Genomic DNA, 102,783 nt, shown 5'->3' on the forward strand with positions numbered 1-102,783 from the left:
ATCGCCGCTCGGACGGCGTACGTGGTCGTGGCGCTGCCATGGAGTATCTGGCCCATAGGTCCTCCCGGAATGAAGGATCAGCTTGGCTGATTCCCCCACACTCCGGGACCAGACAACTAGCCACTGGGATGCGAAGGCGTTGAGCCGGAGGTCCTGGGAAGGCGGTCTGCACCGGCGTTGACCCGCGAGCCAGGAGACCTGCCCGTCGCGGTCGTCCTTCGCGCGGACGTGGTGTGCCGAGCGGAACGGGATCTACCCGAATGACGACGTCTGTTGGGCCGCGTTCGCGCGTGGTCGCGTTAGGGCGCGCGTCTTGTGTTCCCGAAACGCGATTCGCATGCGGGCCGGCTCGTCGTCGAGCAAGGGATAGACCCGTATGAGGTACGAGCTTCTCCTAACTGTATCAACCGCTGCCGTCGCGATGATCGCGACCAATGCCGCGGCGCAGTCCGCCGATCCGCCAGTCCGGTCGGCGGCCAATGCCACTGCGGATCCGACGCTTCTGGAAGAGATAGTCGTCACCGCAAACCGCTCCGCCCAGGCTGCCGATCGTGTCGGTCAGTCGGTCACAGTGCTGACCGAAGCGGAGATCCAAGCCAATCAAACGGTGAGCGTGGCGGACCTGCTGGTGCGCACACCTGGCGTTACATTCGCGCGCAATGGCGGGATCGGCACCAATACCTCACTGCGCATCCGGGGCGCGGAGACCGACCAGACCGTGGTGGTGATCGACGGCGTCAAGCTGAACGATCCGTCGGGGACAGGCGGCGGCTTCAACTTCGGCAATTTGCTGGTCGGCTCGATTGCCCGCATCGAAGTCCTGCGCGGTGCGCAGTCGACTCTGTGGGGCAGCCAGGCGATCGGCGGCGTCGTGAACATCGCGACGGCCGAGCCGACACGACCGTTTCAGGCGACGCTGGACGCCGAAGGCGGCTCGCGCGGCACCACCTATCTGCGTGGCGGGATCGGCGGCGCGAGCGAGCGTGCCACCTGGCGCCTGGCTGCCTCCCACTACCGGACCGACGGCTTTTCGACCTTCGCTCGCGGCACCGAGGGCGACGGCTATGAGAACCTTGGTCTCAGCGGGCGCGCCAATGTCCGGATTGTACACGGTGTGTCGGTCGATCTGCGTGCGGTTTATTCGGACGGGAAGGTCGACATCGACGGCTTTCCACCGCCGAGATTTGCGTTCAGCGACACGCCCGAGACGTCGCGGACCCGGGAATTGGTCGCCTACGCGGGGCTCAATTTCGATCTGTTGGGTGGTCGGCTGAGCAACCGGCTCGCTTACGCTTATACCAGCACCGACCGGAACAATGTGAACCCGGCCCAGGCGGTTACGACCAGGACCTTCGACGCTCGGGGCGAGAACCGCCGGGTCGAATATCAGGGCGTGCTCGACATAAGTCTGGGCTGGACGGCGACCTTTGGTGCCGAGCATGAGGACAGCGATTTCCGCAGCGCCTCGCCCACGTCTACCGTCCCAAACCCGGTTCCGGCGAGGGCGAGCGTCACGATCAACGGGGCCTATGCCCAGGTCCAGGCCGAAGTCGTGCGAGGCCTGACCCTGACGGGCGGCGTGCGTCGCGACGAGCACGAGACCTTTGGCGGCAAGACACTCGGTCAGGCTGCGGCGGCCTGGTCGCTGAACGGCGGGGCGACCGTCGTACGAGCCAGCTTCGGCCAGGGGTTCAAGGCCCCCAGCCTGTTCCAGCTCTTCAGCAACTTCGGCAACACCGACCTGCGGCCCGAAGAGGCCGATGGCTGGGACGCCGGGGTCGAGCAACGCCTGTTCGGCGATCGCGTCCTTGTCTCGGCGACCTATTTCAGCCGCGAGACGCTCAACCAGATCGACTTCGTCTCCTGTCCCGGCACGGTGGCGGTCACGGCGGCACCGCTGTGCTTCTCAAACGGGCTCCGCCGCTCCGGCTACTACAATAACACCGCCCGGACTGAGGCGGAGGGCGTCGAACTGGCGGCCGGACTGACGCTGGGCAAGTTCAATATCGAGGGTAACTACACCCGGACCGACACCCGGAACCGGGCGCCCGGCACCCATTTCGGTCGGCAGCTGGCGCGGCGACCGGCGGACGCGGCCAACCTGATCGCGACCTATGTCTGGCCGTTCGGGCTGTCGACGTCGATCGCGGTGCAACACGCCGGCGACAGTTTCGACAACGCTTCGAACACAACCCGGCTCAAGGGTTACACGCTGGTCGATCTGCGGATGTCTCTGCCGATCAACGACACGATCGAGCTCTACGGTCGGGTCGAGAATGTCGGCGATGAGGTCTACGAGACGACGCGCAACTTTGGCGTGGCGGGTCGCGGTGCCTTCGTCGGCGTCCGGGCGCGGTTCTAGTGCCGATGACATCCCGGATCGACCACGGCGGAAGGCTGGCGGCGGCGCGAGCGGATCACCCCCTCGCGCCGGAGCCTTGGCTTGACCTGTCGACCGGGATCAATCCCGAAGGCTGGCGACAGCGGGGGGTGCCGGTGTCCGTCCTCGCGCGGCTGCCGGACCCGGCCGACCTTGCCGCGCTGGAGGCGGTCGCGGCCAACGCCTTTGGCACCGACCCCGACCGCGTCGTCGCGGTCGGGGGAGCGGAGGCCGGCCTGCGGCTGCTGCCCGTGATTATATCCGCCCGGCGCGTGGTGATCGCGTCCCCCATCTATGGCAGTCACGCCGATGCCTGGGCGCTGGCGGGTGCCACGGTGATCGAGACGCCGCGCGAGAAGCTGTTCGGCGAGGACGCCGACGTCCGCATCATCGTCAACCCGAACAATCCGGATGGGGCTGCAACGCCCGGAGCGGAGCTGGTAGCGCAGTCCGGGGATCGATGGCTGATCGTCGACGAATCGTTCGTCGAGGTCGAACCGGAACTGAGCGCCGCCGCGCTTCGCGCCGAGCGGACGATCGTCCTGCGGTCGTTCGGCAAATTCCACGGCCTGCCCGGGGTGAGGCTCGGGTTCGTCGTCGCGCCGCTGGACATCGCGCGGCAGTTGCGCGCGCGGATCGGCGACTGGCCGGTCGGCGCGGATGCGATCGCCATGGGTCGCGCTGCCTATCGCGACGCCGCATGGGCGGATCGCATCCGCAAGCGCCTGGCGGCCGACGCTGCACGACTGGATGGGCTGCTGGCAAGCTATGGCTTGGAGATCGTAGGCGGTACGAGCCTGTTTCGGCTGGCGCGGTGCGAAGACGCCAAGGCGCGTGCATGGCGGCTCGGCGAGCAGGGCGTGCTGGTCCGCACCTTTTCTCACGACGCCGACTTGATCCGCTTCGGTGTGCCCGGCCGCAGCAACTGGCGTCGACTTGTACAAGCCCTGGAGCGTTCACGATGACCCAAGCGACCGACGCCGAACACACCGCCGCGATGAAGGCGCTCCAGGCCGAGCGGCGCGAACTGATGCGCTCCAAGACCGAGGAGCGCGGCCTGCTGATCGTCAACACCGGCGACGGCAAGGGCAAGTCGACCGCCGGGTTCGGCATGGTCGCCCGCGCCCTCGGCTGGGGCCAGAAGGTGGGGATCGTCCAGTATATCAAGGGCAAGTGGATCACTGGCGAACGCCAGTTCTTTCGTAAATTCCCCGATCAGGTCCGCTACGAGGTCATGGGCGAAGGCTTCACCTGGGACACGCAGGATAGGGCCAATGATATCGCGGCGGCCGAGGCTGCGTGGGCGACCTCGCTGGAGATGATCGCCGATCCGACGCTCGACCTCGTCCTGCTCGACGAGCTGAACATCGCTCTGCGCTACGACTATCTCGACATTCAGGCGGTCGTCGCCGGCCTGATTGCGCGGCCCGAGGGCAAGCATGTGTGCGTCACCGGCCGCAACGCCAAGCCCGAACTGCTGGCGGCCGCTGATCTCGTCACCGAGATGACGCTCGTCAAACACCCGTTCGAACAGGGCGTGAAGGCGCAGCGGGGGATCGACTTTTGACGATGCTCCTGGACCGGCGCCTTGTCCTGGCCGGCGGGCTGATGATGACCGCCGGCTGCACGGCCGCGCCGGCCCTGGCGCCGCCGGAGGGCTCGCAAACGCCGGTCGGACGCCCGAGGCGCGTGGTCTCGCTGAACCCCTGTCTCGACGTGATCCTCGTGGAGGTCGCGGACCGGGCCCAGATCGGCGGGCTCAGCCATTATGCCCGCGACGCCTATAGCTCCACGATCGCCGATGTCGCCCGGACCCTGCCGTTCACCTATGAGTCGGCCGAGGAGGTTCTCGCCTTGAGGCCCGATCTGGTGCTGACCGAACGGCACTCGTCGCTCGCGACCCGGAATGCGCTCGACCGGCTGAACATTCCCAAGGCGTTGTTCGGTGTGCCTGACACCGTCGCCGAAAGCCTTGAGCAGGTGCGGGAGGTCGCCCGGCTGGTCGGCCATCCCGTTCGCGGCGAGGCCCTGGTTCGGCGGATCGAGTCCGCTTTGGCCGCGGCGGCACCTGCCCCCGGCGCGCGTCCGCTGTCGGCGCTGATCTTCATGCCGGGCGGGTTTGCTTCGGGGCCGGGGACGCTGATGGACGAGATGATGCGGCGGATGGGCCTCGCCAATGCTGCCAAGCGCTACGGCCTTCGCCAATCGATGCATGTGCCGCTGGAGCGGGTCATCGCCGACCCGCCCGACATCCTGCTCGCGGGGGAGCCCTATCCGGGCGCGCCGAGCTGGGCCGAGCGGGTGATGGAGCATCCCGCGCTGGTCCGCGTCGCTGGTCGGATGCAACGCGCGGTCTTTCCCGAACGGCTGCTGTTTTGCGGGGGGCCAGTCCTGATTCGGACGGCGGCCGCCCTTTCGCGCGCCCGCCAAGCGGCTCTGAGAATGAGGGCATGAAACCCGTCAGCCGACCTCTTCTCTTTGCCGGATTGATCGTCCTGCTCATCCTGCTGTCGGGGATCAGCCTGATCGCCGGCAAGGTCTGGGTGCCTTGGAGCGCCTGGATATCACCCGACGTCGATCCACGCTGGGCCATCGTGTTCGAGTTGCGCCTGCCGCGCACGATCCTGGGGCTCGCCGTCGGTGCCGCGCTGGGGCTCTCGGGCGCGGTACTCCAGGGCTATACGCGCAACCCCCTCGCCGATCCCGGCGTACTGGGCGTGTCGTCCATCGCCGCGCTGGGGGCCGTCCTGACCCTCTACTACGGCGTCACCGCCGCCGCGCCCTGGGCGCTGCCGGTTGCGGCGATCAGCGGGGCGCTCATCGGGGTCGCCATCCTGATGCTGTTGTCGGGTTCGGCCTCCAGCCTGGTCACCTTCATCCTGGCGGGTGCCATCCTGAACATCCTGGCCAGTGCGGGCGTCTCGCTCGCCCTGTCGTTAGCACCCAATCCCTGGGCGGTGAACGAGATCGTCGACTGGCTGATGGGGTCGCTGGCGGATCGCAGCTTCGAGGAGGTCACGATGGCGCTGCCACTGATCGCGGTGGGCTGCGCGATGCTGCTGACCACCGGACGTGCCCTCGACGCCCTGACGCTGGGCGAGGTCGGCGCGCGATCGCTGGGCATCTCCATGCCGGTGACGCGCTGGACGCTGGCGCTCGGCGTGGCGCTCGCCGCCGGGGCCAGCGTGGCCGTCACCGGCGTGATCGGCTTCGTAGGCCTGGTGACGCCGCATCTGCTGCGACCGCTGGTGGGAGCGAGGCCCGGTGCCCTGCTCGTACCGAGCATCCTTGGAGGGGCGGTCATCGTCCTGGCCGGTGACATACTGGTGCGGCTGACCCCGGCGGCGGGCGAGGTCAAGCTGGGCGTCGCCATGGCGGGGCTCGGCGCGCCCTTCTTCCTCTGCCTGCTGCTCCGGCTGCGAAGAACGATCGCATGAGCATCCTGTCCTGCACCGATCTGAGGGTGGAGATCGGTCCCAAGGTCATCCTCTCGGGGATCGATTTGTCGATCGAAACCGGCCAGATCACGGCCATCGTCGGCCCGAACGGTGCCGGCAAGTCGACGCTGCTGAGCTGTGTTGCGGGACTGCGTGCACCGACCTCGGGCACGGCCGCGCTGGACGGCGTCGCCTTGTCGTCGATCAAGCCCCGGGAGCGGGCCAGGCGGTTGGCCTTACTGCCGCAGACGCCCGATATCGCCTGGTCGGTCGAGGCGCGGACCCTGATCGAACTGGGGCGCACACCGTTCATCGGTGCGCGGGGGCAGGGGGACGAAGACCGTGTGGCGGTCGATCGGGCCATGGCAGCGGCCAATGTCGCCGCGTTCGAGCATCGGATCGTCGACACCCTGTCGGGCGGCGAGCGGGCTCGGGTCCTGATCGCGCGAGCCTTGGCCGGGGAACCTGAATGGCTGCTGGCCGACGAGCCTCTGACCGGGCTCGACCCCGCCCACCAACTCGACGCTGCGGCGCTGTTCCGGCGAATGGCCGATGAGGGGGTGGGCGTGATCGTCACGCTGCACGACCTTTCGATGGCGCTGCGGCTGTCCGATCGGATCATCGTCCTCGCAGACGGCAGCGTTCTGGCCGACGACCCGCCCGCGACCGCCCTGACCCCCGAAGTGCTGAGGCGCGCCTATGGCGTGGAGGCGACCCTGACCCAGGGGCCGGGCGGTCCCCTGATCGACGTGATCCGCCGTGGATAGGGGCAGCGGTCGACTGGCCTTGGCGGCCTTGGTTGTCGAGGCACTGGCCGGCTATCCGGATCGGCTGCATCGACGCGTTCCGCATCCCGTCGTCGGACTGGGGGCGCTGATCGACGCGGGCGAGCGGCGGCTGAACCGCCCGGATCGGTCGCCGGCCCGCAGGCGGGTCGGCGGGATCGCCACGCTCGCCGGGACGGTCGGGGTGGCGGTGGCGGCAGGTCTGGCGGCCTCGCGCCTGCCCGGACCGGGACCCGTGCTGGCCGCGACCCTCGGTCTGGCGCAAAAGAGCCTTTACGATCACGTCGAAGCGGTCGCCCGGGCGCTTGAGGCGGACGATCTCCCCGCAGCGCGCGCCGCCGTCGGCAGGATCGTCGGGCGCGACACAGCGGTGCTGGACGCCTCCGGCGTCGCGGCGGCGGCGATCGAGAGTCTGGCCGAGAGCTTCAACGACGGCGTGGTCGCCCCGGCCTTCTGGCTGGCGATCGGGGGCTTGCCGGGCCTCTATGCCTACAAGGCCGTCAACACGGCGGACAGTCTGATCGGGCACCGGGAGCCGCGCTGGAAAGATTTCGGCTGGGCGGCGGCGCGCACCGACGACGTCATGAACCTGGCACCGGCACGGCTGGCGGGGGCTCTGGTCGCGGCAGCCGGGGGTGGTGGCTGGCGGGTGATGCTGCGCGATGCCCGTCATCATGCTTCGCCCAATGCCGGCTGGCCCGAGGCGGCGATGGCGGGGGCGCTCGGCGTGCGTCTGGGCGGTCCCGTGGCCTATGATGGCGTGATGACCAAGCGCCCCTCTTTCGGGGAGGGCCCTGCGCCGGTCGTCTCCGACCTGCGACGGGCGCTGACCCTCTATGTCCGCGCGTGCGGCCTGCTTTGGCTCACGGTCTCGATTGGAGGGCGCGCATGGCGGCGTTGATGATCCAGGGCTGCGGCTCGGACGTCGGCAAGTCCGTGCTGGTCGCAGGGCTCTGCCGTCTGTTCACGAACCGGGGCTACCGCGTCCGGCCGTTCAAGCCCCAGAACATGAGCAATAACGCCGCCGTCACCGAGCCCGACGAGACCGGGCGGCGCGGCGAGATCGGTCGCGCGCAGGCCTTGCAGGCGATCGCCTGCCGCACCCCGCTGACCGTCCACATGAACCCGGTGCTCCTGAAACCCCAGAGCGACGTGGGCGCCCAACTGGTGGTGCGCGGCCATGTCGAGGCCAGCTATCAGGCCATGGCCTATCAGGCGCGCAAGGCGGCGCTGCTGGACATCGTTCTGGACAGCTTCCGTCGGCTGGAGACCGAGGCCGACCTCGTCATCGTCGAGGGGGCGGGCAGTCCGGCGGAGATCAATCTGCGCGCAGGGGACATTGCCAACATGGGATTTGCGCTGGCCGCCGATGTGCCGGTCATGCTGGTCGGTGACATCGACCGTGGTCATGTCATAGCCGCCCTGGTCGGCGCCAAGGCCGTGCTCGACGAGGCGGACGGCGCGGCCATCAAGGGTTTCATCATCAACAAGTTCCGGGGCGATCCCGCCCTGTTCGACGACGGGCGGCGCGAGATCGTGACGCGCACGGGGTGGCCCGACCTCGGCCTCGTCCCCTGGCTGGCGGCGGCGCGGCAGCTTCCCGCAGAGGACGCGGTGGTCCTCGGCGAAACCGTCGAATCCTGCATGCGTCGGGTGAAGATCGCCGTACCGATCCTGCGCCACATCGCCAACTTCGACGACTTCGATCCGCTTCAGGCCGAGGCCTCGGTCGAACTCGTCTACATCCCGCCCGGACGGCCGCTGCCGGGCGACGCCGATCTGATCATCCTGCCGGGCTCCAAGGCGACACTGGCGGACCTCGCCTTTGTCCGGGAGCAGGGCTGGGACATCGATCTGAAGGCGCATGTCCGGCGCGGGGGCCGCGTCCTGGGCATCTGCGGCGGGTTCCAGATGCTGGGTAAAAGCGTGGCCGACCCGGACGGGATCGAGGGACCGCCCGGCACAGCCGAGGGGCTGGGCCTGCTCGATGTCTGTACCGTCCTGACAGGCGAGAAAATCCTGGAGCCTTGCCGGGGCCGGACGGTCGTGGGTCAGGGTGCCTATGAGGGCTTCGAGATGCATATGGGCCGGACCACGGGCATCGGATTGAGCCGACCGCTGCTCCGGCGTGCGGACGGGCGTGACGAGGGCGCGGTCTCCGCCGACGGGCGGGTCGCCGGTTGCTACGTCCATCGCCTGTTCGACAGCGGCCCGGCGCGGGCAGCGCTGCTCTCGGAACTGGGCGTCGCCTCGCAGGCTGTCGATCACGGGCGGGCGGTGGATGCCGCCCTCGATGAGGTCGCCAACGCGCTCGAAACCCATCTGGACATCGCGACCCTGGCGCGGCTGGCCGGCCTCAAGGACTTGGAACTATGACCGGCCTGCCGCCCATCACCGAGGCGGCGGTTCGCGCGCGCCTCGACGCCCAGGCCCGCCCGCCCGGGTCGCTCGGTCGGATCGAGGATGTGGCGGTCCAACTGGCCCTGATCCAGCAGCGGATGAACCCACGCGCGGACGCGATCCGGCTGCTGATCTTCGCCGCCGATCACGGCCTGACCGAGGACGGTGTATCCCGCTATCCCGCCGAAGTGACCCAAGCCATGGTCGCGACCTTCCTGGCTGGCAAGGGCACCGCCAACGCCTTCGCCCGCGCCGTCGGCGCCGAGGTGACAATCATCGATGCCGGCGTGAACCCGGACCTCGCTCCCCACCCTGTGCTGATCGACGCCAAGGTCGGCCGGGGAACGCGTAACGCCGCGCGCGACCCTGCGATGACACTCAGCGAGGCGGAGCAGGCACTGCAGCGCGGCCGCGAACTGGCCATCGCGGTGATCGAACGGGGCACCGACGTGCTGGCGCTCGGCGAGATGGGCATCGGCAACAGTTCCTCGGCCGCCCTGTTGATGCATCGCTTGGCCCCGGCGTCGTTGAGCGATAGCGTGGGGCAGGGCGCCGGCCATGATGCCGACGGTCTGGCGCACAAGTTGAGCGTTCTCACCCGCGCCTCTGAACGTTCGGACGCAGTCGAACCGCTGGAGGTGTTGCGCCAGTTCGGCGGATTCGAGATCGCCATGATGGCGGGGGCTATCCATGGCGCGGCGGACCGGAGCACGCCGGTGGTCATCGACGGCTTCATCTGCACCGCCGCCGCCCTCGTCGCGATCCGGCTGCGACCCGAAACCGGCGCCGTCTGTCTGTTCGCCCATCGCTCGGCCGAGGCGGGGCATGACCGGATGTTGAAGATCCTGGGTGCCGAGCCGCTGCTGGACCTCGGCCTGCGCCTTGGCGAAGGCACGGGCGCATTGTTGGCCGCCCCGCTGTTGCGCGCGGCGGCCGCCCTGCTGTCGGACGTGGCGCGCCTGGACGACGTCATGGCAGGCCGGCTCTAAGATGCCACGCCAGCTCGCCCTGTTCCTGACGGCCGTACAGTTCCTGACCCGGATCCCGGTACCGACGCTGCATGATTTCCAGCCCGACTGGATCGCGCGGTCGGCGCGATATTTCCCGCTGGTGGGAGGCCTTGTCGGACTGGCCTCGGCAATCGTCCTGATCGCTGCTGACCGGGTCTGGACGGGCGTTTTGCCTGCCATGCTCGCGACGGCCGCGGGTATCCTGATGACCGGCGCGTTTCATGAAGACGGTCTGGCGGACGCAGCCGACGGCCTGGGCGGGGGCCAGACGCCTGAGCGACGCCTGGAGATCATGAAGGACAGCCGGGTCGGGACGTTCGGCGTTCTGGCTCTGGGTCTCGCGCTCGCTCTCAAGGTGGCGGCGCTGGGTCAGACTCCGGTCTGGCTCGCTGCGGCTGCGCTGGTCGCCGCCCATGCCGGGGGACGAGGCGCGGCGGTGGTGGTCATGCGCGTCCTCCCGTATGCCGGCGACCGGGCCTGGACCAAGGTCAAACCGGTGGCGGATGGCGTGACCACCGGTGAAGTGATCATCGCCGCGATCTTCGCCGCAGCAGCGCTGGCGCTCGCGGCACTTGCCGCCCCGCTGGCGACCCTGATCGCGCTGGTGACGGGGGCGGTCGCTGCCGTGATCATTGCGTTATTGGGCAGGCGGCTGATCGGCGGATGGGTCGGCGACACCCTGGGGGCTTGCGAGCAGGCGTTCGAGATCGGCTTTCTGGTCGCCTTCGCCGCCCTGGCCGCCTTTTGACCCTGGTCGTCTGCCCCCTGCATGAGATGGATCACGCGATCCGGCTCTGGAAGCCGTCCCACATGATCAGCATGGCGTCGCCGGGCGCTGAGGTGGCGGTGGTCGAGCCTGGGATCGAGCGCCTGCATCTGACCTTCAACGACATCGCCGAACCCCGGCCCGGGCTGCAGGCACCCTGTGTTGCGGATGTCGGTCTCCTTCTGGAATTCGCTCGCGCCTGGCCGAGCGAGGCCCCGATGCTCATCCAGTGCTGGGCCGGGGTCAGCCGATCACCGGCTGCAGCCTATGTCATTGGATGTGCACGATCAGAGCCCGGTCAGGAAGGCGTGTTGGCCGATCGTTTGCGAGGAGCCGCGCCGTTTGCGACGCCCAACCGCCGGATCGTCGAACTGGCGGATGGGCTGTTGTCGCGACGCGGCCGAATGGTCGACGGGATCGACCGGATTGGTCGCGGTGAAGAGGTGTCTATGGGGCAGACGTTCTGGCTCGAATAGAAAACGCAGATCAACGCGTCATCAAAAAGAAGACGCGCTGGATTCAAAATCCAGTTCCGAAACGAGTGCCGGTTCCCTGGCTAGCCGCACCAAAGCAAAGATTCTTTAGCGTGAGTGGCACCAACATAAGACATCTTCGACTGCTGATCGCCGCCGCAGATGCTGGAAGCTTTAGCGCGGCGGCCGCGCGCCTCGCCATAGAGGTGTCGGCCGTCAGCCGAGCCGTCCGAGATCTTGAGGACTCGATCGGCGTGTCACTTTTCGAGCGGCTCGCGCGTGGGATCCGGTTGACCGATGCCGGCAAGACCTATCTCGTTTCTGCGCGAGACATCGTGAATCGTTTCGAGAAGGCAGAGGCCGATGCGAAGCTCGCAGGCTCTGGGTTGAAGGGTCGGCTGGCTATCGGTTTTGTCTGGTCTTTTGCAAGCGGACCGATCGTCGATCTGATCCGCGAATATCAAGCGACGAATCGTGACGTCGCCGTGCGCATGTCCGAGCGCGGTGACGACGAATTGGTGGCCGGTCTCCGCGCGTTCGACCTCGATGTCGTGCTCACTGCAAGCGATCCGCCGCCCCTACCAAGATCGAAAGCGATCAATGGGCTCGCCAGCCAGCCGCTTTGGGTAGAGCGTCTCCTCGTAGCTATCCCAAGCACCCACTCGGCTGAATATCTGACATGGGACGATCTTTCGGCTCAAACGCTGCTCTGCCGGCCTGAGGACGATTGGCGCCGCTTCGTGGCGCATGTCGAACGCCTGGGCGGTCCGACCCTGAGGTTTTCCGAGCAGGACGTCGCGCTCGACAGTCTGCTCGGGCTTGTCGCGGCGGGACTCGGCTGGTCCATTCTGCCTATGAGCACTCTTCGACCGACCATGTCTGGCATCGGAGTCGCCGCGGTGTCTTCCGATGGTGCCGAACTCCAGGTCGAGGCTCTGTGGCGTCCGGAGGCGGACAATCCCGCGCTTAGGCGCTTCCTTGCTTTGGCGCGCCGGATGTTCCCCCAGCCTGGCCGGCATTGACCTTACGTCGAGCGCTGGCGAACCCCCGATCGGTCGCCATGAACCGCGCGAGCATCGGCGCGACGAGCCTGGCGGGCTCCACCGCCTGCCGGGTTTCGCGCCCGAGCAGGTCGGCATAGGCCACGAGGTCACGATGCACGGCCGCGGGCAGATCGACCGTCAATCGGACGGGTTTGTCGTCGTCGAGCGCGCCCAGTTTCAGCCGACTCATTCGGGGGCTCCTTCCGGGGCAAGGATCAGGTCGCGGGTGACGATCACCCGGACTGGATAGCCCGGTCGGATGGTCAGGGTCGGCCGGATGTCGAGCTGACGAAGGACGACCTCTTGACCCGCACCGCCGACGCTTTCCTGCACGCTGTCGCGGATCGCGCGGGCGATGTCGTTATCACTATCCGACCCGAGTTCTGCCCCGACGCCGATCAGCGTCGAGATCAAACCGGCGCGGATCAGGCGACCCCAATGACTATCTACACGGTCCTGGAGCCCGGCGAACCCTTGTGCATCCGCGCCCGGCTGACGCTCCAATACGATCAAGCGCCCATCGGGCAGGATCAGACGGTTCCAGACGAGCAAGACTCGCTCCTGACCGGAGCCGACCTCGGCGTCGTACTGGCCGATCAGCCGCGAGCCTTGCGGGATCAGCTGCTGTCGGCCGGTCGGGCTGTCGTAGACGGGGCTCGTCACCTGTGCGGTGACCTGGCCGGGAAGGTCGGAGCGAAGGCCGGTCAGGAGGGCTGCCGGAATGATTGATCCGGCTTCAAGCACATAAGGACTGACTGGCGCACGTAGGCGCTCGTCGCTTCTCGTCCGCCGATCGACGTCGCGCGCCAGAAAGGTTTCGCCGCGTCCCGGCGTTGGCGTGAGTGCATCGTCAAGTACGGGCGAAGTCGGTGTCGGCAGTTGCGCAGCCAGCACGGGTGCTACGGTACCCGCGGCTCCGGTTTCGGTCGCGTTGAATAGGCTGCTGGTCCGCGCGGCCTCACGCTCCTGTTCGGCGCGTTGAACCGCAGGATCGACCTGAGGCGTGGGAGGGGTGCCAGGCGCACCCGGCATCGCCGGGGTCGGAACGGGTTGTCCACGCTGTTGCGCGCTGAGCATCGGCCTCCCCAAATCGCCCGGCAGCGGCGGTCCCAACTGCGGCACACCCGAGTAATCGCGCGGCAGCTTTCCAAGACCATCGGCTTGGGCGACCCGGTCGGTGTTGTAGAGCTCGGCAGGCCCATTCTCGGCGTCGCGGCCCTGCAAAGCGACCACCAACGCCCCGCCGATGCCTAGGCTCGTGACCGCGCCGAGCCCGATCAGGACTTTGCGCGACAGGCGCGTAACGCCGGGAAGCGCGGGGCGGAGCCGCAGCTGGTCCGCGATCTCGCGTTCTGATCGGGCCGGTGTGGCCAACAGCTCTCGGTCGGCACCGGTGTCGATTGGCTCGTCCTCGGCAGGGCGCTCAGTCACGCGACACACTCCCGTCGGTCCGCTCGATGCGGACACGCTGCTGGCGGCGGTCGGCGCCGAGCCTCAGCTCGGCCGCACCGAACAGGCGGTCGACGATCATGTGGCGACCGCGGACACGGTAGTTGACCAGCTCGGCGTTACGGCCGTCGGCCGCGACCACGAACAACGGCGGCATGTCGCCCTGCGCGATGCCCGTCGGGAACTCGATGTAGACTCGGACGCCATCGTCATAGGCGCGGGACGGACGGTCGGGCCGCCGCTGGTCGAACCGCCGCCAGACGGAGCGCCGCCGCTCGGACCGGAACCGCCGGGGGTCGGAGCCCCACCGGGCGATCCACCTCCCGTTCCGGTCGGACCACGGGTCGCGGGCACGGTCGTCGCCGCAGCCGTGCGGCTGCCGACCGCACCGTCCGCGCCGGCGAGACCGCCTGCGGCGAGCCGGGCTGCGCCATAACCGGCGGCGACCACGCCGCCCGCGGCGAGGCCGGTGCCCACCGCCGCACCGGCGGAGAGCTGCGGTCCGCCGGAGACGATGCCGTTGGCGATGCCCGGTCCAAAGATGCCGAGCCCGAGCAGTGAAGTGGCCGCCAGCACGATGGCGAGCGCGTCCTCGATCGTCGGCTGGCCGCCCGCGAACCCGGCAGTGAACTGCGAGAACAGCGTCGAGCCGATGCCGACAATGACGGCGAGCACGAGGACCTTTACGCCCGACGAGATGACGTTGCCGAGGACGCGTTCGGCGAGGAAGGCGGTCTTGCCGAACAGGCCGAACGGAATGAGCACGAACCCCGCGAGCGTCGTCAGCTTGAACTCGATTAGCGTGACGAACAGCTGGATGGCGAGGATGAAGAAGCTGAGGATGACCAGTACCCAGGCGAACAGCAGCACCGCGATCTGGATGAAGTTCTCGAAGAAGCTCACGAATCCCATTAGTTCGGAGATCGAATCGAGAATTGGCCGCCCGGCGTCGATGCCGACCTGCGCGATGCGGCCGGGCCGCACGAAGTCGGCGGCGCTGACCGTGCCGCCCGAGGCTTGCAGCCCAAGGCCGGCGAAGCTCTCGAAGATGATCTGGGCGAGGCCGTTCCAGTTGCCGATGATGTAGGCGAAAATGCCGACGAAAAGGGTCTTCTTGACCAGCCGCGCGAGCACGTCGTCGTCGGAGGCCCACGTCCAGAATAGCGCTGCCAGCGTCACGTCGATGACGATCAGCGTGGTGGCGAGGAAGGCGACCTCGCCGGACAGCAGCCCGAAGCCTGAGTCAATGTACTGGGTGAAGACCGCCAGAAACCGGTCGATGACGCCGACGTTATTCACGGGCGTTGCTCCTGCTTAGCGGCCCCGAAGAACCGGGCGCGGTGTTCAGCCCAGGCCTGGCGACACGTAGGATCGACGGCGGCGGGGTCCGTGATCGCAGCACAGCGCGCGAGCTCGGTGGCGACCGGATCTGTCGGCCCGATCGCCGTGGCGACCGCGGCCGCCTTCGGCGGGGCCCGTCGCGCATCGATCACGGCGACGGCAAAGGCGACCGTCACAAACGCCGCCACGCCGAGCCGCACCCATAGCTGCGTGTCCCGGGTGAAGGTCACTGCGGGAACATCCGCACATCACCGGGCTGATAGCCGCGACCCGGGGCCACGAAGCGCCGCAGTTGCTCGCGTGCTTGCTCGGACGCGGCGGCCTGGCGAGCCTGCTCCAGCGCTTGGGCCCGTCCCTGCGCCGCAACGACTGCGGTTAAGTCGGCGATCTGCTGCGACTGCAACGCAAGGATCTGGTTGCCGGCTTGCGCCGCCTGGAGCGCGCCGGTCGCCGACTGGCTGGCGGTGACCAGCGTGGACATCTCCGCGCGCGCGCCGTCGAGGTTCCCGACCACGCCGGCCTGAACGCGAAGCGCATCCTCAAACGCGGCGACCGAGTTCGACCAGCGCTCGCGCGCGCTGTCGAACAGCTCACGGTTCGTCGCGGTCATGCTGGCGTTGGCGTAGCCGCCGCGCGTGAACGCCTCGTCGATCGAGCGGACGTCATACGCAATCCGCTGGGCTTCGCCGAGTAGTTGCTGCGTGCGCTGTATCTGACCCTGCAACGCCGCGAGCGACGAATGCGGCAGGCTCGCGAGATTGCGCGCCTGATTGACCAGCGAGGTCGCCTCGTTCTGGAGCGAGGCGATCTGATTGTTGATCTGCTGCAGGGCGCGCGCGGCCTGGAGCACGTTCTGGACGTGGTTGGTCGGGTCCCAGACCGCGATCTGGGCGGTGGCGGGCACGCTCGTGGTCAGCGCGAGCGAGACCGCGGCGCAGCCGGCGAGCAGCACGCGGGAAAGCGATCGGGTCTTCATAGTCATGTCTCCGTGTTGGCGGTGGGGATGAGTTCGGCGGCCCAGCCAAGGCCGCGACGGCGGAGCCAGCCGGCGGCGAAGCCGTCGCGCCCGCTGGTCGCCAGCACATCGGCGATGGCCGCCTGATCGGCCTTCGAGCTGGCGGCGGTGAAGGCGAGCGCGATGGGGCCGAGCCCTAGCTCGAACAGCCGGTTGCCGCGGCGGCTCTGGGCGTAATAATCGCGCTTGAGGGTCGCCCGCGCGACGATCTCGATCTGGCGGTCGTTGAGCCCGAACTTCTCGTAGATGCGCGCGATTTGCGGTTCGAGCGCGCGCTCGTTGGCGAGGAAGATGCGTGTCAGGCAGCTCTCGACGATCGCGGGCGCGATCGCCGAGCCGTCGATGTCGGCGAGGCTTTGCGTCGCGAACACGACGCTCGCGTTCTTCTTGCGGAGCGTCTTCAGCCACTCGCGCAGCTGGGTGCCAAAGGTCGGATCATCGAGCGCAAGCCAGCCCTCGTCGACGATCACGAGGGTCGCGCTTCCGTCGAGCCGGGCCTCGATCCGGTGGAACAGATAGGCGAGCACGGCGGGCGCGGCGGCGGTGCCGATCAATCCTTCGGTCTCGAACGCCTGGACGCTGGCAACGCCAAGCCGCTCATGGTCGCCGTCGAGGAGCCGGCCCCAAGGCCCGTCGAGACAGTAGGGCTGGAGCGCGCGCTTTAGCGTATTGGACTGGAGCAGCACCGACAGCCCGGTCAGCGTCCGCTCCGAGGGCGGCGCTGATGCCAGCGACGACAGCGCCGACCAGAGGTGGTCCTTGACCTCGGGGGTGACGGCCACCCCTTCGCGGGCGAGCACGCCGGCCAACCACTCGGCCGCCCAGGCGCGTTGGCCGGGCTCGTCGATCTCCGACAGCGGCTGTAGAGCGACCGGCTCGATGGCGTTGTCCGACAGCGCACCACCGAGATCGTGCCAGTCGCCGCCCATGGCGAGCGCGGCGGCGCGGATCGAGCCGCCGAAGTCGAAGGCGAACACCTGAGCCTGCGCGTAGCGCCGGAACTGCAGCGCCATCAGCGCGAGCAGCACACTCTTGCCCGCGCCCGTCGGCCCGACCACGAGCGTGTGGCCGACGTCACCGACATGGGGGCTGAAGCGGAACGGCGTCGAGCCTTCCGTCGCCGCGAAGAACAGCGGCGGGCCGTCGAGGTGGTCGTTGCGTTCGGGACCCGCCCACACCGCCGACAGTGGAATCATGTGCGCGAGGTTGATCGTCGAGATCGGCGGCTGGCGGACGTTGGCGTAGAGATGGCCGGGCAGGCTCCCGAGCCAGGCCTCGACCGCGTTGACGCCCTCGGTGATGGTCGTGAAGTCGCGGCCTTGGATCACCTTCTCGATGAGCCGCAGCCGATCGGCAGCGATACGCGGATCGTCATGCCAGACCGTGACCGTCGCGGTCACGAAGGCGTGGCCGACCATGTCGGCGCCGAGTTCCTGTAGCGCCTCGTCGGCGTCTGCCGCCTTGTTGGCGGCGTCGGTGTCGATCAGCGACGAGGCTTCGTTGGTCAGCACCTCCTTCAGCAACGCCGCGATCGACTTGCGCTTGGCAAACCATTGGCGGCGGATGCGGCCGAGCAGCTTGGCCGCGTCGGTCTTGTCCATGCAGACCGCGCGGGTGACCCACCGGTAGGGGAAGGCGAGCCGGTTCAGCTCGTCGAGGATCCCGGGGAAGGTCGAGGACGGGAAACCGACGACCGACAACGTGCGCAGGTGCGCGGTGCCGAGCCGCGGCTCGAGCCCGCCGGCGAACGGTCGATCGGCGAGCAGCGCGTCGAGGTGCATCGGCGTCTCGGGGACGCGCACGCGGTGGCGCGCGGTCGAGACGCAGGAATGGAGGTAGGTCAGCGTCTCGGTGTCCGAGAGCCAGGCGGCTTCGGGAACGAAGCTCTCGATCAGGTTCAGCAGCCGGTCGGTGCGATCGACGAACTGGTCGAGATGATCGCGGGCCGGCGCATCGCGGGCGGCGCTCTATCCCAGCCTGTCGCTGGGGGCTTCGGCCGGGCTGGCTGCAACTCCGGCCGATTTGAGCGACGCCGGCGCCTTCCGCTTTGCCATCGGGCCGGCACTCAACTGGGGGATATTCAATCTCGGCCGGGTCAAGGCTGGCATTGCCGCCGCCGATGCCAATAGCGAAGCGGCCGCTGCCACATGGCAGCAGACCCTGCTGGCGGCAGTCGAAGAGACCGACGGTGCTGTGGATGGTTGGCTCAGCGCCCGACGCAGCACCGAGGCCGCCCGCAGCGCGCGCGGGGCTGCAGAGGTGTTGGTAGGGGCCGCGCGCTCGCGTAACCGCGCCGGGCTATCCAGTACCTTTGAACTTGCCGAGGCTGAGGCTGGCTACCTTGCCGCTGAAGCCGCATATACCGCCGCCGAGGCCGGCGAGCGTGACGCCTGGGCTACCGCAAACCTCTCCCTCGGCGCCGGATGGCGCAGCGAGTCGCCCAGGACGCCGTCAAGCTGATGCTACGCCCCGGAATGCCCGCCTCCGTGGGTGACATTGTCCGGTGCAGCAAGACGTCGTCGAGCTTTCGCCACGGTCGAGCGCTGACCTGGTCCCCGTCGCAGCATGTATCAGGGAGAGCATCGGCATGGGCTACGCTCCGCGCGGATCTGGGTTACGCGGCAACGCCAGCCGTTATATGAACGATTGCGCGTGAGGTGGCGCCGCGCGGTGTGCGGTCGGGCCGAATTTTGCAGCTGAACCCAAACCGGGTCTTGAGGACATGTCCGCGGCCCTTGACGCTTTGCTTCAAGCCTGTCGCCCCGAAGGAGTAGAGGTGTGAGTCAGTCCGAGTTGGAATCTGGCGGACGGCCCAATCGAGGCTTTCTTGCGATTGTAGAGCGGCTGGGCAATCTGCTGCCTGATCCGATCATGATTTTTGTCTGGCTTATCGCGGGCCTGATGGCCTTCTCGGCTTTGGGCGCTGCGCTGGGCTGGTCGGCCTCATTTGCCTTCACCGGGACCGAGGCGCCGCCCTTTGGCGTGCTCAAGGACGGCGTGCTGACCTTCCAGGCGCAGTCGCTCTTCTCGGAAGAGAACATCACCCGGCTGTTCACCGAGATGCCGCGCACCCTGACCGGTTTTGCACCGCTGGGTACCGTTCTGGTCGTGATCTTCGGGGCGGCCGTGGCCGAGCGAGTGGGGCTGTTCAGCGCCCTCATCCGGGCCAGCCTGCGCAACGCACCCCGCGTGATCCTGACGCCGATGGTGGCGGTGGTCGGGATGATGTCGCACCACGCATCCGACGCGGCCTATGTGGTGTTTATCCCGCTCGCCGGGTTGCTCTATGCGTCCGTCGGTCGTCATCCGCTTGTGGGGATCGCTGCGGCGTTCGCCGCTGTCTCGGGCGGGTTTGCGGGCAACATCACGCCCGGCCAGACCGACGTGATCCTGTTTGGCTTCACCCAGGAGGCCGCCCGCATCATTGATCCGACCTGGACGATGAACCCGCTGGGCAACTGGTGGTTCATTCTGGGCATCGTGGTGGTGTTCACGCCGATCATCTGGTTCGTCACAGACCGGATTGTCGAACCCCGTCTGGGCGCCTGGGGCGGTGAGGCGGATGATGGCCTGAAAGCCGAACTGGCGCGCTCGGCAGTGACTGATCTGGAGGCGCGGGGCCTGCGGATGGCTGGGGTGGCGGCGCTGGGGGTCGTGCTCGCGTTTGCGGCTTTGGCTCTGTGGCCGGGCTACACGCCGCTGATCGATGAAAGCAAGACCGGTCCGTCCCAGCTCCAGCCCCTCTACGGGGCCCTGGTCGGAGGGTTCATGCTGCTGTTCCTGATCAGCGGTATCGCGTTCGGCGTTGGCGCCGGGACGGTCAGGACGACGCAGGATGTGATCGAAAAGATGATCGACGGGGTGCGGGTGATGGCGCCCTACATCGTCTTCGTATTCTTTGCGGCCCACTTTGTGGCGATGTTCAACTGGTCGCGCCTGGGGCCGATTGCAGCGATCCACGGGGCCGAAGCGCTGAAGGGATTGGCCCTTCCGCCCGCGATTTTGCTGGTCAGCGTGCAAGGGTTCTCATCTCTGCTGGACCTGTTCATTGGCTCGGCATCGGCCAAGTGGAGTGCGATGGCGCCGGTGGTGGTGCCGATGTTCATGTTGCTGGGGATCTCGCCGGAGATGACCACCGCCGCCTACCGCATGGGCGACAGCTACACCAACATCATGACGCCGCTCATGTCCTACTTCCCGCTGGTACTGGCCTTCTGTCGGCGCTGGACGCCGTCGACCGGCGTGGGATCCCTGCTGGCCTTGATGTTGCCCTATGCGTTGGGGTTCATGGTGGTGGGTATGGCCATGACCATGACCTGGGCCCATTTTGACCTGCCGCTAGGGCCGGGCGCAGAGGTTCACTACACGCCACGGGGAAAACTCTCGGTCCCCTGACCCGGCCCAACGACGTCCGACCCTTTTGCGCCGCTGGCCTGCCCGGGCGCCTGGTGCGCGAGGTGTGATCGCGCCCGTACAGGCCTTGGGTGTGATGGCTTCGCCCCGGAATATGGCGAAACAAGGCAAAACATTTCTGTGGCGTTACAATTCTACAGGTGAGATCCTCTTCCTGCGAACGGTTGTTCAAAGCGTCACAAATAGAGGACGCGATCATCCGGGTTGGAGAAATCAAATGCTGAAACTGCAGTCTTTCTGTAGCGTATCGACGCTGGCCTTGTTGATGACGGCCATGACTACGGGCGGCGCGACGGCCCAGACCGTCGCCAAAGACGCGACCGCCGCCAAAGACGCGACCGTTGTCGAGGAAGTCGTCGTCACCGGTTCATTTATCGCCGGAACACCGAAGACGACGTCGATCCCTGTTGCCGTAATCGGGCAGGCAGAACTGGAACGGCGCGGTTCGCCGTCCGTGCTGGAGTTAATCAAGACGCTGCCGATCAGTGGACCGGTGCTGGGCGACTCCAACCAGTTTTCCGCAGCCGCCCAGGGCCGATCCGGCGGCGGCACCATCAACATCCGCGGCCTCGGCGCCCAGCGGACCCTGGTGCTGATGAACGGACGCAGGTTCTCGGGCTACGTCAGCGACACCAACCTGTTGCCTGTGGCCGCCATCGGCCGGGTCGAGATCCTGAAAGACGGCGCCGCGGCGACCTACGGCTCGGACGCCATCGGCGGCGTGGCCAACTTCATCACGCGCAAGAACTTATCGGGCCTCGAGGCTCAGGCCGACTATCGGTACGTCGACGGGTCAAAGGGCGACTATACCGGCAGCCTTCTGTTTGGCTGGGTTGGAGACACGTCGAACCTTCTGGTGAGCGCGGCCTATCAGCACCGTTCGGAGCTGGGCACCGTCGATCGCAAGAAAGACATCCTGGTGCCGTACCTCACGAATCCTTCAGGGTGGTCGGTTCTGGGGCAACCCGGCGCCTGGACAATTCGTGGCGGTCCGACTGGCACAACCACCGTTGGCTTTGCTCGAGACGCAAACTGCGCGGCGGTCGGCGGCTTCGAAGGCTTCACCGGCGCGACGCCGGCCTGTTATTTCAGCTACCTGCCGTTCGACAATCTGGTTGAGGAACAGGATCAGTATCAGCTCTACGGTGAGTTCAACGCTGATGTCGGGGCGTCGTCCAAGTTCCATGTCGAAGCGCTTTACGCACAGACGTCGATCCCGGGCATCCGGTTCTCGCCGGGCTATCCACCGACGTCGGGTCCCAACGGCCCCGGAAGCGTCAACGTCTACAGCGTTCCGTCCACGAACCCCGGCTTCAACACCTTCCTGCAACAGACAGGCAATGGGGCGCTGGTCGGCACAGCGACCAACGCATTGGCGACACTCTGGCGACCGTTCGGCGCGGGCGGCAACAACAGCACCGGCGGCCTTGGCGGACAAAAAGGCAGCCGGAAGTATGAAGAGTTCCGGATCTCGGCTGAGCTGAAGGGTGAAACCGGTTTTGCGGGCATCGGGTACGAGGTCGCCATGACCTATATCCGTGAGCTGCAGGATCAGCAGACAACAGACATCCTGATTGATCGCCTGCAACGCGCCCTGAACGGTTTCGGCGGGACCAGCTGCACCGGGACAACCCCCGGCGCGAACGGTTGCTCTTACTTCAATCCGTTCTCTAACGCCTATTCGGGCAACCCGGCTCTCGGCGGGACCAATCCCGGATTTGTGTCCGCCAACGCAAACTCAAGGGAACTGGTAGCATCGCTGTTCGACCGGCAGAAATTCAACTCCGAACAAGACACCTTCGTTGTCGACGCCGTGTTCAACGGTGTTCTGCCCATCACGCTGTCTGGCGGTGACGTCGGCTGGGCGGTCGGCGCCCAGTATCGCAAGATCAACTACGACCAGAAGATCGGCAGCCCGTTCTACAACTCGGAGATCACGCCGTGCCCGGTCGCGGGTTCAACCACCTGCGCCTTCCGGACGGGGCCCTATATCTTCCTGGGCCAGAACTTCCCGCTATCTCTGGAACAGGATGTCTATGCGGCGTTTGCCGAGTTGAACGTTCCGGTTTCGGAAGCCATCAACGTCCAATTGTCCGCGCGCTACGAGGACTATGGCGGTCAGACCGGTTCAACGTTCAATCCACAGTTCCGGACGAAATGGCAGGTCATCGACTGGCTGGCCCTGCGCGGGTCGGTGGGCACATCATTCCGCGGACCGACCGCCGGAAACGTGGTTCCTACCGGCGGCACAAGTCTTTCCGGGATCGCCGCCGCCGGCAACAACTTCAAATCCGTGGACAATTTCGGCAATCCCAACACCGCGCCCGAAAAAGCCTTCACCTACAGTCTGGGCGCCATTGTCCAGGCGGGCAATCTCACGGCCACGATCGACTACTGGTCCTACAGGCTGAAGGACCAGATCGTGTCGGTTCCGGCCAACATCGTCGCCTCGGCGGTCGCCGGGGTTGGCAACGGAAGTCAGGCTGTCAATTGCGCCAATCCGTTGCGCAGTCTGCTGACCTTCAACAATGGCAATGCCTGCATCCAGGGCGTGACCGTTGGCAACGACATCGCGCGGGTCCGGGCCGACACCACTAACGGTCCGACCATCAAGACCGACGGCATCGACGTGGATGTCACCTATCGGTTCGATGACGTGATGGGTGGCTCGCTCGATATCGGCGGCAACGTCAGCTATGTGCTCAACTTCAAGCAGGCAGCGTTCGTCTTCGGCGGTATCACCGTTTCGCCGGCCTATGAGGCTGCTGGCTTCACCAACTATGACCGTCTTCCGGGCACCATTCCGGATTGGCGCGGCCAGTTTTTTGCCGACTACACACGTGGCGACCATAACCTGCGCTGGACGATCAACTACATCGACAGCGCCATCGACAACCGCGGCCCGACCACGGTCCAGACCGGTGCTTCGACCAACTGCAATGTCGCCAATGCAAGAGCCGGGACGGCCACGAACTGCCAGCTGACGACGTCGGGCCTGAAGGTTGGATCGTTCATGACCCATGATCTGACCTATCGCTGGGTCATGGAGAACGACCTGACACTGACCGCATCAGTGCTGAACGCGCTGGACGAAAGCCCCTCAAAGGCGCGTCTGGAACTCAACTACGATCCCTTTGTCGGCAATCCGCTGGGTCGTACCTTCAAGGTCGGCGTGCGTAAGAAGTTCTAGACGCATCTGTCCAACTTGCCTGAGATTGACGCCGCTCCTGCGAAGGGGCGGCGTTCTTCTTTGTCCAGGGAAAACTTCGATGACGGCTACGCTCCACGGCATCCGAAACTGCGACACCATGAAGAAGGCCTGGACCTGGCTGGACGACCACGGGGTCGCCTACGACTTTCACGACTACAAGAAGCAGGGGATCGAACGCGGGACCCTGGAAGAATGGGTCCGGACCGTCGGTTGGGAGGTGCTCCTGAACCGCGCCGGCACGACGTTCAAGAAACTTCCGGATGCCGACAAACTGGGTATCGACGCCGTCCGGGCCGTCGACCTGATGCTCGCTCAACCATCAATGATCAAGCGCCCGGTACTGGCCATGGGAGATCGGTTGATCGTCGGCTTCAAGCCGGAGGTCTACGCCTCCGAGGTCGGCTGACGGCGGAGGCTCGCGGATGGCTCGGATGAGCTACATCGTCGACGATGTGAACGTGGCGGCTGGACCAGGTGGCCGTCAGGTCCTGTGTAAGGATCCGGCTGGCAATCCCACCGAACTTTTTCAGCCGTCTTGACGACCCCTGCATCCAAACCTCCGACCGGTGGCGACTGGTGGGTGAAGGGTGTCGGAAATCGCTTCGACATGCCGCCTACGGAGCTTCCGCAATGGACGAGATCTTCCGCAGCTATTGGTGGCTGCTGTTCCCGCTGGCCTTCTTTGCCTTTGGCGCATGGGATCGGTGGCTGGCCTATCAGCGCAGCAAGGATCGGCTCGAACTGCTGCGCACCTACACGAACCAGGGCAAGGATCCGCCGCCTGAACTGATCAAAGCTCTTCGGGACGAGGAAGAAGAGGAACCGACCGCCTACGAGCCCTATGATCGCTATGGCCGCCGCTACCGGCGCCACTATCTACGCTATCGACTGCTGGGGCCGTACTGGGCGTGGCGTCGCACGCTGGTAACGGGCTCCGTCGCAGCCGGGTTCTGGTTCGCCGCCTACTATGCAGATCTGCCGGGCGTGGACTGGTCGTTTCAGTTGGTGGCGATCATCATGTCCTGTGTTGCGGTCGGCAATCTGATTGCGGCGATCTTTTCCAGCACCTTCCCCCCGCGGCGATGAACACTGAGGGTGGGGCGGGCGATGACGCGCTGGTCGCATCCGCCCGGGCAGGATCCACGGCTGCGTTCGCAAGCCTGGTAGATCGCCACCAGCAGGCGGTCCGGGCCTTTCTTCGCCGGACCTGCGGAAGCTGGGCGCAGGCTGATGATCTGGCGCAGGAAACGTTTCTGACGGCCTGGTCGCGGCTCGGTCGGTTTCAGGAAGGCGTCAGCTTTCGGGCTTGGCTGTGCGGAATTGGATACAACAAGCACCTTTCGGCAATGCGCTCCGCCATGCGAGCGAGGGCCCGGGAGGCGACCTACGAGGCCGAAAAACCGCCATCAAGCCGCGCCATGAGCGACGAGCGGCTTACAATCGAGGCAGCTATGTCGAGCCTTCCACCGGATCAGCGGGCCTGTGTGGCCCTTTGCCTGGCGGCGGATTTCAGCCACGCCGAGGCAGCGGAGGCATTGCGCTTGCCGTTGGGTACCGTGAAGTCCCATGTTTCACGTGGGCGGGCGCGATTGTTGGAAGTTCTGGGAGGTTCGCATGAGTGAGACCGACGACCACCTGATTGCGCTGTTCTCCCGGGACGCGCCATCGGCTCGCGACCCGGCGTTCACCCTGGCCGTCATGGAGAAAGTGGCGCATCGTCGTTTTGTCGTGGACGTCCTTATGCTGACGGTCTTGACCCTGCTGGGGGGCTGCGTGCTGTGGTCGGCTTGGCCCGCATTGGTCGAAAATCTTGCGCCATTGATCAAGGGCCATTCCCCGGCCATCGCCAGCCTGACCCTGGCCTTCATGGTCGTGATTCTGCTGGAAGGGCCTGTAACAGCCGCCCCCGGAATGAAACATGACTAAGGTTTCATCCGACGCTCTGCATCTGGTGAGCTAGGTCCATGCCTCTAAGCATCATAGACGGGCGGTTCTCGCTCGCTGACCTTTGTGAGGAGACCTGACATGGAAATTCTGATCCCCCTTTCGTTCTTCGCGATGATCGCGGCGCTCGTGATCGCGCCACGCTATTTCAAGAGCCAGGAACGCCAGAAGATGGCGGAGACCCTGCGGGTCGCCATCGAGAAGGGTCAACCGCTCCCCGCCGAGTTGATCGACGCCATGTCGAGCAATGTGCGGTCGCCAGCCAGTATGCCGTCACCACAACGGGATCTGCGGGTCGGAATTGTCTGGCTTGGTGTCGGTGTGGGCTTGGCGGCGCTCGGGTTTGTCATGAGCTTTGAGGAGCCGGACGTACTCTACCCCTGCCTGGGTCTCGCGGCGTTTCCGATCTTCATTGGCCTGGCGTTTGTAGCGCTTAGCTACCTGAACAGAACCAAGTCCTGATCGCCTGAACCGGGGGTAGCAGCCCATGTCGGGATCGAACACGATCTTCACCAGTCAGCACGATGTGGACCTTTGCCGCCTTGCGGCGAATGGCGAACGCCGCGCGTTTGGAGAGCTGGTGCGGCGTCACGGCTCAGGGATCCGGCAGTTGCTGCGTCGGATGGGCGCCCAGGCGTCTGAATCAGACGACGTTGCCCAGGATGCCTTTCTCGCCGCCTTCGAGCGGATCGCAGAGTTCCGCGGGGAGGGGACGTTTGCCGGCTGGGTCAAGCGGATTGCTGCACGCCAGTATCTGCGTCGACTTCAGCGCGACAAGCGGCTGGCGGCCTATGCCCAGGATGCGGTCGGGAACGAGAGTCACGGCGGGTCCGCAGAGGCTGACGGCCGGATCGACCTTGATGAAGGCCTCAAAACCCTCTCGCCTACGGAGCGGCTGTGCGTCTCCATGTGCTACGGCGCTGGTCTTTCCCACGCCGAAGCCGCCGATGCCTTGAATTTGCCGCTTGGGACGGTCAAATCACATGTCAAACGTGGTCTGGAGAAACTCAGAGCGCGACTGGCGCCGCCCGACGGCGTCGCTCTGGACGGGAGGCGGGAGAATGGCTGAGTTCGATTTCGAGCGTCGTCTCGAACGACTCTTCGCCGAGGCTCCGGATTTCGCGGACGCTCAGGCATTTGCCGAGCGGCTTGAGCGGCGTCTTGATCGTGGCTGGACAGCGCGGCGCTGGCTGATTGGGACAGCCGGTCTCGCTGGCGGCGTTATCGGCGCGAGTCAGTTGATGCTGTTCAACGTTTTCCAGCGCGTCGAGAGCGCCGAACAGTCGGCGCGAGCTCTATCGCTCGGGCTCGCGCGCGCCACACCGTCTTCGGATATGCTGTCGGTGCTTTCAGGCGGATATGGCGTCTGGATTGCAGGCGGTCTGGCGGTCGTGGCTATGGGCTTCGCTATATCCAGGGTCATCGAGGAAATCTGATCGTGTCCAGCCAACGTCCGTCACCGGTCCGGCGTATCGCCGCTCCGGACATCTCGGCGCGGAAGGGCGGCGTGCCGATAGTATGTCTGACCGCCTACAGCGCACCCATGGCCGAGCTGCTGGACCATCACTGTGACCTGCTGCTGGTGGGGGACAGCCTGGGCATGGTTGTCCATGGCTTGCCGAACACCATCGGTGTGACCCTGGAGATGATGATCCTGCACGGTCAGGCCGTCATGCGGGGTTCTAGCCGCGCGATGGTGGTCGTCGACATGCCTTTCGGCTCCTACGAAGGCGCGCCCGAGTCCGCCTATGACAATGCCGCCCGTGTCATGAAGGAAACCGGGGCTGGCGCGGTCAAGGTCGAGGCCGGCGCTGCCGTTGTGGACACCATCGCCTTCCTGGTGGAGCGCGGTATCCCGGTGATGGGTCATGTGGGCCTGCGCCCACAGGCCGTCATGACGGACGGTGGATTTCGCGCCAAGGGTCGGTGCCAGTCAGAGCGGGAAAGCATTTTGTCGACGGCCCGGGCGACGGCGGAGGCGGGCGCCTTCGCCATCGTGGTGGAAGGTGTAGCCGAACAGCTGGCGCGTGACATCACCGAGGCTGTGGCCGTGCCCACAATCGGCATCGGAGCTTCGGTGGGTTGTGATGGGCAAATCCTGGTGACCGACGACATGCTGGGCATGTTCGACTGGACGCCCCGTTTTGTTCGCCGATACGCTGATCTGCGCAGCGAAATCGATCGCGCGGCGGCGGCGTTCAGCGAGGATGTGCGCCAGCGCCGCTTCCCCGGAACCGCAGAGATATACTTCGCCAAGGCCGGTCAGGCTTGAGGCGGGCGGCTGACCGCTATAGGTTCCGCGCCTCGTTCAGAGACAGTCGTCTGCGGAGCCCCCTTAAGTGACGGATCTATTCGAAGAGGTCGAGGAGCAGCTACGCACCGACCGCTACAAGCAGTTCGCCCGCAAGGTGATGCCGTGGTTCATCGGTGGCGCAGCTGCGCTGTTGGTCGCGACCCTGGGCTACTGGGGCTACGACACCTACCGCACCGGGCAGGTCAGCAAGGCGGCCGATCAGTATGCGGCGGCCATCGAGGCGTTTACCGCCAACGACCGCGAGAAAGCCCGCCAGCTCTGGACCGAGGTCTCCAAGGCGCAGTCCGGCGCGTACAAATCCCTCTCGCTGATGCATCTGGCGGCTTACGCGGTCGAGCAGAAGAAGACCGACGAGGCCGTCAGGCTCTACGACGAGGCCGCCAAGGCCGCGACGGATCCACTGGTCGGCGATGCGGCCCGCCTCAAATCCGCCTTCGCCGTGCTCGACACGGCGTCGCTCAAGGATATGGAGGCGCGCTTGAAGCCGCTGATGGAAGAGGGCCACCCCTATCGGATCCAGGCCAGGGAGGCTCTGGCGTTCGCAAAACTCAATGCGGGTGATCTGGCCGGTGCGCGGGGCGATTTTGTCGTCCTTTCACAGCTGCTTGATGCGCCCCAGGGCGCCCAGGCGCGCGCACAGGCGGCCATCGGCCTTATCGACTCAGGTTCGGCAAAGGCCGTTCCGGCTGTTGTGAAGGCGGCGGCGATCCTGCCGCCGCCGGGCCTGATGGATCCGTCGGCTCTGCTCGGCGCCGTTCCGCAGTCCGGCCAGCCGCAGTCCGCGCCGCAATGATGAACCGCCCGACATTTCTCGCTGCCCTGCTGGTGGCGGCCCTTGGCGTGAGCAGTTGCGCCACCGTCAACCGCCTGAACCCCTTCGACAAGAGGGATGACGGTCCCGTGGAACTGGCCGGCGAAGGCCAACGCATCTCGATCATTCCGCCAGATCAGGTTCTTGAGGCGGCGCCCGCTCTGAAGGGTGTCGACTTTGCCTTGCCTCCGGTCGAAAAGCTCGCCGCCTGGCCGGTCCCGGGCGGCACGGTCGAGCAAGTCATCGGCAATGTCGATGCAGCCCCGGACCTGTCGGTCACATGGCGCAAGAGCTTCGGGCTCGGAACCAAACGAGGCCGCTATGTCACCGCGCCGCCGGTTGGGGCTGATGGCAAGATATTTCTGATGGACGCTGAGGGCTGGGTGGCCGCCATGGATGCTCGCAGCGGCGCCCAGCTTTGGCGGACATCGACCAACCCCGGCGACAACAAGCGTGATCGCCTGGGCTTCGGCGGCGGTGTCGCTTATGCGGACGGAAAGCTCTACGTCTCGTCTGGCTATCGTGAAGTCCTGCAGATGGACGCCCAATCCGGCGCCATTGGCTGGCGCGCCCGCACAGGTGAAGCCATTCACGGCGCGCCGACGATTTCCGGCGGCCGGGTGTTCGCGGTGGCGATCGACAACACGCTACACACCTTTGATATGGCCACCGGCGCGCCGGGCTGGACCTATCAGGCGCTGTCTGAATCGGCGCGGATCCTTTCCGCGTCCAGCCCTGCTATTTCGGGCGACACGGTTGTCGCTGCCTTTGGTTCGGGCGAACTGGTGGCCTTGCGGACCGCCAACGGCAACGATCTCTGGACCGAGGCGCTCTCACGCGCCAGCCGCACCAGCGCCTTGTCGGAGATCCGCGACATCCCGGGTCGCCCTGCGATCTATCAGGGCGACGTTTTTGCCGTCAGTCACTCCGGCGTCTTCTCCGCGACGGATCTGCGAACCGGTCAGGCGCGCTGGAGTCTGCCGGTCGTGGGAATAACGGCGCCGGTTCCGGCCGGCGATGTTGTCTTTGTGGTGTCGAAGACCGGCGAGGTGATTTGCGCCTCGCGCGAGAACGGCCAGATCTTCTGGATGCGCGACCTCAACGAAGGCTTCAACGCCAAGAAGCAGGGCGGCATCTTCGGGATCGGTGGCCAGGCAAAAACGCGGCCCATCTGGTCCGGCCCGCTTCTGGCCAATGACCGCTTGCTGATTGTCGGACAAAACGGCGAGCTGGTGGCGCTCAACGCCAAGACGGGCGAGATCACCAAGCGTTTGGACATCAAGGGATCGTCCATTACCTCGCCCATCGCCATGGGTGATACTGTCTATGTGGTGACACAGGAGGCGGATCTGATCGCTATCCGGTGATCAGTCCGCTACACTACCGCCATGGCGCTCAAGATCGCGATTGTCGGGCGACCGAATGTCGGAAAGTCCACGCTGTTCAACCGTTTGGCCGGGCGCAAGCTCGCGATCGTTGACGACCAGCCGGGCGTGACCCGCGACCGTCGCTTCGGGACCGGTCGTCTGGGCGACCTGGACCTTGAGCTGATTGACACCGCCGGGTTCGAGGATGTCACCGACGAGAGCCTCGAAGCCCGGATGCGGGCGCAGACCGAGCTGGCGGTTGATGAAGCCGACGTATCGTTCTTCGTCATTGATGCCCGCGAAGGGGTGACCCCCGGCGACGAGATCTTTGCCGACGTGCTGCGCCGCAAGGGCAAGCCCGTGCTGCTGCTGGCCAACAAGTCCGAGAGCAAGGCGTCGGACTCCGGCGTTCTGGACGGATACAAGCTGGGTCTAGGCGAGCCGATCCCGATCTCTGCCGAGCATGGCGAGGGGATGGCCGACCTCTACGGCGCCGTCGTCGGTCTGACGCTCGATCTGGAAGAGGATGCCGATGAGCTGTCGGGTGACGACAAACCCGTCAGTATCGCCATCGTCGGACGCCCGAATGCCGGGAAATCGACACTGGTCAACCGCCTGATTGGCGAGGACCGACTGCTGACCGGCCCGGAGGCCGGCATCACCCGCGATGCGATCCCCGTAGACTGGACCTGGGAGGATCGCGCGATCCGGCTGGTGGACACGGCGGGCCTGCGACGCAAGGCCAAGGTGCAGGCCAATCTCGAGAAGCTGTCGACCCACGATTCCATACGGGCGATTACCTTTGCCGAGGTGGTTTTGCTGGTGATGGACGCCACCCATCCGTTCGAGACCCAGGACTTGCAGATTGCCGATCTGGTGGAGCGTGAGGGCCGGGCGCTGGTCTTCGTGCTGGCCAAGTGGGACCTCGTCGAGGATCCGCAGACCAAACTCGCCGAGCTGATCGACGAGGCCCAGCGGCAACTGCCCCAGGTCAAGGGTGCGCCCATCATCGCTCTGTCGGCGGAGACCGGTCGGGGCCTGGACCGGCTGATGCCGGCTGTCTTCAAGGCGCACGGCGACTGGTCCACCAAGGTTAAAACCCGCGATCTCAACGACTGGCTGAAGATGGCGGTCGAGCGTCATCCCCCTCCTGCGGTCGGCGGACGCCGGGTGAAGCCCAAATACATGGCCCAGACCAAGGCGCGACCACCGACCTTTGTGCTCTTCGCCAGCCGCGCGGACCAATTGCCGGACCACTACCGTCGTTATCTGGTGAACTCGATCCGCGAGAGTTTCGACCTGCCGGGCGTTCCAATCCGTCTGACCGTCAAATCAAACAAGAACCCCTTCGCCGAGGGGGAGGAGAAAAGCGGGACGGGCCTGACACGTGCGCGGCCTTCGGAGGCGAAGACGGGGCTTGCGGCGAAAACCCGACGCGCCGCTGCCGACCGCGCCAAGGAGGGGGCAGAGGGCAAGCCAAAGCTGTTTGGCAAGGCCAAGCCGCAGGGTCCAAAGGCCAAACCCGGCAATCCGCGTGGCCGTGCTGCGAAATTGATCCGGCCCGGCGTCAAGCCGAAGCGAGCGTCCCGGCCGTCTTCCAGTCCGAAAAGACCACGCTAGATTTCGGCAGACCCAGGTCGGCCTGGGCCAGCTCCACGATCAGCGGACCGATCTCGGAAGGATCGGGCAAGGTCTCGGGATCTTCGCCCGGCATCGCTTCGGCGCGCATGCGCGTGCGCATGACGGACGGGTCAAGCAGCACGGCGCGGACGTTCGTCTGCTCCAGTTCGTCGGCCCAGGTTCGCACAAGATGTTCCAGACCAGCCTTGGTGACGCCGTAAGGGCCCCAGAAGGCCTTGGGCCGGATAGCGCGCCCGCTGGTTAGGAATATCGCCCGAGGGTGTTCAGAGGCCCGCAGAAGGGGTTCCATGCTACGGATCAGGCGATAGGAGGCGCTGAGGTTGACGGCGACCACGCGGTCCCAGTGTTGCGGCTCGATGTGGCCCACCGGCGTCATCGGTCCAAGGATCGCGGCGGCATGAACCAGGATGTCCAGTCGTCCGAAGCGCTGGTGGATGGCCAGCCCTAGCTGATCAAGTCCATCGCCCTCGGCGATGTCCATGGGGACAAGAGTGGCTGGCGCGCCGGTCAGGGCGCGAATTTCATCGTCCAGGGCTTCCAGAGCGCCCGGTGTTCTGGCGACGGCGACGACATGAGCGCCTGCAGCGGCCAGGGCCAGGGCGGCGGCGCGGCCGATACCGCGGCTGGCGCCGGTCACGAGGGCGATACGGTCGGAGAGAGGCAGGTCGGACATGGCTCGGGGTCTTAGCCGCTATCTGCGTGCGTGTCAGCGCGCGCGGCGTACCGTTGAGCGATCGCTGCACAGGCCATCAGTTGAACCTGGTGAAAGATCATCAGCGGGATCAGAGCGACACCGGCGACGGCCGGTGAGAACAGCGCCGCCGCCATTGGCGCCCCGCTGGCCAGTGATTTCTTGGACCCGCAGAACACGATGGCGATCTCATCGGCCTTGTTGAAACCGAGCGCCCGGGCCAGGCACGCCGTGATGACCAGCAGGGCGCCCAGCAGGACGACGCTCAGCAAGACCATTCGAGCAATGTCGAGGCCGTCCAGCCGTGTCCAGACGCCTTCGACAACAGCCCCGGAGAAGGCTCCGTAGACCACCAGCAGGATGGAGCCTCGATCCACCTTCGACAGGACCTTTGACTGCGCCGCTACCCAGGCCCCGATGCGGGGGCGCAGAAGCTGCCCCGCAACGAAGGGCGCCAGAAGTTGCAGGACGATTACGCCCACCGACGCGCCGCTTACGCCGCCCTGAGCCTGCAGCAGCATCGTCACCAGCAACGGGGTCAGGAATACTCCGAGCAGGTTCGAGGCAGAGGCTGCGGCTACGGCCGCCGGCACATTTCCCCGGGCAATTCCGACAAAGACGATGGAACTCTGGATCGTCGAGGGCAGACACCCGAGGAACACAATCCCGGCGGCCAGCGGGGCCGGTGTGATCCAGCCGGGCAGGGCGACCAGGCCAAGACAGAGCAAGGGAAACAGACCAAAGGTCGAGCCCAACACCAGCAGGTGCAGCCGCCAGTGGGTCAGACCGCCGATCACCGCCTCGCGGGATAGACGCGCGCCGTGCAGGAAAAACACCAGGGCGATCGCGGCCTTGGTGAACCATCCGAAGCCCGCCGCGAAATCACCGCGCGCCGGAAGCACCGAGGCCAGCACGGCCACGGCCAGGATGAGAACGAGATACCAGTCCAGCTTCAGGCGGGCGAACCACCCTGGCGGCGCTCCGTTCACGCGTCGACCAGGAACGAGAGCTGTCGCTCGACGAGTTCGTTGCGACCTTCGGCAATCTCGCGATCGAGCAAACGGGTGGGGTACTCACCAGTGAAATAGTGGTCGGTGTACTGGGGATTTACAGGATCGCGCACCGCATCCATCGCCCAATAGAGCCCGTCGATCGACAGATAGCCCATTGAGTCTACGCCGAGAATCCGCGCGATCTCGTCAACGGAGTGGTTGGCCGCAAGCAGCTTGTCGCGGTCGGGCATGTCGATGCCGTAGTAGTCCGGCCACATGATCGGCGGAGAGGCCGAGCGGAGGTGAACCTCCTTGGCGCCCGCCTCGCGCACCATGCGGACCACACGCACGGAATTCGTCCCGCGGACGATGGAATCGTCCACGAGCAGTACCCGCTTTCCAGCCAGCACGGCGCGGTTGGGCGAAAGCTTCATCCGGACACCCAGTTCGCGCTCACCCTGGGTGGGCTGGATGAAGGTGCGCCCGACATAGTGGTTCCGGATGATGCCCATTTCAAAAGGTACGCCCGCTTCCTGGGCGAAGCCGAGAGCCGCAGGCACGCCGCTGTCTGGCACCGGAACCACCACGTCGATGTCGGCAGGGCTTTCCTGCGCCAGCCGGCGGCCCATGCGCTTGCGGACGTTGTAGACCGAGCGACCGTTCACCACGGAATCCGGGCGTGCGAAATATACGTACTCAAAGATACAGGGTCGGGCCCTCTGGGCGGGAAAGGGCTTGAAACTTCGGACGCCTGTTTCGTCAATGACCACCATCTCGCCGTGCTCAACATCCCGCACGAACGTGGCGCCGACCAGATCCAGAGCGCAGGTTTCTGACGCGAGCACCGACTTGCCGCTTAGGTCGCCCAACACCAGCGGGCGAATACCGAGCGGGTCCCGAACGCCGACCAGTTTCTTGTTGGTGAGCGCGACCAGCGCATAGCCGCCCTCGATCTGCTGCAGAGCCTCGGTAAAGCGGTCAAGGAACTTGGCGCGACGCGATCGCGCGATCAGGTGAAGGATGGCCTCCGAATCCGATGTCGACTGGAAGATCGAACCTTCGGCGACCAGTTGTTCCCGCAAAGCGAGAAAGTTGGTTAGGTTGCCATTGTGGGCCAATGCGATGCCGCCCGCTTCAAGATCGGCGAACATCGGCTGGACGTTGCGCAGGAAGCTCCCGCCGGCGGTAGAGTAGCGGGTATGGCCGATGGCATGATGACCGGGCAGGCGTTTGTTTAGGTCTCCGCCCCCGAAAGCATCCCCGACGTAGCCCATGTGGCGTTCCGTATGGAATCGCTGGCCGTCGAAACAGGCGATGCCGCAGGCTTCCTGTCCGCGGTGCTGCAGGGCGTGCAGCCCCAGAGCGGTAATGCCGGACGCCTCGGCGACATCGAAAATACCGAACACCCCGCACTCCAGGCGCGGCGTGTCATCGTCGGGGTCACGCTGCGGCTGGGCCCAATGGTCGTGGGACAGGGTCATCGTGAGCGCTCCGGGGGGGCGGCGACTGGGTTTGCTGGGGCCTCGTAGCCCTCTGTCGCGGTTCTGTCACGCGACCCGTCGCGAACGGCGCGGTCAACGGCGGGTTTCATGCGACCGGCAAGGTCGAGACCCTTTGGAACGAGTCTCTCGATCAGGCGGCCCATGTTGCCTGCCACGGGCCAGGTCTGCGCACCGGTAATCCACTTCGGACGCAAGTCCGGTGGCGTCGCGGCGTTGAACATCAGATAGAGCGCGCCCAGCACCATCAGGCCACGGCCGAGGCCGATCAGCAGACCCAGAGATCGGTCGAGGAAGCCAAGCATCTGTGTGCTCTGCACCTGTCGCGCGATGCCCGCACCCATCAGTCGCAGAGCGACAAACGCTGTGACGAAGACCGCTACCAGTGCGGCGGCGGTGCCAAACCAGTCGGGGTTTATGGCCTCCCGGGCCATCGGGCCGAAGACTGGTAAACCTACGACTGCCAGAATCGCAGCGATCACCAGAGCGCCCAACGCGAAAACCTCGCGCACGGCGCCTCGTGAGAAACCGATGGCGGCCGAAACCGCCAGCAGCGCCAGGATGATGAAATCCAGCTGCGTCAATGGATGCTCAATCCCAATCGCCGTCGCCGATTCGCCGGATGGCATCCGCCAGGCGAGCGGCGCCCATCAGCCTCATCCCGGAGGGCGGTTCGGCGCCAGTCGGCCCCAACGCCCGCCGGAAGCCCAGCTTCGCGGCCTCCTTCAGTCGACCGTCCATACGGCTCACCGAACGAACATCGCCCGACAGGCTGATTTCGCCGAAGACCACGCAGTCCTGCGGCAAGGCCTGATCCAGAGCCGATGAGGCCAGCGCTGCCGCTGCCGCCAGATCGGCGGCTGGTTCGGATATGCGCAGCCCCCCGGCCACGTTGAGGTAGACGTCCCGGTCGCCAAGACTTAGGCCGCATCGGGACTCGAGCACCGCCAGCACCATCGCCAGGCGCCCGGAATCCCAACCCACCACCGCACGTCGCGGGGTGCCATAGGCCGACGGCGCCACGAGCGCCTGGATCTCTACAAGCACGGGCCGCGATCCTTCGATGCCGGCGAACACCGCCGCGCCTGCAGCGCGCTCGCCAGAGGTATTGAGGAAAAGGGCGGAGGGGTTCTTGACCTCTGCCAGGCCCTGATCGCCCATCTCGAACACGCCGATCTCATCAGTTGCGCCGAACCGGTTCTTGGCGCCGCGAAGGATGCGGAACGGATAGCCACGCTCGCCCTCGAAAGAGAACACCGCGTCGACCATGTGCTCGACCACCCGTGGCCCGGCAATGGCGCCTTCCTTGGTCACATGGCCCACCAATACGACGGCCAGCCCGCGCTTCTTGGCCAGTCGCACCAGTTCCTGGCAGGCCGCCCTGACCTGGGTGACCGAGCCCGGCCCGGCTTCGTGAGCGTCGCTCCACATCGTCTGAATGGAATCAATCACCACAAGATCGAAGGGCTCAGCCTTCAGGCCGTCGAGGATCGCCCTGAGCGACGTTTCCGCCGCCAGTTTCACCTGTGCGTCGGCAAGGCCCATGCGCTGGGCGCGAGCGCGGACCTGTTCCACAGCCTCTTCGCCGGAGATGTAGGCGCACCGCGCGCCGCGTCGTGCGGCGCTTGCGGCCACCTGGAGCAGCAGGGTGGATTTCCCGACGCCGGGATCCCCGCCCACCAGAATAGCCGATCCTGGAACGACACCACCGCCGCAGACCCGATCCCATTCGTCCACGCCCGTAGCGATCCGGGGTGGGGCGGGCGTGGTCTCGTCCAGCCCTTCGAAGGCCAGATGCTGCTTGCGGGTGGGTTTCGTGAGCTTCAGCGCGCCTGGCGGTCGAGCCCCCATCTCCTCGACAAGACTGTTCCAGGCGCCGCAGGCCGGGCACTGGCCGGACCACCGGGTCTGGATGGCTCCGCAGGACTGACAAGCGTAGGCGGCGCCGTCGCGGGCCATGGTGTCTCCGTGATTCGAATGGGTATCACTCTAGCCGACCCTGAAGCGAAGGTCTGTGCGGTGGCGCACCTTCGGGCTAGTCTCTCGCCGTTGGGGCCGCAATCGAACTGCCAGGGAGAGAGCCATGAGCATCGTAGAGCCCGGATCAAAGACCGCCGGACTGGTCGCACGGGCGAAAGCCCTGATCCTGCAACCCTCCACGACCTGGGACGAAATCGAGCGGGAGCCGGCAACGATCCAGGGCGTGTTCACGAGCTATGTGCTCCCCCTGGCCCTGATCCCGGTGATCTGCAACTTCATTGGCCAATTGGTTTTTGGCGCCGGCATCGGGTTTGGCGGGTTCGGTGTGACCCTGCGCTTCTCGCCTGTTTACCTCGCCGCCCAGGCCGTTCTGATGCTCGCGGTCAGTCTGGGCATGGTTTTCGTCCTCGCCTACATCATCGATGCCCTGGCTCCCGGCTTTGCCGGTTTCAAGGATCGTGTGCAGGCGTTCAAGGTCGCTGCTTATGCGCCGACCGCCGGATGGATCGCCGGCGTGTTTGGTTTGCTACCGGCGGTAGGGATCCTGGCGCTGCTGGGCGGGCTCTACAGCTTATTCCTGCTCTACCGAGGCTTGCCGAAGCTGATGAAGGCGCCCCGGGAACGGGCGGCAAGCTACTTTGCCGTGGTCGTGGTCGTGGCCATCGTGGTTGGGCTGATCTTCAGTGCGATCGTGGGCGGAATTCTGGGGTTGAGTGGGCTGTCCCGCACCCTGACGCCACCCGCGATCAGCGGCACGGTCAATATTCCGGGGCAGGGGTCGATTGACCTCGGCAAACTCGAGGCCGCTTCAAAGGCCCTTGAGGCTGCGGCAAGCCAGGCGAGCGAGGGGAACGGCCCGGCGCCCACCGATCCGGACATCCTGAAGACGTACCTTCCCGCGAACATTGCCGGATTCACACGTACCGAGACCAGGTCCTCGAGCGGCGGGATCGGAGGGCTTCAAGGGGCGGGGGTGGAAGGACGCTACAGCCGTGGCGACGCGAGCCTTTCGGTTGAAGTGATCGATCTGGGTTCCGCCGGCGCTCTGGCTGGCATGGCGGGAGCCTTCAACCTGAAATCATCCTCCGAGAGTGCGACCGGCTACGAGAAGGTTGGGAAGACGGATGGCCGCTTGACCCGTGAGAGCTTCGAGACCGAGGGGCGGCGGGGCGAATACAGCGTCCTGGTCGCCGACAGGTTCCTGATTCAGGCCAATGGCGCCGGCGTGGACATGAGCCAGCTGAAAGCCGCTGTCGGCGCGGTCGGGACTGATCGCCTGGAGCGCCTCGCCGCGGGTAAATGATGCGCCTCAGGCGCCGATATAGATCCGCTCTGCGCGCGTGCTGAGGCGCACCAGCACCTCGTGCGCGACGGTTCCTGCCGCTGCGGCCAGGTCGTCAAGCCGGGCGTTGGCGCCGAGTAGTTCGACGTGTTCGCCAATTGCAAGGGGCGCATCGCCGATATCCACCACGGTCAGATCCATGTTGACCGCCAGCAGCGGGCGAGGCGCTCCGGCGGCCCAGGCCATTCCGCGCCCCATGGCCGCACGGATCAGGCCGTCGGCATATCCTGCAGCGATGACGGCGACGCGCATCTCGCCGCTCGCTGTGAAACTCTCGCCATAGCCTACCCGGTCGCCTGCCTGCAGATGGCGGATGTCCAGAATGGGTGCTGTCAACGTGGCGACAGCCTTCAGGCGCGGGTCAGGCCGCTCTTCGGGGCCGCCGCCGTAGAGGCTGATACCGGCCCGTACCAGATCGTAGGCGTATTCCGCGCCGAGGAAGCCTCCGGCCGAAGCGGCGAGGCTCGCGCGGACGGTCGGGAACGCCGTGCGGGTCTGCTGGAAGCGCTGAAGCTGCTGAGGATTACGCGACTCTCCCGGGGCGGTGGCGGACCCCAGATGGCTCATCACGAGGGTGATGTTGAGGTGTCTCATCATCTCTTGATCGGACGCGATGGCGTGGGCGTCGGCCAGCGTCAGCCCCTGACGATTCATGCCGGTGTCTATCTGAAGGGCTACCTCCAGAGGCATTCCCGCGCGTGCGAGTATCGTGCCGTGCTGAAGCTGATCGCGGGTCGAGACCACCGGGATAAGCCCCGCCGCCGCCATCGCATCCGCTGTGCCTGATAACAGGCCGTCCAGAACGAAGATGTGCGCCGCTCGCCCGCCGAGTTCGCGCCGAAGGGTCATTCCCTCTGACAGCCGGGCGACAAAGAAGCTGCGTGTGCCCTCTTGATACAACCGTCGCGCCACGGGACCGGCGCCCAGCCCATAGGCGTCAGCCTTGACCACGGCCGCGACCTCGGCCCCGGGCGCGTTGGCCGCAATCACACTACGATTGTGGGCGAGCGCATCCAGATCGACCGTCAGGCGCGCCCGGTCGGGCAAGTTCATGGGCGCCTATTGCGCGACCTTGCCTCCGATGTCACGCAGAAGCCGCAAGCGCCGCGCGAGGCCGGAGCTTCGCGCGGCTTTGCGCCCCTACCAGTTCAAAGCCACCCGACCGTAAACATAGCGACCCGATCGACCGAAGGGGGCGTAGTTCGAGAACGGCGTGTTGGAGGTGGTGTTCAGCGCAAAGGGCGTCTTCGTCGGATAGGCGTCGAAGACATTGTCAGCGCCCACAGACACTTTCACCGTTTCGTTGATCGTCCAGCGCGCTTCCATGTCCACTACCGTCCGCGGTTTCAGGACAAGATCCTGGGCAGCGGCAGTTCCTGGGCTGAGCACCTCGCCGTAACGGGTAGCTCGAAGGGTCGCGCCAAATGGTCCACGGTTCCAGTCGGCCGAGCCGGTGACTTTTGACTCCGGCGAGCCCTTTTCGAAGGTGAGCACGTTGATCCGATCGAACAGCACGGGAGCCGGCGTCAAGGCGGCGAGCTGCGCGGTCTTCGGCACCTTCTTGACCTTGGTCGAATTGAAGTTGGCCGCCAGCGTCAGGCCAAGGCTGCCCAGATCATCGGATGTCACCTTGTAGTTGGCGATGATATCGACGCCCTCGGTCGTGGTGTTGACGCCGTTGATGAAGAACCGTCCACCGCCGATGCCGACGAAGCCGCGCGACTGCAGAAACGCGCGAACGTTGGCTTGTGTAAGGTTCTCGGAAAGCACGATCCGGTCGCGCACCTCAATGCGATAGGCGTCGACAGTTAAGTTTACTGGACCGAGCTGTACGACAGCGCCGACGGCGTAGTTGGTGGATTTTTCGGCGTCGAGCGGTTTTGCGCCCAAAGCGGCCGCCACACTGTTGGTCGCCGGGAAGGTGGTGATATCGAACGGCACGCCGTTTATGAAGTTGGTGGAGGTTGCGGTGAAGAACTGCTGCTGCAGGGAAGGCGCGCGGAAGCCGTTCTGGATCGAGCCGCGCAGCGCGAAGCTGTCCGATACATCATAGCGAGCCGCGAGTTTGCCGGTCACTGTTTCGCCGAAGTCCGAATAGCTCTCGCCACGCACAGCCGCCGACATCAACAGCTGTTCGGTGATGTTTGCTTCCAGGTCGAGATAGACGCCGACAGATGTTCGATCCTTGTCGACCTCGTTCTCTGGCCGGAAGCCGGGGAACACCTGGGCCCCAGAGGGGGTGGGCGCGCCGTTCAGCAGAACGCCACCATTGCGGTAGGAGTCCGGCTCGCCCGCATTGATCTTGTAGCCTTCACGACGCAGCTCGATGCCGACGGCCACGTTCAGCGGCTTGGCGAGACCGGCCTCGAAGGTCCGCACGCCTGAAAAGTTGGCGACCAGCTGATTATAATCGAAGCCACCGGCGTCAAACACGGTCTTGCTACTCGGACCGATTGAGCGGTTCAGCGTGTCGCGGATCGTGAAATCCATGCTGTTCGACCCATAAACCAGCGAGGTGTCCATATCCCACTCGCCCAGCTTCCAGGTCACGCCTCCGCCGGAAGAGAAATCCTTCACCTCAGGATTGATCAGCGGCAGGAAGCCATTGGGGTAGATCGAGGTGATGTTGCGATCATCCAGGGACCGGCGGAAAAAGCCCGCAGACGTGGAGTCGCGGTTCTGGAAGCTGGCCCAGCCATAGAGCTTGGTCGTGTCGCTGAGATCGTAGCCAGCGTTCGCGAATGCCGTGTACTGGGCGATGTCGGGTTCGCCGTACCAGGCGTTGTAGCGATCAAACGTGGCTTCGCGCGGGTCAAATGCGCCGCTGACCAGGGTATATTGCTGGCGCCAGTCTGGAGCCGTACGAATGGTCTTCGCCTGATCGAGATATTCGCCCGATAGCGTCAGGAAACCGTCCTCGCCGAGCGGCAGGCCGATCCAGCCGCCTACATTGACGGTGTCTCCGTCAGTGCGATCGTATTTGGCCTTGTCGGCGACAGTGAAGTTCGCGCCGTTCGGGGTGGGAGCCACCAGAGTGCTCACCGTCGTGATCCGTGCGCCGTAGGTGGCCGTGATGTTGCCGCCGCTACGGGCTTCGCGCAGGCGCAGGTTGAGCACCCCGGCAATGGCGTCTGACCCGTACTGCGCCGAGGCGCCGTCGCGCAGGACTTCAATGGACTGCACGATGCCGGAGGGGATGGTGTTGAGGTCGACGGCGGATGATCCACGTCCGATCGTGCCGTTGACATTCACCAGGGCCGCTGAGTGGCGACGCTTGGAGTTCACCAGCACGAGAGTCTGATCAGGCGAGAGGCCGCGAAGGGTGGCGGGACGGATGGTGTCGGTACCGTCAGCCAGACCGGGGCGGGGGAAGTTGAACGAGGGCAGGGCAATGGATAGCGCCTGGTTGAGTTCCGTAACCCCCACCTTCGAGAGCGCATCCTGGCCGATCACATCCACCGGTGCGATGGATTCCAACCGGGTCCGGCCTTCTGTCCGGGTGCCGGTGACCACCACTTCCTCAACCTCGGCTGAGGTCTGTCCGCTTTGGGCTGATGCTGTGCCAGCCGTCAGGCTTGCAGCGGATACTGCGGCGAGCAGTAGGTTCTGATATCGCATGGGCTACCTTGATTAACGGTCCGGTGGATGTTGAGCATTACCTAGGCGCGCCAGGTTTTGTCGCAAATGACAATTCGGCAACAGTGACAAGAAAACGGCGCGGGAGTGTTCCCGCGCCGTCTTGTTTCTCCGCAGATCAACGCGAGCTTCAGCCGTCCGAGCGTTCGAAGTCCACGTGCGTACCAGCGCCGCCCTCGAGCATGTCGGCGGCAGCTTGTTCGTCCGCGGCGCGATCTTCCTCGAACTGGGAGTTGATCACGTTTTCGCCACGGGCCTGGCGTTCAGCTTCGTCCTGGCTGCGGGCGATGTTGAGCGTGACCGTAACCGTGACTTCCGAGTGCAGGCGAACCTTCACGTCGTGCAGGCCCAGCGTCTTGATCGGCTTGTCCAGCACGACCATCGCGCGTTCGATCTTGCCGCCTTCAGCGTTGACTGCGTCGGAAACGTCTCGACCCGAGACCGAACCGTAAAGCTGACCGCTTTCGCCGGCCTGACGGATCAGGATGTAGGACGTGCCGTCCAGCTTCTCGCCGGATTGGCCAGCGGCTTCCTTGGCCCGGGCGTTGCGGGCTTCAATGTCCGCGCGCTGGGCTTCGAAGACCTTCAGGTTCGCCGAGTTGGCGCGAAGCGCCTTCTGGCGAGGCAGCAGGAAGTTGCGTGCGTAGCCGTCCTTGACGGTGATCACGTCGCCGAGGGCGCCGCGGCCCTCCACGCGTTCGAGCAGAATGACTTTCATCTGTGCGGCTCCCTTACTTCACGACGTAGGGGAGGAGAGCCAGGAAGCGGGCGCGCTTGATGGCCTTGGCCAGTTCACGTTGCTTCTTGGCCGACACTGCGGTGATGCGCGACGGCACGATCTTGCCGCGCTCCGAGACGTAGCGCTGCAACAGCTTCACGTCCTTGTAGTCGATCTTCGGCGCACCGGCGCCGGAGAACGGGCAAACCTTGCGGCGGCGGAAGAACGGGCGACGTGCGCCGCCCGCAGCAGCGCCGGCAGCCGGCGCGTTGGAGGTTTCGTCGGTCATGGCGAGGGCCTCCCTTTCTTAAAACTGAGGAACGTCGTCGCGGCGTTCGCGGTCGCGATCGCGGCGGGCGAGAACCGGGGAGAGCTCAAGGTCGAGTTCGTCCACGCGGACGGTCATGTAGCGCAGCACGTCTTCGTTGATCGACAGCTGGCGTTCCATTTCCTTGACGATGTCCGACGGAGCGTCGATCGCCAGCAGGGAATAGTGACCCTTGCGGTTCTTCTTGATGCGGAATGTCAGGTTGCGCAGACCCCAGTACTCGATCTTGGCGACGTTGCCGCCACCGCTTTCGATGAGTTGCTTGAGGGTGTCGTTGAGCGCTTCGGCCTGTTGCGGCGAGATGTCCTGCCGCGAAATGACGACGTGTTCGTAGAGTGCCATATGTCCTCTTCCGTTGTGGAGGGCGGCGTGGCCGTCGGCGGAAGTCCGACAGTCACGATGGATCTCTGGCGCGGCGGGCAGGACGTTTCCGCCCTGATTGCGCTCCGCGAGAGACCGCCTTCCGTGAAGGGGCGGGCAATTAAGGGAAAACCCCCGCGCGGGCAAGGGTTTTCGCTAAAGCCGGGGGCAGGTCGTGCGCCTAGCGCTTGGCCTTGAAAGCCTTCACGGCGCCCAGCGTCTGGGCCACATGTTCGGTCGGGTCCAGCTTGGAGTAGCTGTGGAGCACGTCGCCCTTCGGTGAGATCACATAGGACGTGCGGTCGGACCAGTCGGGGCGGGCGACCATGATCGCGTCATACTGTCTGGCGATCTTCGCGCCGGGGTCGGCGGCGACCGGGAATTTGCCCGAGCACTTGTCGGTGTCGGCCGAGATCTGCTGCAATTTGTCCAGCTTGCCGGCGGTCACGCCGATGACTGTGGCGCCGTTGGCGGCGAACTGCGGCATTGCGTCGGCGAACATCTTGGCTTCGAGGTTGCAGCCGGCTGTGTCTGCGGCCGGGAAGAAATAGAGTACGACCGGCCCCTTCTTGCGGGCCTCAGCCAACGAGAACGTCAGCGCCTTGCCGGCCTGGAAGCCCGGCGCCACGAAATCCGGCGCCTTGTCGCCCGCCTTCAGGGCCGCGAGGGCCGGGGTGGAAACGAGCGCAGCGGCAGCCAGGGCCAGAGTGAAGGATTTCATGAGACAGCGTCCTTGGGGAAAGGAGGTTCGTGATACCCGTGAATACCGACTTTTCGAGCTGAGCAACAGGTCCGCTAGCCGTTCGGCTGCACCAGGATCTTCACATGCGCTTCCGGGTCGCCCAACGCCACGAAGGCGTCCGCCACACCGTCCAGGCCAACTGTACCTGTCACCAGACCGGAGACATCAATCACGCCTTCGGAAAGCTGACGCAGGGTCATGGCGAACTCGTCAGGCGTATAGCCCAGCACGAAGGTCAGCTCGATCTCCTTGGTGATCGCGATGGCGGGTTCGATCCGGTCGGTTTCCATGCAGACGCCGGCCACCACGATCTGGCTGCCCGCCGGAGCCGCCTCGATCAGCGACTGCAGGATGCCGGGCGAGCCCACGCACTCGAACACCACGGGCCGGCCGAAGGTCTTGCCCATCATCCGGGCCATGCTCTGGGCCGCGCGGGCGGTGGGCACGCCATAGCTCTCCCAGCGACCGTTCGGGCTTTCCGTGGCGGGGTTGATCACCACGTCGGCGCCCAGCCGCTCGGCCGCCGCACGGCGACGCGGGGAATAGTCGCAGGCGATCACGGGGCCGTGCCCCTTCGCCTTGAGCCCGGCGATCACCGCCAGCCCGACGGGGCCACAACCCACCACCAGCGCAACGGAGTCCGCATCCAGCCGCGCCTTTGCCACTGCATGCGCACCAACGGCGAAGGGCTCGGTCATGGCGGCGCTGTCGGTTGGCAGTCCATTGGGCACGGCCAGCAGCAGCGCCTCACTAAGGATCATGCGTTCGGCAAACCCGCCCGGGAGCCGGTTCGAGAAGCCAAGGGCCTCCACCCCGCTTGCTGTCAGGGTCACAGGCATTGAGACCACTCGCGTCCCGGCCTTGAGCACGCCGGTAGTTCCCGGCCCGAAATCGAGGATTTCGGCGCAGAATTCGTGGCCAAACACGGTGTCTGCGGTCGGATCAAAGGCGCCTGCGCCCACGGAGGATTCTCCACGGCGTGTGATTTCGATCATGTGCTCCATGTGATGCAGGAAATGCAGGTCCGACCCGCAGATCCCGCAGGCCAGCGTCTTGACCAGCACCTGGCCTTCGCCGGGCGTCAGATCGGCGATCTCGTCGCAGATCAACTTCTTGTCGCGGCGGATCACGGCTCTCATTGGGCGCCCTCCAGGCTTCGTCATCTTGTCGCGGGTGACGCTATCCCCTAACGCTCGCGACCTGGAATCACCAGTCAGTGGAACTGTACCCATGAGCCTTGCCTTCATTTTTCCCGGCCAGGGAAGTCAAGCCATCGGAATGGGCCAGGAACTGGCGCAGGCCTTTGCATCCGCCCGCGAGGTGTTTCAGGAGGTCGATGACGCCCTCGAGCAGAAGCTGTCGTTGCTGATGCGCGATGGCCCTGAAGATCAGCTGACCCTCACCGAAAACGCCCAGCCCGCGCTGATGGCGGTGAGTCTGGCCGTGATGCGGACGCTTGAGAAGGAATTCGGGGTCAACATCGGGCGCGCCGCCTTTGTGGCTGGCCACAGTCTCGGGGAATATTCTGCGCTGGCGGCGGCTGGCGCGATCAGCCTGTCCGACACGGCGCGACTGTTGAAACTCCGGGGGCAGGCCATGCAGCGCGCCGTTCCGGTGGGACAGGGCGCCATGGCGTCCCTGATCGGTCCGAAGACCGACCTGGCGCTGGCCGAGGCGGCGGCGGCGGCGGGATCCGAAGTCGGTGTCTGCGTTGTGGCCAATGACAATAACAGCGGCAATGTGGTGATCTCGGGCGAGAAGGCCGCCGTGGATCGGGCCATCGAGAAGGCCAAGGAACTAGGCGCCCGCGCCATTCCTCTAAATGTCTCGGCGCCTTTCCACTGCCCGCTGATGCAACCGGCGGCGGACGAAATGGCCCGGGCATTGGCCGAAGCGACCTTCAAGGCTCCCGGCGCGCCGGTGGTGACCAACATCCAGGCTCAACCGACCAACGACCCTGAAGTCCTGCGTCGCCTGCTGGTGGAGCAGGTCACCGGGCGGGTACGCTGGCGTGAGAGCATGATCTGGATGGCGGGCGAAGGCGGGGTCACCCGGTTTGCAGAGGCCGGAGCCGGCAAGGTCTTGACCGGCATGGCCAAGCGCATTGCACCGGACGCGGACGCCGTTTCATTGAATGCGCCGGCCGATCTCGAATCGTTTGCGAAATCTCTATAGGGGCGGACCCATGTTTGGACTGACCGGCAAGACGGCGCTTGTGACAGGCGCGACAGGCGGTATCGGCGCGGAAATCGCCCGGACGCTACACGCCCAGGGCGCCCATGTGGTGCTGTCGGGCACGCGTGAAGCGGTTTTGGCCGAGCTGGCGGCCACGCTTGGCGAGCGGGTATCGATTGCGCCTGCGAATCTGTCTGACGCGGCGGCGGTTGACGGCCTCATAAGCGCTGCGGAAGCCGCCGCGGGCGCCCCCTTGGATATCCTCGTGGCCAACGCCGGCATCACCCGGGACGGGCTGCTTCTGCGGATGAAGGACGAGGACTGGGAGACCGTTCTCAAGGTCAATCTGGAGAGCTACTTCCGGCTGAGCCGGGCGGCTGTAAAGGGCATGATGAAGCGCCGGGCGGGGCGGATTATCGGCATCACCTCGGTGGTGGGCGTGATGGGCAACCCTGGGCAGACGAACTATGCCGCCTCAAAGGCCGGGATGATAGGGTTTTCAAAAGCTCTGGCCCAGGAGGTCGCGACCCGCGGCATCACCGTGAATTGCGTGGCGCCGGGCTTCATCGAAAGCCCCATGACCGATGCCCTGAACGAGGCTCAGAAAGCCCAGATCCTCACGACCATTCCGGCAGGTCGCCTTGGACTGGGCGTCGATGTCGCCGCTGCCTGCGCCTATCTGGCTTCGGATGCCGCGAGCTACGTCACCGGCCAGACGCTGCATGTGAACGGTGGTATGGCGATGATCTGACGCTCGCCAGCCGAAAGCGAACATGATACCCGGCAGGCGGAACTGAACACCGAAGGCGGCAGTTGACTTAAGCGCCACCGTCGCCGATGCAATGACCTGACTAAGCCCTGAGGGACCTACTGAAATGTCCGACGTCCTAGAACGCGTCCGTAAGATTGTGATCGAACATCTCGATGCTGACCCTGAAAAGGTCACCGAGAAGGCCAGCTTTATCGACGATCTGGGGGCCGACAGCCTCGATAATGTCGAGTTGGTCATGGCGTTCGAAGAAGAGTTCGACATCGAGATTCCGGACGACGCTGCGGAGCACATCCAGACCGTTGGCGACGCCGTGAAGTTCATCGGCGAGAAGCTGGGCGGCTAACGCTGTTCGGTAACCACGTACCGTAATTGAACGCCGCCGCGTCCCTCGGTCCACCGAAGGCGCGGCGGTTTCGTTTGTGAGGCAGGCCCATGCGTCGAGTCGTCGTCACCGGCATCGGTCTCCTGACCCCGCTGGGGCAGGGGACTGAGCTAACCTGGAAGAAGATCCTGGCCGGAGAGTCCGGCGCAGGGCGTATCAGCGCTTTCGACGTCGATGGATGGGCGTGCCAGGTGGCCTGCGAGGTCCCGCGCGTCGATGGCCAGGGCGGCGGTGGGCCGGAGGTTCCGGGCAGCTTTGATCCTGACCAGACGATGTCGGCAAAGGACCGTCGGCGAGTCGACGATTTCATCCTCTACGGCATTGCCGCGGCCGACGAAGCCGTGCGCGACTCGGGCTGGGCGCCACAGGACGACGAGGGTCGCGAGCGTACCGGCGTGATGATTGGCTCCGGAATCGGTGGCCTGGGAACCATCGCGGCCACGGCGATCCAGTTGCACGAGCACGGGCCGCGCAAGGTAAGTCCCTTTTTCATCCCGTCAGCGCTGATCAACCTGGTGAGCGGTCAGGTTTCGATCCGACATGGGTTCAAGGGCCCGAACCATGCCGTGGTGACGGCCTGCGCGACCGGGGCCCATGCCATCGGCGACGCCTGTCGCCTGATCAAGTATGGCGACGCCGACGTGATGGTCGCCGGCGGCGCCGAGGCCAGTGTTGTGCCGGTTGGCATCGCCGGTTTCATCGCCTGCCGGGCGATGTCCACAGACTTCAACGAAACGCCGCAGAAGGCCAGCCGCCCCTATGACAAGGACCGCGACGGGTTCGTCATGGGCGAGGGCGCGGGTATCGTGGTGTTGGAGGAACTGGAGCACGCGCTGGCGCGCGGGGCCAAGATCTACGCCGAGGTGATCGGCTACGGCATGGCCGGCGACGCATACCACATCACGGCGCCTGCCGAGGATGGCGACGGCGGGTTCCGGGCTATGCAGGCAGCTATCAAGGATGCGAAGATTTCGCCTGCCGAGATCAATTACATCAATGCCCATGGCACCTCTACGCCGCTGGGCGACGAGATTGAACTTCGTGCCGTGGAGCGAATGCTGGGTAACGGCGGCCAGGGTGTCGCCATGAGTTCGACCAAGGGCGCGACCGGACATCTGCTTGGCGCGGCGGGCGCCATCGAGGCTGCCTTCACCTGCCTGGCGATCCGTGACCAGGTCGCCCCGCCCACGATCAACCTGGACAATCCGTCGGTGGAGACCGCTCTCGATCTGGTGCCGCACAAGGCCAGGCCGATGGAGATCAATGTGGCGTTGTCCAACAGCTTCGGCTTCGGTGGCACCAACGCCTCGGTGCTGTTCAAGCGGTACGCGTGAGTCGACGCCGACTGAGCCGCCGCGCCGCCGGCGGGGGCGCGGCCATCGTGGCTGGCCTTGCGCTGTTGGCCCTGCTGGCCGGGATCTGGAGCTACGCCGGGCCGGGACCGCGATCCGACTCGGGAGACGTCATATCCGTGGTTCTGGAAAAGGGCTCCGGTGTTCAACAGATCGGGGAGACCCTGAAGGAGTCCGGGGTCATTTCATCGGCCAGCGTGTTCAGCGCCGCAGCCCGGATCACGGGCGCTGCGGCGGACCTGAAGGCCGGCGAGTATGAATTCCCGTCGGGCGCCTCAATGGCCCGGGTACTGGCCGACATCCGGGATGGCAAGGTCGTGCGTCACCAGGTGACAATCCCCGAAGGCTGGACCAGCGGCATGGTTCTCGACGCCCTCAGAGCCGAGGCCGAGCTGGTGGGTGTTGTGGACGAACCACCGGAAGGTTCGATCCTGCCCGACACCTATCGACTTGAGCGGGGCGAGAGCCGGGCCGCCGTGATCCAGCGTATGCGCGAGGCGCGTGACAAGGTCTTGGCCGATCTGTGGGCGACCCGGCAGCCTGACCTTCCTATCGAAACGCCGGAGGAGGCGGTAATCCTGGCGTCCATCGTCGAGAAGGAAACCGGTGTTGCGGCCGAACGGCCCCGCGTGGCAGCTGTGTTCGTCAACCGGCTACGGCTTGGCATGGCGCTGCAGAGTGATCCGACCATCATCTATGGACTCACGCGGGGACGGCCGCTGGGACGTGGCATCCGCGCTTCGGAACTGGCGGCCGCGGGACCCTATAACTCCTACAAGGTGGTTGGTCTGCCGCCGACGCCGATCGCAAATCCGGGCCGGGAGGCTCTTGCGGCCGTGCTGGATCCACCGAAAAGTGACGAATTATTCTTTGTGGCCGACGGCTCCGGCGGTCATGCCTTTGCCGTGACCTATGAGGATCACAAGCGCAATGTGGCCCGCTGGCGGGAGATAGAGCGACAGAAGGCGTCGGGGGGACAGTAGATGCCTACATCCGGAATGACGGGGTTTGGACGGGCCGAAGGGGCGCTGGGCGCCTGGACCTGGGCGGTGGAAGCTCGCAGCGTCAATGGCCGCAACCTGGAAACCCGGTTCCGCGGACCACCAGGCTTTGACGGTCTTGAACGGATCACCCGGGAGGGCGCCCAGGCCCGGTTTCAGCGCGGCAACATCACCGTGGGCGTTCAGGCCAAGCGCATTGAAGGCGTCGGATCGGTAAGGATCAATCACGAGCAGATCGCCCGCTATCTGACGGCGGGCGCCGCCTATGTGGCTGACGGTCGCGCCGCCCCGCCCCGACTGGACGGACTGCTGGCGCTACGGGGTGTGATCGAGGCCGATGATACCGGCCTCGATCCGGAGGCCGTTGCCGAACTGGAAGCGGCCATGGGCGGCTCCATCAGTCTGGCGCTGGACGTCTTGCTGACGTCAAGACGCAGCGAGGGCGCCTCACTGGCGCCGGTGCTGAACAGTCAGGTCACCCGCATCGGCGAGCTGACCGAACAGGCTGGCGCGGTGGCGGGCGGTCAGCCTGCCGCACTCAAGGCGCGCTACGAGGCGCGGCTGAAAGAGCTGGCCGGCGAGGCCGCAACACCGGAGCGGATCCTGCAGGAAGCTGCCGCCATGGCGATCAAGGCCGACGTCCGCGAGGAGCTGGACCGGCTGGCGGGCCACGTCGCTGCGGCCCGGGAACATCTGGCGGCCGACGGCGCGGTGGGCCGCAAACTGGACTTCCTGACCCAGGAGTTCATGCGGGAAGCCAATACACTCTGTTCAAAGTCCACATTGCCGGCCTTGACCACCCTGGGCCTGGACCTCAAAGCCACCATCGAACAGTTCCGCGAGCAGGTGCAGAATGTGGAATAGCCACAGGTGTCTGGTCGTCCCGGACCGATGCGCGGGAACAAGCGGAGATGAAGCGTGACGCCCGCGAGCGATGACCATTCCAAGCCCTGGGAGACCACGCGTCGGGGATTGCTGCTGCTGGTGTCCAGTCCTGCAGGCGCCGGCAAGACGTCGCTGACGCGGCGGTTGGTGGCCGACCATTCGGATCTGACCCTCTCGATCTCGGCCACCACGCGTGCCCCGCGGCCCGGTGAGGAGGAAGGCCGGGAGTACTACTTCAAGAGCCGAGCCGAGTTCGAACGGATGATCGCCGATGGGGAATTCCTCGAATGGGCGGTCGTGAACGGCCAGTACTACGGCACACCCAACGCCCCGGTGATGGCCGCGCTGGCGGCGGGCCACGACGTGCTTTTCGACATCGACTGGCAAGGCGCCAGGCAGATCGCGGAGAGGGCGCCGGACGACAGCGTGCGGCTGTTCATCCTGCCACCGGTCTGGGGCGATCTGGAGCGACGCCTGCGCGCCCGCGCGCAGGACACCGAGGAGACCATCAATCAGCGCCTCGCCCTGGGTCGGGAAGAGATCATTCACTGGCAGGCATATGACTACGTCATCGTGAACAAGAATTTTGATAGGGCCTATGCAGACCTCGGCCACATATATCGCGCCGAACGGATGAAGCCCGGCCGGAACCCCTGGCTGCCCGGGTTCGTTGACGGATTGCTGGCTGAGGATGCCGGGGCGCCGAAGGTGACGGCGCCTGCCGTGCTGAGGGGGCGTTTGATCCAGAAGTAGGCGCGGCGCAGCGGATTACCGTCCCGGACGAACCCGCGCTATAGAAGGCAGGCGCAGGAGAGCGGGCATGACGGATCACGATGATGGCCCACCGGCCGGGGAAACGCCGATCCAGAAGGCATTGCGCCTGAAGAAGGCGGCGCTTGCGTCCAAAGGTTCGCCGAGCGGGCGGGCGCGAGATGGCGGGCTGCGCGCCGCGGCCGCGCACTCTGCATCGAAATCCAAGCCCTGGATGAAGAAGTAGGGTGTATCTTTTTACGTCCGAGCCTTCCAGGAGGCAGGGTAAAACGCCAATTCCAGGTTGCAGATTCCCCACCCTTCACAAAGGCGAGATGGCCTGCTCACGGGAGTTCCAATGTCCTCGTATCATCTGCCCATCGTAGTATTGGGTGCTCTTGCCTTCGCGACCGGCAGCCTTGCGCAGCCGCCGCAGCCGGCGTCGCGTTTGCAGGTGCAAGTTGGAGGAGGGGGGCTGGTGACCCCTGATTTCCTCGGAAGCGCCGGGTCTCGGGTTCGCGTCCTGCCCTATTTGTCGGTGAGCTACGACGATCTGGTGTCGGCTACGGTTGATGATGGGATCGCGCTCAACCTTTACCGGTCCGGCGACTTCACGTTTGGACCGACAGTCAGGTTCAGTTTCGGCCAGGAAGAGAACGACAGCCGGGACTTGCGAGGTCTTGGCGACGTCGATATCTCAATCGAGCCGGGAGCCTTTGCAGAATACAGCCGCGGCCCCTTTTCTGCACGGATCGAGGCCAGCCATGACGTGGCGGGCGGCCACGGCGGCGGGATTCTCGAACTGGACGCTGCGGTGACACTGCCCATTGCGCAGACCCGATCAGGTCCGGTTTTGCTGTCCGCACGTCCGAACGCGTCCTTCGTGACAGCCAAGGTGAACCGTGCGTTCTTTGGCGTTGACGCGACCCAGGCCTTTGCGTCCGGATTGCCGGCATACCGGCCTGGTGGCGGCCTTCAGGAGTTCGGAGTCAACGTGACCGCCATCGCACCTGTTGGGCGACGCACCACAGTGGTCGGTCTTCTTGGCTATGGCCGACTCATCGGCGACGCCGCCGACAGCCCGCGCGTGCGTCTGCGCGGATCGCCTGACCAGTTCACGGCCGGGGTGTTCGTCGCCTACGCCCTGTTCTGATCGCCGATCTCAGTGCCGGACGACCCACTCGCTGATGTAGGCGTGGGTGGCGCGGGCCAGGCTGGACGGCCCGGAAAAATAGAATTCGCTGCCAAACAGGCCCTTGCGTTCGCGCCAGCTGATCTGGCCGGTGTCTTCCGTCTGCAGCACCGTACGCAGCTTGGCGGTCATGCCGCTCGGCACGAAGGCGACATAGGTGGCGTCAGGCATCGGGCATACTCCACTGGACCCCGTTGGCGTCCCCTGAGAGGGACCAAAGCCTGAGTCCGGGGCGCCGGCCAATAGAGTTAAGGAATTGTGACCTATCTGGCTGGACAAACCCGGCGGTCCAAGGCGTGTTGGTCCGGTCCGGGTTTGGGAGGCGTGTATGCGGTTTCGGTCATTGGTGGTGGCGATCGGGGTCTGGGGCCTGCTGGGTGTATCAGCCCTGGCGGCGGACGACATGGGGCGATGGAAGGCCGCAGCCGAACGGGTGACCATCGTGCGCGACACCTGGGGTATCGCCCATGTGAAGGGCAAGACCGACGCCGACGCCGTCTTTGGCATGGCCTTCACCCAGGCCGAGGACGACTTCAATCGCGTGGAGATGAACTATCTCACCTCGCTGGGTCGCCGGGCCGAGGCGCTGGGCCCCGGTGAGATCTGGTCGGACCTGCGGCAGAAACTGTTCATCGATCCTGTCGAGCTCAAGGCGCAGTACGCGGCCAGCCCGCCCTGGCTGAAGGCGCTGATGAACAGCTGGGCGGATGGACTGAACTATTATCTGGCCACCCATCCCGAGACGAAACCCCGGGTGATCACGCGCTTCGAGCCCTGGATGGCGCTGAGTTTCTCCGAGGGGAGTATCGGCGGCGATATCGAATCCATCTCGCTGGCGGAGCTGGAGACCTTCTATGGCGGGGTGAAGAGCGCGCGGGTGGAAGACCCCTTTGCCTTCCGCGAGCCCACCGGCTCGAACGGCATCGCGATTGCGCCCAAGATCACCCGGGACGGCCATGCGCTGTTGCTGATCAATCCGCACACCTCGTTCTTCTTCCGTTCCGAGCTGCAGATGACCAGCGACGAGGGGCTGAACGCCTATGGCGCTGTCACCTGGGGCCAGTTCTTCATCTACCAGGGGTTCAACGCCAAAGCCGGCTGGATGCACACCTCCAGCGGCGTCGACGTGATCGATGAGTTCGCCGAGGAGGTCTCCTCCGCCCCGGACGGCCTGCGGTATCGCTATGGCGCCGAGCAGCGCAAGGTCACGCTGAAGACCATCGACGTGCCGTATCGCGCCGCCGACGGATCTATGGCCAGCCGGAGTTTCACCACCTATCGGACGCATCATGGCCCGGTGGTGCGCAAGCTCGGCGACAAGTGGATTGCGGTGGCGCTCATGCACAAGCCGGTCGAGGCGCTGCAGCAATCCTTCCTGCGGACCAAGGCCAACAGCTACGCCGACTTCATGAAGGTGGCCGAGCTCAAGGCCAATTCGTCCAACAACACCCTGTTTGCCGATTCAAGCGGCGTGACCGCCTATCTGCACCCCCAGTTCATCCCGAAGCGCGATGACCGGTTCGACTATACCCAACCGGTGGATGGCTCCGACCCGGCGACGGACTGGAAGGGCCTGCATGCCCTGACCGATGCGCCGCGAGTCAAGGACCCGTCGGTCGGATGGGTGTTCAACGTGAACGACGCGCCCTGGACGGCGGCCGGGCCGGACAGTCCGGACAAGGCCGCCTTTCCCAAATACATGGACTCTGCCGGAGAGAACCCACGCGGCCCGCACGCCATCCGGGTTCTGACGGGCGCCAGCGGAATGACCCGTGAGACCCTCCTGGCCAAGGCCTACGACCCCTATCTCACCGCGTTCGCGCGCCTGATCCCGACCCTGGCGGCGGCTTATGACGCAGCCCCGGATCCCAAGCTGGCAGAGCAGGTGGCGGCGTTGAAGGCCTGGGACAAGACCTGGTCGGAGAGCTCGACCGAGACCTCCCTGGCGGTGTTCTGGGGTGAAGCGCTCTGGGCCAGGGCCGCGCCCGCGGCCAAGGCTGCGCGCATGAGCGTGTGGGACTACATGGCCGACAAGAGTTCCGGCGCCGACAAGCTCGCGGCGCTGTCGGAAGCCTCCGCGCGCCTGACCGCCGACTTCGGAAGCTGGAAGACCCCGTGGGGTGAAATCAACCGGTTCCAACGGCTGAACGGCGACATTGTCCAGAACTTCCGCGACGACGGCCCGAGCATCGCCGTGCCGTTCGCCTCGGCGCAATGGGGGTCCCTGGCTTCGTTCGGAGCCAGGCGGTATCCCGGAACGAAGCGATACTACGGAACCAGCGGCAACAGCTTCGTGGCCGTGGTCGAGTTCGGGCCAAAGGTGCGCGCGCTGGCGATCACCGCCGGTGGGGCCAGCGGCCATCCGGACAGCGCCCACTTCATGGATCAGGCGGCGCGATATGCTGCCGGAGACCTGCGGGAGGTTTACTTCCATCCGGAGCAACTGGTCGGGCGCACGGCGCGAACCTACCGTCCGGGCGCTAGCCGTTAGGCGCGCGCTTCTTGAAGGGCTTTTTTGGCGGACCGCCCGGGCGGGGTCCACGATCCGGACGCGGGCCGCCTTGCGGACGTGGCGCATAAGGGGGGCGTGCACCCTCGGGACGCGGGCCGCGTTCGGGTCTCGGACCCGCGGCGCGCGGCGGCGGCGCTCCGGGAGCGCCCGCCGGGTTGATGCGGATGTCGCCCGCGTCAGCAGCCGTCTTGATCGCCTCACGGAAACGGGGCTCGGCCTCGCGGGTGATTTCGAACTTGGTCTCGTTGTCGAAGATCTTGATCAGGCCGATGTCCTTCTTGGTGACATGCCCAAGCCGACAGATCAGCGGCACCAGCCACTTGGGGTCAGCATTCTTGGAGCGGCCCACCGGCAGTCGGAACCAGGTTGAGTCCCCGTTGGGCGTGTGCTCCGCGCGCGAACCGTGATCCAGGCGAGGGCCACGCTCGGGACCGCGATCCGGCCTTGGCCCGCGAGCATCGGATCCGCCGCGATCATTGCCACGATCGTCGAACATTTCTTCAGGCGCCGGCAGACGCGAGCGGTGCAGGCGGATCAGGGCGGCGGCCACGGCTTCCGGCGAACGGTCGGCCAGCAGCTTGGCGGCCAATTCCAGTTCCTCGGGGGAGGGGGGCTCGTTCAGGAGCGGGTCTTCGAACAGCCGGATCTGGTCCTTGGCGCGGATTTCCTCAGCCAGCGGCGGGCCCGACCATTCGACATTCAGGTTGGCCACCGCAAACAGACGCTCAGCCGGGCGGCGCTTTGTGTGTGGCACCACCACAACGGAGACGCCCTTCTTGCCCGCGCGACCGGTGCGGCCGCTGCGGTGAAGCAGCCCCGCCGTATTGCTCGGCAGATCTGCGTGGATCACGAGACCCAGGTCCGGCAGGTCGAGGCCGCGCGCGGCCACGTCTGTCGCGACGCAGGCCCGCGCATGTCCGTCGCGGAGAGATTGAAGCGCGTCGGCGCGCTCCTTCTGGGAGAGTCCGCCGGAGAGTTGCACGGCGGAAAAGCCGCGCTCGCGCAGTGCGCCGTAGAGATGGCGGACCCGTTCGCGTGTGGCGCAGAAAATCAGGGCGCCGGGGCTTTCGAAATAGCGCAGCAGATTGACCACGGCGTTCTCGATCTCGTTCGGCGCCACGCGGACGGCGCGGTATTCGATATCGCCGTGGGCCTCGTCCCTGCGGATGGTGTCGATACGCTGGGCGTCGCGCTGATAGCGCTTGGCCAGAGAGGCGATTTCCTTGGCGATGGTGGCCGAGAACAGGAAGGTGCGGCGATCGGCCGGCGTCGAGTCGAGGATTTCCTCGAGGTCTTCGCGGAAGCCCATATCGAGCATCTCGTCGGCCTCATCCAGCACCACCACCTTGAGCGAACCCAGGTCGAGATTGCCGCGTTCGATGTGGTCGCGCAGTCGGCCGGGCGTGCCGACCACAATGTGGCAGCCGCCGCTGAGCGCGCGCTGTTCCTGCCGCGCGTCCATGCCGCCGACGCAGGTGACCACCCGCGCCCCGGCGGCCGCGTATAGCCAGGTCAGCTCGCGGCTGACCTGCAGCGCCAGCTCACGGGTGGGGGCGATCGCCAGGAACAGCGGAGCTCCGCCTCGCTCGAACCGTTCGGCGTCGCCCAGCAAGGGAATGGCGGCAGCCAGGCCAAACGCGACGGTCTTGCCGGACCCTGTCTGGGCGGACACCAGCAGATCGATATTCGGTGGCGCAGCCAGAACGGCGGATTGAACGGGGGTCGGTTCGCGATAGCCCTGCGCGTCAAGCGCGCGGGCCAGCGCGGGGTGCGTGGCGGGAAATGGCATGGGCAATGCTCCGGGGCGCGGCGAACAGCGCCTGGTCGCAGGAATCTGTACGGGGTACGAATGATCTACGCCACGGAAATGGCGCGAGTGACGGGACTCGAACCCGCGACCTCCGGCGTGACAGGCCGGCGCTCTAACCAACTGAGCTACACCCGCGCAGGACCTTCCGGTCAGGCGAAGGCGGCTCTGATAGGGGCGGTGCGGAATCGTGTCAATGTTTGAGTGTAGTCTTGCCGCCCATGCGAAGCGGGGGAGGGGGACTGCGCCCCGCAGAGGGCGTGGTGGAAGGAGCGAATTCAAGCGCCGAGCCCGGTCCCGCCCCTTCCACCGTCGACTTGCAGCCGACGGCCCCCTTCCCCGCGAACGGGGAAAGCAAGATCGCACAAGGTGGGTTTGAAACGGGCGTATGATCGGTCTAGAAGACCCGCGACTCCCGTCGGAGACTCATGTGAACGCCTTTCTGCTCGAGTACCTGCCCATCGTGATCTTTCTGGGAATCGCGGCGGTTCTGGGGATTGTCTTCATCCTGTTCGCCGTGGTGATTGCGCCCAAGGCGCCGGATCCCGAAAAGCTGTCCTCGTACGAGTGCGGCTTCAATGCGTTTGATGACGCCCGCATGAAGTTCGATGTGCGGTTCTATCTGGTCTCGATCCTCTTCATCATTTTCGACCTGGAAGTGGCGTTCCTGTTTCCCTGGGCTGTGGCGCTGATGAAGCTGCCACCGGAGACCGCTCAGTTTGCCTTCTGGTCCATGATGACCTTCCTGGGCGTGCTGACTGTAGGCTTCATCTACGAATGGAAAAAGGGAGCCCTGGAATGGGAGTGATCATTCCCCCGGGCGTGAGCGCCGTGCCCGCCGGCGCCGCCGGCCGCACGACGGTCGAAGGCTACAACCCCGAACTTCACGACCCGTTCTTTGACGGCGTGTCCCAGCGCCTGTCAGACAAGGGATTTGTCACCGCCAGTCTGGATGACCTGATCACCTGGGCGCGCACCGGATCGCTGATGTGGATGACCTTTGGTCTGGCCTGCTGCGCGGTCGAGATGATGCAGGCTTCGATGCCGCGTTACGATCTGGAGCGGTACGGCTTCGCGCCGCGCGCCAGCCCGCGCCAGTCAGACGTGATGATTGTGGCCGGCACCCTGGTCAACAAGATGGCCCCGGCGCTGCGCAAGGTCTACGACCAGATGCCCGAGCCGCGCTATGTGATCTCCATGGGCAGCTGCGCCAATGGTGGCGGCTACTACTACTTCAGCTACTCCACCGTCCGTGGCTGCGACAGGATTGTGCCCGTGGACATCTATGTGCCCGGCTGCCCGCCCACCGCGGAAGCCTTGATCTACGGGATCCTGCAACTGCAGAAGAAGATCCGTCGGACGGGGACCATCGAGCGATGACCTGGCCCGTCAAGGACACCGATCTCACCAAGCTCGGCAAGGCGATCTGCAAGGGCGCCAAGGGTATCATCACCGTCGCTGACGTGCAGTTCGGCGAGCTGACGTTGACCGGGCCGGCCAGCCGGATCGTCGAGGCGCTGACGATCCTGCGCGACGAGCATGGCTTTCACCAGCTGATCGACCTGTGCGGCGCCGACTATCCCGAACGCCCGCTACGGTTCGATGTGGTCTACCATCTGCTGTCTATGACCCATAACCGACGCGTCCGGATCAAGGTTCAGACCGACGAGGACACGCCCGTGGCCTCGGCCACCGGCGTCTTTCCTGCCGCCAACTGGTTCGAGCGCGAGGCGTTCGACATGTACGGCATCTTCTTCGACAATCACCCGGATCTGCGCCGCATCCTCACCGACTACGGCTTCCACGGCCATCCGCTGCGCAAAGACTTCCCGATGACCGGCTACGTCGAGGTTCGCTACGACGAGGAGCTGAAGCGGGTGGTCTATGAACCGGTGAAGTCGGTGGAATGGCGTAACTGGGACTTCCTCAGTCCCTGGGAAGGCATCGAGCGCGGCTTCGCCGCCGTTCTGCCGGGCGACGAAAAGGGCAAGTCATGAGCGTGAAGGCGCCCGCGCTGCCGGCGGACTATTTCCACGACCCCAAGGTCCCGGAGACCCCGGTCCGCAAGTTCAACATCAACTTCGGGCCGCAACACCCGGCCGCCCACGGCGTGCTGCGCCTGGTGCTGGAACTGGACGGCGAAGTGGTCGAGCGGGTCGACCCGCACATCGGCCTCCTGCACCGGGGCACCGAGAAGCTGATGGAGGCCCGGCCCTATCAGCAGACAATCCCCTACATGGACCGCCTCGACTACGTGGCGCCCATGAACCAGGAACATGCCTATGTCCTGGCGATCGAGAAGCTGCTCGGCATCGAGGCGCCCTATCGCGGCCTGCTCATCCGGACCCTGTACGACGAGATCGGCCGTATCCTCAGCCACCTGCTCAACGTGACCACCCAGGCCATGGATGTGGGCGCGCTCACCCCGCCGCTCTGGGGCTTCGAAGAGCGCGAAAAGCTGATGGTCTTCTACGAGCGCGCGTCGGGCGCCCGTATGCATGCTAACTTCTATCGTGTCGGCGGCGTGCGTCAGGACCTGCCGGAAGCACTGATCCGCGATATCGACGACTGGTGCGACTATTTCCCGCGTATTGTCGATGATCTGGAAGGCCTGATCACCGGCAGCCGGATCTTCAAGCAGCGCAACGTCGACATCGGCGTGGTCACGCGGGAAGAGGCCATCGCTCACAGCTTCTCCGGGGTGCTGGTGCGCGGTTCCGGGATTTCGTGGGATCTGCGCCGGGCGCAACCCTACGCGGCCTACAACGACATGGAATTCGACGTGCCGCTGGGCGTGCACGGCGACTGCTACGATCGCTACCTCTGCCGGATGCGCGAGATGCGCGAGTCCGCAAAGATCATGAAGCAGTGCTGCGAGCGTCTGCTGAAGATGCCGGGCCCTGTGTTGATCGAGGACAACAAGATCGCGGCGCCGCGTCGGGGCGAGATGAAGCGCTCAATGGAAGCGCTCATCCACCACTTCAAGCTCTTCACCGAGGGCTATCGTACACCTCCGGGCGAGGTCTACGCCTGCGTCGAGGCGCCCAAGGGCGAGTTCGGCGTCTATCTGGTCAGCGACGGCACCAACAAACCCTACCGCGCCAAGATCCGCGCGCCGGGCTATCCGCACCTGCAGGCCATGGACTGGATGAACCGCGGCCACATGCTGGCCGACGTCTCCGCCATCCTGGGTTCGCTGGACATCGTGTTCGGGGAGATCGACCGGTGAGCGCCAGCGCCCAACTCAGCCCCGCCGACATCGCCCAGGGCCAACTCGACGCCTACAATGTCCAGGACCTGGATGCGCACTGCGCGTTCTTCGCCGACGACATCACCGTGGCCGATCTGAACGGTGACGTGACCATCCAAGGGATCGCGGCCTATCGCGCCAAGTACGTTCAGGTGTTCGCGGACTTCCCGCAGAACCGGGCGCGGCTGGTCAACCGGATCTGCGTCGGCCAGACCGTTATCGATCATGAGGACGTGAGTCGCGGCCCCGACGGCCCGAACTTCCAGGTGATCGCCATCTACACCCTCGCCGGCGGCAAGATCGCTCGCGTGGATTTCGTGAAGTGAGGGCCTGAGTTGAGCGTCCGTCGTCTTGCCGCCGTCCAGCCGGCCAGCTTCGCCTTCAAGCCGGCGACGCTGAAGGCCGCAAAAGTGTGGATGGAAAACTTCCCGGCCGGGAAGCAGCAGTCGGCCGTGGTGCCGACCCTTTGGCTGGTGCAGAAGCAGGAAGGCTGGCTGTCCGAGCCCGCGATCCGCGCCGTCGCCGAGCTGCTGGGCATGCCGGTGATCCGGGTGCTGGAGGTCGCGACCTTCTACACCATGTTCATGCTGGAGCCGGTGGGCGAGGTGGCCCTGGTGCAGGTGTGCGGCACCACACCGTGCCAGACCCGCGGATCCGAGGACCTGCTGGCCGTCTGCAAGCGCAAGTTCGGACCGCAGAACCATCGCTCGGCGGACGGCAAGTTCTACTGGCAGGAAGTGGAGTGCCTTGGTGCGTGCTCGAACGCCCCGATGGCCGCTATCAATGACTACTATTACGAAGATCTAACGCCCGAGAGCTTCGAAAAGCTGCTGGACGATTTCGCGGCGGGCAAGAAGCCCAAGCCCGGGTCCGCCATCGGCCGCCAGGGTTCTTCGCCCGAAGGCGGGGCCACAACGCTCACCGACGAAACCCTGTTCAACGGTTCGCTGGCCAAGAAGATCAAGGTGCCGAACCTGCCGACGAAGGTGAAGGCATGAGGGTGGTGATACCAATTGCCTCCCACGCGAAGCGGGGGAGGGGGACCGCGCCCCGCAGAGGGCGTGGTGGAGGGGGCGTGTTTAAGCTCCGTGCCCGGTCTCGCCCCTTCCACCCCCCGCTCTTCGGCGGGCGGTCCCCCTTCCCCGTAGACGGGGAAGGCAAGGAGGGCGCATGACCCCCGAACTTGCCGCGCAGAAGAAGCGCCTGACGACGATGGCGATCATCAATGTGGTGAGCGTCGTCGTCGCGCTGACGTCGATCGTGCTGCATTACATGTTCGCCCTCGATTGGGCATTGTTCGTGTTCGGAGGCGCGCTGCTGGTGGGCTTCGGGACGCAGATCTGGTTTATCGCCGGCTTTCGCCGGAAGGGAGCTTGAGCGTGGCGGGTATCCTGGCTGACAAGGACCGCATCTTCCTGAACCTCTATGGCCAGCGTGACTGGGGCCTGGAGGGCGCCAAGGTGCGCGGCGCGTGGAATGGCACGAAGGATATCGTGGCCCAGACGCCCGAATGGATCTGCGACCAGATGAAGGCGTCCGGCCTGCGCGGCCGCGGCGGCGCGGGCTTTGCCACCGGCCTGAAGTGGACCTTCATGCCCAAGCAGGAGAGCGAGCGGCCACACTACCTGCTGGTCAACGCCGACGAGTCCGAGCCAGGCGCGTGCAAGGACCGCGACATCCTGCGGAACGATCCACACCTGCTGATCGAGGGTTGCGTCATCGCCTGCAAGGCCATGCGCTCGCACCAGGCCTACATCTATATCCGCGGCGAGTATGTGCACGAGCGTGAGCGCCTGACCGCGGCGATCAAGCAGGCCTATGAGGCCAGGCTGATCGGCAAGGGCAGCATCCTGGGCTACGACGTGGACGTCGGCCTGCAGCACGGCGGCGGCGCCTATATCTGCGGCGACGAAACCGCCCTCATGGAAAGCTTCGAGGGCAAGAAGGGCCAGCCGCGCCTGAAACCGCCGTTCCCGGCCGGCGCCGGCATCTATGGCTGCCCGACCACGGTGAACAACGTCGAGACCATCGCGGTTGTGGGAACGATCCTGCGGCGCGGCGCCGATTGGTTCGCCGGGTTCGGAACCGAAAAGTCCACAGGCACAAAGCTGTTCGCGGGCTCCGGTCACCTGAATAAGCCCTGTGTGGTCGAGGACGCCGTCGGTATCAGCGTCAAGCAGCTGATCGAAGATCATTTCGGCGGCGTGCGCGGCGGCTGGAGCAATCTCAAGGCCGTGATCCCTGGCGGGATCTCGGTGCGGATGATCCCGGCCGAAGAGGCCGAGGTCGCGCTGATGACCTATGAGGATCTCCAGGCCCGGGGCTCCGGCCTTGGAACCGGCACCATGATCGTCTTCGACAAGGACGCCGATCTGGTGAAGGCCATCGCGCGGGCCAGCTACTTCTACAAGCACGAAAGTTGCGGCCAGTGCACGCCGTGCCGCGAAGGCACCGGCTGGATGTGGCGGGTGATGGAGCGGATGGTCACCGGCGAGGCCGAAATGTCGGAGATCGACATGCTGCTCGACGTGGCCAGCCAGGTTGAAGGCCACACAATCTGCGGGCTTGGCGACGCCGCCGCCTGGCCGATCCAGGGCCTGTTCCGCCACTTCCGTCATGAGGTCGAGGACCGCATCACCCAATACCGGGCGCGCAAGGGCAGCTATGCCGGCGCCTCGATCGCGGCGGAGTAAGTCATATGCCTATCGCCAAGGTCGACGGGGTCGAGGTTGAGTTCGAAGCCGGGATGAATGTCCTGCAAGTGGCTGAACTCGCCGGAAAGGAGATTCCGCGCTTCTGCTATCACGAGCGCCTGAGCATCGCCGGTAACTGCCGTATGTGCCTGGTCGAGGTGAAGCCGGGCCCGCCCAAGCCGCAGGCGTCGTGTGCGCTTCCGGCAGCCGAGGGCCAGGAAATCTTCACTGACACGCCGATGGTTCGCAAGGCGCGCCACGGCGTCATGGAATTCCTGCTGATCAACCACCCGCTGGATTGCCCGATCTGCGATCAGGGCGGCGAGTGCGATCTGCAGGATCAGGCCATGGGTTATGGTCGCGACGACAGCCGCTATGCGGACAACAAGCGGGCGGTCGAAGAAAAGTTCATGGGGCCGTTGATCAAGACGGTCATGACCCGCTGCATCCAGTGCACCCGCTGCGTGCGCTTCATCACCGAGGTGGCCGGCGTGCCGGAAATCGGCCTGATAAGTCGCGGCGAAGACGTTGAAATCACGACATATCTCGACAAGGCGGTGACGTCTGAACTGTCGGCCAACATCATCGATCTCTGCCCGGTCGGCGCGCTTACCTCCAAGCCCTACGCCTTCAACGCCCGGCCCTGGGAACTGAAGAAAACCGAGAGCGTGGACGTGATGGATGCGCTGGGCTCGGCGATCCGGGTCGATGTGCGCGGGTCCGCCGTGCTGCGCGTGCTGCCGCGCACCAACGAGGCGATCAACGAAGAGTGGATCTCGGACAAGACCCGCTATGCGGTGGACGGCCTGGCCCGCCAGCGCCTGGACCGTCCCTTCCTCCGCGAAGGCGGCAAGCTCCGCCCGGCGACATGGGTTGAGGCCCTCGACGCCGTGGCGGCCAGGGTCAAGGCGACGACCCCGGATCGTGTGGGCGTGATCGCCGGCGATCTGCAGGACGTCGAGTCCATGAAAGCCGCCAAGGACCTGTTTGGCGGCCTGGGCGTCACCAGCCTCGACTGCCGTCAGGACGGAATGGTGCTCGGACACGGCCAGCGCGAGAGCTGGCTGTTGAACTCCACTATACAGGGTCTTGAAGACGCTGATGTTATCCTGATTGTGGGTAGCAACCCGCGTATAGAAGCCCCGGTGCTGAACGCCCGCCTGCGCAAGCGCTGGATGGTGGGCGCGCTGCAAGTTGGTCTCATCGGCGAGGCCGTCGACCTGACCTATGACTATGAGCATCTGGGCGCCGGCCCTGAGAGCCTGGGCGCTCTGGCCAAGTCGAAGGGTGGGTTCCTGAAGGCGCTGAAGGCCGCGAAATCCCCCGCCATCATCGTGGGCGCGGGTGCGCTGGGCCGCGCTGACAGCGCAGCCGTCCTCCAGGCTGCCGCCGGCGTCGCCAAAACCTATGGGATGACCTGGAACGTACTGCACACCGCGGCCAGCCGGGTCGGTGGTCTGGATCTGGGCTTCGTCCCCGGCGATGGCGGCAAGACGGCCGCTGAGCTGGCGGCCAAGGGCGGCGCCGATGTGCTGGTGCTGCTCGGGGCCGACGAGATTGATGTCTCGAAATCCGACGCCTTCGTGGTCTATCTGGGCACCCACGGCGATGCGGGCGCGCACCGCGCCGACGTCATCCTGCCGGGCGCGGCCTATACCGAGAAGAACGGCCTTTACGTCAACACCGAGGGCCGGGTTCAGCTTGGCATGCGCGCCGTATTCCCCAAAGGCGATGCCAAGGAAGACTGGGCGATCCTGCGGGCGCTTTCCGAGCGCATGGGGGCCAAACTGCCCTACGACACGCTCGACCAGCTCCGGGCGAAGCTGTTTGCAGACCACCCCACCTTCGGACGGATCGACTACGTGCCGGATACGCCGCTGGCTGTGGATCTGGGCGCCCTGGGCGCCAAGGGCGCGCACTCTGATGCGCCGCTGTCGAGCGGCCTGAAGAGCTTCTACCTGTCGAACCCGATCGCCCGCGCCAGCGTGACCATGGCCGAGTGCGCCTCGGTGGCTGCGGGTACAGCCAAGATGGCGGCGGAGTAGGGGCATGGATTTCTGGACCACCCCGATCGGCTGGACGATCCTGACTGTCGCCCACATTCTGGCGGTGACCGTATCGCTGCTGCTTATCGTCGCCTTCATCATCTATGGCGACCGCAAGATCTTCGCTGGCGTTCAGGCGCGAAAGGGCCCCAACGTCGTCGGTCCGTTCGGCCTGCTTCAATCGTTTGCGGACCTGGGCAAGTTCCTCGTGAAGGAACTCGTCATCCCGGCTGGCGCCGACAAGGCCGTATTCCTGCTAGCCCCGTTGATCAGTGTAACGCTGGCGTTTGGCGGCTGGGCGGTGATGCCGATCGCGCCCGGCTGGGGGATCTCCGACATCAACGTGGGCATCCTCTACCTGTTCGCCGTCTCTTCAATGGGCGTCTACGGCATCATCATGGGCGGGTGGGCTTCGAACTCGAAGTACCCGTTTCTGGGGTCGCTGCGGTCTGCGGCGCAGATGGTGTCCTATGAGGTCTCCATTGGCTTTGTGATCATCACCGTCATCCTGCTGGCCGGCAGCATGAACCTCAACCAGATCACCGAGGCGCAAGCGGGCGGTTTCTGGAACTGGTACATGTTCGGCGGCGGCCTGGATAACCTGCCGCTGATCCTGATCATGTTCCCGATGGGTGTGATTTTCTTCATTTCGGGACTGGCCGAGACCAACCGTCCTCCCTTTGACCTGCCCGAAGCCGAGTCCGAGTTGGTGGCGGGCTATGCCGTCGAATACGGCTCGACGCCCTATCTGCTGTTCTACCTGGCCGAGATGCTGAACATCGTCCTGATGAGCGGGCTGATGGCCGTGCTGTTCCTGGGCGGCTGGCACGCGCCCTGGCCGGCGGGCTACCTCGAGAGCTGGCCTGCTTGGCTGGTCAGCCTGCATGGGCTGTTCTTCTTCGCCATCAAGACGTTCTTCGTCTTCTTCATGAACGCCATGGTCCGCGCGATCGTGCCCCGCTATCGCTACGATCAGTTGATGCGCCTGGGCTGGAAAGTGTTCCTCCCGACCTCGCTGGTGGCCGTGGCCGTTGTCGCGGGCTGGCAGGTCTACACCGGGTTCGGCACATGAAGCTGGCGGGGGGGCTGATCATCACCTTGCTGCTGAGCGCATGCGCCGGCGGCGTCGGAACCGGCGCAAGCGCCGGTGTGGCGACCTATGATGACCTCAAAGCCGCGACAGCCGCCTGCGCCGCCAAGGGCGGCCATCTGAAGCTGAAACGAAACGGCGACATCAAGTATCTTGATGACTACGCCTGCGAGAAGACCTGATGTTGAACCGAGTCGGACAGGCCCTCCGGGGCGCAGCGCTCATGGATTTCGTCGGCGCCTTCGGGCTTGCGATGAAGTATATGGTGCGGCCCAAGAAGACCGTGCAGTATCCGCATGAGCGGGGCCCCCAGAGCCCGCGTTTCCGCGGCGAGCATGCCCTGCGTCGCTACGCCAATGGCGAGGAGCGCTGCATTGCCTGCAAGCTTTGCGAGGCGATCTGCCCGGCCCAGGCCATCACCATTGAGGCCGAACCTCGTGAGGACGGATCGCGGCGAACGACTCGCTATGACATTGACATGGTCAAGTGCATCTACTGCGGCCTGTGCCAGGAGGCCTGCCCGGTGGACGCCATCGTCGAAGGCCCGAACACCGAGTTCGCGGTCGAGACGCGTGAGGAACTCTACTATGACAAGGCGCGGCTGCTGGATAACGGCGACCGCTGGGAGCGTGAAATCGCGAAGAATATGGAACTGGACGCGCCGTATCGCTAAACGGGCGTCGCGATTCCACGCCCAATGATCCGACGGGCGTGACGGGGAGTTCCGTCACGTACTGAATTGAGTACTTCGAGGGGAAAAGAAGAGCCGCATGGCCCTGCAGGCGATCGCATTCTACCTGATCTCGGCGGTCACGCTGGTGGCCGGATTCTGCGTGGTGTCGGCCCGCAATCCGGTGCACTCGGTGTTGTGGCTGATCCTGGCCTTCTTCTCGGCCGCCGGACTGTTCGTGCTTCTGGGCGCGGAGTTCCTGGCGATGCTGCTGGTAGTGGTCTACGTCGGCGCCGTTGCTGTGCTGTTCCTGTTTGTGGTGATGATGCTGGACGTGGACTTCACGGCCCTGCGTCAGGGGTTCGCCCGCTACATGCCGCTGGGCCTTGTGATTGGGGCGTTCCTCGCCGCCGAGATGATTCTCGTGTCTACGGCCGTGGCGACCCGCGGCGCGGCCAAGGACAACGACACGCCAATGGCGTCCGGCGCCGGGGTCGACATCAGCAACGTCGAGGCGATCGGCCGGGTCCTCTACACGGACTATATCTACTTCTTCCAGGCGGCGGGGCTGGTGCTGCTGGTGGCTATGATTGGCGCCATCGTGCTGACGCTCCGCCACAAGCCTGGTGTGAAACGCCAGATCATCATGGACCAGGTGCTGCGCACGCCCGCCACCGGCATGACGATTGTCAACCCAAAGCCCGGCGAGGGGATCGGCGAATGATGGTCATCGGGCTCGCTCACTATCTGGCCGTCGCTGCGATTCTGTTCACGATCGGGGTGTTCGGCATTTTCGTGAACCGCAAGAACATCATCGTCATCCTGATGTCGGTGGAACTGATGCTGCTGGCGGTTAACATCAATCTGGTGGCCTTCTCGGTCTACCTGGGCAACGTGACAGGCCAGATCTTCGCCATGTTCGTGCTGACCGTGGCGGCGGCCGAGGCGGCCGTCGGACTGGCCATTCTCGTCACCTTCTTCCGTAACCGCGGCGACATCGCCGTGGATGACGCCGCGATGATGAAGGGTTGATCTCTTGGATCCTGTAGCCCTCGTCACCGTCATCCTGTTCGGCCCGCTGATCGGCGCGCTGGTTGCAGGCCTGTTCGGTCGCCAGATCGGCGACAAGGCCGCCATGACGGTCACCACCGGTTTCCTGATGCTGTCGGCCGCCCTTTCATGGGTGGTGTTCAGCCAATGGACCTGGGGCGGCCTCGAGCCGTTCACCCACGTCTACGCGCCCTTCATCCATGTGGGTGAATTCCAGTCGAACTGGGCGTTCAGGCTGGACGGTCTTTCTGCGGTGATGCTGGTGGTGGTGACCACTGTCTCGTCGCTGGTGCACCTCTATTCGTGGGGCTACATGGCCGAGGATCCGGCCAAGCCCCGGTTCTTTGCCTATCTTTCGCTGTTCACGTTCGCGATGCTCTCGCTGATCAGCGCGGCCGACTTCATGCAGCTGTTCTTCGGCTGGGAAGGCGTGGGCCTGGCCAGCTATCTGCTGATCGGGTTCTGGCACCACAAGGCCACCGCCAACGCCGCCTCAATCAAGGCGTTCGTGGTCAACCGGGTGGGTGACTTCGGCTTTGCGCTGGGCATCATGACGGTGTTTTGGGCGTTCGGAACCATCGACTTCGCCACCCTGTTCCCGTTGATCGAAGCGGGGGTCAGTCGGACATGGGAGTTCGCCGGTCAGGACTGGCAGCTGGTGGAACTGGCCTGCGTTCTGCTGTTCGTGGGCGCCATGGGCAAGTCGGCCCAGTTCTTCCTGCACACCTGGCTGCCTGATGCGATGGAAGGCCCGACGCCGGTCTCGGCCCTGATCCACGCCGCGACCATGGTGACGGCAGGGGTCTATATGGTCTGCCTGCTGTCGCCGATGTTCGAGTACGCGCCTGTGGCCAAGAACATCGTGACCGTCATCGGGGCGGTGACCGCGCTGTTCGCCGCGACGGTTGGCCTGACCCAGAACGATATCAAGCGCGTGATCGCCTACTCGACCTGTTCCCAGCTCGGCTACATGTTCTTCGCCGCCGGCGTCGGCGCCTATGACGCCGCCATGTTCCACCTGTTCACCCACGCCTTCTTCAAGGCGCTGTTGTTCCTGGGGGCGGGTTCAGTGATCCACGGCATGGCGCACGAACAGGACATGCGCCGCTATGGCCACCTGATGCCCTACATGAAATGGACCTTCGTGGTGATGACCATCGGCACCATCGCGATCACAGGTCTTGGAATTCCCTATCTGGAATGGGGCTTCGCCGGCTTCTACTCAAAGGACGCGATCATCCACGCTGCCTATGAAGCCGGTGGCGCAGGCCATCCCATGGGCTACTTCGCGTTTGCGGTCGGCATCCTGGTGGCAGGCCTGACAGCGTTCTATTCATGGCGCGTGGCGTTCTTCACGTTCAACGGGACCGCCCGCTGGACGTCCGAAGACCTTGAGCACCACTGGCATAATCGCGACCATGACCACGGTCATGATGACGCGCATGCCGCGCATGACCACAGTCACAGCGAACACGCTCACAGCGATCACGAGTACAAGCCGCACGAGAGCCCCTGGACTATGCGGATCCCGCTGATTGTCCTGGCCATCGGCGCCATCGGCGCGGGTTTTGCCTTCCACCATCAGTTCATCGGCGAGCACAGCTCGGAGTTCTGGCGCGGGGCCATCTTCAAGCTGCCGACTGAGCATGCAGCTGAGGGCGGCCACAGCTTCCCGGTCTGGGTGATGGTGACGCCAATTCTGGTGTCGGTGCTGGGCCTTCTGGTGGCGGCCTACATGTACATCTGGCGGGAAGGCACGGGCGCGAAGCTGGCGGCCAAGCAGGGCCTGCTCTACGTCTTCTTCTACAACAAGTGGTTCTTCGATGAGCTGTACAACGCCACGTTCGTGCGCGCTGCCAAATGGCTGGGCGACCTGTTCTGGAAGGGCGGCGACCAGAAGATCATCGACGGCTATGGGCCAGACGGTGTGGCCGCTTTGTCCGTCCGCTTTGGCAAGGGCGCAGGTCGCCTGCAGTCGGGCTATGTCTATCACTATGCCTTTGTGATGCTGCTGGGCGTCGCGGGCCTGCTGACGTTCGCCCTCTGGGCCTGGGCCGCCTGAGGGGGATGACAGACATGCCGTTGCTCTCCCTCATCACCTACGCGCCGCTGCTGGGCGTCGCCGGGATTCTGCTGGTCCGCCTGTTTGGCAAGCCCGAAAGCGCCACCGGCGACAATGCGTCGCGCTGGATCGCATTTGCGACCACGCTGGTGACACTGGCGCTGTCCGTGCTGCTGGTCGCGCAGTTTGACCCGAAGAACCCGGGCTTCCAGTTCGTCGAAGAGGCCCCCTGGTTCGCAGACCTCTACTACCGGATGGGCGTGGACGGCATTTCGGTGCTGTTTGTCTTGCTGACCGCCTTCCTGATGCCGATCTGCATCGCCGCCTCGTGGAAGTCGATCGAGACCCGCGTGCCGGAATACATGATGGCCTTCCTGCTGTTGGAGACGCTGGTGATCGGCGTGTTCTGCGCGCTGGATCTGGTGCTGTTCTATGCGTTCTTCGAGTTTGGTCTGGTGCCGATGTTCCTGATCATCGGCATCTGGGGCGGCCAACGTCGGGTCTACGCGGCCTTCAAATTCTTCCTCTATACCCTGCTGGGCTCGGTGCTCATGCTGGCGGCGATCCTCTTCATGATCGGGACGACCGGCACGAGCTCGATCCCGGAGCTGATGACCCACCACTTCGATCCGAATGTGCAGACCTGGCTATGGCTGGCCTTCTTCGCCTCCTTCGCGGTCAAGATGCCGATGTGGCCCGTGCACACCTGGCTTCCTGACGCTCACGTGGAAGCGCCTACGGCGGGCTCGGTGTTCCTGGCGGGCATCCTGCTGAAGATGGGGGGCTACGGTTTCCTGCGCTTCAGCCTGCCGATGTTCCCCAATGCCTCCGACCTGTTTGCCCCTCTAGTCTTCGGTCTTAGCGCCATCGCCGTCGTTTACACGTCGCTGGTCGCGTTCCGGCAGACGGATGTGAAGAAGCTGATCGCCTACTCGTCGGTGGCTCACATGGGCCTGGTGACCATGGGCATCTTCTCCGGCAACGCCCAGGGTGAGCAGGGCGCGATCTATCAGATGCTCAGCCACGGGCTGATCTCGGGTGCGTTGTTCCTCTGCGTCGGCGTCATCTACGACCGGATGCACACCCGCGAGATCAAGTTCTACGGCGGGCTTGTCACCCGGATGCCGGTCTATGCTGCGGTGTTCATGCTGTTCGCCATGGGCAATGTCGGTCTGCCGGGCACCAGCGGGTTCGTCGGCGAAATCCTGACGATGGTCGGCGTCTATCAGGTCTCGACCTGGACGGCGATTGTGGCTGCCTCCGGCGTGATCCTGTCGGCGGTCTACATGCTGACGCTCTACAGGGCTGTGGTGTTCGGTACGATCACCAATCCCAAGCTCGAGACCATCACCGACCTCAACTGGCGAGAGATTGCGATCTTTGCGCCGCTGATCGTCGGCACCCTCTATCTGGGCCTTCAGCCCAATTCCGTGTTCGACCTGACGTCGGCCTCGGTAGACCAGCTGGTGCAGGTCTACCAGGCGGCCATCGGCGGTGCCCACCCATGACGTTTTCCGCCAATCTCGCCCTGGCCATTCCGGAACTGATCCTCGCCATCGGCGCGCTGTCGCTGCTGGTCGTGGGCGCCTTTGCTCCCGCGCAGACCCGCATGGTGGGCTGGGCTAGTGTCCTGGTGTTGCTGGGCGCAACCGTCGCCACGGCGACCCAGCCGTTCGGCGTCGCTTTCAGCGGTGCTTTGATCTCGGATGCAGCCGCCACCTTCGCCAAGGCGGCGATCTATCTGGCGTCCGCCGTTGTGATCCCGCTGGCCCAGCCTTGGTTCGAGCGGCGTGGTGTGAAGGTCTTCGAATTCCCGATTCTGGTGCTGCTCGCCGCGCTCGGCATGGGCATGATGGTCTCTGCGGGGGATCTGATCTCGCTCTATATCGGCATCGAGTTGCAGAGCCTGGCGCTCTACGTTCTGGCCGCGATGCATCGTGACAACGCCAAGGCGTCGGAAGCGGGCCTGAAGTACTTCGTCCTCGGCGCCCTTTCGTCGGGATTGCTTCTGTATGGCGCCAGCCTGATCTACGGGTTTGCGGGCTCGACCCACTTCAGCGAGATCGCGCAGGCGGCCGGCGCTCCGGAAAACACGGGGCTCTTGTTCGGCCTTGTGTTCCTGATTTGCGGCATCGCCTTCAAGGTCTCGGCTGCGCCCTTCCACATGTGGACGCCCGACGTCTATGAGGGCGCGCCCACACCGATCGTCGCCTTCTTTGCCGCCGCACCCAAGCTGGCCGCCATGGTGCTGTTCGCCCGTGTGCTGGGCGAAGGCTTTGCGACTGCGGCGGGCCAGTGGCAGCAGATCCTAGTGATCATGGCCATGGCTTCTGTCGCCGTGGGGGCGTTCGCAGGCCTGGTTCAAAGCAATCTGAAGCGGCTGTGGGCCTATTCCTCGATCGCCAATATCGGTTACGCGGTGCTGGGTCTCTCGTCGGGAACGACCGAAGGCGCTCAGGCCATGCTGATGTTCATGGTGCTCTACATGATCGATGTGACGGGCTTTTTCGCCTGTCTGGCGGCGCTGTCGCGCGGCGGTCGGTCGATGGAGACGCTGCAGGACATGGCGGGCCTGATCAAGGAGCGTCCCGCGATCGCTCTGGCCATGACGGTGTTTGCACTGTCTGCTCTGGGCCTGCCGCCATTCTCGGGTTTCTTCGGGAAATACTATGTGTTCAAGGCGGCCCTGGATGCCGGTCTTTGGGGGCCGGCCGTGTTCGGTCTGGTCGGCTCGGTGGTCGCGGCCTTCTACTATCTGAAACTGATCAAGGTGATGTGGTTCGACCCCAGCCCGGGTGCGACGGACAAGCCGCCGGTTGAAGCCAACATGATCGCCCTCACATCAGCGCTCTTTGCCTTCCCTGTTGTCATCGTGGCGCTGCATAGCCTGGACGTGCTGGCGGAACGGGCGGCGCGCGCGCTCGGGCTCGCCTAGAGCGTGACAGCTTCAAGTGGATACCGGTTGAAGCGCGCGTCACGCTCTAAACATATGAAGAGCGAGCCTTTTTGTCCGCATCAGATGATCCCGTCTGATCCGGAAAGGCTCTAGAGTTTGGCCAACCATCCGCCGGTCGAAGCCTACGACGAACTCGACTCCACGAACGCTGAAGCGCGGCGACGCGCGGAGGCAGGCGAGGCGGGGCCGGTCTGGATTACTGCGAGGCTGCAGACGGCGGGCAAGGGGCGGCGGGGCCGAACCTGGTCCACCCAACGCGGGAATCTGGCGGCGACCCTTCTGACCCTGACGGATCGGCCTCCGGCAGAGGCGGCGCAACTTTCCTTCGTCGCCGCGTTGGCGGCCTGCGATCTGGCGGACACCTGCCTTGGCGCCGGCGCGGCCCGTCTCAAGTGGCCCAATGATGTACTGATCCATGGACGCAAGGCGGTCGGCATTCTGGTCGAGTCTGGAACCCGGCCGGACGGCCGCCTCTGGCTGGCGGTTGGAGTCGGCGTGAACCTCGCTCATGCGCCACAGGATGTGGAGCGCCCGGCAACCGCGTTTGCGGAACACATGTCCGGATTGCCGCCAGAACCCCTGGCGGCGCTTGACGTGATGGCGACGGCCTTCGAGCGTTGGCGCAAGGTCTGGTCCACCACCGGCTTCGCGGCCATTGCAGCAGGCTGGACAGAACGGGCGACGGGCCTCGGTCAGCGCTGTGAGGCCCGGCTGCCCAATCGCAGTGTTTCCGGCGTGGCCGAGGGCATGGATGCCGATGGTGCGCTGCGACTGAGGCTGGACGACGGCGGCCTGGAGCGCATAACCGCCGGCGATGTGTTTTTCGGAGGCCGCGATGCTGCTGGCAATTGAACAGGGCAACACCAATACGCTTTTCGCGGTTCACGACGGCGAGACCTGGATCGCCCAGTGGCGCACGGCCACCCATTCCACCCGGACGGCGGATGAGTATGCAGTGTGGCTATCCCAGCTCCTGGGGATGGCGGGTCTGGCCATGAGCGCGTTCGATGGCTGCATCATCTCCAGCGTGGTGCCACAGTCGATCTTCAATCTGCGCAATCTGGCCCGTCGATACCTGCATGTGGAACCGATGGTGATCGGCGAGAACGTCGACCTGGGCATCGAAGTGCGGATCGAGAAGCCGTCCGAAGCCGGGGCTGACCGTCTGGTGAACGCCGTGGGCGCGCACATCGTCTACCCGGGTGACCTGATCGTCATCGACAGCGGCACGGCCACCACCTTCGATATCGTGGCGGCCGACGGAGGCCTCGAAGGCTGTGCGATCGCGCCTGGAATCAACCTGTCGATGGAGGCGCTGCACCAGGCTGCGGCCAAGCTGCCGCGCATCGCCATCCAGAAGCCGCAGCGAATAATCGGCAAGGATACGGTCGGGGCCATGCAATCTGGCGTGTTCTGGGGCTATATAGGTCTGATCGAGGGACTGATCGCGCGTATCAAGGTCGAGTGGGACCGTCCCATGACCGTCGTCGGAACCGGAGGGGTCGCCTCTCTGTTTCATGGCGCGACGACAATGATCGACCATTTCGACCCCGACCTCACCATCCGCGGCATGCTGGAAATCTGGCGCCGCAATTCAACGAAGGCCTGATGGCAAAATCCAAGAACGACGAACTCGTCTTCCTCCCGCTGGGGGGATCGAACGAGATCGGAATGAACTTCAATCTGTACGGCTTTGGCCCACCCGACGATCGCAGATGGATCGTGGTGGATCTGGGTGTGACCTTTGGCGACCAGACCACGCCGGGCGTCGAAGTGATCCTGCCCGACCCGGAATTCATGGAGCAGAACGCGGACCGCCTATTGGGCATCGTGCTGACTCACGCCCACGAGGATCACATTGGCGCGGTCGCCCACCTCTGGCCCCGCTTCAAGGCGCCGATCTACGCAACGCCCTTCACCGCATTCATCCTGCGCGAAAAGTTGCGTGAAGCCGATCTGCTGGACGAGGCCGAAATCACCATAGTGCCGCTCGGTGGGACTATCGAACTTGGACCGTTCCAGCTTGAGTTGATCACCCTGACGCACTCGATCCCGGAGCCCAACGGTCTGGCGATCCGCACCCCGCTCGGCACCATCCTGCACACCGGCGACTGGAAGATTGACCCGGACCCGTTGCTGGGTGGCCCCACCGACATCGACGCCATCCGCAAACTGGGCGACGAGGGCGTGCTGGCCATGGTCTGCGACAGCACCAACGTGTTCGTCGACGGTCACGCCGGCTCGGAAGCGGACGTCCGCAAGACCCTCATCCCGCTGATTGGCTCGCTTAAGGGCAGGGTGGCGGTGGCCTGTTTCGCTTCCAACGTGGCGCGAATGGACAGCGTGATCCGGGCAGCCGAGGCCAATGGGCGACGGGTTTGTCTGGTGGGCCGATCCATGCACCGGATGGCGGCGGCGGCGAAATCGGTTGGTCTGATGACCGACATCAAGCCCTTCATCGAGGATTCAGAGGCCAAGCGCCTGCCTGCTGAAGGCGTGCTCTATCTCTGTACCGGCAGCCAGGGTGAACCGCGCGCAGCTCTGTCCCGGATCGCGGAGGGCACACACCCGCATGTGAAGCTGGGCGCAAATGATTCCTGCCTGTTCTCCAGCCGGGTGATCCCGGGCAATGATATCCCGATCCGCAACCTGCAGAACAAGCTGACCGAGCGTGGCGTGCGCCTCTACACCGAACGCGACCATCCGGGCATCCATGTCTCGGGCCACCCCTGTCGTGACGAACTGGCGCAGATGTATGCCTGGGCGCGGCCGGAAATTGCGGTGCCGACCCATGGTGAGCGGCGTCACCTCATGGAACATGCCGCCTTCGCCCGTGATCTGCAGGTGCCGCAGCAGGTGACCCCGCGCAACGGCGACATGGTGCGGCTGGCCCCGGGACGCGCTGAAATCATCGATGAGGTGACAGCTGGCCGCCTCTATGTGGACGCTGGCGTCGTGGTGCCGGAACACGGCGATGCGCTGCGTGAGCGCCGCCATGCGGCCTACAACGGTATGTTGGCGGTGTCGGTGGTGCTGGATGAGCGTGGCCGAATTGTATCCGGCCCCCAGGTGCGCGCTCTGGGCCTGCCGACCGAGAGTGAAGACCATCTCGACGAAGTCCTGAACGATCTGGCCGACGAGGCCGAGACGGCGCTGAAGCGGATCAAGGGCGACGAGCTTGAACAGGACGAGCTGATTGAGAAGGCGATCTCTCGCGGCGTAAAGAAAGCCAGCCAACGGATCTGGGGTCGGCGGCCGGTGGTAGAGACGACGGTGCTGCGGGTCTGACCCAAGGCCGCTTGCTCTGGACGCCAACCCCGGCTTTGATGCCCTCTGCGAGACGCGGGAACCGCGCCGCTCAACGGGGCTGGGAGGCGTGCCGGAATGACGGCCTATCAAGGCGTTCGCATTGTCGATTTCAGCCAGGGCATGGTCGGGCCCATGGCCGCCATGCTGCTGGGGGACTTCGGGGCCGAGATCGTCAAGGTGGAGCCGCCCGGCGGCGACCGGCTGAAGGATCACCCCGGGTATCTGGCCTGGAACCGCAACAAGCAGGTGGCCACTCTCGATCTTGAGGCCGAGGCGGGCATTGCGGCGGCGCACACGCTGATCGCCGGCGCTGATGTGGCGTTGTTCGATCTTGGACCCACACGTTTGAAGGCGCTGGGTCTGGATGCCGACAGACTGACTGCGAAGTATCCAAAACTGGTCCACGCCTGGATGCCGCCATACGGAACCTCAGGTCGGTGGAGTGACCTGCCCGGGCATCACAGCCTGCTGGCGGCGCTCACAGCCATGCCGTTTCGCCAGGGCGCCTGGGGCGATACCCCGGTTCATATGGTTTTGCCGATCGCGCATTCGTCGCAGGCGGTTCTGGGCGCGACAGCCATCGGCGCCGCGCTGTTTGAGCGAACCCTGAGCGGAATGGGGCAAGCGGTTACAGTCAGCGGATTGCATGGTTCGGCCGAATGCGCGCCACCGATGAGATTTGACAATATCGAACCTCTGCCGCGCGGCACCCCGCCGGGGGCCAATCCGCGTTACCGCCTCTACAAGTGCGCTGACGACGAATGGTTCTTCCTGGGCACGCTCTTCACCAACTTCTATCGCAAAGCCTTCGAGGCGCTGGAACTGGGCGACCTGTTCGAGGTGCTGGAACAGGACATGGTGGGCGCCCGCGAGATGCTGATCGGCATCTTCGAAACCCGTCCACGCGACGAGTGGCTGACGCTGCTTCAGGCCCATGATGTGCCCTGCGCACCGGTCCGTCGGCGTGAGGTGTGGATGGCGGACGAGGCCGTGGCAGAGGCTGGGATGCGCCTGGTGTTCGATCATCCGGTGCTTGGCGAGGTGGCCATGCCGGCGCCGCCTGCGCGCCTCAGCGCTACGCCGGCCCGGATCGCCGGGTTACCCAGAGCTGTGAGAACGCCGCCGGCCTGGCCTTCAAAGATCCCGGCCGCCGCAGAGCCCAGGCGTAGCGGTCCGCCGCTGGCCGGGATCAAGGTGCTGAACCTCGGAACCGTGATCGCAGGCGCCTATGCCGGGACCATCCTGGCCAACCTTGGCGCCGAGGTCATCAAGATCGAAGGTCCGGAAGCGGACCCCTTCCGCTCTGATGGATCGCAGTTCCTGGTCTACAATCGCGGGGTACGCGGCCTCGGGCTTGACCTGAAGCAGACGGCGGCGCGCGATACTTTTCTGGACATGGTGCGGTCGGCCGACGTGGTGATCGACAACTACCGACTGGGGGTTCGGGATCGGCTTGGCATCACCTATCCGGCGCTCAAGGCGATCAATCCACGGATCATCTCATGCTCGATCAACGCCTATGGAGACAGCGGGTCACGCGCCGCCCTGCCGGGCTTTGATCCATTGATGCAGTCCGAAGGCGGGATGATGGCCGCCCAGGGCGGCGGCGACGATCCGGTGCTCTACACGATCGCGGTGAACGATATCGCCACGGCCGCCGTGGTGAGCGCCGCCGTCGTGGCCGCGCTGAACGCCCGAGAGACCACGGGAGAAGGACAGGAGATCGTTTCCAGCCTGCTCGCACAGAGCCTGCTCTATCAACTGGGTGACATGGTCGACTATGCCGGGCGACCGGCCGGCGATCTGGGCGGTCGCGATTGCCTGGGTTTGCGGGCGCTGCATCGGTACTATCCCTGTGTGGACGGCTGGATCGCCCTGGCTTGTGAAACGCAGGCCGAGGCCGGGGCCGTGGGACAGGTGCTGGGTATCGACATTGATAGTGACGCGCTGACGGCTGCCCGCGACGGTGACCTGGCCATCCGTGTCGAGGCGGCGCTGGCGTCACGCGCGCGTGACGAGATGGTGGATGCGCTGCTGACAGCGGGGGCGGTGGCCACACCGGTGCGACGCTTCGATGAAGCGCTGCAGGACCCCTGGCTTTGGGATAACGGCCATATGGCGCCCTGGACACATCCGAGGCTTGGGCCCGGGGTCAGCGCGCGCACCTATGCTGATTTCAGCCGTACGCCCGGCGGGTTCAAGCTCCCCACACCAGACCTGGGGGAGCACACACGCCAGGTGCTCGCTGACTATGGTGTGCCGCAGGCGCGGGTTACGGAATTGATGGCGACAGGCGCGGCGTTCGTGGCCCCGCAGGCCTGAGCCAACCGACCGATCTCGCCATAGGCGTCCATGCGCGTTATAGGGTCCCCATGATCGGAAAACTGAATCACGTGGGCGTCGCCACGCCCTCCATCGAGGCCTCCCTGACGATCTATCGCGATCTGCTGGGCGCGACGAAGATCGGGGAGCGGTTCGCGCTGCCGGAGCAGGGCGTGTGGGTCTGCTTTGTGGATGTGCCCAACAGCCAGATCGAGTTGATCGAGCCCTACGGCGACAACTCCCCGCTCAAGGGCTTCCTCGAGAAAAACCCGGCGGGTGGCCAGCACCACATCTGCTTCGAGGTGCCTGACATCATCGCCGCGCGTGATGACATGGTGGCCAAGGGCGCGACCGTGCTGAACGGCGGCGTGCCCCGCATCGGCGCGCACAAGGCGCCGGTGATCTTCGTACATCCGAAGAACATGGGCGGCGTGCTGGTGGAACTGATGGAAACTCCGAAGGGTGCGCACTGATGGGCGTCTTCACCTCGGTTGCGATCTTCCTGACGGTCTGGTGGACGGTGCTGTTCTGTGTGCTGCCGTTCGGTACGGTCTCCCATGCCGAGGCCGGCATCGACAAGGGTGACGGCGGAGACCCGGGCGCACCGGTGGATCCAAAGCTCAAGCAGAAGTTCATCACCACAACCTGGATCTCGGCGATCGTCTTCGCGGTGATCTACGCCGTGGTCTATTTCGGCCTGGTGCCCCTGCCGCGAGTGCCCGGCGGCCTCTAACCGCGCCACATCGTTGCCAATGTCTTCATGGCAAGGGTATCAGGGCCGTCCCATCTGACCCGAGAGTCTCCGAACCCATGCGTCTTTCGCGATACTTCATGCCGACCCTTCGCGAGGCGCCGTCCGATGCGCAGATTGTCTCGCACCAGCTGATGCTGCGCGCCGGGATGATCCGGCAGGAAGCCGCCGGCATCTATGCCTGGCTGCCGCTGGGCCTGAAGGTGCTTAAGAAGATCGAGCAGGTCGTGCGCGAGGAGATGAACCGCGCCGGGGCAGTCGAGATCCTTATGCCCACCCTGCAGCTGGCCGACCTGTGGCGCGAGAGCGGGCGCTATGACGACTACGGCGAGGAGATGCTGCGCATCAAGGACCGCCACGACCGGGACCTGCTTTACGGGCCCACGGCCGAGGAGGTCGTGACCGATATCTTCCGCAGCTACATCAAGTCCTACAAGGACCTGCCGAAGAACCTCTACAACATCCAGTGGAAGTTCCGCGACGAGCGCCGGCCCCGGTTCGGGGTGATGCGCGGGCGCGAGTTCCTGATGAAGGACGCCTATTCCTTCGACGTGGACGAGGCGGCGGCTCGCAGGTCCTACAACCGGATGTTCCTGGCCTATCTCAACGTCTATGCGCGGCTGGGGCTGAAGGCGATTCCGGTGAAGGCCGATCCCGGCCCCATCGGCGGCGACCTCAGCCACGAGTTCATGATCCTGGCCGACACCGGCGAGAGCCAGGTGTTCGCGCACCGTGATCTGGTGGAGATGGGCGCGCCTGGACCCGATATCGACTGGGACGGTGATCTGGAGACCGAGGTTACCCGGCGCACCAGCCTCTATGCCGCCTCCGACGAGATGCATGACGTCGCGCGTTTCGACGCCATGCCGGCCGACAAGCAGATGACCGCGCGGGGCATCGAGGTAGGGCACATCTTCTACTTTGGCACGAAGTACTCCGGGCCGATGAAGGCCAATGTGACCGGGCCGGACGGCAAGGATACGCCGGTGCAGATGGGCTCCTACGGCGTCGGCGTCTCGCGTCTCGTGGCGGCGATCATCGAGGCCAGCCATGACGCGGGCGGGATCATCTGGCCCGACAGCGTAGCGCCTTTCGGGGCGGCGGTGCTGAACCTGCGCGCGGGCGACCCCGCCTGCGACGCGGCCTGCGAAACGGCTTATGCGGCGCTGCTCGCGGCGGGCACGGACCCACTCTATGACGACCGCGATGAGCGGCCCGGCGCGAAGTTCGCCGCCACCGACCTGGTGGGTATCCCCTGGCAGCTGGTGATCGGCCCCAAGGGGCTGGCTGACGGCGTGGTCGAACTCAAGCGCCGCTCCACCGGTGAGCGCCAGACTCTGCCGCTCGAGGCGGCGCTCAAGGCGATCACCGGATGACCGACGCGGTCGCCGCCTCCGGCGGACACGCGCGACCATTCGGTCTGTGGGAGCGGATGCTGGCGATCCGCTACCTCCGCGCCCGGCGCAGTCAGGGCGGGGTGGGACTGATTTCGGTGATCTCCTTCATCGGCATCACGCTGGCGGTGGCGACGCTGATCATCGTCATGTCGGTAATGAACGGCTTCCGGACCGAGCTACTGAGCCGCATCCTGGGCTTCCAGGGCCACGCCTTCGTGTCCGGCGGCGTGCTGGACGGCGACGAGCGGGACCGGGCGGTCGCGCGCCTGCTGAAGGTGCCCGGCGTCACCCAGGCCGCCTCCATCATCGAGGCGCAGGCCATCGCCATCGGGCCCAGCCAGATCACCGGCGCCCTGGTGAGGGGCATTACGCCGGGCGACCTCCAGGCTACGCCGCTGGTGGCGGGCAACATATCCAAGGGCGACCTGACGGCCTTCGGCGTCGGCGACTATGGCGGCGACGTGATCATTCTGGGCGAGCGGCTGGCGCAGATGCTGGGCGTGGCGCCCGGCGACACCATCTCCCTGATCTCGCCCTCGGGCGGCGCGACCGCCTTTGGCGGCACGCCGTTGCAGAAGGCCTACACGGTAGGCGCCACCTTCAGCATCGGCATGAGCCAGTACGATCAGGCCTATATCTACATGCCGCTGGCCCAGGCGCAGCTGTTCTTTGGCCGCGAGGGCACCGCCGACGCCATCGAGATCCGGGTCGATGATCCCGACCGTATCCTGAAAATGATGCCCGCGCTCAGCAAGGCGGCCGGACCGGCGGCCCTGGTCACCGACTGGATGCAGCGCGATTCTTCCTACTGGGGCGCGCTGCAGGTGGAGCGGGCGGTGATGCGGCTGATCCTGATGCTGCTGGTGGCCATCGCGGCCATGAACATCATCTCCGGCCTGGTCATGCTGGTGAAGAACAAGGGGCGCGACATCGCCATCCTGCGCACCATGGGCGCGCCGCAGGGCTCGATCCTCAGGATCTTCTTCATGGCCGGGGCCAGCGTGGGCCTGCTGGGCACGGCGGCGGGCCTGATCATCGGCACGCTCTTCTGCATCTACATTGGCCCGATCCAGGGCGTGGTGGAGTGGGTCACAGGTCAGGCGGTCTTCTCCTCCGACGTCTACTATTTGTCCCGGGTGCCGGCCCGGGTGGACTGGGCCGAGGTGGCCCTGATCGCCGGCTGGTCGCTGGGGATGAGCTTCCTGGCCACCCTGCCGCCCTCGCTGAGGGCCGCGCGCATCGATCCGGTGGAGGCGCTGCGCTATGAGTGAGCCGGTGCTCTCCATCCGCGGTCTGGAACGCAACTATGTGACCGCCGCCGGGTCGCTGAACGTGCTGAAGGGCGTCGACCTCGACATCCAGCCGGGCGAGATCGTGGGCCTGATCGGCCCGTCCGGGTCGGGCAAGTCCAGCCTGCTGCATGCCGCAGGGTTGCTCGAGCACCCTGACGCGGGCCGGATCACCATCCAGGGCGTGGATTGCTCCAGCCTGGGCGAGCGGGAGCGTACCCGCGTGCGCCTGTCGACCATCGGCTTCGTCTATCAGTTCCATCACCTGCTGCCGGAGTTCTCCGCCCTCGACAATGTGGCGCTGCCCCGGATGATCGCCGGCGAGGACCGCAAGGCCGCCACCGCCCGGGCGGCCGTACTGCTGGAGGGCCTTGGCCTGAAGGACCGCGCCCAGCATCAGCCGGCCCAGCTCTCGGGCGGCGAGCAACAGCGCGTGGCCGTGGCCCGGGCATTGGCCAATTCGCCCCGCCTGCTCCTGGCCGACGAGCCCACCGGCAACCTCGACCCGGCCACCTCGACGGCGGTGTTCGACAGCCTCTACGCGCTCGCGCGCAAGGAAGGCGTGGCGGCGTTGGTGGCGACGCACAACCTGGCGCTGGCGGCGCACATGGATCGGGTGTTTGCGCTGAAGGACGGCAAGCTCGAGGTCTGGACGGCCGGGTAGGGCGGGCCGCCCGGCATCCACATACCGGGTGTCAGGGTGATGAAAGATTTTACCGCAGAAAGACGCTGAAAGCGCTGAAGGGCGCCCGGGGGGCTTGCGCGGCGCCGGGTTGGGAATCGTTCTGCGTATTTCTGCGTTTTCTGCGGTGATGATCCTGAATTACGCTGTCTCACCACAGGGGTGCAGTCCATGCAACATTCCCCAAATCACCCGGCCGCGGCTAATCCGCCGCCGGTCAACTGCAACTGTCAACGTAGCCGACAATCGCGATCAGCAAAAAAGCTCACCCACCACCCGCATCCTACGTCCGATCCTGACGTACCTCTGTGTTCCACTCCAATCCATGACCGCGACCACCCCTGATCGAGGCGCCGATATGTTGGCCGAGCTGGCTGAGATGGATCTCAGCGCGGCGAAGCACATCCACGCCCAGCTTCTGGCCGCCACAGAGGCGGACGAGGTGGCCGATCTCAGCCGGTCCTATCAACGCGCGTCCCGCTGCGTGCGCCAGACCCTGGCGCTGAAGGCGAAGCTGGCCCACGAGGGGGCTGGACAGGCGCGGTCGGCCTGGACGTCGCCGCGCGCCGATGAGTTGTCGCGCCGGTTGCACGGTTTCGCCGTCGATGATCGCACCATCGAGCTGCAGCATGCCGTGGATCGGGTGATCCTGGCTGAACATCCCGAACACGAGACGACCCGCGAGGCGCTGATCACGCGGCTGGACCGTGAAATCGACGATTGGGTCCACGAGCCCGACTTCGTGACCCGGGACCTCGACGCCCACGTTCTGTACGCCTGCCGCGCCCTTGGTCTCGACGAAGGGCTCGCCCGCCAGTGGCGGGACCTGCCCGAGGCCGATTTTGATCCGCCCGAACAGGACCTTGATGACCCTGGCGCGGCCATGCCCGGCGAAACCCGCCCCGACATTTCATTCAACGGGCAAGCCCAGGGCGTTGGTGAGGCCCCCCTGACCAGAGCCTCGGGAAGGGTCGACACCGGCTGAGCGGTGACGCCGCCCCGTCTGTCATCAAGATGATGGTCTCCAACCGAGGCGCCGTCGCGCCCCGGACCGCGGCGTGCTGCGTGATTTCTCCTTGCCAATCTTGCGATTGGCGGCGAAACGCGTTTTCAAGTGTGTTGTAGATATCCGGCGACACCATACCCATTGGCCCTGCGCGGGTTCATGTTGTGTTTCCCCATATTTGGCCGCGCCATTCCGCGTTGTCTGCGGCTCGCCTTGCCGTCCACTATTACCCCCCCCATCGGCGCCGATCTTGCTCCCGGCGTCGTGACCGGATAGGCAACACCCGCTTCGGGTCGCCGGAGCGGCCAAGGATCCGACATGAGCGAAACCCCCCAAGGCGCATCAGAAACCGGCCCGGCCGACGGTGCGCTCAATGAGTTTGTGGAGATCGTGAAAACGGTCGTCTATGCACTGGCGATCGCGCTGTTCCTGCGGATCCTCTTCTTCCAGCCCTTCACGATCCCCTCGGCCTCGATGGAGCCGAACCTCTATGAGGGGGACTATGTGATCGTGTCGAAGTTCTCCTATGGCTACTCGCGCCACTCCATCCCCTTCAGCCCCCAGTTGTTCGAGGGCCGGGTGATGGGCAAGGTCGCCCAGCGCGGCGACATCGTGGTCTTCAAGCTGCCCAGCGACAACCGCACCGATTACATCAAGCGCGTGGTGGGGATCGGCGGAGACCGGGTGCAGATGCGCAATGGTCTGCTCTATGTGAACGACAGGCTGATCCAGCGCCTTCCGGAATCACCGGTGAAGTCGATCATGCCCTCCGGCGAGGTCGTCGATGTTGCGCGGTTCCAGGAGCGCCTGGAGAGCGGTAAATCCTATGACACCCAGGATTTCGGTCCCGACGGCGCCGAGGACAATACCGAGACCTTCGTCGTACCCGAGGGCTACTACTTCATGATGGGCGACAACCGCGACAATTCTTCCGACAGCCGCGTGGCGAGCGGCGTCGGGATGGTTCCTGCCGAAAATCTGGTCGGCAAGGCGCAGATCGTGCTGCTGTCCTGGAACCCGGAGGCCTCGATCTTCAAGCCCTGGACCTGGGTGCTGGATGCGCGGCCCAGCCGGTTCTTCAAAGTCCTGAAATGAACACCCGCACCGCGGCGATCGAGGAGCTCGAGCGTCGTATCGGATACCATTTCGTAGATCGCGACCTTCTGGAGCGCGCCTTGACCCACGCCAGCGTCGGCGATGGCGCGCGCGAGGTGCGCCACAATGAGCGGCTGGAGTTCCTGGGCGACCGGGTGCTCAACCTCTGCGCCGCCGAGCGGCTGATGGCGCTGGACCCGGACAGCCGCGAGGGCGAGATGTCGCGCCGCCTCGCCAATCTGGTGAACTTTCACGCCTGCGCGCGGGCCGCCCACCGGGTGGGTCTGCCTGACGCCCTGCGTCTCTCGGCCAGCGCCACCAAGGTCGGGGCGCGCAAGTCCGACGCTGTGCTGGGCGACGCCTGCGAGGCGTTGATGGCGGCGCTTTACATCGACGGCGGGCTGGATACGGCCAAGGCCTTCTTCGCCCGCTTCTGGGCCGAGGAGTTCGAGGATCTCGACGCCCCGCGTAGCAAGGATCCCAAGACCCAGTTGCAGGAGTGGGCTCAAGGCCTGGGCCTGCCGCTGCCGCGCTATCAGATCATCAGCCGCGAAGGCCCTGCCCACGCACCGGTGTTCGTCATCGAGGTGGAGGTCGAGGGGTTCGCAGCCGAACGCGGGGAGGGCGGTTCCCGCCAGGCCGCCGAGAAGTCTGCGGCCCAGACCATGCTATTGAAGCGGGAGGGCGCAGAGTCCGCGCCGGAGACTGATCAATGACCACGCCCGCCAACCCTCGCGCCGGCTTCGCCGCCATCATCGGCGCGCCCAATGCGGGCAAGTCGACCCTCACCAACCGGCTGGTGGGGGCCAAGGTCTCGATCGTCACCCAGAAAGTCCAGACGACCCGCTTTCCCGTGCGCGGGGTCGCCATCGAGGGCGACGCCCAGATCGTGCTGGTCGACACCCCCGGCATCTTCCAGCCCCGGCGCAAACTGGATCGCGCCATGATCCGGGCGGCCTGGGGCGGGGCCGAGGACGCCGAGGTGATTGTGCATCTGGTGGACAGCGTCGCGGAGCTGGCGGCCCCCACGCGGGAGGGATCGCCCGCAGATCGCAAGGCCGCCATCGACGTGGAATCCATCATCACCGGCCTCAGGGCCAACGGCAAACAGGCGATCCTGGCGCTCAACAAGATCGACGGCATGCGCCGCGATACCCTGCTGGGCCTGTCGCAGCGCCTGTTCGAGACCGGGGTCTATTCCGAGGTGTTCATGATCTCTGCCGCCGACGGCGCCGGCGTCGACGATCTGAAGGCCCGTCTGGCCGCCCTGATGCCGGAGAGCCCGTGGCTCTATCCCGCCGAGCAGACCGCCGACCTGCCCGCCCGGCTGCTGGCTGCCGAGATCACGCGTGAGAAGCTGTACCTTCGGGTCCACGAGGAGCTGCCCTATTCGGCCGCCGTCGAGACCACCAAGTTCGAGGAGCGCAAGGACGGCGGCGTCCGTATCGAGCAGAACATCTATGTTGAGCGCGAGAGCCAGCGCCCGATCATCCTGGGAAAGGGCGGCCAGACCGTGAAGTGGATTGGCCAGAAAGCCCGCGAGGAGTTGTGCGAGCTGCTGGACCGCCCGGTCCACCTGTTCCTGCACGTGGTGGTCGACGACAAGTGGGCCGACAAGCGGGAGTTCTACGGCGACGTGGGTCTGGACTACGACGCGTAGGCGCGATGGAATTCGAAGACGACGCCTTTGTGCTGAGCGCCCGGGTCCACGGCAAAGCCGGCGCGATTGTCGAGCTGCTGACCGCCCATCACGGCAAGTGGGCCGCCCACGTGGCGGGCGGGGCCTCGCGGCGGATGAAGCCGTTTCTGCAGGCTGGCGCGCAGGTCACTGTCCGATACCGCGCACGCGTCTCCGACCAGCTGGGTTCGGCCACGCTGGAGCCGGTGGGCGAGGGTCCCTCGGCGCTGTTCGATGACCCCCTGGCCCTGGCCGGCATTGCCGCCGCCGCTGCAGTGACCGCCGGCGCCTTGCCCGAGCGCGAGCCGCATCCCGGCGCCCATATGGCGTTCGAGGCGCTGGTGTCCGCCTTCGCCCACGACGCCATCTGGCCTGCGGTCTTCGTCCGCTTCGAGGCAGGGCTGCTGGCGGACCTGGGTTTCGGCTTCGATCTGTCGAAATGCGCCGCCACCGGGTCGACCGACGACCTGATCTACGTCAGCCCGAAGACCGGGCGCGCGGTCAGCCGTGAGGCCGGTGAGCCCTACAAGGACCGCCTGCTGGCGCTGCCGCCCTTCCTGCTGGCGGCCCAGTCGCGGCTGGCGCCGGGCGACGTCGGCGCAGGCCTGGCCCTGACGGCCTACTTCCTGGAAGCCTTCATCTTCAACCCGATGAATCGGCCTCTGCCGCCGGCGAGGCTGTGGCTGCTGGACCGCCTGACGGAGGCAGGGCGGCTGTAGCGAGACGCGAATCCTTCGCCGCGCTAGAAGCCCTCCATGGCCACCACCACCGCCCCGCCGCCGCCCGGCGACCGCATCATCGACGAGCCGCTGACCGAGGCGTTGAGCCGGCGGTATCTCGCGTATGCGCTCAGTGTCATCACCGACCGCGCGCTGCCCGACGTGCGCGATGGCCTGAAGCCTGTCCAGCGCCGCGTGCTCTACGCCATGCGCGAGATGCGCCTGAACCCCGAGAACGCCGCGCGCAAGTGCGCCAAGGTGGTCGGCGAGGTGATGGGCGGCTACCACCCGCACGGCGACCAGTCGATTTACGATACCCTGGTGCGCATGGCCCAGGCTTTCGCCCAGCGCTATCCCCTGGTCGACGGCCAGGGCAACTTCGGCAACATCGACGGCGATAACGCCGCGGCCATGCGCTACACCGAGGCCAAGCTGACGGTGGCGGCGATGATGCTGCTGGACGGCATCGACGAGGACGCCGTCGATTTCCGGCCGACCTATGACGGTTCCGACGATGAGCCGGCGGTCCTGCCGGCGGGCTTCCCCAACCTGCTGGCCAACGGCTCCACCGGCATCGCCGTCGGCATGGCCACCTCGATCCCGCCCCACAACGCCGGCGAGCTGATCGACGCCTGCCTGCTGCTGCTCGACAAGCCGGACGCCGCGATCGACGCGCTGATGGCCCACGTTCAGGGTCCGGATTTCCCCACCGGCGGCGTGATCGTCGAGAGCCGCACCTCGATGCTGGAGACATACTCCACTGGTCGCGGCGGTATTCGGGTGCGCGCGAAATGGGAAAAGGAGGATCTGGGCAAGGGGATGTACCAGATCGTCGTCACCGAGATGCCCTACCAGGTGCGCAAGGCCGATCTGGTGGAGCGGCTGGCCGAACTGATCGACGCCAAGAAGGCCCCGCTGCTGGGTGATGTGCGCGACGAGAGCGCCGAGGATGTGCGCCTGGTCCTGGAACCCAAGAGCCGCAACGTCGAGGCCGAGGTGCTGATGGAGAGCCTTTTCAAGCTCTCTGATCTGGAAACCCGCTTCAGCGTCAATCTGAACGTGCTGGACGCGCGGGGCACGCCCGGCGTGATGAACCTGAAGCAGGCGCTCACAGCCTTCCTCGATCACCGACGCGAGGTGCTGGTCCGCAGGGCCCGCCATCGCCTCGCCAAGATCGAAGCCCGGCTGCACATTCTCGACGGCCTGATGATCGCCTACCTCAATCTGGACGAGGTGATCCGCATCGTCCGCTATGAGGAGGAGCCCAAGGCGCGCCTGATCGAGATCTTCACCCTGTCGGAGATCCAGGCCGACGCCATCCTCAACACCCGCCTGCGCCAGTTGGCCCGGCTGGAGGAAATGGAGCTCCGCCGCGAGCACGCCGAACTCTCCGAGGAACGTGACGGCATCGTCGCCATGTTGGCCGACGACAAGGCGCAGTGGAAGCTGGTGGGCGCGGGCCTTCGCCAGGTGAAGGCCGCGCTTGGCGACCTGAACATCCGCCGTTCCCAGTTCGCCGATGCGCCCGAGATCGACACCGAGGCGGCGCTGGAGGCGATGATCGTGCGCGAGCCGATCACCATCATACTGTCAGAACGTGGCTGGATCCGGGCCGCCAAGGGTCGGGTCGAGGACCCGTCGGAGCTGAAGTTCAAGGAGGGCGACAAGCTGCAGTTCCTGGTCCCGGCAGAGACCACTGACAAGCTCCTGATCTTCGCCTCCGACGGCCGCTTCTTCACCCTGGCCTGCGACAAGCTGCCGGGCGCGCGGGGCCACGGCGAGCCGCTGCGTCTGATGATAGATCTCGACGACAAGGTGGGCCTGGTCGATGTGTTCGTCCACCGGCCGGGCGCGCGGCGAGTGATCGCGTCGAAGGACGGCTATGGCTTCATCCTGCCGGAGGCCGAGGCGGTGGCCTTCCGTCGCGCAGGCAAGCAGGTACTGAACGGGACGGCCCTGACCTGCGTGGCCGTGGGCGACGCCGATCATCTCGCTGTGGTGGGCGACAACGGCAAGTTGCTGGTCTTCCCGGTGACTGAACTGCCGGAGATGCCGCGCGGCAAGGGCGTGAAGCTGCAGAGTTACCGCGAAGGCGGCCTGCGCGACGCGATGGTGTTTGCTGAAGGCGAGGGCGCATCGTGGACGACCTCGGACGGGCGCACCAGGGTGTGGCCCGAGTGGCGCGAATGGTTGGGGCGACGGGCCTCAGCAGGCAAGCTGGCGCCGAAGGGGTTCCCGGCGACGAAGCGGTTCCGGCCGAGGTAGGGGCTTTCCCCTCAGGCGACCGCTTGAATGTTGCGAATGCCGGAAGCGGTCCACTCGCCTGGCTCAGTATGTGCGTTTGCCAGGTGGCGTTTTTGGGGATGTTTGCGCGGCGCCTTGTGCGGCCACTCTGACCTCGGGAGTCGGCCCACCGTTCAGGTATAGTGCTCGCAGCAGGGTGGTCCGGGCTTCTGGCAACTGGCGTCCCTGGGTGCTGGCCGCAACGTCCGATCGGACTAGCCGGAGAATCTCCGAGATCTCCTTGTTCGGGGTCGCCAGATGGTTGACCAGGGCAATTGCGTAGGGGCTGTTTCTTCCAGTCCCATCCTCGGCCGACAAGCCTGCTGTCGCGGCGTATCCGATGATGAATTCCGAGTTACCCAGGGCTATATCACCAAGGCCGGTGGAACTCTCCATCCGGAATCTGGCCCCCAACGGATTGTCGCGGCAGGCATCCAGAATAACGATCTTCGCCGTCACCTGGGCTCCCTGCATCTGACGAAGCACGTCCTCGGCGCGAACAGATCGCAGCACAAGTTCGGCTTCGCGGCGAACAGTTACATCCACCGGCAGCAGGAAATTTTCCCCACCGGACTGAACTGCGTGTCCGGCATAGTAGAAGACGGCGACGACGTCGGGACCTGCAGAGGCCAGGCGGGCGCCGTATCGCGCAACGGCGCGCTCCAACTTGGCCTTGCTGGCGTTTTCCGCATAGATGACCTCAAAGCCCAGCTTGTCCCTGAGGGTGCGGCGGATCATCTGCGCGTCTCTTGCCGGATTTTTCAGCGAGGTGATCGCGGTGTAGTTGGAGTTGCCGATTACCAGCGCAATCCGTGCTCCGGCCGCCTGTGCCGTACCTGTGGCGCAACACACAAGGATACAGACCGCAACAAGAATACTACGCATACACACAGTCCCCGATATCGACACAACGGGTGGCGGCGCCCAAAGGTTCCCACAATGCTTCGCCGCCCGGCATTTGCAGCAATTTCCCGATGATCGCCTGAGCGCCCGTTTTCCGGTCTGCATCGCTTGAACATTGGACGGCGCGTGTCTATCGCATAACGTGTGATACGGGCAATGTCGGCCCGGGGGTGAGTAATGGGCGTCATTACGCTAGCGGAAGTTTACGCGGGCCTGCATTACGCCAGCGGCGCACGCTGGAGCGGATCCGTTGTATCATTCAGCATCCCTACAGCGGACAGCTCCTGGTCGCCCTTTTCATATGAGCCAGGCGATGAGCCCACGAACGTCGGTTACGGCGTTCTAAACGCGGATCAGGCGTTCGCCTTCCGGGTGGCCATGGTGCTTTGGGACAATGTGGTCGCCGCGAGCTTTGTGGAAGTTCAAGACAATGCCAGCGGCGCCGGGCAAATCCGCGTGGCGTTCACGACGACCTCGGACTATCTCGACGGTGACGACAGCGCCGCCTACGCCTACCGGCCGCCCGTCGGTACGGACGCCTTGGCCATTCACGGCGATATCTGGATCGACGCCGACTTCAAGGACGTGGAGCCGGAGCCAGGCGATTTCCTCTTCTTCACGATACTTCACGAGATAGGGCATGCGCTTGGTCTAAAACACCCCTTCGAAGGAACAACTCTGCCAGCAGAGTTCAACAACACCCGCTACACAGTGATGGCCTACGATGATTTTGCTGACTCCCGCCTCCGATACTTCTATCTCGAAGGAGGGCAGCTGGTCGGGGACACCTGGTTTGTTTACCCCATGACGCCGATGCCGCTCGACATTCTTGCGATGCAGGGGATCTACGGGGCGTCAACCAATGCGGCGCTTGGCGACAATACCTACGGCGGGCGAGAGGATGATCCGATCATGCTCACCCTCTTCGATCTCGGCGGAACTGACACCTACGATTTCAGTCTTCATCGACGCGGATCGCTTATCAATCTGACGCCAGGCCAATTCTCCAGCGTGGGCTATTGGTCCATTCCGGATCAGATCGCAGCCTGGACGGCGTCCTACCCAGACCAGTCAGCGATGATTGCAGAGCGGCTCAATCGTCCCGGCGGCTATACCTGGTCCAACAATCTGGCCACATCAAACGAAACGGTGATCGAGAATGTAGTGGCAGGGACAGGTAACGACACGATCACCGGAAATCTGGTTGCCAACAATCTTTCGGGTGGCGCTGGCTCGGACCAGATCGCCGGCGGACTGGGTGACGACACCATCAGTGGCGGGGAGGCCGGAGCGTCGGGCAACTATCTACGCGGTGACGAGGGCAATGACAGCCTCATCGGGGGCGCCAATTTTGACGACGCCAATGGCAACATGGGCAACGATACTGTCTCGACCGGGGACGGAAATGACTTCTGTGTTGGTGGCAAGGACAATGACCTGCTCTCCGGCGACGGCGGCTCTGATCTGGTGTACGGCAACCTTGGCGACGATACCTGCCAGGGCGGCGACGGCGCAGACACCATAAGAGGTGGGCAGGGGGCTGACAGCCTGGTTGGTGGCGCGGGTACTGATTTCGTATCGGGCGACCGGGGCGATGACACCATGACTGGCGGCGCTGGCGGCGACATCTTTCACTCGTCCGGCGACGCGGGGATCGACAGGGTGCTGGACTTCAATCTTGCCGAGGGCGACCGGATCCAGCTGGACCCCGGCACGACCTACAGCGTCCTGCAGTCGGGTGCGGACACCATAATCCAGATGACCAACGGCCAGGTGGTGCTTGTGGGCGTGTCGATGTCCAGCCTGACGGCGGGGACCATCTTCGGCTTCTGAACAGGCCATCCGGGTGGCTACGGCGAAGCTGCGCCTGAAAATGGCCCATATCCGGTTCGACGTTCTGCGCGTTGATACGTCGGGGGCGCCGAATGGTCAGAAGGAACGCAGATGACTCAACACATGCCAAAAGTCCTGATTCTGGGCCTGTCCGCTCTCGCGATGGCCGGTCTCGGCGGCTGCGCGACGAAGGGGTTTGTCAGGGAGAATGTTGCTGCCGTAGGGGCGCGGGTCGACAATGTCTCGACTGAACTCTCTGCGGTGGGTGGGACGGCCAAAGACGCGCTCAACCGTGCGACCGCAGCCGGCAAGCTGGCTGACGGCAAGTTCCTCTATTCCGAGGTGTTGTCCGACGACAGCATGAAATTCCCTCTGAACGAGGCTACGCTCTCGCCGGAAGCCCAGGCCCGCCTCGACGCCTTCGTCGAGAAGCTCAAGACCGAAAACCGCAATGTCTATGTTGAAGTCCAGGGCCATACGGACGCGACGGGCTCAAAGGACCACAATTACCGACTGGGCGAGCAGCGCGCCGAGGCAGTACGGCGCTATCTGAACCAGCATGGTGTCGCGCTGAACCGTATCAGTGCGATCTCCTATGGCCCTGATGCGCCGGCGGCTTCCAATGACGACCGACAGGGGCGTCAACAAAACCGGCGTGTTGTGCTGATTGTGCTGAGCTAGGTCGGTGACCCTCGCCGATTGGCGGCGGAGCCTGGCGGCGGCTTTGAGCGTGGTTGGCCATGCCGCGATCATCTGGGAGCTGGCGTCGGGTCACGCTGATCCGACGCGACTTCCCGAGGCTGCGCCGATGACGGTGACCCTCTTGGCCTTGCCGCCACCGCCTATGCCGCCGGCGCCGCTCCCCCGGAACGTGGCGCCTGCGACTGCAGGGCGAGGCAACCGGGCGACCGCCAACCCGCCGCCGAGACAACTCGCACGCCAGGCGCCCGCTGCGCCAAAGGCGGTGGTCCTCGCGATTGGCGATGCCGCCCCGCAGGACGGCGACGGTGAGATCAGCGACGGTTTCCTCGACGGAGCCTCTACCGCAGGGTCCGACACGGGCGGTGGCAAGGGCTGCAACATGCCGGGCCGGCTGCAGGCGGCGCTTCGTCGCGACCACCTGGTGCAGGCCGCAGTGGCCGAGGTCCACCGGGGCCGGGCGCTGCGGGTCTGGAACGGAGATTGGGTGCGCCACGCCGGGCAGGAGGGCGCCGGTCTGACTGCCGTGCGGGAGGCGATCCTATGGGAAGTGGCCTTTGCGCCGGAGGCCTGCCGTGTCGAACCGATGCGCGGACTCGTGGTGCTTTCCCTGGACGATGGTCCCGGCGCGCCACGACTGGTGATGGGCCTGGGTTCCTGGCGCTGGAGAGATGTTCTGGCATCGAGGGCCGGCCGTTAGACTGCGGGCCTCTCCGGGATGGCCATCGTTGGGGTCGACGCCGCCACTCCATCTCGCCTAGGCTTGGGTTCAACAACAAGAGGGAGGTGACCGGTGGCGCATATTGATCGACGGGGCCTGCTGTTGGGCGCGTGGGCTATGCTGGCCGCGCGCCCGACCTTCGCCCAATCGCGGGAGTCCATCGCCGCCAGTCCTCTGGCGACCACGGCCGAAAACCAGGCTGCGACCTTCCGCAATCAGGATTTGGCGCGACCGGTCCGCACGATCCCCGCCGCAGGACGGCCTCGCCCTCTGCCGCCGCATGCCAGGTCGCTGGCCGGGCTCAGCTTCGAAAGCGGCGGGGCGACCCGCACCGTGGACGACTATATGGCGCGTCGCCGTACTGCCGGGCTGCTTGTCCTGAAGCGGGGCGAGGTGGCGCTCGAACGGTATGGCATGGGCAACGGGCCTGAAAGTCGCTGGACCAGCTTTTCCACCGCCAAGTCGATGACCGCCACGCTCACCGGCGCGGCCCTGCAGGACGGCGCGATCAGGAGCCTTGATGATCCGGTAGGTCGCTATCTGCCCCGGATGGTCGGCAGCGCCTATCAGGATGTCAGCATCCAAAACGTGCTGCGGATGGCCTCGGGCGTGGCGTGGACGGAGGACTACGACCCGACGGGAAAATCTGACGTGGTCGCCTTGGGCGCGGCGATGGCCAGTCTCAGGCCAGGCGCCATCCTTGATCTCATGGCCTCGCGCCATCGGGCTGTGCCTCAGGGGACAAAGTTCAACTATTCCACGGGCGAGAGCTGTCTGGTGGGGGCGGTGGTCGCGGCGGCGACAGGCAAGCCGTTGGCCGACTACTATGCGGAGAAGGTCTGGGGTCCGGCTGGCATGGAAGCCGACGGCTACTGGCAGCTGGAATCGCCGGACGGGCTGGAGCTGGGTGGCACGGGCGTCAGCGCACGCCTGCGTGACTATGGCCGTTTCGGTCAGTTCATCCTTGAGGACGGGGTGGCCGGCGGGCGGCGAATTCTGCCAGAGGGCTGGCGTGAACTGGCCGGTCAGCCTGACAGCGAGGCCACCGGCTTCGGCAAGCTGGAGAAGGATTATCCGCTGGGCTACGGCTACCAGTGGTGGGTGCTGCCCAGGAAAGCCGGGACGGCTCACGACAGGGCGTTCACGGCTCAGGGAATTTTCGGCCAGTTCGTCTACGTCAATCCACGTGAACAGGTGGTGGCCGTGGTCTGGAGCGCCTGGCGGCAGTCCTGGCAGACCGACAGTGAGTTCGAGACCTATGCCTTGCTGGCCGCTGCTGTGGAAGCGTTGCGGGCGGGGTAGGGGTGCCTGGTGGCCCTGATTACAGGCCTTGAACAGGCAGACGCCAGCTCCAACGCCTCTGCGCCCCACGAACCAGGATCCTGCCCTGCCGGCTCAGTGCTTGTGCTCGCCCCGGCCGCACATGCGATGTGTCGCGCCGTCCATCCACATGATCTGGACGCCCGGACTCCAGGTGAGCGTGTGTTGGCCGTCGCTCCAGGTCAGCACCACGAGGCCGCCGGTCCAGGGCTGGACGGGCAATGCGTGCGAGCCGTCGCCGGAGTCGACGATGGCCACCAGCCGGGCATCGGTGATCGCGAACAGGGCGGTGAGTTCGCCGCCGTCCTGACACTTGAAGCGGGTGCTGACCGGGCGGGTCGGCGACGCCGGGTTTGCGGCCTCCTGGGCGGCGACCAGGGTCGGCGCAACGGCCATCAGGGCGGCGCCTAACAGGACCGGCAGGACGTGTCGCATCGTCATCAGTGAAGTCTCCCCATGGCGAGGAACGTCCGCACTGTTGCATGTCCGGTCAATCCTTCGCTTGAACCCGACGCCGATTGCGGCTGGGATGGCAGCCAAAGATGCTGAAGGAAACGTCATGAGTGAATTCCTCGACGCCAAAGCCAGTGATCCGGTAGCGCGCGGACTGATGGTTGGCTTCCCGCCGGGGCCGGATCGGCTGCTGCGGGTGGCGGACGGAACCAGCCGCGGCTTTCCCAACCATCGCTGGAGCTTCAGTCACCAACGGGAACTTGGTCCCTCGGCGGCTATCCGGCGCGGGCCCGGCGCGGCGGTGGCGTTGAGCTATGGGTTGAGGGACGACCTGGATGCGGTTGGCTTCACGACACAGGATGGGCAGGCCATGACCTGGGGCCAGTCCGTGGACGTCAATTTCACGGACGGGCTCATCGTTTTGCATCGCGGCAAGGTGGTTTACGAGACCTATCGCGGCGCGCTCGCACCCCACATCCCGCACCATGCCATGTCCGTGACCAAGTCGTTCACAGGTCTGTTGGCCGCGACGCTGGCCCACGAAGGTGTGCTGGACCCCGGCGCGCCGGTGGTGAACTGGCTGCCGGAGATGGCCGGCACGGCCTATGGCGACGCCACCCTGCGCCATGTGATGGATATGACCACAGGCGTTCGCTACTCTGAGGTCTACACCGATCCCAAGGCCGAGGTGCAGGCCTATGCGGCCGCGGCAGGACTTTGGTCACCGCCAAACCCCACGGGGCCGGACAATATCATAGACTTCCTGAGAACCCTGGCCAAGGAGGGCGAGCACGGTCAGGCCTTTGCCTACAAGACCTGCAACACCGAGGTGCTGAGCTGGATCGTCCAGCGCGCCGGCGCCGCCCCGCTCGCCCAGCAGATTTCGGAACGCATCTGGCAGCGGCTGGGGGTTGAGGAGGACGCCTATCTGATGGTGGATCGGACAGGCATGGCGATCGGCGGCGCGGCGCTCAACACCACCCTGCGTGATCTGGCCCGATTTGGCGAGATGATGCGAAACGGCGGATTAGCCAACGGCCAGCAGATCGTGCCAGCCGTCGTGGTCGCCGATATCGCGGGCGGTGCGGACCGCGATCACTTCGCCAAGGCCGACTATGTCACCCTGCCGGGCTGGAGCTACCGGAACCAGTGGTGGGTGTCGCACAACCGTTTCGGCGCCTACACCGCGCGCGGTATTCATGGGCAGGCCTGCTATGTTGCCCCGAGCGCCGAAATGGTGATCGCCCGCTACGCGTCTCATCCGACAGCGGCCAACGGAAATGGTCCGCTGGACCGGGTGTCGCTGCCAGCCTATGAAGCGCTGGCTGAACACCTGCGACGTAGCTGACGGATCGCCCCATGACCGACCGGCCCTTGCCTTCGTTGTCCGAACTGACGCCGCTCAACCCGGCCTACCGGGACGATCCGCAACTGTTACTGGATGATCTTCGCGAGCGCTGCCCCGCGCATCGTGACCCTTCTTCCGGCAGTCTTGTGCTCAGCCGCTATGCCGACGCGCGCGGCGTGGTCAACGACCGGGAGATGTGGCGCGATCCTTTCAGGGCGGAAGAGGGGGCCATCCTTGAGCAACGCCAGATCGCCGGGGTCGACCGCAATCTACCTCGAACCTCCACCACCAGCATCCTGTTGCTCGACGACCCCGATCATGCCCGCGTGCGGCAACCTCTGGCCCAGGCGCTCTATGCCCGTGTCGCCAGGTGCCGTCCGCAGGTCGAGGCGTTGGTTGACGCGGCGCTGGATCGCCTGCCTAGCGATGGGCCCTTTGATCTTATGGATCGGTTCTGCGTTCCGATCCCCGTCGACGTCATCGCCGCTATCCTGGGCGTAGACCCGGAGCGCCTGGTGGAGTTCCGCCACTGGTCCGAGGGGATCGTCCAGAGCGTGAATCCACTTCGCACGCCAGAGCAGACGGCGGCGATGAAGGTGGCCCGAATTGGCCTGGATGCCTACTTCACCGAGACCTTGGCGGCCCGTCGGCTGGAACCGCGAGATGATCTCATCACTGATATGGTCCAGCTTCAGGCGGCGGGCGCCGATCTGTCTGAGGCAGAGCTGCGGATCAATCTAACGGCCCTGCTGGTAGCCGGAAACCTCACCACGACCGACCTGATCGGCAACGGCGTGCGGTTGCTCCTGAAACATCCTGATGAACTGGCGAAGCTCCGGGCCGATCCGAAGACCGTGAACGCTGTCGTCGAAGAGATCCTTCGCTTCGAGCCGCCGGTGGAGATCACCGGTCGTCTGGCATCGCGCGAGATGGAGGTTGGGGGCTGTCCGATGAAACCGGGGCAGTCGATCATTGTGCTGCTGCGTTCGGCCAATCGTGACGCTGAGGCCTGGCCCGACCCGGACCGGTTCGACGTTAGCCGCAAGCACCGTTCGCACATGTCGTTCGGCGGCGGCGCGCACATCTGTATCGGTGCGCCCTTGGCCCGGCTCGAGGCCCAGGTGGCGCTGGTGCGGCTGTTTGATCGATTCCCGAATTTGCGCCTGGCCGATCCGGAAGCTGCACCGGAGTGGCGCACGCTTCCGTTTTTCAGAGGCCTTCAGAGACTGGATGTCGTCGGCGGGTAGTTCGGCGATCAGGTCGCCGGGCGCGGCGCGGGCCGGGCCTGTGGGCCTGAGGGCGCGTGCTTCGGAAGCACGGGCAGATTGCCGATCATGCCGTCGGGACGCGCCTTGGCCAGCATTTGCTTGTAGGCCGGACGCGCCTCGATCCTAGCTTTCCAGTCTGCAACGTTCGGGAACAGGGCGCCATCGACGATATTCAGGCTCGTGGCGACGTTCAGGGGGAACATCATCATGATGTCTGCGCCCGAGAATTCCGCGCCGCCGAACCAGGAGTTTTTGGCCAGGAAGTCTTCGGCGAACTGCACGACTGCCTCGGAATCCACAGCGGGCGAGCGGGTGGTGGGCGGATTGGTGCGCCAGGCGCGGTAGTCGGAAAACAGCCGGGCGGCCAGAGACCCCTCGGCGTAGTGCATCCACATCAGATGGTTGGGGTAGTCACGGCTTTCCAGCGCAGGCTGCAGCCTACCGCCGGCGTGACGGTTCAGCACCATCTCGATGATGGCGCCGCTCTCGACCAGGATCTGATCTCCATAGCGCACGGTTGGCGCCATCGGCACTACCGGGCTGAGCGCGCGGATTGCGGCCATGGAGGCGCCCAGATTGCCGCGTGTGAACACCAGTTTGTAGGGCATCCCCAGTTCTTCCATCAGCCAGACGACCCGTTCCGAGCGACGTCCTTCGAGGTGATAGATGGTGAAGTCCGGCATCGGGAGCGCCGGGCCTTTCGCCTTGCGCCCGGGCGCCGCGAAGGCGGCGGGCGCGAGGGCGAGGCCGGCGAGCAGGGCCAGCGAGCGTCGGGCGATGGAGTTTTGCATGGTGTATCCTCGAGACTTCAATTTTGCGGACCCGGCGGCCAACCGGCGCTGTCCGAGGCCATATTGGCGGCGACCTTAAGCTGAGCCACAGCAAAAACCAGCGATTGTCGAAACCTTGCCGCCAGGATCAGGCCCTAGAAGATTCCGAGGGCCAACCCCGCCGCCATGGCCGCGCCAAGGTCGTGGCAGGGTTTCAGCGACCCGGAGGTCATATGCTTCGTCGCCATGATGGCCTCGGCCGTCTGGGCGTGGGTGCAATGAATGATGGGCTCGGCTATCGGCTTGAGCCGCCATCCTGTGACGATCCGAGCCAACTGGCGCGCAGCCCCGGTTCCGTCGCTACCGGCTGCGATCAGGTGACCATAGGGGCGGGCGTTGAGTTGATCGAGAACGTCGTAGTAGGTGCGATCAAACATGGCCTTCATTTCACCGGAGAGGGCGGCCAGGTTCTCGGGCCCGGCGAAAACAAAGGCCTGGGCGGCCAGTAACTCGGCCGATGTCGCCGCCTCCGAGGTGACAAGGCGCACCTCGATATCCGGCTCCTGACGCGCGCCCTCTGCCGCAGCCTCGGCCATGGCCCGGGCCGTTCCGGTTCGCGAATGCCAGATGATCAGAATGCGTTTCATGACCTCCAGTGTAGCGACGGGTTGCAGACCTGAAACCTACATCAGCTTGCGCCAACCCGTCCGACCCCTAAGCTTGGCGCAACAATTGTTCGGGAGGGGACTGAACCATGGATCTACAAATACGCTTCGCGACGGCGCTAACGGCCGTGTCACTGGCGCTGGCGCCGATGTCGGCCGGCTACGCTCAGACGGCGAAGAAGGTCGCTGCGGCTCCCCCGGCTGGCGCGCTGTCGCCGGCATCCAGCCCCGAGTCCCTCGGCTTCGATAGCGCCCGGCTGGCGCGATTGGACGCCTACATGGCGGACGCTGTCTCCCGCGGCCGGGTGGCTGGCGCCACTACACTCCTGGCGCGCCACGGCAAGGTCGTGTCGTTCAAGACCCACGGCAAGATGAGCCTCGAAACCGGTCAGCCGATGACCAGGGATACGATTTTCCGAATCTATTCCATGACCAAGCCGATCACGGGCGTGGCGATGATGATCCTGTTCGAAGAGGGCAAGTGGCGGCTCGACGACCCCGTCACCCGATACGTTCCCGAGTTCAAGGCGCTGAAGGTGGTCAAGACGGTCAATCCCGACGGGACCATGGTTCTCGAGGACATGAAGCGTCCGCCGACCATGCGCGAGATCATGAGCCACACCGCAGGCTTCGGCTATGGCCTGCAGAACGAGCATCCGGTCGACAAGATGTACCGGGAAGCGCGGGTGCTGGGATCTTCGGGTCTGAAGGAGATGATCGATCGTACGGCAACTATCCCGCTGATCTCTCAGCCGGGTACATCGTGGCGCTACTCATCCTCGGTGGATATCCAGGGTTACATCGTCGAGAAGCTGAGCGGGCAAACCCTGGGCGCTTTCATGGAGAGCCGCATCTTCAAGCCATTGAAGATGGTCGACACCGCCTTCTACGTGCCGGCCGCGAAAGCCAGTCGCCTTGCCGAGGTCTATGTCGGCAACCGCGAAACAGGAAAGATTGAGCCAGCTAGGACGGTCTTTGGAAACAACATGCAGAGCTACCTGCAGCCGCCGGCCATGGAATCCGGCGGCGGCGGGCTGGTCGGGACCACGATGGACTACGCCCGTTTCGCCCAGATGATTGCGAACAAGGGTGAACTGGATGGCGCGCGCATACTGGCGCCCTCGTCGGTAGAGCTTATGGGAACGAATGTAATTCCCAGGGACGTGCTGGTGAACTCCAACGGGACCGCCGGCTCGCGGTTCAACGAAGCGGTGGGTTTCGGGCTCGACTTCATGATCGTGAAGGACGCTCGGGCTGCAGGGACCAATCAGGGGGATGGTACATTGAGCTGGGGCGGTGCGGCGGGCACCTGGTTCTGGGTGGATCCGACGAATGACCTGATCTTCGTCGGCATGATCCAGCGGATGGGCGGGACCGGCGGCGATGACCTCGGCGGAATGGCCAGGACGCTGACCTATCAGGCCCTGGTGCATCCGGAGAAGTAGTGGGCGCTTTTCCCTCCCCCGCGCCGGGGAGGGGTGGCGTTACCGCGCCTTGACTTTCCGGGCCCCGCGTGTCCCCTTCCGCGCCTCGTAAAACAGCTGATTTCCCCCGGAAAATGCACGCTTATCGCTCTCATACATGCGGCGCGCTGCGCGCCGACGACACCGGCAAGACGGTCCGTCTTTCGGGCTGGATCCACCGCAAGCGTGATCACGGCGGGCTGATGTTCGTCGATCTGCGCGATCATTATGGTCTGACACAGCTGGTGATCAGCCCGGAGACGCCTGGCTTCAATGTCATGGAGCGGCTGCGCGCTGAAAGCGTGATCCGGGTAGACGGCGATGTGGTGGCGCGCTCGTCGGAGACGAAGAACGCCAACCTGCCCACCGGTGAGGTCGAGATCCGGGTGCGCGAGATTACGGTGCTGTCCGAGGCCTCCGAACTTCCGCTCCCGGTGTTCGGCGAGCCGGACTATCCGGAAGAAATCCGACTCAAGAACCGTCACCTGGACCTGCGCCGCGAAACGCTACACCGGAACATTGTGCTGCGGTCCAAGGTGATCCACTCAATCCGCAACCGGATGATCGGGCAGGGGTTTCTGGAGTACCAGACCCCGATCCTGACGGCCTCATCGCCGGAAGGCGCGCGGGACTTCCTGGTGCCCTCGCGCCTGCACCCGTCGAAATTCTATGCGCTGCCGCAGGCGCCCCAGCAGTTCAAACAACTGCTGATGGTCTCTGGCTTCGACCGCTATTTCCAGATCGCACCCTGCTTTCGCGACGAGGACCTAAGGGCCGATCGAAGCCTGGAATTCTACCAGCTCGACGTCGAGATGAGCTTTGTGACGCAGGAGGACGTGTTCGCCGCGATCGAGCCGGTGATGCACGGCGTGTTCGAAGAGTTTGCGAACGGAAAGCCGGTGACGCCCTATCCGTTCCCGCGCATACCCTACCGGGCCTGCATGAGCATGTACGGCACGGACAAGCCGGATTTGCGGAACCCGATCATCATGCAGGATGTCTCCGACCCGTTCCGTGGCGGTGGCTTCGGCCTGTTCGCGCGTATCCTTGAAGACAAGAAGAACGCTGTCTGGGCGATCCCGGCGCCGAAGGGCGGAAGCCGGGCCTTCTGCGACCGGATGAACAGCTGGGCGCAGGGCGAGGGGCAGCCGGGCCTGGGCTACATCTTCTGGAGTGAGGATCAGGGTGGTTGGGGCGGCCCGATCGCTAAGAACCTGGGTCCGGAAAAGACCGATGCGGTCATGACCCAGATCGGCATGGGGCAGGGCGACGCCGCCTTCTTTGTCGCCGGCGACCCCAAGACCTTTGTGAAGTTTGCCGGCTCGGCCCGCACCAGGGTCGGGACCGACCTCAAGCTGTTGGACGAGGATCGCTTCGAGTTTGTCTGGATCGTCGATTTCCCGATGTTCGAGATGAACGAAGAGACGAACCACGTGGATTTCTCTCACAATCCCTTCTCGATGCCGCAGGGCGAGCTTGAGGCGCTGAACACCAGGGATCCGCTGGATATACTGGCGTATCAGTATGACATCGTGTGCAATGGCTATGAGTTGTGCTCGGGCGCGGTGAGAAACCATCTGCCGGAGATCATGGTCCGGGCGTTCGAGATCGCGGGCTACAACGAGGCGGTGGTCGAGGAACAGTTCGGCGGGATGCTCAACGCTTTCCGCCACGGCGCGCCGCCGCACGGAGGCCTGGCGCCTGGTATAGACCGGATCGTGATGCTGCTGGCCGGCGAGACGGCGATCCGTGAGGTTATCGCGTTCCCGCTGAACCAGCAGGGTCAGGACCTGATGATGAACGCGCCATCAGAAGTTGCCGATAACCAACTGAAAGAACTGCATATTCGCCTGGCGCCGCCGATCAAGGTCTGACGACATCAACGGCTACCTTGGGTGCTGACAAGCTGCGGCGGAGCGGGTGGCGCAGGCGGGACCGGGCGCGCGATATCTAGAGCGGATTCCATTCAGTCTGCATCGTATCCGCAGCTCTTGAAGTAGTTGGCGCACTCGGTCGGAGTGAAGAGGTCGATGAAGCGTCCGATGGCGTCCCAGAGGGCACCGACGGTTCGCTCGGC

The 102,783-nt window shown here is 65.2% G+C and carries 99 protein-coding genes, 1 tRNA gene, 3 pseudogenes and 1 riboswitch; of the genes and pseudogenes, 77 read left to right on the forward strand and 26 right to left on the reverse strand.

Translation table 11 applies throughout. From position 1 onward, the window contains the following. Nucleotides 1–39 precede the first annotated feature (39 nt). Nucleotides 40–221: riboswitch (cobalamin riboswitch) on the forward strand. 200 nt (nt 222–421) lie between these two features. The 12 genes from ACIQ3B_RS02040 (at nt 422) to ACIQ3B_RS02095 (ending at nt 12,273) form a co-directional block, all read left to right on the forward strand. After that, nucleotides 422–2,362 (forward strand): TonB-dependent receptor plug domain-containing protein, encoded by a 1,941-nt coding sequence (locus ACIQ3B_RS02040; protein WP_397399648.1) that lies wholly within the window; start codon nt 422–424, stop codon nt 2,360–2,362. A 5-nt stretch (nt 2,363–2,367) separates the two neighbouring features. Next, on the forward strand, nt 2,368–3,345 hold the full coding sequence (locus ACIQ3B_RS02045; protein WP_397399649.1) for a threonine-phosphate decarboxylase: 978 nt from the start codon (nt 2,368–2,370) through the stop codon (nt 3,343–3,345). Then, complete coding sequence (gene cobO / locus ACIQ3B_RS02050) at nt 3,342–3,947, forward strand: cob(I)yrinic acid a,c-diamide adenosyltransferase (protein ID WP_397399650.1); 606 nt, start codon at nt 3,342–3,344, stop codon at nt 3,945–3,947. Before ACIQ3B_RS02045 ends, cobO begins: the two co-directional genes overlap by 4 nt. 2 nt (nt 3,948–3,949) lie before the next feature. Continuing rightward, entirely contained in the window at nt 3,950–4,834 is an 885-nt protein-coding gene (locus ACIQ3B_RS02055; RefSeq protein WP_397399743.1) for an ABC transporter substrate-binding protein, read from the forward strand. After that, nucleotides 4,831–5,817: a FecCD family ABC transporter permease gene (locus ACIQ3B_RS02060; protein ID WP_397399651.1), complete on the forward strand. Its 987-nt coding sequence runs from the start codon at nt 4,831–4,833 to the stop codon at nt 5,815–5,817. The genes ACIQ3B_RS02055 and ACIQ3B_RS02060 overlap by 4 nt, the downstream gene beginning before the upstream one ends. Further along, nucleotides 5,814–6,584: an ABC transporter ATP-binding protein gene (locus ACIQ3B_RS02065; RefSeq protein WP_397399652.1), complete on the forward strand. Its 771-nt coding sequence runs from the start codon at nt 5,814–5,816 to the stop codon at nt 6,582–6,584. Before ACIQ3B_RS02060 ends, ACIQ3B_RS02065 begins: the two co-directional genes overlap by 4 nt. Next, a complete protein-coding gene (gene cbiB, locus ACIQ3B_RS02070; RefSeq protein ID WP_397399653.1) occupies nt 6,577–7,503 on the forward strand; it encodes an adenosylcobinamide-phosphate synthase CbiB in 927 nt (308 codons plus the stop codon). Before ACIQ3B_RS02065 ends, cbiB begins: the two co-directional genes overlap by 8 nt. Further along, nucleotides 7,491–8,978, forward strand: coding sequence for a cobyric acid synthase (locus ACIQ3B_RS02075; RefSeq protein ID WP_397399654.1), 1,488 nt, complete (start codon nt 7,491–7,493; stop codon nt 8,976–8,978). The genes cbiB and ACIQ3B_RS02075 overlap by 13 nt, the downstream gene beginning before the upstream one ends. Continuing rightward, on the forward strand, nt 8,975–9,991 hold the full coding sequence (gene cobT / locus ACIQ3B_RS02080) for a nicotinate-nucleotide--dimethylbenzimidazole phosphoribosyltransferase (protein ID WP_397399655.1): 1,017 nt from the start codon (nt 8,975–8,977) through the stop codon (nt 9,989–9,991). The genes ACIQ3B_RS02075 and cobT overlap by 4 nt, the downstream gene beginning before the upstream one ends. 1 nt (nt 9,992) lies before the next feature. Beyond that, a complete protein-coding gene (gene cobS, locus ACIQ3B_RS02085) occupies nt 9,993–10,760 on the forward strand; it encodes an adenosylcobinamide-GDP ribazoletransferase (protein ID WP_397399656.1) in 768 nt (255 codons plus the stop codon). 62 nt (nt 10,761–10,822) lie between these two features. Beyond that, the gene (locus ACIQ3B_RS02090; protein WP_397399657.1) at nt 10,823–11,254 is read left to right on the forward strand and encodes a tyrosine phosphatase family protein; all 432 of its coding nucleotides are present in this window, start codon (nt 10,823–10,825) and stop codon (nt 11,252–11,254) included. Nucleotides 11,255–11,364: 110 nt separating this feature from the next. After that, the gene (locus ACIQ3B_RS02095) at nt 11,365–12,273 is read left to right on the forward strand and encodes a LysR family transcriptional regulator (protein WP_397399658.1); all 909 of its coding nucleotides are present in this window, start codon (nt 11,365–11,367) and stop codon (nt 12,271–12,273) included. Here the strand turns inward: ACIQ3B_RS02095 and ACIQ3B_RS02100 are convergent. The 7 genes and pseudogenes from ACIQ3B_RS02100 to trbE all read right to left on the reverse strand — a co-directional run. Continuing rightward, nucleotides 12,218–12,484, reverse strand: a complete 267-nt coding sequence (locus tag ACIQ3B_RS02100; protein ID WP_397399659.1) for a DUF2274 domain-containing protein — start codon at nt 12,482–12,484, stop codon at nt 12,218–12,220. The two genes, ACIQ3B_RS02095 and ACIQ3B_RS02100, sit on opposite strands and share 56 nt — an antisense overlap. Then, nucleotides 12,481–13,668 (reverse strand): TrbI/VirB10 family protein, encoded by a 1,188-nt coding sequence (locus ACIQ3B_RS02105; protein WP_397399744.1) that lies wholly within the window; start codon nt 13,666–13,668, stop codon nt 12,481–12,483. The genes ACIQ3B_RS02100 and ACIQ3B_RS02105 overlap by 4 nt, the downstream gene beginning before the upstream one ends. 49 nt (nt 13,669–13,717) lie before the next feature. Then, the gene (locus ACIQ3B_RS02110; RefSeq protein WP_397399745.1) at nt 13,718–13,933 is read right to left on the reverse strand and encodes a TrbG/VirB9 family P-type conjugative transfer protein; all 216 of its coding nucleotides are present in this window, start codon (nt 13,931–13,933) and stop codon (nt 13,718–13,720) included. Then, nucleotides 13,924–15,042: pseudogene (gene trbL / locus ACIQ3B_RS02115) on the reverse strand (P-type conjugative transfer protein TrbL); the annotation flags it as partial. The gene ACIQ3B_RS02110 and the pseudogene trbL, both read right to left, overlap by 10 nt. Beyond that, nucleotides 15,039–15,314, reverse strand: a complete 276-nt coding sequence (trbK-alt, locus tag ACIQ3B_RS02120) for a putative entry exclusion protein TrbK-alt (protein WP_397399660.1) — start codon at nt 15,312–15,314, stop codon at nt 15,039–15,041. The pseudogene trbL and the gene trbK-alt, both read right to left, overlap by 4 nt. Then, nucleotides 15,311–16,066, reverse strand: a complete 756-nt coding sequence (gene trbJ, locus ACIQ3B_RS02125) for a P-type conjugative transfer protein TrbJ (protein ID WP_397399661.1) — start codon at nt 16,064–16,066, stop codon at nt 15,311–15,313. Before trbJ ends, trbK-alt begins: the two co-directional genes overlap by 4 nt. Further along, nucleotides 16,063–18,042, reverse strand: a pseudogene (gene trbE / locus ACIQ3B_RS02130) (conjugal transfer protein TrbE); the annotation flags it as partial. The pseudogene trbE and the gene trbJ, both read right to left, overlap by 4 nt. Before the next feature lie 16 nt (nt 18,043–18,058). On the opposite strand from trbE, the pseudogene ACIQ3B_RS02135 reads away from it, so the two are divergent. The 14 genes and pseudogenes from ACIQ3B_RS02135 to der all read left to right on the forward strand — a co-directional run. After that, nucleotides 18,059–18,559 (forward strand): annotated as a pseudogene (locus tag ACIQ3B_RS02135) (TolC family protein); the annotation flags it as partial. A 318-nt stretch (nt 18,560–18,877) separates the two neighbouring features. Continuing rightward, the gene (locus tag ACIQ3B_RS02140; protein WP_397399662.1) at nt 18,878–20,494 is read left to right on the forward strand and encodes an AbgT family transporter; all 1,617 of its coding nucleotides are present in this window, start codon (nt 18,878–18,880) and stop codon (nt 20,492–20,494) included. 235 nt (nt 20,495–20,729) lie between these two features. Further along, nucleotides 20,730–23,702, forward strand: coding sequence for a TonB-dependent receptor domain-containing protein (locus ACIQ3B_RS02145; protein WP_397399663.1), 2,973 nt, complete (start codon nt 20,730–20,732; stop codon nt 23,700–23,702). A 79-nt stretch (nt 23,703–23,781) separates the two neighbouring features. Continuing rightward, a complete protein-coding gene (locus tag ACIQ3B_RS02150; RefSeq protein ID WP_397399664.1) occupies nt 23,782–24,129 on the forward strand; it encodes an arsenate reductase in 348 nt (115 codons plus the stop codon). A gap of 224 nt (nt 24,130–24,353) precedes the next feature. Then, nucleotides 24,354–24,809, forward strand: coding sequence for a hypothetical protein (locus tag ACIQ3B_RS02155; protein ID WP_397399665.1), 456 nt, complete (start codon nt 24,354–24,356; stop codon nt 24,807–24,809). Further along, on the forward strand, nt 24,806–25,345 hold the full coding sequence (locus ACIQ3B_RS02160; RefSeq protein ID WP_397399666.1) for an RNA polymerase sigma factor: 540 nt from the start codon (nt 24,806–24,808) through the stop codon (nt 25,343–25,345). The genes ACIQ3B_RS02155 and ACIQ3B_RS02160 overlap by 4 nt, the downstream gene beginning before the upstream one ends. Continuing rightward, complete coding sequence (locus tag ACIQ3B_RS02165; protein ID WP_397399667.1) at nt 25,338–25,649, forward strand: hypothetical protein; 312 nt, start codon at nt 25,338–25,340, stop codon at nt 25,647–25,649. Before ACIQ3B_RS02160 ends, ACIQ3B_RS02165 begins: the two co-directional genes overlap by 8 nt. A 99-nt stretch (nt 25,650–25,748) precedes the next feature. After that, nucleotides 25,749–26,129, forward strand: coding sequence for a DUF6249 domain-containing protein (locus ACIQ3B_RS02170; protein ID WP_397399668.1), 381 nt, complete (start codon nt 25,749–25,751; stop codon nt 26,127–26,129). A 25-nt stretch (nt 26,130–26,154) separates the two neighbouring features. Continuing rightward, nucleotides 26,155–26,736: an RNA polymerase sigma factor gene (locus tag ACIQ3B_RS02175; protein ID WP_397399669.1), complete on the forward strand. Its 582-nt coding sequence runs from the start codon at nt 26,155–26,157 to the stop codon at nt 26,734–26,736. Next, nucleotides 26,729–27,103, forward strand: a complete 375-nt coding sequence (locus tag ACIQ3B_RS02180) for a hypothetical protein (protein WP_397399670.1) — start codon at nt 26,729–26,731, stop codon at nt 27,101–27,103. Before ACIQ3B_RS02175 ends, ACIQ3B_RS02180 begins: the two co-directional genes overlap by 8 nt. A 2-nt stretch (nt 27,104–27,105) precedes the next feature. Next, on the forward strand, nt 27,106–27,939 hold the full coding sequence (gene panB / locus ACIQ3B_RS02185; RefSeq protein WP_397399671.1) for a 3-methyl-2-oxobutanoate hydroxymethyltransferase: 834 nt from the start codon (nt 27,106–27,108) through the stop codon (nt 27,937–27,939). Between the two features lie 67 nt (nt 27,940–28,006). Next, complete coding sequence (locus ACIQ3B_RS02190; RefSeq protein WP_397399672.1) at nt 28,007–28,774, forward strand: tetratricopeptide repeat protein; 768 nt, start codon at nt 28,007–28,009, stop codon at nt 28,772–28,774. Then, a complete protein-coding gene (locus ACIQ3B_RS02195; RefSeq protein WP_397399673.1) occupies nt 28,771–30,159 on the forward strand; it encodes a PQQ-binding-like beta-propeller repeat protein in 1,389 nt (462 codons plus the stop codon). The genes ACIQ3B_RS02190 and ACIQ3B_RS02195 overlap by 4 nt, the downstream gene beginning before the upstream one ends. A gap of 21 nt (nt 30,160–30,180) precedes the next feature. Continuing rightward, nucleotides 30,181–31,779 (forward strand): ribosome biogenesis GTPase Der, encoded by a 1,599-nt coding sequence (gene der, locus ACIQ3B_RS02200; RefSeq protein ID WP_397399674.1) that lies wholly within the window; start codon nt 30,181–30,183, stop codon nt 31,777–31,779. Here the strand turns inward: der and ACIQ3B_RS02205 are convergent. From ACIQ3B_RS02205 to radA, 5 genes are read right to left on the reverse strand one after another with little or no spacing between them, the layout of a single operon-like run. Further along, nucleotides 31,727–32,473: an SDR family NAD(P)-dependent oxidoreductase gene (locus tag ACIQ3B_RS02205; protein ID WP_397399675.1), complete on the reverse strand. Its 747-nt coding sequence runs from the start codon at nt 32,471–32,473 to the stop codon at nt 31,727–31,729. The two genes, der and ACIQ3B_RS02205, sit on opposite strands and share 53 nt — an antisense overlap. An 11-nt stretch (nt 32,474–32,484) precedes the next feature. After that, the gene (locus ACIQ3B_RS02210; RefSeq protein WP_397399676.1) at nt 32,485–33,480 is read right to left on the reverse strand and encodes a bile acid:sodium symporter family protein; all 996 of its coding nucleotides are present in this window, start codon (nt 33,478–33,480) and stop codon (nt 32,485–32,487) included. Next, nucleotides 33,477–34,964, reverse strand: a complete 1,488-nt coding sequence (purF, locus tag ACIQ3B_RS02215; protein WP_397399677.1) for an amidophosphoribosyltransferase — start codon at nt 34,962–34,964, stop codon at nt 33,477–33,479. The genes ACIQ3B_RS02210 and purF overlap by 4 nt, the downstream gene beginning before the upstream one ends. Then, complete coding sequence (locus ACIQ3B_RS02220; RefSeq protein WP_397399678.1) at nt 34,961–35,566, reverse strand: CvpA family protein; 606 nt, start codon at nt 35,564–35,566, stop codon at nt 34,961–34,963. Before ACIQ3B_RS02220 ends, purF begins: the two co-directional genes overlap by 4 nt. Before the next feature lie 7 nt (nt 35,567–35,573). Beyond that, nucleotides 35,574–36,941 (reverse strand): DNA repair protein RadA, encoded by a 1,368-nt coding sequence (radA, locus tag ACIQ3B_RS02225; protein ID WP_397399680.1) that lies wholly within the window; start codon nt 36,939–36,941, stop codon nt 35,574–35,576. A 124-nt stretch (nt 36,942–37,065) separates the two neighbouring features. Between radA and ACIQ3B_RS02230 the strand changes: the two genes are divergently transcribed. Continuing rightward, nucleotides 37,066–38,265 carry a Yip1 family protein gene (locus ACIQ3B_RS02230; RefSeq protein WP_397399681.1) on the forward strand — a complete coding sequence of 400 codons (1,200 nt, stop codon included), beginning with the start codon at nt 37,066–37,068 and terminating at the stop codon, nt 38,263–38,265. A gap of 6 nt (nt 38,266–38,271) precedes the next feature. On the opposite strand, the gene alr is transcribed toward ACIQ3B_RS02230, so the two are convergent. From alr to ACIQ3B_RS02265, 7 genes are all read right to left on the reverse strand, one after another. Next, nucleotides 38,272–39,357 (reverse strand): alanine racemase, encoded by a 1,086-nt coding sequence (gene alr / locus ACIQ3B_RS02235; RefSeq protein WP_397399682.1) that lies wholly within the window; start codon nt 39,355–39,357, stop codon nt 38,272–38,274. 87 nt (nt 39,358–39,444) lie between these two features. Continuing rightward, the gene (locus ACIQ3B_RS02240; protein ID WP_397399683.1) at nt 39,445–41,922 is read right to left on the reverse strand and encodes a TonB-dependent receptor plug domain-containing protein; all 2,478 of its coding nucleotides are present in this window, start codon (nt 41,920–41,922) and stop codon (nt 39,445–39,447) included. A gap of 148 nt (nt 41,923–42,070) precedes the next feature. Next, nucleotides 42,071–42,658 carry a 50S ribosomal protein L9 gene (rplI, locus tag ACIQ3B_RS02245; protein ID WP_397399684.1) on the reverse strand — a complete coding sequence of 196 codons (588 nt, stop codon included), beginning with the start codon at nt 42,656–42,658 and terminating at the stop codon, nt 42,071–42,073. Between the two features lie 13 nt (nt 42,659–42,671). Next, nucleotides 42,672–42,947, reverse strand: a complete 276-nt coding sequence (rpsR, locus tag ACIQ3B_RS02250) for a 30S ribosomal protein S18 (RefSeq protein ID WP_397399685.1) — start codon at nt 42,945–42,947, stop codon at nt 42,672–42,674. Between the two features lie 18 nt (nt 42,948–42,965). After that, nucleotides 42,966–43,328, reverse strand: coding sequence for a 30S ribosomal protein S6 (gene rpsF / locus ACIQ3B_RS02255; protein ID WP_397399686.1), 363 nt, complete (start codon nt 43,326–43,328; stop codon nt 42,966–42,968). Between the two features lie 199 nt (nt 43,329–43,527). After that, on the reverse strand, nt 43,528–44,067 hold the full coding sequence (locus ACIQ3B_RS02260) for a peroxiredoxin (RefSeq protein ID WP_397399687.1): 540 nt from the start codon (nt 44,065–44,067) through the stop codon (nt 43,528–43,530). Nucleotides 44,068–44,141: 74 nt separating this feature from the next. Further along, a complete protein-coding gene (locus ACIQ3B_RS02265) occupies nt 44,142–45,227 on the reverse strand; it encodes a zinc-binding dehydrogenase (RefSeq protein ID WP_397399688.1) in 1,086 nt (361 codons plus the stop codon). 91 nt (nt 45,228–45,318) lie between these two features. Here ACIQ3B_RS02265 and fabD point away from each other — a divergent pair, with 91 nt between their 5' ends. The 9 genes from fabD to ACIQ3B_RS02310 all read left to right on the forward strand — a co-directional run bounded on the left by fabD (nt 45,319) and on the right by ACIQ3B_RS02310 (nt 52,558). Then, on the forward strand, nt 45,319–46,263 hold the full coding sequence (gene fabD / locus ACIQ3B_RS02270) for an ACP S-malonyltransferase (protein WP_397399689.1): 945 nt from the start codon (nt 45,319–45,321) through the stop codon (nt 46,261–46,263). A gap of 10 nt (nt 46,264–46,273) precedes the next feature. Continuing rightward, nucleotides 46,274–47,014 carry a 3-oxoacyl-[acyl-carrier-protein] reductase gene (fabG, locus tag ACIQ3B_RS02275; protein ID WP_397399690.1) on the forward strand — a complete coding sequence of 247 codons (741 nt, stop codon included), beginning with the start codon at nt 46,274–46,276 and terminating at the stop codon, nt 47,012–47,014. Between the two features lie 124 nt (nt 47,015–47,138). Further along, nucleotides 47,139–47,378, forward strand: coding sequence for an acyl carrier protein (locus ACIQ3B_RS02280; protein WP_397399691.1), 240 nt, complete (start codon nt 47,139–47,141; stop codon nt 47,376–47,378). An 89-nt stretch (nt 47,379–47,467) separates the two neighbouring features. Next, nucleotides 47,468–48,751, forward strand: coding sequence for a beta-ketoacyl-ACP synthase II (fabF, locus tag ACIQ3B_RS02285; RefSeq protein WP_397399692.1), 1,284 nt, complete (start codon nt 47,468–47,470; stop codon nt 48,749–48,751). Next, nucleotides 48,748–49,752: an endolytic transglycosylase MltG gene (gene mltG, locus ACIQ3B_RS02290; RefSeq protein WP_397399693.1), complete on the forward strand. Its 1,005-nt coding sequence runs from the start codon at nt 48,748–48,750 to the stop codon at nt 49,750–49,752. The genes fabF and mltG overlap by 4 nt, the downstream gene beginning before the upstream one ends. Beyond that, nucleotides 49,753–50,634, forward strand: coding sequence for a YicC/YloC family endoribonuclease (locus tag ACIQ3B_RS02295; protein ID WP_397399694.1), 882 nt, complete (start codon nt 49,753–49,755; stop codon nt 50,632–50,634). A 54-nt stretch (nt 50,635–50,688) separates the two neighbouring features. Then, nucleotides 50,689–51,408 (forward strand): guanylate kinase, encoded by a 720-nt coding sequence (gmk, locus tag ACIQ3B_RS02300; protein WP_397399695.1) that lies wholly within the window; start codon nt 50,689–50,691, stop codon nt 51,406–51,408. A 67-nt stretch (nt 51,409–51,475) separates the two neighbouring features. Next, nucleotides 51,476–51,652, forward strand: coding sequence for a hypothetical protein (locus ACIQ3B_RS02305; RefSeq protein ID WP_397399696.1), 177 nt, complete (start codon nt 51,476–51,478; stop codon nt 51,650–51,652). 111 nt (nt 51,653–51,763) lie between these two features. Next, nucleotides 51,764–52,558 (forward strand): MipA/OmpV family protein, encoded by a 795-nt coding sequence (locus tag ACIQ3B_RS02310; protein WP_397399697.1) that lies wholly within the window; start codon nt 51,764–51,766, stop codon nt 52,556–52,558. Nucleotides 52,559–52,567: 9 nt separating this feature from the next. On the opposite strand, the gene ACIQ3B_RS02315 is transcribed toward ACIQ3B_RS02310, so the two are convergent. After that, complete coding sequence (locus tag ACIQ3B_RS02315; RefSeq protein ID WP_397399698.1) at nt 52,568–52,768, reverse strand: hypothetical protein; 201 nt, start codon at nt 52,766–52,768, stop codon at nt 52,568–52,570. 157 nt (nt 52,769–52,925) lie between these two features. Here ACIQ3B_RS02315 and ACIQ3B_RS02320 point away from each other — a divergent pair, with 157 nt between their 5' ends. Beyond that, nucleotides 52,926–55,088: a penicillin acylase family protein gene (locus ACIQ3B_RS02320; protein WP_397399699.1), complete on the forward strand. Its 2,163-nt coding sequence runs from the start codon at nt 52,926–52,928 to the stop codon at nt 55,086–55,088. Here ACIQ3B_RS02320 and ACIQ3B_RS02325 read toward each other — a convergent pair. Together ACIQ3B_RS02325 and ACIQ3B_RS02330 are read right to left on the reverse strand one after the other, a co-directional pair. Continuing rightward, on the reverse strand, nt 55,078–56,898 hold the full coding sequence (locus ACIQ3B_RS02325; RefSeq protein ID WP_397399700.1) for a DEAD/DEAH box helicase: 1,821 nt from the start codon (nt 56,896–56,898) through the stop codon (nt 55,078–55,080). The two genes, ACIQ3B_RS02320 and ACIQ3B_RS02325, sit on opposite strands and share 11 nt — an antisense overlap. Before the next feature lie 79 nt (nt 56,899–56,977). Further along, a tRNA-Asp gene (locus ACIQ3B_RS02330) sits at nt 56,978–57,054 on the reverse strand. 292 nt (nt 57,055–57,346) lie between these two features. Here ACIQ3B_RS02330 and ACIQ3B_RS02335 point away from each other — a divergent pair. The 32 genes from ACIQ3B_RS02335 to parC all read left to right on the forward strand — a co-directional run bounded on the left by ACIQ3B_RS02335 (nt 57,347) and on the right by parC (nt 89,245). Continuing rightward, nucleotides 57,347–57,724 (forward strand): NADH-quinone oxidoreductase subunit A, encoded by a 378-nt coding sequence (locus ACIQ3B_RS02335; protein WP_397399701.1) that lies wholly within the window; start codon nt 57,347–57,349, stop codon nt 57,722–57,724. Continuing rightward, the gene (locus ACIQ3B_RS02340; RefSeq protein ID WP_397399702.1) at nt 57,694–58,296 is read left to right on the forward strand and encodes a NuoB/complex I 20 kDa subunit family protein; all 603 of its coding nucleotides are present in this window, start codon (nt 57,694–57,696) and stop codon (nt 58,294–58,296) included. The genes ACIQ3B_RS02335 and ACIQ3B_RS02340 overlap by 31 nt, the downstream gene beginning before the upstream one ends. Then, nucleotides 58,293–58,913 carry an NADH-quinone oxidoreductase subunit C gene (locus ACIQ3B_RS02345; protein WP_397399703.1) on the forward strand — a complete coding sequence of 207 codons (621 nt, stop codon included), beginning with the start codon at nt 58,293–58,295 and terminating at the stop codon, nt 58,911–58,913. The genes ACIQ3B_RS02340 and ACIQ3B_RS02345 overlap by 4 nt, the downstream gene beginning before the upstream one ends. Next, on the forward strand, nt 58,910–60,145 hold the full coding sequence (locus ACIQ3B_RS02350; RefSeq protein WP_397399704.1) for an NADH-quinone oxidoreductase subunit D: 1,236 nt from the start codon (nt 58,910–58,912) through the stop codon (nt 60,143–60,145). The genes ACIQ3B_RS02345 and ACIQ3B_RS02350 overlap by 4 nt, the downstream gene beginning before the upstream one ends. Next, nucleotides 60,142–60,492: a nuclear transport factor 2 family protein gene (locus tag ACIQ3B_RS02355; RefSeq protein ID WP_397399705.1), complete on the forward strand. Its 351-nt coding sequence runs from the start codon at nt 60,142–60,144 to the stop codon at nt 60,490–60,492. Before ACIQ3B_RS02350 ends, ACIQ3B_RS02355 begins: the two co-directional genes overlap by 4 nt. A gap of 9 nt (nt 60,493–60,501) precedes the next feature. Further along, nucleotides 60,502–61,164, forward strand: a complete 663-nt coding sequence (nuoE, locus tag ACIQ3B_RS02360; protein ID WP_397399706.1) for an NADH-quinone oxidoreductase subunit NuoE — start codon at nt 60,502–60,504, stop codon at nt 61,162–61,164. 172 nt (nt 61,165–61,336) lie between these two features. Continuing rightward, nucleotides 61,337–61,543, forward strand: a complete 207-nt coding sequence (locus tag ACIQ3B_RS02365; protein WP_397399707.1) for a hypothetical protein — start codon at nt 61,337–61,339, stop codon at nt 61,541–61,543. A gap of 2 nt (nt 61,544–61,545) precedes the next feature. Next, nucleotides 61,546–62,859, forward strand: coding sequence for an NADH-quinone oxidoreductase subunit NuoF (nuoF, locus tag ACIQ3B_RS02370; RefSeq protein WP_397399708.1), 1,314 nt, complete (start codon nt 61,546–61,548; stop codon nt 62,857–62,859). Nucleotides 62,860–62,864: 5 nt separating this feature from the next. Continuing rightward, the gene (gene nuoG, locus ACIQ3B_RS02375) at nt 62,865–64,904 is read left to right on the forward strand and encodes an NADH-quinone oxidoreductase subunit NuoG (protein WP_397399709.1); all 2,040 of its coding nucleotides are present in this window, start codon (nt 62,865–62,867) and stop codon (nt 64,902–64,904) included. A gap of 4 nt (nt 64,905–64,908) precedes the next feature. Continuing rightward, nucleotides 64,909–65,976, forward strand: coding sequence for an NADH-quinone oxidoreductase subunit NuoH (gene nuoH / locus ACIQ3B_RS02380; RefSeq protein ID WP_397399710.1), 1,068 nt, complete (start codon nt 64,909–64,911; stop codon nt 65,974–65,976). Then, the gene (locus tag ACIQ3B_RS02385) at nt 65,973–66,176 is read left to right on the forward strand and encodes a hypothetical protein (RefSeq protein ID WP_397399711.1); all 204 of its coding nucleotides are present in this window, start codon (nt 65,973–65,975) and stop codon (nt 66,174–66,176) included. The genes nuoH and ACIQ3B_RS02385 overlap by 4 nt, the downstream gene beginning before the upstream one ends. Beyond that, nucleotides 66,176–66,667: an NADH-quinone oxidoreductase subunit NuoI gene (nuoI, locus tag ACIQ3B_RS02390; protein ID WP_397399712.1), complete on the forward strand. Its 492-nt coding sequence runs from the start codon at nt 66,176–66,178 to the stop codon at nt 66,665–66,667. The genes ACIQ3B_RS02385 and nuoI overlap by 1 nt, the downstream gene beginning before the upstream one ends. Before the next feature lie 97 nt (nt 66,668–66,764). Beyond that, on the forward strand, nt 66,765–67,388 hold the full coding sequence (locus tag ACIQ3B_RS02395) for an NADH-quinone oxidoreductase subunit J (protein ID WP_397399713.1): 624 nt from the start codon (nt 66,765–66,767) through the stop codon (nt 67,386–67,388). Further along, nucleotides 67,388–67,696 carry an NADH-quinone oxidoreductase subunit NuoK gene (gene nuoK / locus ACIQ3B_RS02400; RefSeq protein WP_397399746.1) on the forward strand — a complete coding sequence of 103 codons (309 nt, stop codon included), beginning with the start codon at nt 67,388–67,390 and terminating at the stop codon, nt 67,694–67,696. Before ACIQ3B_RS02395 ends, nuoK begins: the two co-directional genes overlap by 1 nt. 4 nt (nt 67,697–67,700) lie before the next feature. Further along, nucleotides 67,701–69,776 carry an NADH-quinone oxidoreductase subunit L gene (gene nuoL, locus ACIQ3B_RS02405; protein ID WP_397399714.1) on the forward strand — a complete coding sequence of 692 codons (2,076 nt, stop codon included), beginning with the start codon at nt 67,701–67,703 and terminating at the stop codon, nt 69,774–69,776. Then, a complete protein-coding gene (locus ACIQ3B_RS02410; protein ID WP_397399747.1) occupies nt 69,773–71,284 on the forward strand; it encodes an NADH-quinone oxidoreductase subunit M in 1,512 nt (503 codons plus the stop codon). Before nuoL ends, ACIQ3B_RS02410 begins: the two co-directional genes overlap by 4 nt. After that, the gene (gene nuoN, locus ACIQ3B_RS02415; protein ID WP_397399715.1) at nt 71,281–72,711 is read left to right on the forward strand and encodes an NADH-quinone oxidoreductase subunit NuoN; all 1,431 of its coding nucleotides are present in this window, start codon (nt 71,281–71,283) and stop codon (nt 72,709–72,711) included. Before ACIQ3B_RS02410 ends, nuoN begins: the two co-directional genes overlap by 4 nt. 117 nt (nt 72,712–72,828) lie before the next feature. After that, nucleotides 72,829–73,584, forward strand: a complete 756-nt coding sequence (locus tag ACIQ3B_RS02420) for a biotin--[acetyl-CoA-carboxylase] ligase (protein WP_397399716.1) — start codon at nt 72,829–72,831, stop codon at nt 73,582–73,584. Next, nucleotides 73,568–74,341: a type III pantothenate kinase gene (locus ACIQ3B_RS02425; RefSeq protein ID WP_397399717.1), complete on the forward strand. Its 774-nt coding sequence runs from the start codon at nt 73,568–73,570 to the stop codon at nt 74,339–74,341. The genes ACIQ3B_RS02420 and ACIQ3B_RS02425 overlap by 17 nt, the downstream gene beginning before the upstream one ends. Then, on the forward strand, nt 74,341–76,020 hold the full coding sequence (locus ACIQ3B_RS02430; protein WP_397399718.1) for a ribonuclease J: 1,680 nt from the start codon (nt 74,341–74,343) through the stop codon (nt 76,018–76,020). The genes ACIQ3B_RS02425 and ACIQ3B_RS02430 overlap by 1 nt, the downstream gene beginning before the upstream one ends. Nucleotides 76,021–76,116: 96 nt before the next feature. Next, complete coding sequence (locus ACIQ3B_RS02435) at nt 76,117–78,363, forward strand: CaiB/BaiF CoA transferase family protein (RefSeq protein ID WP_397399719.1); 2,247 nt, start codon at nt 76,117–76,119, stop codon at nt 78,361–78,363. 50 nt (nt 78,364–78,413) lie between these two features. Further along, on the forward strand, nt 78,414–78,836 hold the full coding sequence (gene mce, locus ACIQ3B_RS02440; protein ID WP_397399720.1) for a methylmalonyl-CoA epimerase: 423 nt from the start codon (nt 78,414–78,416) through the stop codon (nt 78,834–78,836). Further along, a complete protein-coding gene (locus tag ACIQ3B_RS02445) occupies nt 78,836–79,096 on the forward strand; it encodes a DUF1467 family protein (RefSeq protein ID WP_397399721.1) in 261 nt (86 codons plus the stop codon). The genes mce and ACIQ3B_RS02445 overlap by 1 nt, the downstream gene beginning before the upstream one ends. 77 nt (nt 79,097–79,173) lie before the next feature. Continuing rightward, nucleotides 79,174–80,490 (forward strand): proline--tRNA ligase, encoded by a 1,317-nt coding sequence (proS, locus tag ACIQ3B_RS02450; RefSeq protein ID WP_397399722.1) that lies wholly within the window; start codon nt 79,174–79,176, stop codon nt 80,488–80,490. Beyond that, the gene (locus ACIQ3B_RS02455) at nt 80,487–81,782 is read left to right on the forward strand and encodes a lipoprotein-releasing ABC transporter permease subunit (protein WP_397399723.1); all 1,296 of its coding nucleotides are present in this window, start codon (nt 80,487–80,489) and stop codon (nt 81,780–81,782) included. The genes proS and ACIQ3B_RS02455 overlap by 4 nt, the downstream gene beginning before the upstream one ends. Next, nucleotides 81,775–82,464, forward strand: a complete 690-nt coding sequence (locus ACIQ3B_RS02460; RefSeq protein WP_397399724.1) for an ABC transporter ATP-binding protein — start codon at nt 81,775–81,777, stop codon at nt 82,462–82,464. Before ACIQ3B_RS02455 ends, ACIQ3B_RS02460 begins: the two co-directional genes overlap by 8 nt. A gap of 343 nt (nt 82,465–82,807) precedes the next feature. Continuing rightward, nucleotides 82,808–83,467, forward strand: a complete 660-nt coding sequence (locus ACIQ3B_RS02465) for a hypothetical protein (protein ID WP_397399725.1) — start codon at nt 82,808–82,810, stop codon at nt 83,465–83,467. Between the two features lie 339 nt (nt 83,468–83,806). Beyond that, on the forward strand, nt 83,807–84,583 hold the full coding sequence (gene lepB, locus ACIQ3B_RS02470) for a signal peptidase I (protein WP_397399726.1): 777 nt from the start codon (nt 83,807–83,809) through the stop codon (nt 84,581–84,583). After that, the gene (rnc, locus tag ACIQ3B_RS02475; protein WP_397399727.1) at nt 84,580–85,299 is read left to right on the forward strand and encodes a ribonuclease III; all 720 of its coding nucleotides are present in this window, start codon (nt 84,580–84,582) and stop codon (nt 85,297–85,299) included. The genes lepB and rnc overlap by 4 nt, the downstream gene beginning before the upstream one ends. Then, a complete protein-coding gene (gene era / locus ACIQ3B_RS02480) occupies nt 85,296–86,243 on the forward strand; it encodes a GTPase Era (protein WP_397399728.1) in 948 nt (315 codons plus the stop codon). The genes rnc and era overlap by 4 nt, the downstream gene beginning before the upstream one ends. 5 nt (nt 86,244–86,248) lie before the next feature. Further along, the gene (gene recO / locus ACIQ3B_RS02485; protein WP_397399729.1) at nt 86,249–86,980 is read left to right on the forward strand and encodes a DNA repair protein RecO; all 732 of its coding nucleotides are present in this window, start codon (nt 86,249–86,251) and stop codon (nt 86,978–86,980) included. A 36-nt stretch (nt 86,981–87,016) separates the two neighbouring features. Continuing rightward, nucleotides 87,017–89,245: a DNA topoisomerase IV subunit A gene (gene parC / locus ACIQ3B_RS02490; protein WP_397399730.1), complete on the forward strand. Its 2,229-nt coding sequence runs from the start codon at nt 87,017–87,019 to the stop codon at nt 89,243–89,245. A 63-nt stretch (nt 89,246–89,308) separates the two neighbouring features. On the opposite strand, the gene ACIQ3B_RS02495 is transcribed toward parC, so the two are convergent. After that, nucleotides 89,309–90,148 (reverse strand): caspase domain-containing protein, encoded by an 840-nt coding sequence (locus ACIQ3B_RS02495; protein ID WP_397399731.1) that lies wholly within the window; start codon nt 90,146–90,148, stop codon nt 89,309–89,311. Between the two features lie 195 nt (nt 90,149–90,343). Between ACIQ3B_RS02495 and ACIQ3B_RS02500 the strand changes: the two genes are divergently transcribed. The 4 genes from ACIQ3B_RS02500 to ACIQ3B_RS02515 all read left to right on the forward strand — a co-directional run bounded on the left by ACIQ3B_RS02500 (nt 90,344) and on the right by ACIQ3B_RS02515 (nt 94,721). Next, nucleotides 90,344–91,999 carry a M10 family metallopeptidase gene (locus tag ACIQ3B_RS02500; RefSeq protein ID WP_397399732.1) on the forward strand — a complete coding sequence of 552 codons (1,656 nt, stop codon included), beginning with the start codon at nt 90,344–90,346 and terminating at the stop codon, nt 91,997–91,999. 123 nt (nt 92,000–92,122) lie between these two features. Then, entirely contained in the window at nt 92,123–92,680 is a 558-nt protein-coding gene (locus tag ACIQ3B_RS02505) for an OmpA family protein (RefSeq protein ID WP_397399733.1), read from the forward strand. Between the two features lie 4 nt (nt 92,681–92,684). After that, entirely contained in the window at nt 92,685–93,398 is a 714-nt protein-coding gene (locus ACIQ3B_RS02510) for a hypothetical protein (RefSeq protein ID WP_397399734.1), read from the forward strand. Between the two features lie 93 nt (nt 93,399–93,491). Beyond that, the gene (locus tag ACIQ3B_RS02515) at nt 93,492–94,721 is read left to right on the forward strand and encodes a serine hydrolase domain-containing protein (protein WP_397399735.1); all 1,230 of its coding nucleotides are present in this window, start codon (nt 93,492–93,494) and stop codon (nt 94,719–94,721) included. 93 nt (nt 94,722–94,814) lie between these two features. On the opposite strand, the gene ACIQ3B_RS02520 is transcribed toward ACIQ3B_RS02515, so the two are convergent. Continuing rightward, complete coding sequence (locus ACIQ3B_RS02520) at nt 94,815–95,180, reverse strand: hypothetical protein (RefSeq protein WP_397399736.1); 366 nt, start codon at nt 95,178–95,180, stop codon at nt 94,815–94,817. A 118-nt stretch (nt 95,181–95,298) separates the two neighbouring features. Here ACIQ3B_RS02520 and ACIQ3B_RS02525 point away from each other — a divergent pair, with 118 nt between their 5' ends. Beyond that, entirely contained in the window at nt 95,299–96,540 is a 1,242-nt protein-coding gene (locus tag ACIQ3B_RS02525) for a serine hydrolase domain-containing protein (RefSeq protein WP_397399737.1), read from the forward strand. Nucleotides 96,541–96,551: 11 nt separating this feature from the next. Then, a complete protein-coding gene (locus ACIQ3B_RS02530) occupies nt 96,552–97,787 on the forward strand; it encodes a cytochrome P450 (protein WP_397399738.1) in 1,236 nt (411 codons plus the stop codon). Nucleotides 97,788–97,795: 8 nt separating this feature from the next. On the opposite strand, the gene ACIQ3B_RS02535 is transcribed toward ACIQ3B_RS02530, so the two are convergent. Together ACIQ3B_RS02535 and ACIQ3B_RS02540 are read right to left on the reverse strand one after the other, a co-directional pair. Then, nucleotides 97,796–98,599 (reverse strand): glutathione S-transferase family protein, encoded by an 804-nt coding sequence (locus ACIQ3B_RS02535; RefSeq protein WP_397399739.1) that lies wholly within the window; start codon nt 98,597–98,599, stop codon nt 97,796–97,798. Nucleotides 98,600–98,733: 134 nt separating this feature from the next. Beyond that, entirely contained in the window at nt 98,734–99,225 is a 492-nt protein-coding gene (locus ACIQ3B_RS02540; protein WP_397399740.1) for an NAD(P)H-dependent oxidoreductase, read from the reverse strand. A gap of 107 nt (nt 99,226–99,332) precedes the next feature. On the opposite strand from ACIQ3B_RS02540, the gene ACIQ3B_RS02545 reads away from it, so the two are divergent. Together ACIQ3B_RS02545 and aspS are read left to right on the forward strand one after the other, a co-directional pair. Further along, nucleotides 99,333–100,688, forward strand: coding sequence for a serine hydrolase domain-containing protein (locus tag ACIQ3B_RS02545; RefSeq protein WP_397399741.1), 1,356 nt, complete (start codon nt 99,333–99,335; stop codon nt 100,686–100,688). A 113-nt stretch (nt 100,689–100,801) separates the two neighbouring features. After that, nucleotides 100,802–102,580, forward strand: a complete 1,779-nt coding sequence (gene aspS / locus ACIQ3B_RS02550) for an aspartate--tRNA ligase (protein ID WP_397399742.1) — start codon at nt 100,802–100,804, stop codon at nt 102,578–102,580. Nucleotides 102,581–102,783 lie beyond the last annotated feature (203 nt).

Origin of the sequence: Phenylobacterium sp. (assembly GCF_044358365.1) — a bacterium.
Lineage (GTDB): Bacteria > Pseudomonadota > Alphaproteobacteria > Caulobacterales > Caulobacteraceae > Phenylobacterium.

What these genes read in the sequence shown, in the direction of transcription:
- ACIQ3B_RS02445 (WP_397399721.1), top strand. Translation starts at nt 78,836, where the DNA reads ATGGGCGTCTTCACCTCGGTTGCGATCTTCCTGACGGTCTGGTGGACG.
- ACIQ3B_RS02310 (WP_397399697.1), top strand. Translation starts at nt 51,764, where the DNA reads ATGTCCTCGTATCATCTGCCCATCGTAGTATTGGGTGCTCTTGCCTTC.
- era (WP_397399728.1), top strand. Translation starts at nt 85,296, where the DNA reads ATGACCACGCCCGCCAACCCTCGCGCCGGCTTCGCCGCCATCATCGGC.
- ACIQ3B_RS02545 (WP_397399741.1), top strand. Translation starts at nt 99,333, where the DNA reads ATGGATCTACAAATACGCTTCGCGACGGCGCTAACGGCCGTGTCACTG.
- aspS (WP_397399742.1), top strand. Translation starts at nt 100,802, where the DNA reads ATGCACGCTTATCGCTCTCATACATGCGGCGCGCTGCGCGCCGACGAC.
- parC (WP_397399730.1), top strand. Translation starts at nt 87,017, where the DNA reads ATGGCCACCACCACCGCCCCGCCGCCGCCCGGCGACCGCATCATCGAC.
- ACIQ3B_RS02295 (WP_397399694.1), top strand. Translation starts at nt 49,753, where the DNA reads ATGCCTACATCCGGAATGACGGGGTTTGGACGGGCCGAAGGGGCGCTG.
- ACIQ3B_RS02055 (WP_397399743.1), top strand. Translation starts at nt 3,950, where the DNA reads ATGCTCCTGGACCGGCGCCTTGTCCTGGCCGGCGGGCTGATGATGACC.
- trbJ (WP_397399661.1), bottom strand. Translation starts at nt 16,066, where the DNA reads ATGACTATGAAGACCCGATCGCTTTCCCGCGTGCTGCTCGCCGGCTGC.
- ACIQ3B_RS02305 (WP_397399696.1), top strand. Translation starts at nt 51,476, where the DNA reads ATGACGGATCACGATGATGGCCCACCGGCCGGGGAAACGCCGATCCAG.
- ACIQ3B_RS02350 (WP_397399704.1), top strand. Translation starts at nt 58,910, where the DNA reads ATGAGCGTGAAGGCGCCCGCGCTGCCGGCGGACTATTTCCACGACCCC.
- alr (WP_397399682.1), bottom strand. Translation starts at nt 39,357, where the DNA reads ATGAACTTGCCCGACCGGGCGCGCCTGACGGTCGATCTGGATGCGCTC.
- ACIQ3B_RS02205 (WP_397399675.1), bottom strand. Translation starts at nt 32,473, where the DNA reads ATGTCCGACCTGCCTCTCTCCGACCGTATCGCCCTCGTGACCGGCGCC.
- ACIQ3B_RS02455 (WP_397399723.1), top strand. Translation starts at nt 80,487, where the DNA reads ATGACCGACGCGGTCGCCGCCTCCGGCGGACACGCGCGACCATTCGGT.
- ACIQ3B_RS02060 (WP_397399651.1), top strand. Translation starts at nt 4,831, where the DNA reads ATGAAACCCGTCAGCCGACCTCTTCTCTTTGCCGGATTGATCGTCCTG.
- mce (WP_397399720.1), top strand. Translation starts at nt 78,414, where the DNA reads ATGATCGGAAAACTGAATCACGTGGGCGTCGCCACGCCCTCCATCGAG.
- ACIQ3B_RS02465 (WP_397399725.1), top strand. Translation starts at nt 82,808, where the DNA reads ATGACCGCGACCACCCCTGATCGAGGCGCCGATATGTTGGCCGAGCTG.
- lepB (WP_397399726.1), top strand. Translation starts at nt 83,807, where the DNA reads ATGAGCGAAACCCCCCAAGGCGCATCAGAAACCGGCCCGGCCGACGGT.
- nuoK (WP_397399746.1), top strand. Translation starts at nt 67,388, where the DNA reads ATGGTCATCGGGCTCGCTCACTATCTGGCCGTCGCTGCGATTCTGTTC.
- ACIQ3B_RS02265 (WP_397399688.1), bottom strand. Translation starts at nt 45,227, where the DNA reads ATGAGAGCCGTGATCCGCCGCGACAAGAAGTTGATCTGCGACGAGATC.
- ACIQ3B_RS02525 (WP_397399737.1), top strand. Translation starts at nt 95,299, where the DNA reads ATGAGTGAATTCCTCGACGCCAAAGCCAGTGATCCGGTAGCGCGCGGA.
- ACIQ3B_RS02240 (WP_397399683.1), bottom strand. Translation starts at nt 41,922, where the DNA reads ATGCGATATCAGAACCTACTGCTCGCCGCAGTATCCGCTGCAAGCCTG.
- ACIQ3B_RS02495 (WP_397399731.1), bottom strand. Translation starts at nt 90,148, where the DNA reads ATGCGTAGTATTCTTGTTGCGGTCTGTATCCTTGTGTGTTGCGCCACA.
- rplI (WP_397399684.1), bottom strand. Translation starts at nt 42,658, where the DNA reads ATGAAAGTCATTCTGCTCGAACGCGTGGAGGGCCGCGGCGCCCTCGGC.
- rpsR (WP_397399685.1), bottom strand. Translation starts at nt 42,947, where the DNA reads ATGACCGACGAAACCTCCAACGCGCCGGCTGCCGGCGCTGCTGCGGGC.
- recO (WP_397399729.1), top strand. Translation starts at nt 86,249, where the DNA reads ATGGAATTCGAAGACGACGCCTTTGTGCTGAGCGCCCGGGTCCACGGC.
- ACIQ3B_RS02165 (WP_397399667.1), top strand. Translation starts at nt 25,338, where the DNA reads ATGAGTGAGACCGACGACCACCTGATTGCGCTGTTCTCCCGGGACGCG.
- ACIQ3B_RS02530 (WP_397399738.1), top strand. Translation starts at nt 96,552, where the DNA reads ATGACCGACCGGCCCTTGCCTTCGTTGTCCGAACTGACGCCGCTCAAC.
- ACIQ3B_RS02320 (WP_397399699.1), top strand. Translation starts at nt 52,926, where the DNA reads ATGCGGTTTCGGTCATTGGTGGTGGCGATCGGGGTCTGGGGCCTGCTG.
- nuoH (WP_397399710.1), top strand. Translation starts at nt 64,909, where the DNA reads ATGGATTTCTGGACCACCCCGATCGGCTGGACGATCCTGACTGTCGCC.
- fabD (WP_397399689.1), top strand. Translation starts at nt 45,319, where the DNA reads ATGAGCCTTGCCTTCATTTTTCCCGGCCAGGGAAGTCAAGCCATCGGA.
- ACIQ3B_RS02500 (WP_397399732.1), top strand. Translation starts at nt 90,344, where the DNA reads ATGGGCGTCATTACGCTAGCGGAAGTTTACGCGGGCCTGCATTACGCC.
- ACIQ3B_RS02340 (WP_397399702.1), top strand. Translation starts at nt 57,694, where the DNA reads ATGGAAAAAGGGAGCCCTGGAATGGGAGTGATCATTCCCCCGGGCGTG.
- ACIQ3B_RS02345 (WP_397399703.1), top strand. Translation starts at nt 58,293, where the DNA reads ATGACCTGGCCCGTCAAGGACACCGATCTCACCAAGCTCGGCAAGGCG.
- ACIQ3B_RS02540 (WP_397399740.1), bottom strand. Translation starts at nt 99,225, where the DNA reads ATGAAACGCATTCTGATCATCTGGCATTCGCGAACCGGAACGGCCCGG.
- ACIQ3B_RS02280 (WP_397399691.1), top strand. Translation starts at nt 47,139, where the DNA reads ATGTCCGACGTCCTAGAACGCGTCCGTAAGATTGTGATCGAACATCTC.
- ACIQ3B_RS02100 (WP_397399659.1), bottom strand. Translation starts at nt 12,484, where the DNA reads ATGAGTCGGCTGAAACTGGGCGCGCTCGACGACGACAAACCCGTCCGA.
- ACIQ3B_RS02325 (WP_397399700.1), bottom strand. Translation starts at nt 56,898, where the DNA reads ATGCCATTTCCCGCCACGCACCCCGCGCTGGCCCGCGCGCTTGACGCG.
- purF (WP_397399677.1), bottom strand. Translation starts at nt 34,964, where the DNA reads ATGACCCTGTCCCACGACCATTGGGCCCAGCCGCAGCGTGACCCCGAC.
- ACIQ3B_RS02160 (WP_397399666.1), top strand. Translation starts at nt 24,806, where the DNA reads ATGAACACTGAGGGTGGGGCGGGCGATGACGCGCTGGTCGCATCCGCC.
- ACIQ3B_RS02175 (WP_397399669.1), top strand. Translation starts at nt 26,155, where the DNA reads ATGTCGGGATCGAACACGATCTTCACCAGTCAGCACGATGTGGACCTT.
- ACIQ3B_RS02155 (WP_397399665.1), top strand. Translation starts at nt 24,354, where the DNA reads ATGGACGAGATCTTCCGCAGCTATTGGTGGCTGCTGTTCCCGCTGGCC.
- nuoG (WP_397399709.1), top strand. Translation starts at nt 62,865, where the DNA reads ATGCCTATCGCCAAGGTCGACGGGGTCGAGGTTGAGTTCGAAGCCGGG.
- ACIQ3B_RS02365 (WP_397399707.1), top strand. Translation starts at nt 61,337, where the DNA reads ATGACCCCCGAACTTGCCGCGCAGAAGAAGCGCCTGACGACGATGGCG.
- rnc (WP_397399727.1), top strand. Translation starts at nt 84,580, where the DNA reads ATGAACACCCGCACCGCGGCGATCGAGGAGCTCGAGCGTCGTATCGGA.
- ACIQ3B_RS02395 (WP_397399713.1), top strand. Translation starts at nt 66,765, where the DNA reads ATGGCCCTGCAGGCGATCGCATTCTACCTGATCTCGGCGGTCACGCTG.
- ACIQ3B_RS02315 (WP_397399698.1), bottom strand. Translation starts at nt 52,768, where the DNA reads ATGCCTGACGCCACCTATGTCGCCTTCGTGCCGAGCGGCATGACCGCC.
- ACIQ3B_RS02535 (WP_397399739.1), bottom strand. Translation starts at nt 98,599, where the DNA reads ATGCAAAACTCCATCGCCCGACGCTCGCTGGCCCTGCTCGCCGGCCTC.
- ACIQ3B_RS02045 (WP_397399649.1), top strand. Translation starts at nt 2,368, where the DNA reads ATGACATCCCGGATCGACCACGGCGGAAGGCTGGCGGCGGCGCGAGCG.
- der (WP_397399674.1), top strand. Translation starts at nt 30,181, where the DNA reads ATGGCGCTCAAGATCGCGATTGTCGGGCGACCGAATGTCGGAAAGTCC.
- fabF (WP_397399692.1), top strand. Translation starts at nt 47,468, where the DNA reads ATGCGTCGAGTCGTCGTCACCGGCATCGGTCTCCTGACCCCGCTGGGG.
- rpsF (WP_397399686.1), bottom strand. Translation starts at nt 43,328, where the DNA reads ATGGCACTCTACGAACACGTCGTCATTTCGCGGCAGGACATCTCGCCG.
- fabG (WP_397399690.1), top strand. Translation starts at nt 46,274, where the DNA reads ATGTTTGGACTGACCGGCAAGACGGCGCTTGTGACAGGCGCGACAGGC.
- ACIQ3B_RS02230 (WP_397399681.1), top strand. Translation starts at nt 37,066, where the DNA reads ATGAGCATCGTAGAGCCCGGATCAAAGACCGCCGGACTGGTCGCACGG.
- nuoI (WP_397399712.1), top strand. Translation starts at nt 66,176, where the DNA reads ATGTTGAACCGAGTCGGACAGGCCCTCCGGGGCGCAGCGCTCATGGAT.
- ACIQ3B_RS02090 (WP_397399657.1), top strand. Translation starts at nt 10,823, where the DNA reads ATGATCAGCATGGCGTCGCCGGGCGCTGAGGTGGCGGTGGTCGAGCCT.
- nuoN (WP_397399715.1), top strand. Translation starts at nt 71,281, where the DNA reads ATGACGTTTTCCGCCAATCTCGCCCTGGCCATTCCGGAACTGATCCTC.
- proS (WP_397399722.1), top strand. Translation starts at nt 79,174, where the DNA reads ATGCGTCTTTCGCGATACTTCATGCCGACCCTTCGCGAGGCGCCGTCC.
- ACIQ3B_RS02260 (WP_397399687.1), bottom strand. Translation starts at nt 44,067, where the DNA reads ATGAAATCCTTCACTCTGGCCCTGGCTGCCGCTGCGCTCGTTTCCACC.
- ACIQ3B_RS02075 (WP_397399654.1), top strand. Translation starts at nt 7,491, where the DNA reads ATGGCGGCGTTGATGATCCAGGGCTGCGGCTCGGACGTCGGCAAGTCC.
- cobO (WP_397399650.1), top strand. Translation starts at nt 3,342, where the DNA reads ATGACCCAAGCGACCGACGCCGAACACACCGCCGCGATGAAGGCGCTC.
- cobS (WP_397399656.1), top strand. Translation starts at nt 9,993, where the DNA reads ATGCCACGCCAGCTCGCCCTGTTCCTGACGGCCGTACAGTTCCTGACC.
- ACIQ3B_RS02065 (WP_397399652.1), top strand. Translation starts at nt 5,814, where the DNA reads ATGAGCATCCTGTCCTGCACCGATCTGAGGGTGGAGATCGGTCCCAAG.
- ACIQ3B_RS02425 (WP_397399717.1), top strand. Translation starts at nt 73,568, where the DNA reads ATGCTGCTGGCAATTGAACAGGGCAACACCAATACGCTTTTCGCGGTT.
- ACIQ3B_RS02435 (WP_397399719.1), top strand. Translation starts at nt 76,117, where the DNA reads ATGACGGCCTATCAAGGCGTTCGCATTGTCGATTTCAGCCAGGGCATG.
- ACIQ3B_RS02170 (WP_397399668.1), top strand. Translation starts at nt 25,749, where the DNA reads ATGGAAATTCTGATCCCCCTTTCGTTCTTCGCGATGATCGCGGCGCTC.
- ACIQ3B_RS02430 (WP_397399718.1), top strand. Translation starts at nt 74,341, where the DNA reads ATGGCAAAATCCAAGAACGACGAACTCGTCTTCCTCCCGCTGGGGGGA.
- ACIQ3B_RS02195 (WP_397399673.1), top strand. Translation starts at nt 28,771, where the DNA reads ATGATGAACCGCCCGACATTTCTCGCTGCCCTGCTGGTGGCGGCCCTT.
- ACIQ3B_RS02385 (WP_397399711.1), top strand. Translation starts at nt 65,973, where the DNA reads ATGAAGCTGGCGGGGGGGCTGATCATCACCTTGCTGCTGAGCGCATGC.
- ACIQ3B_RS02145 (WP_397399663.1), top strand. Translation starts at nt 20,730, where the DNA reads ATGCTGAAACTGCAGTCTTTCTGTAGCGTATCGACGCTGGCCTTGTTG.
- ACIQ3B_RS02505 (WP_397399733.1), top strand. Translation starts at nt 92,123, where the DNA reads ATGCCAAAAGTCCTGATTCTGGGCCTGTCCGCTCTCGCGATGGCCGGT.
- ACIQ3B_RS02150 (WP_397399664.1), top strand. Translation starts at nt 23,782, where the DNA reads ATGACGGCTACGCTCCACGGCATCCGAAACTGCGACACCATGAAGAAG.
- ACIQ3B_RS02520 (WP_397399736.1), bottom strand. Translation starts at nt 95,180, where the DNA reads ATGACGATGCGACACGTCCTGCCGGTCCTGTTAGGCGCCGCCCTGATG.
- ACIQ3B_RS02040 (WP_397399648.1), top strand. Translation starts at nt 422, where the DNA reads ATGATCGCGACCAATGCCGCGGCGCAGTCCGCCGATCCGCCAGTCCGG.
- ACIQ3B_RS02180 (WP_397399670.1), top strand. Translation starts at nt 26,729, where the DNA reads ATGGCTGAGTTCGATTTCGAGCGTCGTCTCGAACGACTCTTCGCCGAG.
- radA (WP_397399680.1), bottom strand. Translation starts at nt 36,941, where the DNA reads ATGGCCCGCGACGGCGCCGCCTACGCTTGTCAGTCCTGCGGAGCCATC.
- cobT (WP_397399655.1), top strand. Translation starts at nt 8,975, where the DNA reads ATGACCGGCCTGCCGCCCATCACCGAGGCGGCGGTTCGCGCGCGCCTC.
- ACIQ3B_RS02460 (WP_397399724.1), top strand. Translation starts at nt 81,775, where the DNA reads ATGAGTGAGCCGGTGCTCTCCATCCGCGGTCTGGAACGCAACTATGTG.